Source organism: Variovorax sp. GW823-FHT04F07, from assembly GCF_058795995.1.
The window spans coordinates 56,688-172,030 of sequence record NZ_JBXAIG010000008.1 but is presented as its reverse complement, the minus strand read 5'-3'; the positions used below and the strand labels follow the sequence as shown (position 1 = coordinate 172,030).

Annotated in this window: 94 protein-coding genes and 1 tRNA gene (2 of these 95 cut by a window edge); 65 read left to right on the top strand and 30 right to left on the bottom strand. The window is 68.4% G+C overall.

Annotated features, from left to right (window positions below):
- From AC1RAA_RS28230 to yjgA, 5 genes are all read right to left on the bottom strand, one after another.
- A protein-coding gene (locus tag AC1RAA_RS28230; RefSeq protein ID WP_492727758.1) for an Ig-like domain-containing protein crosses the window boundary here: on the bottom strand, positions 1 to 304 show its beginning. Its footprint begins 3,941 nt before the window's first position; only the first 304 of its 4,245 coding nucleotides appear in the window; the start codon lies at positions 302 to 304; the stop codon falls past the left edge of the window.
- A 420-nt stretch (positions 305 to 724) separates the two neighbouring features.
- On the bottom strand, positions 725 to 3,943 hold the full coding sequence (locus tag AC1RAA_RS28225; protein ID WP_492727757.1) for an Ig-like domain-containing protein: 3,219 nt from the start codon (positions 3,941 to 3,943) through the stop codon (positions 725 to 727).
- A 208-nt stretch (positions 3,944 to 4,151) separates the two neighbouring features.
- Positions 4,152 to 7,079, bottom strand: coding sequence for an Ig-like domain-containing protein (locus tag AC1RAA_RS28220; RefSeq protein ID WP_492727756.1), 2,928 nt, complete (start codon positions 7,077 to 7,079; stop codon positions 4,152 to 4,154).
- 348 nt (positions 7,080 to 7,427) lie between these two features.
- A complete protein-coding gene (mog, locus tag AC1RAA_RS28215) occupies positions 7,428 to 8,021 on the bottom strand; it encodes a molybdopterin adenylyltransferase (RefSeq protein ID WP_159271003.1) in 594 nt (197 codons plus the stop codon).
- Positions 8,018 to 8,677 carry a ribosome biogenesis factor YjgA gene (gene yjgA / locus AC1RAA_RS28210; protein ID WP_062476481.1) on the bottom strand — a complete coding sequence of 220 codons (660 nt, stop codon included), beginning with the start codon at positions 8,675 to 8,677 and terminating at the stop codon, positions 8,018 to 8,020. The genes mog and yjgA overlap by 4 nt, the downstream gene beginning before the upstream one ends.
- Positions 8,678 to 8,775: 98 nt before the next feature.
- Between yjgA and pmbA the strand changes: the two genes are divergently transcribed.
- The 11 genes from pmbA (at position 8,776) to AC1RAA_RS28155 (ending at position 20,719) form a co-directional block, all read left to right on the top strand.
- Positions 8,776 to 10,146, top strand: coding sequence for a metalloprotease PmbA (gene pmbA / locus AC1RAA_RS28205; RefSeq protein WP_492727755.1), 1,371 nt, complete (start codon positions 8,776 to 8,778; stop codon positions 10,144 to 10,146).
- Positions 10,147 to 10,212: 66 nt separating this feature from the next.
- Positions 10,213 to 11,157 carry a helix-turn-helix domain-containing protein gene (locus tag AC1RAA_RS28200; protein WP_070063149.1) on the top strand — a complete coding sequence of 315 codons (945 nt, stop codon included), beginning with the start codon at positions 10,213 to 10,215 and terminating at the stop codon, positions 11,155 to 11,157.
- A 174-nt stretch (positions 11,158 to 11,331) separates the two neighbouring features.
- Positions 11,332 to 12,603 carry an ABC transporter substrate-binding protein gene (locus AC1RAA_RS28195; RefSeq protein WP_307693458.1) on the top strand — a complete coding sequence of 424 codons (1,272 nt, stop codon included), beginning with the start codon at positions 11,332 to 11,334 and terminating at the stop codon, positions 12,601 to 12,603.
- Positions 12,604 to 12,605: 2 nt separating this feature from the next.
- Positions 12,606 to 13,475: a carbohydrate ABC transporter permease gene (locus AC1RAA_RS28190; protein WP_159276062.1), complete on the top strand. Its 870-nt coding sequence runs from the start codon at positions 12,606 to 12,608 to the stop codon at positions 13,473 to 13,475.
- Between the two features lie 11 nt (positions 13,476 to 13,486).
- Positions 13,487 to 14,299, top strand: coding sequence for a carbohydrate ABC transporter permease (locus AC1RAA_RS28185; RefSeq protein WP_492697087.1), 813 nt, complete (start codon positions 13,487 to 13,489; stop codon positions 14,297 to 14,299).
- Positions 14,300 to 14,331: 32 nt separating this feature from the next.
- Positions 14,332 to 15,438 carry an ABC transporter ATP-binding protein gene (locus tag AC1RAA_RS28180; protein WP_492727754.1) on the top strand — a complete coding sequence of 369 codons (1,107 nt, stop codon included), beginning with the start codon at positions 14,332 to 14,334 and terminating at the stop codon, positions 15,436 to 15,438.
- 37 nt (positions 15,439 to 15,475) lie between these two features.
- A complete protein-coding gene (locus AC1RAA_RS28175) occupies positions 15,476 to 16,525 on the top strand; it encodes an NAD(P)-dependent alcohol dehydrogenase (protein ID WP_492727753.1) in 1,050 nt (349 codons plus the stop codon).
- A gap of 108 nt (positions 16,526 to 16,633) precedes the next feature.
- On the top strand, positions 16,634 to 17,461 hold the full coding sequence (locus tag AC1RAA_RS28170; protein WP_492727752.1) for an SDR family oxidoreductase: 828 nt from the start codon (positions 16,634 to 16,636) through the stop codon (positions 17,459 to 17,461).
- Entirely contained in the window at positions 17,458 to 18,795 is a 1,338-nt protein-coding gene (locus AC1RAA_RS28165) for a flavin-containing monooxygenase (protein ID WP_492727751.1), read from the top strand. The genes AC1RAA_RS28170 and AC1RAA_RS28165 overlap by 4 nt, the downstream gene beginning before the upstream one ends.
- 26 nt (positions 18,796 to 18,821) lie before the next feature.
- Entirely contained in the window at positions 18,822 to 19,724 is a 903-nt protein-coding gene (locus AC1RAA_RS28160) for a bile acid:sodium symporter family protein (protein WP_095746086.1), read from the top strand.
- Positions 19,721 to 20,719 carry an SDR family oxidoreductase gene (locus AC1RAA_RS28155; protein WP_492727750.1) on the top strand — a complete coding sequence of 333 codons (999 nt, stop codon included), beginning with the start codon at positions 19,721 to 19,723 and terminating at the stop codon, positions 20,717 to 20,719. The genes AC1RAA_RS28160 and AC1RAA_RS28155 overlap by 4 nt, the downstream gene beginning before the upstream one ends.
- On the opposite strand, the gene AC1RAA_RS28150 is transcribed toward AC1RAA_RS28155, so the two are convergent.
- A complete protein-coding gene (locus tag AC1RAA_RS28150; protein WP_492727749.1) occupies positions 20,706 to 21,620 on the bottom strand; it encodes a LysR family transcriptional regulator in 915 nt (304 codons plus the stop codon). The genes AC1RAA_RS28155 and AC1RAA_RS28150 overlap by 14 nt on opposite strands.
- 101 nt (positions 21,621 to 21,721) lie before the next feature.
- On the opposite strand from AC1RAA_RS28150, the gene AC1RAA_RS28145 reads away from it, so the two are divergent.
- Positions 21,722 to 22,483, top strand: coding sequence for a sulfite exporter TauE/SafE family protein (locus AC1RAA_RS28145; protein ID WP_492727748.1), 762 nt, complete (start codon positions 21,722 to 21,724; stop codon positions 22,481 to 22,483).
- A gap of 12 nt (positions 22,484 to 22,495) precedes the next feature.
- Here the strand turns inward: AC1RAA_RS28145 and AC1RAA_RS28140 are convergent, their stop codons facing one another.
- The 6 genes from AC1RAA_RS28140 to AC1RAA_RS28115 all read right to left on the bottom strand — a co-directional run bounded on the left by AC1RAA_RS28140 (position 22,496) and on the right by AC1RAA_RS28115 (position 27,011).
- A complete protein-coding gene (locus AC1RAA_RS28140) occupies positions 22,496 to 22,987 on the bottom strand; it encodes an NUDIX domain-containing protein (RefSeq protein WP_062476510.1) in 492 nt (163 codons plus the stop codon).
- A 13-nt stretch (positions 22,988 to 23,000) separates the two neighbouring features.
- The gene (locus AC1RAA_RS28135) at positions 23,001 to 23,450 is read right to left on the bottom strand and encodes a GatB/YqeY domain-containing protein (RefSeq protein WP_062476513.1); all 450 of its coding nucleotides are present in this window, start codon (positions 23,448 to 23,450) and stop codon (positions 23,001 to 23,003) included.
- Positions 23,451 to 23,561: 111 nt separating this feature from the next.
- Positions 23,562 to 23,774, bottom strand: a complete 213-nt coding sequence (gene rpsU, locus AC1RAA_RS28130; protein ID WP_007833691.1) for a 30S ribosomal protein S21 — start codon at positions 23,772 to 23,774, stop codon at positions 23,562 to 23,564.
- Between the two features lie 110 nt (positions 23,775 to 23,884).
- Positions 23,885 to 25,102 (bottom strand): BaiN/RdsA family NAD(P)/FAD-dependent oxidoreductase, encoded by a 1,218-nt coding sequence (locus tag AC1RAA_RS28125; RefSeq protein ID WP_492727747.1) that lies wholly within the window; start codon positions 25,100 to 25,102, stop codon positions 23,885 to 23,887.
- Positions 25,099 to 25,884 carry a YaeF family permuted papain-like enzyme gene (locus AC1RAA_RS28120; protein WP_159276073.1) on the bottom strand — a complete coding sequence of 262 codons (786 nt, stop codon included), beginning with the start codon at positions 25,882 to 25,884 and terminating at the stop codon, positions 25,099 to 25,101. The genes AC1RAA_RS28125 and AC1RAA_RS28120 overlap by 4 nt, the downstream gene beginning before the upstream one ends.
- A gap of 2 nt (positions 25,885 to 25,886) precedes the next feature.
- Positions 25,887 to 27,011 (bottom strand): sterol desaturase family protein, encoded by a 1,125-nt coding sequence (locus AC1RAA_RS28115; protein ID WP_159276074.1) that lies wholly within the window; start codon positions 27,009 to 27,011, stop codon positions 25,887 to 25,889.
- Between the two features lie 81 nt (positions 27,012 to 27,092).
- On the opposite strand from AC1RAA_RS28115, the gene AC1RAA_RS28110 reads away from it, so the two are divergent.
- The 5 genes from AC1RAA_RS28110 (at position 27,093) to AC1RAA_RS28090 (ending at position 33,771) form a co-directional block, all read left to right on the top strand.
- Positions 27,093 to 27,479 carry a hypothetical protein gene (locus AC1RAA_RS28110; protein ID WP_369646411.1) on the top strand — a complete coding sequence of 129 codons (387 nt, stop codon included), beginning with the start codon at positions 27,093 to 27,095 and terminating at the stop codon, positions 27,477 to 27,479.
- 76 nt (positions 27,480 to 27,555) lie between these two features.
- On the top strand, positions 27,556 to 28,788 hold the full coding sequence (locus AC1RAA_RS28105; protein ID WP_492727746.1) for a TolC family protein: 1,233 nt from the start codon (positions 27,556 to 27,558) through the stop codon (positions 28,786 to 28,788).
- Positions 28,785 to 30,278 (top strand): efflux RND transporter periplasmic adaptor subunit, encoded by a 1,494-nt coding sequence (locus AC1RAA_RS28100; protein ID WP_492727745.1) that lies wholly within the window; start codon positions 28,785 to 28,787, stop codon positions 30,276 to 30,278. The genes AC1RAA_RS28105 and AC1RAA_RS28100 overlap by 4 nt, the downstream gene beginning before the upstream one ends.
- Entirely contained in the window at positions 30,275 to 33,442 is a 3,168-nt protein-coding gene (locus tag AC1RAA_RS28095) for an efflux RND transporter permease subunit (RefSeq protein ID WP_492727744.1), read from the top strand. Before AC1RAA_RS28100 ends, AC1RAA_RS28095 begins: the two co-directional genes overlap by 4 nt.
- Entirely contained in the window at positions 33,439 to 33,771 is a 333-nt protein-coding gene (locus AC1RAA_RS28090; protein ID WP_062476537.1) for a copper-binding protein, read from the top strand. The genes AC1RAA_RS28095 and AC1RAA_RS28090 overlap by 4 nt, the downstream gene beginning before the upstream one ends.
- Here AC1RAA_RS28090 and cobA read toward each other — a convergent pair.
- Genes cobA through nirB form a run of 6 tightly spaced genes read right to left on the bottom strand, consistent with a single transcriptional unit; the run spans position 33,768 to position 42,006 of the window.
- Positions 33,768 to 34,574, bottom strand: coding sequence for a uroporphyrinogen-III C-methyltransferase (cobA, locus tag AC1RAA_RS28085; protein WP_095746075.1), 807 nt, complete (start codon positions 34,572 to 34,574; stop codon positions 33,768 to 33,770). The two genes, AC1RAA_RS28090 and cobA, sit on opposite strands and share 4 nt — an antisense overlap.
- The gene (gene ybiB, locus AC1RAA_RS28080) at positions 34,571 to 35,476 is read right to left on the bottom strand and encodes a DNA-binding protein YbiB (RefSeq protein ID WP_369629497.1); all 906 of its coding nucleotides are present in this window, start codon (positions 35,474 to 35,476) and stop codon (positions 34,571 to 34,573) included. Before ybiB ends, cobA begins: the two co-directional genes overlap by 4 nt.
- Before the next feature lie 47 nt (positions 35,477 to 35,523).
- Positions 35,524 to 38,325, bottom strand: a complete 2,802-nt coding sequence (locus AC1RAA_RS28075) for a nitrate reductase (RefSeq protein ID WP_492727743.1) — start codon at positions 38,323 to 38,325, stop codon at positions 35,524 to 35,526.
- Between the two features lie 7 nt (positions 38,326 to 38,332).
- Positions 38,333 to 38,737, bottom strand: a complete 405-nt coding sequence (gene nirD / locus AC1RAA_RS28070) for a nitrite reductase small subunit NirD (RefSeq protein ID WP_062475470.1) — start codon at positions 38,735 to 38,737, stop codon at positions 38,333 to 38,335.
- Positions 38,738 to 38,771: 34 nt separating this feature from the next.
- A complete protein-coding gene (locus tag AC1RAA_RS28065) occupies positions 38,772 to 39,560 on the bottom strand; it encodes a type IV pili methyl-accepting chemotaxis transducer N-terminal domain-containing protein (RefSeq protein WP_369629495.1) in 789 nt (262 codons plus the stop codon).
- Positions 39,561 to 39,573: 13 nt separating this feature from the next.
- Positions 39,574 to 42,006: a nitrite reductase large subunit NirB gene (gene nirB, locus AC1RAA_RS28060; RefSeq protein WP_492727742.1), complete on the bottom strand. Its 2,433-nt coding sequence runs from the start codon at positions 42,004 to 42,006 to the stop codon at positions 39,574 to 39,576.
- Between the two features lie 64 nt (positions 42,007 to 42,070).
- Between nirB and AC1RAA_RS28055 the strand changes: the two genes are divergently transcribed.
- Positions 42,071 to 43,789, top strand: coding sequence for a bifunctional protein-serine/threonine kinase/phosphatase (locus AC1RAA_RS28055; RefSeq protein WP_492727741.1), 1,719 nt, complete (start codon positions 42,071 to 42,073; stop codon positions 43,787 to 43,789).
- 20 nt (positions 43,790 to 43,809) lie between these two features.
- Here the strand turns inward: AC1RAA_RS28055 and AC1RAA_RS28050 are convergent, their stop codons facing one another.
- Positions 43,810 to 45,075: an MFS transporter gene (locus AC1RAA_RS28050; protein ID WP_062475477.1), complete on the bottom strand. Its 1,266-nt coding sequence runs from the start codon at positions 45,073 to 45,075 to the stop codon at positions 43,810 to 43,812.
- 260 nt (positions 45,076 to 45,335) lie between these two features.
- Between AC1RAA_RS28050 and AC1RAA_RS28045 the strand changes: the two genes are divergently transcribed.
- On the top strand, positions 45,336 to 46,619 hold the full coding sequence (locus AC1RAA_RS28045) for an ANTAR domain-containing protein (protein ID WP_492727740.1): 1,284 nt from the start codon (positions 45,336 to 45,338) through the stop codon (positions 46,617 to 46,619).
- Between the two features lie 25 nt (positions 46,620 to 46,644).
- Here the strand turns inward: AC1RAA_RS28045 and AC1RAA_RS28040 are convergent, their stop codons facing one another.
- From AC1RAA_RS28040 to AC1RAA_RS28025, 4 genes are all read right to left on the bottom strand, one after another.
- Entirely contained in the window at positions 46,645 to 47,454 is an 810-nt protein-coding gene (locus tag AC1RAA_RS28040; protein ID WP_492727739.1) for an ABC transporter ATP-binding protein, read from the bottom strand.
- Positions 47,451 to 48,383 (bottom strand): nitrate ABC transporter permease, encoded by a 933-nt coding sequence (gene ntrB, locus AC1RAA_RS28035; RefSeq protein WP_492727738.1) that lies wholly within the window; start codon positions 48,381 to 48,383, stop codon positions 47,451 to 47,453. The genes AC1RAA_RS28040 and ntrB overlap by 4 nt, the downstream gene beginning before the upstream one ends.
- 13 nt (positions 48,384 to 48,396) lie before the next feature.
- Entirely contained in the window at positions 48,397 to 49,644 is a 1,248-nt protein-coding gene (locus tag AC1RAA_RS28030) for a CmpA/NrtA family ABC transporter substrate-binding protein (protein WP_062475451.1), read from the bottom strand.
- A gap of 318 nt (positions 49,645 to 49,962) precedes the next feature.
- On the bottom strand, positions 49,963 to 51,228 hold the full coding sequence (locus tag AC1RAA_RS28025) for a nitrate regulatory protein (RefSeq protein ID WP_062475447.1): 1,266 nt from the start codon (positions 51,226 to 51,228) through the stop codon (positions 49,963 to 49,965).
- A 100-nt stretch (positions 51,229 to 51,328) separates the two neighbouring features.
- Between AC1RAA_RS28025 and tsaD the strand changes: the two genes are divergently transcribed.
- Positions 51,329 to 52,390, top strand: a complete 1,062-nt coding sequence (gene tsaD / locus AC1RAA_RS28020; RefSeq protein ID WP_095949088.1) for a tRNA (adenosine(37)-N6)-threonylcarbamoyltransferase complex transferase subunit TsaD — start codon at positions 51,329 to 51,331, stop codon at positions 52,388 to 52,390.
- Here tsaD and AC1RAA_RS28015 read toward each other — a convergent pair.
- Complete coding sequence (locus AC1RAA_RS28015; RefSeq protein ID WP_307588906.1) at positions 52,326 to 53,084, bottom strand: alpha/beta hydrolase; 759 nt, start codon at positions 53,082 to 53,084, stop codon at positions 52,326 to 52,328. The genes tsaD and AC1RAA_RS28015 overlap by 65 nt on opposite strands.
- A 190-nt stretch (positions 53,085 to 53,274) precedes the next feature.
- Positions 53,275 to 53,646: an Hsp20/alpha crystallin family protein gene (locus tag AC1RAA_RS28010; protein WP_062475437.1), complete on the bottom strand. Its 372-nt coding sequence runs from the start codon at positions 53,644 to 53,646 to the stop codon at positions 53,275 to 53,277.
- 127 nt (positions 53,647 to 53,773) lie between these two features.
- On the opposite strand from AC1RAA_RS28010, the gene AC1RAA_RS28005 reads away from it, so the two are divergent.
- From AC1RAA_RS28005 to AC1RAA_RS27875, 27 genes are all read left to right on the top strand, one after another.
- On the top strand, positions 53,774 to 55,057 hold the full coding sequence (locus tag AC1RAA_RS28005) for a branched-chain amino acid ABC transporter substrate-binding protein (RefSeq protein ID WP_492727737.1): 1,284 nt from the start codon (positions 53,774 to 53,776) through the stop codon (positions 55,055 to 55,057).
- Positions 55,058 to 55,062: 5 nt separating this feature from the next.
- A complete protein-coding gene (locus AC1RAA_RS28000; protein WP_492727736.1) occupies positions 55,063 to 56,256 on the top strand; it encodes a pyridoxal phosphate-dependent aminotransferase in 1,194 nt (397 codons plus the stop codon).
- An 11-nt stretch (positions 56,257 to 56,267) separates the two neighbouring features.
- Positions 56,268 to 57,062: an AraC family transcriptional regulator gene (locus AC1RAA_RS27995; RefSeq protein ID WP_492727735.1), complete on the top strand. Its 795-nt coding sequence runs from the start codon at positions 56,268 to 56,270 to the stop codon at positions 57,060 to 57,062.
- Positions 57,063 to 57,145: 83 nt separating this feature from the next.
- Positions 57,146 to 58,156: a DMT family transporter gene (locus AC1RAA_RS27990; RefSeq protein WP_492727734.1), complete on the top strand. Its 1,011-nt coding sequence runs from the start codon at positions 57,146 to 57,148 to the stop codon at positions 58,154 to 58,156.
- Entirely contained in the window at positions 58,153 to 58,419 is a 267-nt protein-coding gene (gene rpsO / locus AC1RAA_RS27985) for a 30S ribosomal protein S15 (RefSeq protein WP_056579564.1), read from the top strand. The genes AC1RAA_RS27990 and rpsO overlap by 4 nt, the downstream gene beginning before the upstream one ends.
- A gap of 204 nt (positions 58,420 to 58,623) precedes the next feature.
- Positions 58,624 to 60,963, top strand: coding sequence for a polyribonucleotide nucleotidyltransferase (gene pnp, locus AC1RAA_RS27980; RefSeq protein WP_489058752.1), 2,340 nt, complete (start codon positions 58,624 to 58,626; stop codon positions 60,961 to 60,963).
- Between the two features lie 90 nt (positions 60,964 to 61,053).
- Entirely contained in the window at positions 61,054 to 62,052 is a 999-nt protein-coding gene (locus AC1RAA_RS27975; protein WP_492727733.1) for an NAD(P)H-quinone oxidoreductase, read from the top strand.
- Between the two features lie 13 nt (positions 62,053 to 62,065).
- A complete protein-coding gene (gene tpiA / locus AC1RAA_RS27970) occupies positions 62,066 to 62,830 on the top strand; it encodes a triose-phosphate isomerase (RefSeq protein ID WP_492727732.1) in 765 nt (254 codons plus the stop codon).
- Positions 62,831 to 62,868: 38 nt separating this feature from the next.
- Complete coding sequence (gene secG, locus AC1RAA_RS27965) at positions 62,869 to 63,279, top strand: preprotein translocase subunit SecG (RefSeq protein WP_390342723.1); 411 nt, start codon at positions 62,869 to 62,871, stop codon at positions 63,277 to 63,279.
- A gap of 119 nt (positions 63,280 to 63,398) precedes the next feature.
- Positions 63,399 to 63,483, top strand: a tRNA-Leu gene (locus tag AC1RAA_RS27960).
- Between the two features lie 67 nt (positions 63,484 to 63,550).
- Positions 63,551 to 63,910: an NADH-quinone oxidoreductase subunit A gene (locus AC1RAA_RS27955; protein WP_055805154.1), complete on the top strand. Its 360-nt coding sequence runs from the start codon at positions 63,551 to 63,553 to the stop codon at positions 63,908 to 63,910.
- Positions 63,911 to 63,925: 15 nt separating this feature from the next.
- Entirely contained in the window at positions 63,926 to 64,405 is a 480-nt protein-coding gene (locus AC1RAA_RS27950; protein WP_007837763.1) for a NuoB/complex I 20 kDa subunit family protein, read from the top strand.
- A gap of 13 nt (positions 64,406 to 64,418) precedes the next feature.
- On the top strand, positions 64,419 to 65,030 hold the full coding sequence (locus AC1RAA_RS27945; protein ID WP_062475411.1) for an NADH-quinone oxidoreductase subunit C: 612 nt from the start codon (positions 64,419 to 64,421) through the stop codon (positions 65,028 to 65,030).
- A 5-nt stretch (positions 65,031 to 65,035) separates the two neighbouring features.
- Positions 65,036 to 66,289 (top strand): NADH-quinone oxidoreductase subunit D, encoded by a 1,254-nt coding sequence (locus AC1RAA_RS27940; RefSeq protein WP_062475408.1) that lies wholly within the window; start codon positions 65,036 to 65,038, stop codon positions 66,287 to 66,289.
- Between the two features lie 10 nt (positions 66,290 to 66,299).
- A complete protein-coding gene (locus tag AC1RAA_RS27935; RefSeq protein WP_062475406.1) occupies positions 66,300 to 66,842 on the top strand; it encodes an NADH-quinone oxidoreductase subunit NuoE family protein in 543 nt (180 codons plus the stop codon).
- Positions 66,842 to 68,182 carry an NADH-quinone oxidoreductase subunit NuoF gene (nuoF, locus tag AC1RAA_RS27930; RefSeq protein ID WP_159271073.1) on the top strand — a complete coding sequence of 447 codons (1,341 nt, stop codon included), beginning with the start codon at positions 66,842 to 66,844 and terminating at the stop codon, positions 68,180 to 68,182. Before AC1RAA_RS27935 ends, nuoF begins: the two co-directional genes overlap by 1 nt.
- A 20-nt stretch (positions 68,183 to 68,202) precedes the next feature.
- A complete protein-coding gene (gene nuoG / locus AC1RAA_RS27925) occupies positions 68,203 to 70,368 on the top strand; it encodes an NADH-quinone oxidoreductase subunit NuoG (RefSeq protein ID WP_492727731.1) in 2,166 nt (721 codons plus the stop codon).
- Positions 70,365 to 71,441, top strand: a complete 1,077-nt coding sequence (gene nuoH, locus AC1RAA_RS27920; protein ID WP_095949076.1) for an NADH-quinone oxidoreductase subunit NuoH — start codon at positions 70,365 to 70,367, stop codon at positions 71,439 to 71,441. Before nuoG ends, nuoH begins: the two co-directional genes overlap by 4 nt.
- An 18-nt stretch (positions 71,442 to 71,459) precedes the next feature.
- A complete protein-coding gene (nuoI, locus tag AC1RAA_RS27915; RefSeq protein WP_492727730.1) occupies positions 71,460 to 72,005 on the top strand; it encodes an NADH-quinone oxidoreductase subunit NuoI in 546 nt (181 codons plus the stop codon).
- A gap of 37 nt (positions 72,006 to 72,042) precedes the next feature.
- Positions 72,043 to 72,702 (top strand): NADH-quinone oxidoreductase subunit J, encoded by a 660-nt coding sequence (locus AC1RAA_RS27910; RefSeq protein ID WP_062475392.1) that lies wholly within the window; start codon positions 72,043 to 72,045, stop codon positions 72,700 to 72,702.
- On the top strand, positions 72,699 to 73,007 hold the full coding sequence (gene nuoK / locus AC1RAA_RS27905) for an NADH-quinone oxidoreductase subunit NuoK (protein ID WP_007837741.1): 309 nt from the start codon (positions 72,699 to 72,701) through the stop codon (positions 73,005 to 73,007). The genes AC1RAA_RS27910 and nuoK overlap by 4 nt, the downstream gene beginning before the upstream one ends.
- A gap of 7 nt (positions 73,008 to 73,014) precedes the next feature.
- A complete protein-coding gene (nuoL, locus tag AC1RAA_RS27900) occupies positions 73,015 to 75,060 on the top strand; it encodes an NADH-quinone oxidoreductase subunit L (protein ID WP_095746056.1) in 2,046 nt (681 codons plus the stop codon).
- A gap of 25 nt (positions 75,061 to 75,085) precedes the next feature.
- Positions 75,086 to 76,564, top strand: coding sequence for an NADH-quinone oxidoreductase subunit M (locus tag AC1RAA_RS27895; protein WP_062475386.1), 1,479 nt, complete (start codon positions 75,086 to 75,088; stop codon positions 76,562 to 76,564).
- A 24-nt stretch (positions 76,565 to 76,588) separates the two neighbouring features.
- On the top strand, positions 76,589 to 78,076 hold the full coding sequence (gene nuoN / locus AC1RAA_RS27890) for an NADH-quinone oxidoreductase subunit NuoN (protein WP_492727729.1): 1,488 nt from the start codon (positions 76,589 to 76,591) through the stop codon (positions 78,074 to 78,076).
- 16 nt (positions 78,077 to 78,092) lie between these two features.
- Positions 78,093 to 78,398 (top strand): DUF2818 family protein, encoded by a 306-nt coding sequence (locus AC1RAA_RS27885; RefSeq protein WP_062475381.1) that lies wholly within the window; start codon positions 78,093 to 78,095, stop codon positions 78,396 to 78,398.
- A 5-nt stretch (positions 78,399 to 78,403) separates the two neighbouring features.
- Positions 78,404 to 79,009 carry an NUDIX domain-containing protein gene (locus tag AC1RAA_RS27880; protein WP_492727728.1) on the top strand — a complete coding sequence of 202 codons (606 nt, stop codon included), beginning with the start codon at positions 78,404 to 78,406 and terminating at the stop codon, positions 79,007 to 79,009.
- A gap of 7 nt (positions 79,010 to 79,016) precedes the next feature.
- Entirely contained in the window at positions 79,017 to 79,502 is a 486-nt protein-coding gene (locus AC1RAA_RS27875) for a DUF1178 family protein (protein WP_095949073.1), read from the top strand.
- 36 nt (positions 79,503 to 79,538) lie between these two features.
- Here the strand turns inward: AC1RAA_RS27875 and AC1RAA_RS27870 are convergent, their stop codons facing one another.
- Complete coding sequence (locus AC1RAA_RS27870) at positions 79,539 to 81,326, bottom strand: ABC transporter transmembrane domain-containing protein (RefSeq protein WP_159271078.1); 1,788 nt, start codon at positions 81,324 to 81,326, stop codon at positions 79,539 to 79,541.
- A 78-nt stretch (positions 81,327 to 81,404) separates the two neighbouring features.
- Here AC1RAA_RS27870 and AC1RAA_RS27865 point away from each other — a divergent pair, with 78 nt between their 5' ends.
- Genes AC1RAA_RS27865 through AC1RAA_RS27845 form a run of 5 tightly spaced genes read left to right on the top strand, consistent with a single transcriptional unit; the run spans position 81,405 to position 87,311 of the window.
- Entirely contained in the window at positions 81,405 to 81,941 is a 537-nt protein-coding gene (locus AC1RAA_RS27865) for a MarR family winged helix-turn-helix transcriptional regulator (RefSeq protein WP_159271080.1), read from the top strand.
- A complete protein-coding gene (locus tag AC1RAA_RS27860) occupies positions 81,934 to 83,412 on the top strand; it encodes an efflux transporter outer membrane subunit (RefSeq protein WP_492727727.1) in 1,479 nt (492 codons plus the stop codon). The genes AC1RAA_RS27865 and AC1RAA_RS27860 overlap by 8 nt, the downstream gene beginning before the upstream one ends.
- Before the next feature lie 35 nt (positions 83,413 to 83,447).
- Positions 83,448 to 84,782: an HlyD family secretion protein gene (locus AC1RAA_RS27855; RefSeq protein ID WP_492727726.1), complete on the top strand. Its 1,335-nt coding sequence runs from the start codon at positions 83,448 to 83,450 to the stop codon at positions 84,780 to 84,782.
- A 35-nt stretch (positions 84,783 to 84,817) separates the two neighbouring features.
- Positions 84,818 to 86,380, top strand: coding sequence for a DHA2 family efflux MFS transporter permease subunit (locus AC1RAA_RS27850; protein WP_062474087.1), 1,563 nt, complete (start codon positions 84,818 to 84,820; stop codon positions 86,378 to 86,380).
- A gap of 19 nt (positions 86,381 to 86,399) precedes the next feature.
- Positions 86,400 to 87,311 (top strand): LysR family transcriptional regulator, encoded by a 912-nt coding sequence (locus AC1RAA_RS27845; RefSeq protein ID WP_492727725.1) that lies wholly within the window; start codon positions 86,400 to 86,402, stop codon positions 87,309 to 87,311.
- A gap of 6 nt (positions 87,312 to 87,317) precedes the next feature.
- Here AC1RAA_RS27845 and AC1RAA_RS27840 read toward each other — a convergent pair whose 3' ends face one another.
- Both AC1RAA_RS27840 and AC1RAA_RS27835 read right to left on the bottom strand, forming a co-directional pair.
- Positions 87,318 to 87,935: a cysteine hydrolase family protein gene (locus AC1RAA_RS27840; protein WP_492727724.1), complete on the bottom strand. Its 618-nt coding sequence runs from the start codon at positions 87,933 to 87,935 to the stop codon at positions 87,318 to 87,320.
- 107 nt (positions 87,936 to 88,042) lie between these two features.
- Positions 88,043 to 89,251 carry an AGE family epimerase/isomerase gene (locus tag AC1RAA_RS27835; RefSeq protein ID WP_492727723.1) on the bottom strand — a complete coding sequence of 403 codons (1,209 nt, stop codon included), beginning with the start codon at positions 89,249 to 89,251 and terminating at the stop codon, positions 88,043 to 88,045.
- Positions 89,252 to 89,591: 340 nt separating this feature from the next.
- Between AC1RAA_RS27835 and AC1RAA_RS27830 the strand changes: the two genes are divergently transcribed.
- From AC1RAA_RS27830 to AC1RAA_RS27795, 8 genes are all read left to right on the top strand, one after another.
- Complete coding sequence (locus AC1RAA_RS27830; protein ID WP_062474077.1) at positions 89,592 to 90,362, top strand: ABC transporter ATP-binding protein; 771 nt, start codon at positions 89,592 to 89,594, stop codon at positions 90,360 to 90,362.
- The gene (locus AC1RAA_RS27825; RefSeq protein WP_062474075.1) at positions 90,362 to 91,069 is read left to right on the top strand and encodes an ABC transporter ATP-binding protein; all 708 of its coding nucleotides are present in this window, start codon (positions 90,362 to 90,364) and stop codon (positions 91,067 to 91,069) included. The genes AC1RAA_RS27830 and AC1RAA_RS27825 overlap by 1 nt, the downstream gene beginning before the upstream one ends.
- Positions 91,070 to 91,106: 37 nt before the next feature.
- On the top strand, positions 91,107 to 92,306 hold the full coding sequence (locus AC1RAA_RS27820) for an ABC transporter substrate-binding protein (protein WP_095949065.1): 1,200 nt from the start codon (positions 91,107 to 91,109) through the stop codon (positions 92,304 to 92,306).
- Positions 92,307 to 92,337: 31 nt separating this feature from the next.
- Complete coding sequence (locus AC1RAA_RS27815) at positions 92,338 to 93,534, top strand: ABC transporter substrate-binding protein (protein ID WP_062474071.1); 1,197 nt, start codon at positions 92,338 to 92,340, stop codon at positions 93,532 to 93,534.
- Positions 93,535 to 93,579: 45 nt separating this feature from the next.
- Complete coding sequence (locus tag AC1RAA_RS27810; protein ID WP_062474069.1) at positions 93,580 to 94,455, top strand: branched-chain amino acid ABC transporter permease; 876 nt, start codon at positions 93,580 to 93,582, stop codon at positions 94,453 to 94,455.
- A 10-nt stretch (positions 94,456 to 94,465) separates the two neighbouring features.
- A complete protein-coding gene (locus AC1RAA_RS27805) occupies positions 94,466 to 95,452 on the top strand; it encodes a branched-chain amino acid ABC transporter permease (RefSeq protein WP_174254353.1) in 987 nt (328 codons plus the stop codon).
- 107 nt (positions 95,453 to 95,559) lie between these two features.
- Positions 95,560 to 96,009: a cupin domain-containing protein gene (locus AC1RAA_RS27800; RefSeq protein ID WP_095746041.1), complete on the top strand. Its 450-nt coding sequence runs from the start codon at positions 95,560 to 95,562 to the stop codon at positions 96,007 to 96,009.
- Positions 96,010 to 96,150: 141 nt separating this feature from the next.
- Complete coding sequence (locus AC1RAA_RS27795; protein ID WP_492727722.1) at positions 96,151 to 96,909, top strand: hypothetical protein; 759 nt, start codon at positions 96,151 to 96,153, stop codon at positions 96,907 to 96,909.
- A gap of 21 nt (positions 96,910 to 96,930) precedes the next feature.
- On the opposite strand, the gene AC1RAA_RS27790 is transcribed toward AC1RAA_RS27795, so the two are convergent.
- Together AC1RAA_RS27790 and AC1RAA_RS27785 are read right to left on the bottom strand one after the other, a co-directional pair.
- The gene (locus AC1RAA_RS27790; RefSeq protein WP_492727721.1) at positions 96,931 to 98,031 is read right to left on the bottom strand and encodes a lipocalin-like domain-containing protein; all 1,101 of its coding nucleotides are present in this window, start codon (positions 98,029 to 98,031) and stop codon (positions 96,931 to 96,933) included.
- Complete coding sequence (locus tag AC1RAA_RS27785; protein ID WP_492727720.1) at positions 98,031 to 99,110, bottom strand: PLP-dependent cysteine synthase family protein; 1,080 nt, start codon at positions 99,108 to 99,110, stop codon at positions 98,031 to 98,033. Before AC1RAA_RS27785 ends, AC1RAA_RS27790 begins: the two co-directional genes overlap by 1 nt.
- Positions 99,111 to 99,208: 98 nt before the next feature.
- Here AC1RAA_RS27785 and AC1RAA_RS27780 point away from each other — a divergent pair, with 98 nt between their 5' ends.
- The 5 genes from AC1RAA_RS27780 to AC1RAA_RS27760 all read left to right on the top strand — a co-directional run.
- Complete coding sequence (locus AC1RAA_RS27780) at positions 99,209 to 101,716, top strand: penicillin acylase family protein (protein ID WP_492727719.1); 2,508 nt, start codon at positions 99,209 to 99,211, stop codon at positions 101,714 to 101,716.
- A gap of 298 nt (positions 101,717 to 102,014) precedes the next feature.
- The gene (locus AC1RAA_RS27775) at positions 102,015 to 102,647 is read left to right on the top strand and encodes an STN domain-containing protein (RefSeq protein WP_492727718.1); all 633 of its coding nucleotides are present in this window, start codon (positions 102,015 to 102,017) and stop codon (positions 102,645 to 102,647) included.
- A gap of 3 nt (positions 102,648 to 102,650) precedes the next feature.
- Positions 102,651 to 103,178: an RNA polymerase sigma factor gene (locus AC1RAA_RS27770; RefSeq protein WP_307635466.1), complete on the top strand. Its 528-nt coding sequence runs from the start codon at positions 102,651 to 102,653 to the stop codon at positions 103,176 to 103,178.
- 72 nt (positions 103,179 to 103,250) lie between these two features.
- On the top strand, positions 103,251 to 104,243 hold the full coding sequence (locus tag AC1RAA_RS27765) for a FecR family protein (RefSeq protein ID WP_447745729.1): 993 nt from the start codon (positions 103,251 to 103,253) through the stop codon (positions 104,241 to 104,243).
- Positions 104,244 to 104,647: 404 nt separating this feature from the next.
- Positions 104,648 to 115,343, top strand: the 5' portion of a protein-coding gene (locus AC1RAA_RS27760; RefSeq protein ID WP_492727717.1) for a filamentous hemagglutinin family protein. 983 nt of this gene lie beyond the right edge of the window; only the first 10,696 of its 11,679 coding nucleotides appear in the window; its start codon is at positions 104,648 to 104,650; the stop codon falls past the right edge of the window.

The following is a 115,343-nucleotide window of genomic DNA, read 5'->3' as shown; positions in this document are numbered from 1 at the left end:
CGTTGCGCGCGACGACGGTGATGGCGTGCAGGCCCTCGAGCAGGTCGGTCGACGGCGTGAATTCCCACAGGCCGTTCTCGGCGACTTCGGTGATGCCGATCAGCACACCGTGGTCGCGGATGAGGATGGTGTTGCCCGGCGTGCCCTGGCCGTGGAAGTCGGGCTGACGGTCGTCGGTGACGCCGCCGTGGGCAATCGGGTCCTGGATGTCGCCGGCGTTGTCGAGGGCGCCGTCGATCACGGGACGGGTCGGCGCGCTGCGGACGGTGTCGGCTTCGAATGGCGTGCGTTCGTCAGGGGGCATCGACGATGGCGCGACAGCCCATCCGTCGGTGCTCGTCGCGGAATCAATTTTTTGGTCGTCGACAACGACGCTTGTTTTCTCGGATGCCATGCGGTTTCTGTGCTCTCAATAAGAAGTCGACCGGATCGGCGTGCCTGTGCACCTTGTTCGATCCACGGTCTGGGGGATCGGGCACTCTAGGGAGAAGGGGCACGCAAGGCCATCGGACGAATCTGAAACGCGGGCGCGAAGGCATGAGCCGGCGCTGATGCGCGAACAAAGTCGGCGGGGAAGGCACGGGGGTGAACAAGGGCTGCGGAATGCAGGCCATTGGGACGGGCGGGGCGATGGCCGGCAAGAAAGAAAAACGCGACAGGCGCTCGAGGCGGCTGTCGCGTGGGGTGTCTCGCATCCGGCGCGGGTTGCGCCGGTGGGGAGGGCTTACAGGATGGTCACGTGGACCTTGTCCTCGACGAGCAGCTCGGCGGTGCCGGCGAGGTTGGTGTAGACGCTGTAGGTCACGCCGCTCACCGTGGCGCTGCCGCCCTGGGTCCAGCTGTCGTTGCCGCCCAGCAGGTTCACATCGCCGTTGGCGCCGTTGACCAGCATCTGCACCTTTCCGTCGGCCATGACCATGTCGCGCGCGCCACCGGCCAGCACGTCATGCGTGCTCAGCGCCAGCGTGTTGCCGCCCGTGCCCAGGTCGAACTTCTCGAAGCCCAGCACCTTTGCGCCGAGGGCCGACAGGTCGATGTGCATGGCCTTGCCGTCCATGACGAGGGTGTCGATGCCCAGGCCGCCGTCGATGCGCGCGAAGTCGCCGCTGTTGACGCGGATGACGTCGTCGCCCGCACCGCCATGCACCGTGTCGCCCGTGCCCACCTTCGTGAAGGTGTCGTTGCCAGCACCACCCTCAAGGCGGTCGGCGAAGCCGAGCCTGGCGATGATCAGGTCGTCGCTGTCGCTGTAGGTCTGCGTCACGTGGTCGAGCACAGGGGCTTCGACCTCCGGTTCGATGTGGAACGTGCCGGCGCCTGCGTTCTGCAGCGTGACGGTCACGCCCTGCTGCACGAGCAAGTCGGCCTTGAAGCCCGAGTGTTGGTACACCTCGTAGACCACGCCCCACACCGAGATGTTGGCCTGCTTGACCCAATCGCCGGTGTCGATACTGTTGGGCAGCACGTCGGACAGCGTCACCGCATCACCGGCATTGCCCTTGACCACCATCTGCACGCGACCGTTCTCCATGAACTGGTTCATGGCACCGTTTTCCATCACGTCGGCCAGCGACAGCTTGAGCGTGTTGTTGCCCGTGCCAGTGAGGTCGATGATTTCGACCGAGCTGACCTTGCCTGCGAGCGCGGTCAGGTCCAGCGTCTGGTTGGCGCCGCTCAGCTTGAGCGTGTCGATGCCGCCGTTGCCGGAGATGGCCGAATCAGCCAGGTGCGCGACGTTCGAAACGACGAATTCGTTGTTGGCCGAACCACCGTACAAGGTGCCCTTCGATGCATCGGTCAGGACCTGGCTCTGCAGCGGATCGTTTGTCGTGCTGGCGTCCCGGAACTGCGACACGTTACCTGCAGGATCGACGATGGCGGCCGAGAGCGACTGCTCCAGCGGTGCGGAGGACAGGCGCATGTTGTCCAGAACATGGCCACCCCCGTCATAGGCCGAGGAAACAACGAAATAGCCGATCGCCGTGCCAACTGGCGCAGTGCATTCCACGATTTGATATTTGCCCGGGAGACCGGGCGCGTCGTACAGATCAACGGTTTTCAGCAGATTCCCGTCCACGCCATAGAACTTGACCGTTCCGGTTCCGTCGTGAGCACCCAGCGTGAAGGAGACGGCGCTTCTTCCGCTCGCGAACTGATACTTGATGGGTTCATAGGGGGCCCCCTCTTCAACCCTCAAACAGGCTCCCACGGTTCCATACATACTGCTGACGCTGAATACCCTTATCTTGGAAGCAGACGTGACTGTCAAATCGCCAATGGTCATGGAATGCGAGAAGACGTTGTAGGGCAGGTTCTGGAAATCCAGAACGGTGGACGGCAAGGGGTCCGCGAAGAAGTACTTGCCCGCAGCAATGTCCGCCGCCGTCAGCGTGTAGTCGAAGTAATCGCCACGCACGAGCAGGCTGATCTTGTGCCCTACCGCGACATTCGTCGGGTCGAAGTGAACCTCCATACCCCCGCTGATGGCCACGAGCTTGGTGGGCGCCATCGGCGCTGTGGTGTCCTGCGAGATCGCTTGTGACTTCACGACACCTGCGTTGCCCGCTTCATCCACCACGCGCGTCTGGACCGTCCAGTCACCGGTGTGGCTGCTGTCGTCCTGCGCACTCCACTTGCTGCCGGAAACGAATGCCTCCTTCCAGGTCGTGCCGCCATCGGTCGACACCTGCAGGATGTCGCCCTTGGCCAGCGCGGCCGACAGGTTGCCTTGCAGCAAGCGCCCGGCGCTGCCGTCGTTGGTCAGGAAGTCGCTGCCACTGAAGCCGCTGTCCTTGCCAATGTCGGACACCGTCGCCGTCTGCGCCGGTGGCGTCGCATCCACCGTGAACCCGAACGCAGCCGAAGGCACGCTGGAAATGCCCGCCTTGTTGATCACGATCGCGCTGATGCTGTGGCCGCCATCGGCCAGCGGGGTCGCCGGCATGTAGGTCCAGTTGCCCGACGCATCGGACTGCACGCGCGTCACCTCCACACCGTTGTTGAAGACGATGACGGTGCTGTTGGCCTCGGCCTTGCCCGTGACCAGGGGCTGGGAATCGTCGGTGAAGTCGCCGATGTACAGGTCGCCCTGCTTGCCGCCCACGTCGTCGAACACGCTGTCGATCACAGGCGCGTTCGGCTTGTCGGTGTTGACGGTGACCTTGTAGCGCCCGGTCGGCATGGTCTCGTTGCCGGCGGCATCGCGCTCCACGAGCATGAAGGTGTTCAGGCCTGCGGCCAGCGGGGTGTCGACCTGGAAGGTCCACTGGCCGTTTTCGCCGATGGTGGCCAGGCCCAGCTCATGGGTGCCGGTGGCGTCTTTCACCATCACGGTGACGGTGTGGCCGGGCGTTCCGTTACTGATGCCGCTGAGCAGCGGGCGCGTTTCATCGGTGGTGCCGCCCGAGATCACGTTGCCTGTGACCCCGCCCACGTTGTCCGTGAAGCCGCTGACGTTCAGCCGGCTGGCGTTGGGCGGGGTCACGTCGATCTCGAAGTTGAAGGCGGGCGAAGGCGTGCCCTCGTTGCCGCTGTCGTCGCGCGTGACGATGGTGATGGCGTGCTGGCCCTCGAGCAGGTCGGTCGAGGGCGTGAAGGTCCAGTTGCCGTTGGCGTCGACCTCGGTGGTGCCGATCTCGGTGCCGTTGTCGCGGATGACGATGGTGTCGCCCGGTGTGCCCCGGCCGCCAAATTCGGGCTGGCGGTCGTCGGTGACGCCGCCGTGGGCGATGCTGCCCAGGATGTCGCCGGCGTCGTCGGCGGCGCTGCCCACATGAAGAGGCGGGGGCGCAAAGGTCGATGCGAGGTCGGTGTTTTGGGAAAGGGCGACGCTGTTCGTCTGCTCGGAGGCCATGGAATTCCTGTGCTCTGAAATGAAGAAACCAGACCGCATCGGCATGCGAGCGAACGCAGTCCGATCGTGGGGTCTGGTGGGGTAGGGCACTCTAGAAAGAAGCCCTGTGCAAGGCCATCGGACGAATCTGAAAGCCGAGCGCAAAGGAATAAGCCGGTCCCGAAAGCGCGCACAAAGTCGTGCAGGACGGCACAAGGCGATGTGTTGCCAGGCAGAAATGAAAAAACGCGACAGCTGCACGGGGCGGCTGTCGCGTTGTCGGCTGCACGCGGCGCGGGGTGCGCCAGCGAGTGGGGGGCTACAGGATCGTCACGTGGACCTTGTCCTCGACCAGCAGTGCAGTGCCGGCGAGGTTGGAGTAGACGTGGTCGGCGGTGCCGCTCACCGCGGCATCGCTGCCGTGGACCCCGCCGCCGTCGAGCGGGTCGACCTCGCCGTGGGTGCCGGTGGCCTGCATCTGCACCGTGCCGTCGGAGGACACCGGGTTCTGCGCGCCCTGCGCCGTCTTCAGGTCGAGGGCCGACAGGTCGATGAGCATGGCCTTGCCGTCCATCACGAGGGTGTCGACGCCCAGGCCGCCAGGGACGCGCGCGAAGTCGCCGTCGCCATGGAGGCGGGCGGTGTCGTCACCCGCGCCGTCTTCCAACCGGTCTGCATAACCGAACCGGGCGATGTGTGTTTCATCGCTGTCGGCGAGCGTTGGTGTTGCCCCGGGTCCGGCATCGCTGAACGTGCCAGAGGTGTTTTGCAGGTTGACAGTCACGCCCTGCTGCACCATCAGTGCCGCGTCGAAGCCCGAGTGCGCGTACTCCTCGTAGACCACGCCGTCGATGGTCACGTGGGCGCCCCTCACCCAGTCGCCGGGGTCGGTGCCGTTGGGCAGCGCGTCCGACAGCGTCACCGCGTCGCCGGCGTCGCCCTTGACCAGCATCTGCACGCGGCCGTTGGCAATGAACTGATCGACCGCGCCGTTCTCCAATACGTCGGCCAGCGACAGCTTCAAGGTGTTGTTGCCCGTGCCGGTGAGGTCGATGACTTCGACGCCGCTGAGCTTGCCCGTGACCGCGCTCAGGTCGAGTGTCTGGTCGGCGCCGGTCAGGGTGAGGGTGTCCAGTCCTTCGTTGCCGATGACCTTCGCATGGCTGCCCTCGAAGTACGACACGTCGGGGACCAGGAACACGTCGTCTCCCGCCCCGCCGTAGTGGACGTCGGAGCCCGCCTGGATTTCCTGCAGGGTGGGGATGTCCACCAGTTCAGGGTGCGGGTACAGCACGGCGAGGGACACGTTGTCGACCTCGATCCAGTCGGTTTCGATGCCGTCGACGAGCCCGGTACCGATGTCGAAGGAGGCAAAGGAAAGCCCGTCGGGCATGATGAATTTCGCGTGGCCATCGGCTGGAAGGCTGTGGCTTTCTCCGAAGCTGCCTTCGAAGATGACCTTGCCCGATGCGTCGTAGAAGGTGACCGACTGTGTGGCCTGGGAGTGCCGCCAGTCGAATTCGATGGCGTTGTAGGTGTTGCCCTTCAGTGAAGCGTTTGTGGTGCCGCTGATGTGCCATGCCTGCCCGTGGTCGGGTGAGGCGCTGTCGAAGATGCCGTTGTTCGAAGAAGAAGCGTCAGTCGCCGCGTCTTGTCTTGTCAGGAGCAGCACGCCGGCATCGGCTGTTTGTCCCGGCGCAAGTTCGACGGTCTCACCGGCATCGAAATCTTCCTGTTCGGCGTTCGATCGGATCACCATGTAGAGGGAATGATTGCCCGTTGCGCTGACCACCGCCGCGGCCAGGTTCAGCGAGACGTCGGTCACCGCAACGGTGGCCTCGCCCGCAGCAATGTCTGCCGCCGTCAGCAGGTGGTCCACGTTCTGCTTGCCGTTGAGCAGGTGAATGCGGTCGCCCGGTGACACCGCGGCCTTGTCGAAGCTCACGGTCACTTGCCCGTTGCCCAGCACGACCGCAGTGGGCGCGTGGGGCGTGGCGGTGTCCAGGGTCACCGCCTGCGAGTTGACCGGCCCCACGTTGCCGGCCGGGTCCACCACGCGCGTCTGCACGGTCCAGTCGCCCGCATGGCTGTGGTCGTCCTGGGCACTCCATTGCGTGCCATTCACGAAGGCGGTCTTCCAGGTCTGGCCGCCGTCGGTGGACACCTGCAAGGTCTCGCCGGCCGCGAGCGATGCGCTCAGGCGGCCCGTCATCAGGCGCCCCGCGCTGCCGTCGTTGGTGGCGTGGTCGTCGGCGTTCATGCCGCTGTCCTTGCCGATGCCCGAGACCGTGCTGGTCTGCGTGGGCGCCAGGGTGTCGACCTCGAAGTGCCAGCCGTTGCTTGCGTCGCCGGTCTGGCCCACCGGGCCGGTGGCCGTGGCGGTGATGTGGTGCGCACCCTCGCTCAGGTTGTCCTTGGGCGTGAACGCCCAGGTGCCGTCGGCGCGGGTCTCGGCGGTGCCCAGGACGGTGGTGCCGTCGTGGAGCGTCACGGTATGGCCGGGTTGGGCGGTGCCGTGCAGGGTCGGCCGGGCGTCGTTGGTGACCTCGCCGGGGGCCAGCATGTGGGGCACGCCCACGTCGTCGTAGACGTGCTCGATCACCGGGGGCGTCGGCTTGCTGGTGTCGATGGTCACCTGGTAGCGCCCCGTCGGCGCCGTCTCGTTGCCCGCCGCGTCCTTCTCCACGAGCGTGAAGGTGTTCAGGCCCGCGGCCAGTGGCGAGATGACCTGCAGCGACCACTGGCCGTTGTCGCCGACGACGGCTTCGCCCAGCGCATGGGTGCCGGTGCTGTCCCGGACCATCACCGTGACGGTGTGGCCGGGCTGGCCGGTGCTCGTGCCGGTGAGCAGCGGGCGGGTGTCGTCGGTGGTCTTGCCGGCGGCCACGTTGCCGGTGATGCCGCCTGCGGTGTCGAGGACGCCGGTGATGGACAGCTTGCTGGCGTTGGGTGGCGTGACGTCGATCTCGAAATTGAACGGGCCCGAAGGTTCGCTCTCGTTGCCGGCGGGGTCGCGCGCCACGATGGTGATGGCGTGATGGCCTTCATTCATGTCGGTCGACGGCGTGAAGGCCCATTGGCCGTCTTCGTCCACGACGGTCTGGCCGATCTCGACGCCGTGGTTCCTGATGAGGATGGTGTCGCCCGGCGTGCCCTGGCCCTGGAACTCGGGTTGGCGGTCGTCCGTGACGCCGCCGGAGGCGAGGGTGCCCATGATGTCGCCTGCGTCGTCGATGACGCTGTCCATGGTGGGAGGCTGTGGTGCGAAGACCTGTGCGCGTGCTGTCTGATCGATGCTCGGGCTGTTGTCGATGAAGACGTTTGCCTTGTTGGATGCCATGCAGTTCCTGTGCTCTGAAAGGGGAAAGAAAGATCGGATCGGGCAGCGAATTCACGCTGTTCGATCCGGCGGCCCGGGCGTCAGGAACTCTAGGAAGAACAGGGGTGCGGAACCATCGGACGGGTCCGATAAAAACCGGAGCGAGCGATGCGGGCGCGAGCGCGCCCCTCGCGCATCGGCGAAGCAAGATGTGTCTTCGGTGGTGAATGCCGCCGCGCGAGAACCGGCGGCAGGCAGGCCCGGGGGGCCTGCGCCTCAGCGTGCGGCGCGAACGGCCGACTTGGGCCGGAAGGCCTTGCAGACCGTGTCGTCGGTCTCGAGGTACGGCCCGCCGATGAGGTCGATGCAGTAGGGCACGGCGGCGAAGATGCCGGGCACGAGCTGTGTGCCGTCGGCGTCCTTCAGCCCTTCGAGCGTCTCGGCGATCGACTTGGGCTGGCCCGGCAGGTTGATGATGAGGCTCTGGTCGCGGATGACCGCCACCTGCCGCGAGAGGATGGCGGTCGGCACGAAGCGCAGGCTGATCTGGCGCATCTGTTCGCCGAAGCCGGGCATTTCCTTGTGGGCCACGGCCAGCGTGGCCTCGGGCGTCACGTCGCGCAGCGCGGGGCCGGTGCCGCCGGTGGTGAGCACCAGCGAGCAGCCGGCGTCGACCAGCTCGATGAGCGTGGCGCTGATGCGCGCAGTCTCGTCGGGGATCAGGCGGGCTTCGAATTCGAGGGGGTTCTTCAGCGCGCGGCCCAGCCAGTCCTTGAGTGCGGGCAGGCCCTTGTCTTCGTAGGTGCCGCTGGAGGCGCGGTCGCTGATGGAGACGATGCCGATGCGCACCGAATCGAAGCCTTCGCTCATGCGTCTTCTTCCCGGTCTTGCGCCGCAGCCGCTTCGGCGTGGTCGTCGCCGCCGTGCACCGCGAGTTGCGCGCGCACGAGCTGGAAGATCTCGCGGTAGGCCTTGCCCTGGCGCGGTGCTTCGCCGGCGGGGCCGGACTTCAGGTCCTTGCGGGCCTGGCGCACGAGGGCGCGCAGCTGCTGCGAATCGGTGGCGGGGTGGGTTTCGATCCAGCCGCCGAGGGCGTCGTCGTCGGCGATGAGGCGTTCGCGCCAGCGTTCGGCCTCGTGCAGCGCGGCGGCTTCGGCGGCCGGCACGGTGTTCTGCTCGGTCAGCGCCTGCTTCACGGCCTCGAGCACCTCGGGGTCGAGGGCGCGCATGAGCTTGCCGATGAACTGCATCTGGCGGCGCTTGCCCTCGAAATTGGTGATGCGTTTCGCCTCGGCGATGGCATCGACCAGTTTCTCGCTCAACGGGAGGGCGTCGAACAGGCCGGCACGCAGGGTGAGCAGTTCTTCGCCCAGTTTCTGCAGTTCGGCGCTCTCGCGCTTGAGTTCGGTGCGGCTGGCTTCGTCGGTGCCGCCCTTGAGCTCGCGCTTGAGCTCCAGGTCGAGTTCGCTGCCTTCGGCAACGAAGTGGCCACGGACGAAATAGCCTTTTTTGGGTTTGCGGGACATGGGGTGGATTCTGGGCCGCGCCGTGCGGCGCTGCAACGCGCACAGGGGGCGCGGAAGGGAAAACGTGAAACAGGGGGCGCAAGTATCATAGCCACCACATGACGACATCCTCCTCGCGCGCCGATTCCGGCTTCGCCTACAGCCGCTCCTTCTTCGAAAACCTGGTCGATTCGGCCCTGGCCCACGCCAAAAAGCTCGGGGCCACCGACGCCGGCGCCGAGGCCTCCGAGGGCTGCGGCCTGAGCGTCTCGGTGCGCAAGGGCGAGCTCGAGAACGTCGAGCGCAACCGCGACAAGTCGCTGGGCATCACGGTCTACGTGGGCCACCGCCGCGGCAACGCCAGCACCTCCGACTTTTCCGAGGCGGCCATCGCCCGCACGGTGCAGGCGGCCTACGACATCGCCCGCTTCACGGCCGAAGACCCGGTGAGCGGCCTGCCCGACGAGGAAGACATCGCCAAGGTGCAGCCCGAGCTCGACCTGTTCCACCCCTGGGACGTGACGAGCGAGCAGGCCGCCAAGCTGGCCCTCGAATGCGAGGCGGCGGCGCTGTCGACCGACAAGCGCATCACCAACAGCGAAGGCGCAGGCGTCTCGGCGCAGCAGAGCCACTTCTTCAGCGCCCACACGCACGGCTTTCGCGGCGGCTACGCCAGCTCGCGGCACTCGATTTCGGTGGCCCCCATCGCCGGCAAGGGCGACGACATGCAGCGCGACGCCTGGTACAGCTCGATGCGCTCGGCCGACGAACTGGCCAGCCCGCAGGCCGTGGGCCGCTACGCCGCCGAGCGCGCGCTCAGCCGCCTGAAGTCGCGCAAGATCAAGACCACCGAATGCCCGGTGCTGTTCGAGTCGCCGCTGGCCGTGGGCCTGCTGGGCGGGCTGGTGCAGGCCGTGAGCGGCGGGGCGCTGTACCGCAAGAGCACCTTCCTGCTCGACTCGCTGGGCAAGCCGGTGCTGCCCAAGCACGTCGACGTGGCCGAAGACCCGCACGTGCTGCGCGGCAAGGGCAGCTCGCCCTTCGACGACGAAGGCGTGATCACCCGCGCCCGCAAGGTGGTCGATGCCGGCCGCCTCGAAGGCTACTTTCTCTCGACCTACTCGGCGCGCAAGCTGGGCATGAAGACCACCGGCAACGCCGGCGGCTCGCACAACCTGACGCTGAGTTCGCGCCTCACGAAGCACGGCGACGACCTCGACGCCATGCTCGCCAAGCTCGGCACCGGCCTGTTCGTGATCGAGCTGATGGGGCAGGGCGTCAACTACGTGACGGGCGACTATTCGCGCGCCGCCAGCGGTTTCTGGGTGGAAAACGGCCGCATCGCCTATCCGGTGCAGGAAATCACGATTGCCGGCAATTTGCGTCAGATGTTGATGGGAATTGAAGCGATTGGCGCAGATGCTTACACTTTCGGCGCAAAAACCACGGGGTCGATCCTGGTCAACCGCATGAAGGTGGCGGGCGCCTGACAGGCCCTGCCGCTCGCAACGGCGCTGGCTCGACGACCCCTCCATTCAAGGACAGGGGGACAGGACATGAGCAAACACAGCGCCGTACGCAAGCCGGCCCTCGAACACGAACTCTTGCGTGACCCGCGCCTGGGCTTCGAGCCGGCGGGCAGCAGCTCAGTGCGCTGCCTGCAGCACGGCGTGCCCTGGCCCTTCGACTGCTGGCACTACCACGACGAGTACGAGCTGCAGTGCATCAACCGCACCAGCGGCGACGCCTTCGTCGGCAACCACATCGGCCGTTTCGAGCCCGGCTATGTCGCCCTGGTGGGCGCGCGACTGCCCCACACCTGGATCTCGCACGACGTGCCGCCCGAGGGCGTGGCCGACCGCAGCATGGTGATCCATTTCCGCGACGCGCCCCTGCGCCAGGGTGTCGACCTGTTCCCCGAGCTGGAGACGGTGCTGCCGATGCTCGACCGCGCCAAGCTGGGCATCGAGTTCTTCGGTATCGGCGACCTCGTGCGCGAGCGCTTCGGGCGCGTGCAGAAGCAAAAGGGCATGGCGCGGCTGTCGGAGTTCATCGGCCTGCTGCACGAGCTCGCGAGCTGGAGCGACTGGCGCCAGATCTCGAGCAACGCCGACCCGAGCGACGAGGACCCCACGGCCAACACCCGCATGCGCCGCGTGCTCGACTACCTGCATGCCCATCTGGCCGAAGAGCTCTCGCTGCCCACCGTGTGCGGCGTCGCCAACATGGCCGAGAGCAGCTTCTCGCGCTACTTCCACAAGCACATGGGCAGCACCTTCACCGACTTCGTCACGCGGCTGCGCATCACCAAGGCCTGCGAGATGCTGCAGGTGTCTGACCGGCTGGTGAGCGACATCTGCTACGAGGTCGGTTTCTCGAACCTCGCGAACTTCAACCGCCGTTTCCTGCAGCTCAAGGGCATGACGCCCTCGGCCTACCGGCAGCAGGCGCAGGAGCGTTTCGGCCTGCGCAGCGCGCAGCACACGCCACTCGCTGCCTGATTGCCGACTGATACGCACTTGCCTCTCGGGCTAAACCCCGAGACGGCTTGGCAGCAAAGTATCAGGTGCCCGGTGGGCGTGTAGGAGGCCCCGCGGATCGGCCTCCTAACCTTCGTCTCGTTGCATTTGCCGGCATTTCGCCGGCAATTTGCACGAACAACGAAGGAGACAAGCATGCCGATTCCGCATTCCCACCGTCTGGCCGGCCTCGCGCTCGCGCTGGCCACGCTGGCGCCCGCCGCACTGGCGCAGGTCTGCAAGGAGGACGTGCGCGTCCTGTCGCAACCGCGCGAAGGCCTGACGCTGCTCGAGAAATCCAAGGACGAGTTCAAGCGCCTGAGCGGCGCCTCGTTCAGCATCGACAACCTCAACGAGAACGACCGCCGCGCCAAGTCGCGCGCCGATGCGTCCACGGTCGGCAAGTACCACGTGTACTACGTCGACGAGGCCAACGTCGCGCAGTTCGTCCAGTCCAAGTGGATCGTGCCGCTCACGCCGTACTACCCGGCCAGCTACGACTACGCCGACTTCGACGCCGGCCGCCAGAAGGTCGCGACCTTCGCCGGCCAGGCCTGGTTTGCACCCCTCACCGGCGGCGGCGACCTCATGGTCTACCGCAAGGACCTGCTCGAGAAGGCGGGCATCAAGCCGCCGGCCACGCTCGACGAGTTCGTGGCGGCCGTGAAGAAGCTCAACGACCCGGCCAACGGCGTCTACGGCGTGGCGCTGCGCGGCCAGCGCGGCTCGGGCGCCAACGTGTGGCGCTGGATGCCGTTCTTCCGCGGCTACGGCGGCCAGTGGTTCGACGGCGACAAGCCGGTCTTCAACTCGCCCGCCGCCGTGAAGGCGACCCAGACCTACCTCGATCTCTTCAAGTACTCCGCGCCCGGCACCAAGACGGGCGGATGGGACGAATCCACCGGCGCCTTCCTGGCCGGCAAGGTCGCGATCCTGGTCGAATCGACGCCGCTGGCGGGCAACGCGCTCGACCCGAAGATGTCGACCGTGGTCGGCAAGATCGCCTACGCCGTGCCGCCCACGCCGCTCACCGGCGGCGGCTACGGCCACGGCCTGGCCATCGGCGCGCGCGCCAACAAGACCGAAGAGGCGAAGAAGTGCGCGGGCCTGTTCATCGCCTGGGCCACGTCCAAGGAGAACGAGCAGCGCCGCCTCGCGCAAGGCCAGTTCGGCGAACTCAACCGCACCAGCGTGCTCGGCAGCCCCGAGTTCGCCAAACGCTATGGCGCCGACCTGGGCAAGGCGTTGGCCGACACCGGCAAGGTCACGGCCGTGAACTTCTGGCAAGACCCGGCCTGGCCCGACCTGGGCGACCGCTGGGGGATCATTCTGGAAGAGCTGATCACCGGCTCGCGCACCGACATCCAGGGCGGGCTCGACGAACTCGACGCCTACGCCAAGCAACTGATCGCGCGTCGCAAGAAGTGAGCATGCGTTCCCACACCACACGGCTGCCGGCCGTGTTCATCGGGCCGGGGCTGCTCGTGCTGGCGGTCCTGGCGCTGGTGCCGACGGTGTTCGCCATCGCCATCTCGCTGCAGGACCGCGAGCTGGGCCAGGCCGACACCGGCTGGGTCTGGTTCAGCAACTACGTGCAGCTCTTTTCCGATCGGCGCTTCCTGAACTCGGTGCGCGTGTCGCTGGTGTGGGAGGTGCTGACCGTCAGCGCCACCATGGCCCTGGCCGTGCTCATGGGCACGCTGATGCACCGCTGCGCCACGCCGCGCTGGCGCCAGGTGCTGTCGATGCTGTTCATCGTGCCGGTGCTGCTGCCGCGCGTGTCGGCCGCCTTCGTCTGGAAGTTCGCCTTCCATCCGCTGTTCGGCCTCATCACCTGGCCGTACAAGGCGATCACCGGCGAGCCGCTGGACCTGTTCGCCGACCCGGTGCTGGCGCTGCTCACGGTGGCCTTCGTCGACGTGTGGCAGTGGGGGCTGTTCTTCGGGGTCATCGTGCTGAAGCTGCTCGAGACCCTGCCGCCGCAGCCCTTCGAGGCGGCGCGCCTGGACCACGCGAAGACCTGGGAGGTGTATGCCTACGTGGCGCTGCCGATGCTGAAGGCGCCGCTCATCAGCCTGGCCTTCGTGAAGATGGTGGAGTCGCTGCGCGCCTTCGACCTCATCTACGTGATGACGCGCGGCGGCCCCGGCATCTCGACCGAGACGCTCGACATGTACGCTTTCTCGCAGGGCTTCATCGAATCGGGCCGCATCTCGTACGCGTCGAGCATGGCGGTGCTGATGATGGTCGCCTCGACGGTCGCGTTCACCTACATCTGGAAATGGACCAAACCGTCATGAAGAAGATTGCCATCGGAACGCTGCTGGCGCGGCTGGCACTCATCGCGGCCGGGCTCTCGGCGCTCGTGCCCGTGCTGTGGACCTTTCTCAACTCGTTCAAGAACCGGGTCGACATCGTCTCGGCCGTGCCGAAGTTCTTCTTCACGCCCACGCTCGACAACTACCTGTACGTGCTGAACCGCGAGGCCGTGGCCGCGGGGCTGGTCAACTCGATCGTGGTGGCGGGCGCGGCGGTGATCATCGGCGCGGTGCTGGGCCTGCCGGCCGCCTATGCGCTGGCGCGCTACCCGCTGCGCTGGGGCAACGACATCCAGTTCTTCGTGCTGTCGATGCGCTTCCTGCCGCCGGTGGCGGTGGCCATTCCGCTCATGGTGATCTGGCTGCAGCTGGAGCTGTACGACTCGCGCGTGGCGCTCATCGCCACCTACACGCTGCTCACGCTCTCGACCGTGATCTGGCTCGCCATTCCGGCCTTCAAGGCGGTGCCGAAGGAAGTGGAAGAGGCCGGCCGCGTCGACGGCTACGGGCCCTACGCGATCTTCTTTCGCATCGCGCTGCCGATTGCCGCGCGCTCGCTGGTGGGCGCCATCGCCTTCGGCTTCGTGCTGGTGTGGAACGAGTTCCTCATCGCGCTGATGCTCACCACCTCCGAGGCCAAGACGCTGCCCATCGTGGCGTCGGAGCTCAGCCAGCTCGGGCGCGATGTGCCGTGGGGCATCTTGAATGCCTCTGTCATCTTGCTGTCGCTGCCGCCATTGCTCATGGTGGGCGTGCTCAGCGGTTTTCTCAATGCCGCGTTCAAGCGCAAGCGGGAGGCCGCATGAGCGCCATCACCTCTCTTTCTTCAGAACAAAAAATGTCTGCCATCCGCTGTCACCACCTCATCAAGCGCTACGGGGAAACGCAGGTCGTCCACGCCTTCGATCTCGACGTGGCCGACAACGAGTTCGTCGTGTTCCTCGGCCCCTCGGGCTGCGGCAAGTCGACCATCCTGCGCATGCTCGCGGGCCTGGAAGACATCAGCGGCGGCGACCTGCACATTGGCGGCCAGCGCGTGAACGACCTGCCGCCGCAGGAGCGCGGCATCGCGATGGTGTTCCAGAACTACGCGCTGTACCCGCACATGACGGTGCGCGACAACATCGCGTTCGGGCTCAAGCGCCTGAAGGTGCCCAAGGCCGAGATCGACAGTCGCATCAAGGAGGTGTCGGACACGCTGGGCCTGGAGCTCTACCTGCAGCGCAAGCCCACCGAGCTGTCGGGCGGCCAGCAGCAGCGCGTGGCGATTGCGCGCGCCATGATCAAGACGCCGAAGGTGTTCCTGTTCGACGAGCCGCTGTCGAACCTCGACGCCAAGCTGCGCAACCACATGCGCATCGAGATCGCGAAGCTGCACCAGACGCTGAAGACCACCACCGTGTACGTCACGCACGACCAGCACGAGGCCATGACGCTGGCCGACCGCATCGTGCTGCTGCGCGACGGGCGCATCGAGCAGGTCGGCACGCCGCAGGAAATCTTCGAGCGCCCGCGCTCGGCCTTCGTGGCCGGCTTCATCGGCACGCCGCCGATGAACCTGATGGAGATGACGGTGCACGGCCTGGATGGCGGGCAGTGCGAGCTGCGCGGAGGCGGTGGCTCGGTGCGCGTCGATGCGCGCCGCTTCGCGCTCGAAGGCCGCGCGCGCGTGACGCTGGGCGTGCGCCCGGCGCACCTGCACCTCGACACCGCCGGGGCGAACGGCGAAGGATTTGCCGGCGAGGTCCAGCTCATCGAATACCTCGGCAACGAAGTGCTGGTGAGCGTGGGGCAGGGCGGCGAAGAGATCGCCGTGCTCCTGCCGTCCGCGGCGGGCCCCCGGCTCGGCGAGCCGCTGCGCTTCGTGGCCGATGCGCAGCAGGTGCACCTGTTCGATGTCGCGACGGGCGCTTCGCTGCTGCGCCCGGACGCCGTTATGCACTGAGTGCGCAGCCCCATTTCAACCCTCTGAGAAAGATGCAATGAAAGCACTGGTTCTGGAAAAGGCGCACGAGATCACGCTGCGCGATGTCGAGCTGCCGCTGCACGTTGGCCCGCGCGACGTGAAGATCCGCATGCACACCGTGGGCGTGTGCGGCAGCGATGTTCACTACTACCAGCACGGCGGCATCGGCCCCTACGTCGTCGATGCGCCCATGATCCTCGGCCACGAGGCCTCGGGCGTGGTGGCCGAGGTGGGCGCCGAAGTCACCCACCTGAAGCCCGGCGACCGCGTCTGCATGGAGCCCGGCATTCCCGACATGGACTCGCGCGCCGTGCGCGAAGGCTTCTACAACCTCGACCCGGCTGTGCGCTTCTGGGCCACGCCGCCGATCCACGGCTGCCTCACGCCCTACGTGGTGCACCCGGCGGCCTTCACCTTCCGCCTGCCCGACAACGTGAGCTTCGGCGAAGGCGCCATCGTCGAGCCGCTGGCCATCGGCCTGCAGGCCGCGAAGAAGGCGGCGCTGAAGCCGGGCGACGTGGCGGTGGTCGTCGGCGCCGGCACCATCGGCGCGATGACGGCGCTGGCCGCGCTCGCGGGCGGCGCGGCGCGCGTGATCCTGGCCGACCTCGTGCCCGAGAAGCTGGCGCTGTTCGCCCACAACCCGGCGGTGACGACGGTCGACGTGCGCAGCACCAGCCTCGCCGACACCGTGCAGGCCCTCACCGACGGCTGGGGCGCGAACGTGGTCTTCGAAGCCAGCGGCAGCGCGCGCGCCTTCGACAACGTGTTCGACCTGCTGTGCCCCGGCGGCTGCCTCGTGCTGGTGGGCATACCCGCCGCCAAGGTGCCTTTCGACATCGTCGCGATCCAGGCGAAGGAGGCGCGCATCGAGTCGGTGTTCCGCTACGCCAACATCTTCCCGCGCGCGCTGGCGCTCATCGCGTCGGGGCAGGTCGACGTGAAGCCCTTCATCTCGCGCACCTTCGCGTTCGAGGACGGCATCGCCGCGTTCGAGGAGGCTGCGGCCGGGCGCGTCACGGATGTGAAGATCCAGATCGAATTCCCTGCCGCCGAAGCCGCCTGAACGCCCCGCAAGGGCGCGGGACAAGGGGAAACGCTGGGGAGTGCGCCGGCAGGGCGCGGCTACAGTGGCTGCGTTTTGCCACTTGCAGCCTTGCGCGCTTCCTTGCCCATGCTCTTGCCGTTTCGCAATGTCGTTCTCACCGGTGCCTGCGGCGGCCTGGGGCAGGCGCTGGCGCGTGCGCTGATCGATGGCGGTGCGCGCGTGGCACTGGTGGGGCTCGACACCGCACGCCTCACGGCGCTCGCTGCCCAAGGTGACGGGCGCTGCAAGGCCTACACGCCCGACGTGTCCGACAGCTCCGCCATGCAGGCGATGGCGGCCGACTGGATGCAGCGCTTCGGCCCGCCCGACCTCGTGATCGCCAACGCGGGCGTGGCGGGCGGCTACGACACCGCCGAGGCCGACGACCTGGCCGTGTTCCGCCGCATGCTCGAGATCAACCTGCTCGGCGCGGCCACCACCTTCCAGCCCTTCGTGCAGCCGATGCGCGCAGAGGGCCGCGGCGCGCTCGTGGGCGTGGCCAGCATCGCGGGCTGGCACGGCATGCCGGGCAACGGCGCCTATTGCGCGAGCAAGGGCGGCCTGATCCGCTATCTCGAAAGCCTGCGCGCCGAGCTGCGCGGCACGGGGCTCACGGTGCACACGGTGAGCCCGGGCTACATCCGCACGGCGCTCACGGCCGGCAACCGCTTCGCGATGCCGGGGCTGCTCGAAGCCGACGCGGCGGCGCGCCAGCTGCTGGCGGGCCTGGCGGCCCGGCGCGAAAAGATCGTGCTGCCGCGGCGCATCGGCTGGCTGTCGAGAGCACTCGGCCTGTTGCCCGCGCCGCTGCACGACCGCCTCCTGCGTGGGCAGCCGCGCAAGCCGCGCGTGGGCGAGGCGGGCGCCACCGCCATCCCCGGCCTGAATTCCCAGAAAGAACCTCCTCGCCGATGACGTCTTCCGCTGCCGCCGCCACCGTTCCGACGCACGAACAGATCGCCCTCATCGGCGCTGGGCCCTCGGGCCTGGCGGGCGCCCGCAATCTGCAGAAGCTCGGCGTTCCGTTCCAGGGCTTCGAGGCGCACGGCGACGTGGGCGGCCTCTGGGACATCGACAACCCGCGCTCCACGGTCTACCACTCGGCGCACCTGATCTCGAGCAAGCGCACGACCGAGTTCGCCGAATTCCCGATGGCCGACACCGTGGCCGACTACCCGAGCCACCGCGAGCTGCGCCGCTACTTCAGTGACTTTGCCGACCGCTTCGGCCTGCGTGCGCACTTCCGCTTCGGCACGCGCGTGCTGCGTGTGGAGCCGGTGAGCGACGCGCCCGACACGCGCTGGCGCGTCAGCGTCGAGGCGCCCGATGGCACCGTGGAGACCGACGAGTACAAGGGCGTGGTGATCGCCAACGGCACGCTCTCCGAGCCCAAGCACCCGCAGTTCGAAGGCCACTTCGACGGCGAGCTGCTGCACACCAGCAGCTACAAGCACGCGGAACTGTTCAAGGACAAGCGCGTGCTGATCGTCGGCGCGGGCAACTCGGGCTGCGACATCGCGGTCGATGCGGTGCACTATGCGCACAGCGTCGACATCTCGGTGCGGCGCGGCTACTACTTCGTGCCCAAGTACGTGTTCGGCAAGCCGGCCGACACGCTGGGCGGAAAGCGCCCGCTGCCGCCGTGGCTCAAGCAGAAGGTCGACGCCACCGTGCTGCAGTGGTTCACCGGCGACCCGGTGCGCTTCGGCTTTCCCAAGCCCGACTACAAGATGTACGAGTCGCACCCGGTGGTGAACTCGCTGGTGCTGCACCACGTGGGCCATGGCGACATCGGCGTGCGCGCCGACATCGCGCGGCTCGCCGGGCGCACCGTGCATTTCAAGGACGGCAGCGCGCGCGACTACGACCTGATCCTCACGGCCACGGGCTATGCGCTGCACTATCCGTTCATCGACCGCGAGCTGCTCAACTGGCAAGGCATGGCGCCGCGCCTGTACCTCAACATCTTTTCGCCGCGCTTCGAGACGCTGGGTGTGCTCGGCATGATCGAGGCGAGCGGCATCGGCTGGCAGGGGCGCTACGAGCAGGCCGAGCTGCTGGCGCGCTACTTCCGCGCGCAGGCGGCGGGCTCGCCCAAGGCCGTGGCGCTGCGCACGGCGGTGCAGGGGCCGCCGCCCGACCTGTCGGGCGGCTTCAAGTACCTGCAGCTGGAGCGCATGGCTTACTACGTGCACAAGGACACCTACCGCGCGGCCGTGCGCCAGGCCGCTGCCGCATTGGCTGACTGATCGTCTTTCTACAAGGGGTTCCGCGCATGCTGCCTGTCGACGAGATCCGCCTGCACTTCAACCCGGCCTCGCTGGTGCTGCTCAACGTGGTGCTGGGCTTCCTGATGTTCGGCATTGCGCTGGACACGCGCATCGATGACTTCAAGCGCGTGGCGCGCATGCCCGGTGCGATGGCGGTGGGCATCGGCGCGCAGTTCGTGGTGCTGCCGGCCGTGACCTTCGTGCTCACGCTGATCCTGCAGCCGGGCCCAAGCATCGCGCTGGGCATGATCCTCGTGGCCTGCTGCCCGCCGGGCAACATCTCGCAGATCCTCACGCACCGCGCGGGCGGCAACGTGGCGCTGTCGGTGTCGATGACAGCCATCTCGAATGCGCTGTCGATCGTGGTGATGCCGCTGAACTTCGCGTTCTGGGGCGGCCTGCATCCCACGGCCTCGGTGCTGCTCAAGACCATCGCGCTCGACCCCTTCGACATGCTGGGCCACATCGTGATGATCATCGGCATTCCCTTCGTGCTGGGCGTGGCCTGCGCGCACAAGCTGCCGGGGCTCACGGCGCGCATCAAGAAGCCGGCGCGCATCCTGAGCTTCCTGGCGCTGATCGCCTTCATCGTCGGCGCCATCGCGGGCAACTGGCGCTACTTCCTCGACTACGTGGGACTGGTGCTGATGGCCGTGGTGATCCACGACGCGCTGGCCTTCGGCACCGGCTACCTGTGCGCGCGGCTTTCGGGGCTGGGCGACTACGACCGGCGCGCGGTGGCCATCGAAGTCGGCATCCGCAACGCGGGGCTCGGGCTGGTGCTGATCTTCAGCTTCTTCGGTGGGCTCGGCGGCATGGCCGTGGTGGCCGGCGTGTGGGGCTTCTGGGACATCATCGCGGGCCTGGCGCTGGCGAGCTGGTGGGGGCGCAAGCCTGCGACGCCATGAGCGAGGTCTGGAAGGCGTCCGCGCGGCGCGTGCTGGTGACGGGCGGTGATGGTTTTCTCGGGCGCAGCGTGCTCGCGGCATTGGCCGCACAGGGCACCTTCGAAACGCTGGTGGCACTCGACGTGCGCGAGGTGCCCACGGAGCGGCGGCTGCCCGGCGTGGCCTACCTGCAGCAGGACGTGCGCGACGACGGCATCGCCGACGTGCTCGCCGAGCACGCGATCGACACGGTGGTGCACCTCGCGTCCATCGTCACGCCCGGCAAGGACTCGAACCGCGCCTTCGAGCATTCGGTCGACGTGGGCGGCACGCGCAACGTGCTCGACGCCTGCGTGGCATGCGGCGTGGGGCACATCGTGGTGTCGTCCAGTGGGGCGGCCTACGGCTACCACGCGGACAACCCGGCCTGGATCACCGAGTCGCAGCCGCTGCGCGGCAACCCGGTGTTCGCCTATGCCGACCACAAGCGGCAGGTGGAAGAGATGCTGGCCGACTGCCGCAGGCAGCACCCCGCGCTGGCGCAGACGGTGCTGCGCATCGGCACCATCCTCGGCGAGCGCGTCGACAACCAGATCACGGCGCTGTTCGAGAAGAAGCGGCTGATCGCCATCCGCGGCAGCGACAGCCCCTTCGTGTTCGTGTGGGACGAGGACGTGACCGGCGCCATCGCCCATGCGCTCGGCGGCGCGCCGCCCGGTTGCTACAACCTCGCGGGCGACGGCGCGCTCACGATCCACGAGATTGCCGCGCGCCTGGGCAAGCGCGCCATCGCCTGGCCGGCCGGCGTGCTGCAGGCGGCGCTGGCCGCGGGCTCGGCCTTGGGTGTGAGCCGCTACGGGCCCGAGCAGCTCGACTTCCTGCGCTACCGGCCGGTGCTGCTGAACACCGCGCTGAAGACCCAGTTCGGCTACGTGCCGCGCAAGACCAGCCGCGAGGCCTTCGAGGCCTTCGTCGCGGCGCGTGCACGGCAGGGGCGGCCGGTCACTTCCGCGTAGCGTCCGCCGGCGGCGGTGGTGGCGCGGTGAGGTAGTCGAGCATGCGCCGCGCATTCAGTGGCAGATCTTCAGACGAGCGCACGCAGGCCATCAGCGTGCGCTCGGCCCACGGATCGGCCAGCGAGGCGCGCGCGATCTTCATCGAACGGGCGCAGCGCTCGGCCGCGGTCTGCGGCACGATGCCCACGCCGATGCCGTACTCGACCATGCGGCACACGGCCTCGAAGTTGCGCACGCGCACGCGGTAGGCCAGGTGCCTGGCGAGCGCGCGCACGTGCCCGGTGATCAGCTGCTGCAGCGCGCTGTCGGCGGGCAGGCCGACGAACTCGCTGTCGACCACCTCGGCCAGGTGCACGCGCCGCCGGCCGGACAGCGAGTGGCCGCGCGGCATCACGAGCACGAGGTCGTCGCGGCGGAAGGGGTGGCATTCGAGGCCGTCGCTGTCGATGGCGTCGGAGACGATGCCGATGTCGCACAGACCGCTGCGCAGGGCCTCCACGGTGTCGGGGCTGGCGCGTTCCTCGAGGTCGACCGAGATGCGCGGATGCTCGGCCAGGAAGCGGCTCAGCACCTCGGGCAGGTGCTCGGTGAGCGCCGAGGTGCCGCACATGAAGCGCACGTGGCCCTTGAGGCCCTGGCCGTACTCGCCGAGTTCGCCGCGCAGCCGCTCCATCTGCTGCAGCACGACGCGCGCATGGTGCAGCAGCGTGCGCCCGGCCTCGGTGGGGCGCACGCCCTGCGCATGGCGCGTGAGCAGCGGCGTGCCGAGGGCGTCTTCCATGCCGCGCACGCGCTGGCTGGCCGAGGCCAGCGTCATGTGCGAGCGGCCGGCGCCGGCCGTGAGGCTGCCGGCTTCGACGACGTGGAGAAAGAGCCGCAGGTCGGTCAGATCGAATCGCATGGTGGGCCGCAAGGTAGCACGCCAGCCTCAGCCTGTGCCTGAGGCTGGCTGCGCGAAAGCCGCATTTCCAGTGAAGGCGCCGGTCGGCAGACTCCGCGGCGATGACGATCTCCAATGACGCGATGGGCCTGTGGGCGGCGGCTGCCGCGGTGTTCCTGCTGGCCGGCCTGATCAAGGGCGTGATCGGCCTGGGCCTGCCGACCGTGGCGATGGCGCTGCTCGCGCTGTGGATGTCGCCCGCGCAGGCGGCGGCGCTGCTGATCGTGCCGTCGCTGGTCACCAACCTCTGGCAGACCGGACCGCGCGCCAGCTTCGGCGCGGTGTTCCGCCGCATCGGTCGCATGCAGGCCGGTGTCGTGGCGGGCACGCTCGCCGGGGCGTGGTGGCTGGGCGTACCGGCCGGGGCCTGGGCCTCGCTGGCGCTGGGCGTGGCGCTGGTGATCTATGCGTTGTGGGGGCTGACGGGGCGGCAGCTGCACGTGAGCGACGCACGGGCGCGCTGGCTGGGTCCCGTGGTGGGCGCCGCGACGGGGCTGGTGACCTCCGTGACCGGCGTGTTCGCGGTGCCGGCCGTGCCGTACCTGCAGGCGCTGGGTTTCCAGCGCGATGCGCTGATCCAGGCGATGGGCATCTCGTTCACCACCTCGACCATGGTGCTGGCCCTGGGGCTGGCGGCCAACGGAAGCTACCCGGCGGCGGTGCTGGGCGGGTCGTTGGCGATGCTGGTGCCGGCCGTCGGCGGCATGGTGCTGGGCACCTGGTTGCGGCAGCGGCTGCCGGTGGCCGTGTTCCGGCGCTGCTTCCTGATCGGGCTGGCGCTGTTGGGGGCGTACATGGCGCTGCGCGCCGTCATGTCCGCCTGATCCCGTGATCGGTCAGCTGGCGGCCAGCAGGGCCGCGCGCACGCGCTCGATGGTCTGGCGGTAGGGCAGGGCGAAGTCCTCGATGGCCGCGTCGGCCTCGAGCCAGCGGAACGAGAACACCAGGCCTTCTTCTTCCGGGCTGCCCGTGGCCATGTGCTCGAAGGTCTCGGGCAGGGCGCGGTGGTCGCGCATCAGGAAGATGTGCCAGCGCTGCGGATGGCGGTGCGTGTTGCCTTCGACGCCGGCTTCGCATTCGCGCTCCAGCGTGCCCAGCGATTCGAGCCGGCCGGCGAACACCAGGCCCGACTCTTCGAGCAGCTCGCGCCGCACGGCCGCTTCGGGCGACTCGCCGGGCTCGATGGTGCCTTTGGGCAGCTGCATGTTGCCGTCTTCGGGATGGCGGAACACCAGCAGCCGGCCCTGCGCATCGACCAGGCAGGCGCAGGCCTTCGGGATCGTCGCGACGGGGGCGGCGCCGAGCGGGCTGCTGCTGCCGTTCTTCATGGCGGTGGCCGCCTCAGGCGCCCGTGAGGGCGGCCTTGACCGCGGCGCTGACCTGGCCCATGTCGGCCTTGCCGGCCAGGCGGGTCTTGACCACGCCCATCACCTTGCCCATGTCGCCGGGGCCCGAGGCGCCCAGTTCGGCCACGATGGCCTTCACCGCGGCGGCCGTTTCATCGGCGCTCATGCGCTGGGGCAGGTAGACCTCGAGCACCTTGATCTCGGCGGCTTCCTTGTCGGCCAGATCGGCGCGGCCACCCGTGGTGAACGCGGCGATCGAGTCCTTGCGCTGCTTGACCATCTTGTCGACGATGGCTACGACCATGGCGTCGTCCAGCTCCACGCGCTCGTCGACTTCCTTCTGCTTCATGGCGGCGAGCAGCAGGCGGATGGTGGCCAGGCGCTCCGAGTCCTTGGCGCGCATCGCCGTCTTCATGTCTTCGGTGATTTGTTCTTTGAGAGTCATTCTTCGCAACCTTTCGGAAAAAACAAAAGCCGCGGCAGGTTTCCCTGGCGCGGCTGGTGCAACGGGGCGCTGGCGAGGACTTTCGTCGGGGCCAGCCGCCCTGGGCGTTGCTTAGTACAGCTTCTTGGGGAGCTGCATGCTGCGCACGCGCTTGTAGTGGCGCTTGACCGCAGCTGCCTTCTTGCGCTTGCGCTCGGCCGTCGGCTTCTCGTAGAACTCGCGGGCGCGCAGGTCGGTCAGCAGGCCGAGCTTTTCGATGGTGCGCTTGAAGCGGCGCAGGGCGACGTCGAAGGGCTCGTTTTCTTTAACGCGGATGGTGGTCATTGATGAATCGTTGAAATGGATTTGGCCGGGGGAGATCGAGGCCCCAAGCCGGGGTTCCTCAACTGAAAACTTTTTGCGGCCGTTGAGGGAAGGCCAGAGTTAGCCCGCGATTATAGCGCGGTTGCGCACGCATGTGCGCTCGCCCACGCCCATTGGAAGTTGTATCCGCCCAACCAGCCGGTCACATCGACCACTTCGCCGATGAAATACAGGCCCGGCTGCTTCGATTCCATGGTCTGGGACGACAAGTCGCGGGTGTCGACGCCGCCCGCCGTCACCTCGGCCTTCTTGTAGCCCTCGGTGCCGCTGGGGGTGATCTGCCAGCGGGCGATGCGCTCGGACAGCGCCGCCAGCGCCTTGTCGGTGGCTTCGTTGACCGGGCGCTGCAGGGCCGGGTCTTCGCCCACCCAGGCGTCGGCCAGGCGCGAGGGCACCAGCGCGGCCAGCTCGTTGGCGATGCGTTTCTTCGAGCGCCGCTTGGCGTCGGACAGCGACTCGGCCACGTCCATGCCGGGTGCGAAGTCGAGCGTCAGCGGGGCGCCGGGCTTCCAGTAGCTCGAGATCTGCAGCACCGCCGGGCCCGACAGGCCGCGGTGGGTGAACAGCAGGTCTTCCAGGAAGGCCATCTTGTCTTTCTTGCCGCCGGTCTCGATGCGCACCGGCAGCGCCAGCCCGGCCAGGCCGGCGTAGGGTGCCCAGGCGTCGCCGCCGAAGGTCAGCGGCACCAGCGCCGGGCGGGGCGTGACCAGCCGCAGGCCGAACTGCTCGGCGAGCCGGTAGCCGAAGTCGCTCGCACCAATTTGGGGAATCGACAGGCCGCCGGTGGCCACCACGAGCTTGGGCGCGTCGATCGGTCCGCGCGTGCTACTGATTTGGTAGCGCCCGTCGACAAAGGCAATGTCGCCGAGCTTGCACGGCTGCCAGCGTTCGACGTTGCCGGCGGCGCACTCGGCCAGCAGCATGTCGACGAGCTGCTGCGAGGAGCCGTCGCAGAACAGCTGCCCCTTGTGCTTCTCGTGGTACGCGATGCCGTGGCGCTGCACCATGTCGATGAACTGCTGCGGCGCGTAGCGCGACAGCGCCGAGCGGCAGAAATTCGGGTTGTCGCCGACGAAATGGCGCTGCGGGGCGCGCACGTCGAGGTCGCGGTTGGTGAAGTTGGCGCGACCGCCGCCCGAGATGCGGATCTTTTCGCCGACCTTCTCGCTGTGGTCGACCAGCAGCACGCGCAGGCCGCGCTGGCCCGCCAGTGCGGCGCACAAGAGACCGGCGGCGCCGGCACCGACGACAACGACGTCAAAGGAAGAAGAGGAAGGAGAAGAGCTCAAGCGGGTCCGTCCGCCGCCAGCACCGGCGGCGGGTTGTATTTGAGGTGGCCCACGTAGCGCAGCGGCTGCGTGGCGGCGATCGAGGGCACGTCGCCCTCGCGCATGTGGAGCAGGTCGGCCGGGCTCACCCAGCGCGGGTCGGCGTCGGTGATCGGCACGCCGGCCTGGCGGTAGGCCTCCAGCACGAACTGGGAGCAGAAGAACTGGTCGTTGCGGCTGGCGCCCAGTTGCACCGTGGCCAGGCCGCTGATGCAGTACGCGCTGACGGCCGAGGGAATCAGCGGCAGTTCGCACAGCCGGCGGTTCAGCACGAAGGGCGCGTTCAGCAGCACGCCGGCGGTGTTGTAGCGGGTGCCGACCTGCGAATGCGCCCACTCGCGCATCTTCTCGACGTCGGCCTCGACGAGGCCCGGCACGCGGAAGGCCACGACCATCTGCTCTTCGTCGACCACCTCGGCCAGCGGCCGCGCGCGCACGCCGGTGCCCACGGCCTCGGCGATCTGGCCGTCGCCCAGGTAGAGCACGGCATGGCTCACCGGCGAGAAGGTGCCCAGGCGGATGCCGAACGAGTTCACCGTGGCGATCGAGGTCAGCAGGATGTCGCCGGGCGCCAGCACCTCGGCGCCGATCAGCTCGCCGCCGTTGCCGGGGGCGATCACCGAGCTCTGCACGCGCAGGCGCAGGCCGGAGGTTTCGGAAGGCATCTCGATGCGCGTGGCGCAGGCCGAGAGCAAGAGCGGCAGCGCCGCGGCGAGCGCCACGGCGCGAAGAAGGGAGGCCATGGTCATCCCTTCCAGACGAACGGGAACTTCAGCTGCTTGAAGAAGCCGTTGGGCACGTAGTCGCCCAGCACGCCGTACTTCTCGGGCCAGAGCTTGGTGCTCTTCACCGCGGTGCCGAAGAGGTAGTCGAGGAAGGCGTAGTGCGCCGCGTAGTTCTTGTCGAGCGCCTCGATGTCCTGGCTGTGGTGCCAGTGGTGGAAGTTGGGCGTCACGATCAGGTAGCGCAGCGGGCCCAGCCGCACGCTCACGTTGCAGTGGTTGAACACCGCCTGGAAACCGACCACCACGATGTAGGCGTCGATCACGTCCTTGCTGAAACCCAGCACGTAGATGGGTGCGAGCACCAGCGTGCGCGTGATCAGCAGCTCCAGGATGTGCTGGCGCGAGCCCGCCATCCAGTCCATGCTCTTTACGCTGTGGTGCACGGCGTGCAGGCGCCACAGCACCGGCACCTCGTGGTAGGCGCGGTGCGTCCAGTACTGCACGAGGTCGGCCACCAGGATGATCAGCAGGATGCCGGCCCAGAACGGCAGGTTGCTCACCCAGCCGCGGATGCCGTCGTTGGCGGCCCAGCCGAAGAGCTTGTGCACCATGAGGTTGGTGGCCAGCAGCACGAAGCCCACGATCATGTGGTTCACCACGAAGTGATGAAAGTCGGTCTGCCACTCTTCGCGGAACACCGGCTGGTCCTTGCGCAGCGCAAAGAGCTTCTCGATGAAGATGAAGATCAGCGACGAGCCCAGCAGGTCGAGGATGAACCAATCGAGCCCGATGTACGGCGTGTGGTCCGCGAAGTCGTGCACCGGCACCTTGTGCCCGCCCAGCAGGGCCGACACCACCACCAGCAGGAACGCGGCCGACGACAGCCAGCGCGAGCGGTTGAAGATGATGTTGACCAGCGAGAGCCCGCCCGCGATGACCAGCGCCGTGAGCAGGATGACGCGCATCACGTCGACGTTGTAGCTCTTGCGCAGCTCGGGCGTCGTCAGGTACTGCGGGAAGTGGAAGGCCAGCACGCCCAGGAAGCACAGGGCGGCGAGGCTGAAGGCGATGGTGCCCGTGACCAGACCGCGCCCGCGGCGCAGCTCGCCGTGGCTTTCGGTGAATTCGTTGAGTTTGTCGAGCATCCCTGCCTCTTCCTTCTTGTTCGTTGGGCCGGGCGGGATTTTAGGCGGCGCCCGGACGGCGGCGCTACACTGCGCCTCCTCATGGCCCGCCGCTCTCTCCGTCGCTGCACGACCGCGATTTTCGTGGTCCTGTCGCTGCTGTTCTCGCAGCTGGCGCTGGCAGGCTATGTCTGCCCCGGCGCGTCGGACAGCCCGGGTTCGATGGCCGACATGATGGCGTCGGGCGAGCCCTGCGAAGGCATGGACATGGCCCAGCCGGTGCTGTGCTTCCAGCATGCCGCCGACCTGTCGCTGTCCTTCGAGCCGGTGAAGCTGACCACGCCTTCGCTGCCGGCCATCGTGCAGCTCGTGGTGATGCCCCTGGTGCTGGTGTCGGAAGGCCATGTCCTTCCGCCGCAGGCCGTGCCGGAGCGGCAGCATCCACCGCCCGATCCCGTTTTTCTCGCCACGCGCCGACTGCGCGTCTGACATCTCCGTCGACTGACCGGTGCTGGTGCGGCGTGTCCGCCTGCCAGCGATTCGCTCGTTCGTTTGCGGAGTTTTCATGTCCCTTCCTTTTTCGCGCGCGGCCGTCTGGGCTGTCGCGTTGCTGCCGTCCCTAGCGGCGGCGGCCCCCTTATCTCTTGATGCAGCGCTGGAGCTTGCGGCCCGGCGTTCCGAAGCCACCCGCGCCGCCCGTGCCGGCGTCGCCAGTGCCACGGCGGCGGCCTCCGCGGCCCCGCAGCTTCCCGACCCCACGTTGCGCATCGGCGTCGACAACCTGCCCGCGACGGGCGCAGATCGTTTCCACACCACGCGCGATGCGATGACGATGAAGCGCATCGGCATCAGCCAGGAATGGCTGTCCGCCGACAAGCGCGCCGCGCGGCAGGCCGCCGCCGATGCGTCGGTCGGCCTGGAGGCGGTGCGGGTGCAGGCTGCCGTGGCCGACACCCGCAGGCAGGCCGCGCTCGCGTACGTGGACGCGTTCTACGCTGGCGAGAGCATCAAGCTCGCGCGGCGCATGGAACACCACGCGCACGAAGAACTGGAGGCCTCGCGCGCACGCCTGTCATCGGCCGGGGGAAGCAGCCAGGACGTGCTGGCGCTGTCCGGCGCCAGAGGCATCGCGGAAGACGAGACGGCCGACCTCCTGCAGCAGCAGGAAGCCGCCAGCGTCGCCTTCCAGCGCTGGGTCGGCGTGCCGCCCGACGAACTGCGTTCTCCGGGCGCCATCGCCGTGCCCTCCGAAGCCGCCTATGTGGCCGCGCACCCCACGGTCGCAGCCATGCAGCGCGATGTCGACGTGGCCAGGCAGACGGCGGCCGTCACCGCGTCCAACCGCAAGCCGAACTGGACCTGGGAGCTCGCCTACGGCCAGCGCACCGGCTACGCCGACATGGTGTCGGTGGGTCTGAGCATTCCTCTGCCGATCGCACCCGGCGAGCGGCAGGACCGGGACACCGCCGCCAAGCTGGCCTTGGTCGAGAAAGCCGAGGCCGACCTGGCCGAAGCCACCCGGGCCGCGACCGCCGAGTACCAGGCACTGCGCAGCGATGCGCAACGCCTGCAGCAACGCATCGACCGCTACCGCTCGGGCGTGGTCGTTCCGGCCGGCCAGAGAACGGCGGCCGCAACGGCGGCCTACCGTTCCAACCAGGGCAGCCTCGCCACGCTGTTCGAGGCGCGGCATGCCGAAGTCGAAGCGCAGCGCAAGCTGCTGACGCTGCAGCGCGACCTGGCCAGAACCCACGTCCAACTGGCCTTCCGGCCGCTCACCACCGAGGGGGCCCCATGAACCGTACACGCACGATCGGCGCAGCGTTGCTGGCCGCCCTGTTGCTCGCTGCAGGCGCCTTCTACCTGGGGCGCACGACCGCCCCGTCCACGGAGGCGTCGGCGACCATGCCGTCCACCGCTGACGGCCGCAAGGTCCTCTACTGGCACGACCCCATGGTGCCGGGCCCGCGCTTCGACAAGCCCGGCAAGTCGCCCTTCATGGACATGCAGCTGGTGCCCATGTACGCCGACAGCGCCACCGGCAAGGGCAACGAAGGCGGCGTGCAGGTGAGCCCCACGGTCCAGCAGAACCTCGGCATCCGGTATGCCGGTGTGCGGCGGGTGGAAACCGCCGCGTCCTTCGACGCGGTCGGCGCCGTGCAGTTCGACGAGCGGCTCAACGTCGTCGTGCAGACGCGCGTGGCGGGCTACGTCGAGCGCCTGTCGGTCCGCGCGCCGATGGAGCGCGTGCGCAAGGGGCAGGCGTTGGCGACGGTCTTCGCGCCTGAATGGCTCGGGCCGCAGAACGAATGGCTGGCCCTCAAGCGCTCGGGCGTTTCCGCCGACCTCGTCGCGGCCGCGCGTGATCGCATGCGGGCCCTGTCCATCCCCGCCGAGCTCATCCGCCGCAGCGAGGAAACCGGCACGGCGCAGGCGCGCTATGTGCTCACCGCGCCGTCCGACGGCGTGGTGGCCGAGCTGGGCGTGCGCGAAGGCGTCGCGGTCACGCCCGGCATGACGCTGTTCCGCATCGCGGGCCTGGAGAAGGTCTGGGCGGTGGCCGAGATTCCGGAAGCGCAGGCCGTGCGGCTCGCGCGCGGCCAGAAGGTCAGGGCGGTGCTCCAGGCCGATGCCGCCCAGTCGTTCGACGGCACGCTCGACGAGATCCTGCCCGAGGTCAGCGCGGCCACCCGCACCCTGAAAGCCCGCTTCGAAGTGGACAACAGGCGCGGCACGCTCACGCCCGGCATGCTGCTGCGCCTGCAGGTGGCGGGGCCCGCCAGCACCCGGCTGGTCGTGCCGTCCGAAGCCGTGATCCGCACCGGCAAGCGCGCGGTCGTCATCGTGCGCAAGGCCGACGGCGCGTTCGAGCCGCGCGACGTATCACTGGGCGCGGACCTGGGCGACGACACCGAGATCGTCTCCGGCCTGAACGAAGGCGACCAGGTCGTGGCCAGCGGCCAGTTCCTCATCGACTCGGAGGCCCGGCTGCGCTCGGTGCTGGGCAGCATGGCATCGCCTGCGGCCGCGGCCGCAGCGCCGGCCGCCGTGCTGCACCAGGCCGAAGGCAAGGTCGAAAGCGTGGCGCCCGACGGCCTCACGATCTCGCACGGCCCTGTCGCCACGCTCAAGTGGCCCTCGATGACGATGGGCTTTGCGAAAGCGACGCCCGAGGCGTTCCCGGACATCCAGCCCGGCGACCTGGTCCGCTTCGAGTTCAAGGAAGGCGGCCCCACGGGCTACGAGCTGGTCTCCGTGCAGCGCATGCCACAGGGCGCCAAGCGATGATCGCCGCCGTCATCCGCTGGTCGATCGGCAACCGCTTCCTGGTGCTGATCTCGACCCTGTTCCTGGTGGCCGCGGGGTGGTGGTCGGTGGTGCGCACGCCGCTCGATGCGCTGCCCGACCTGTCGGACACGCAGGTCATCATCCGCACGCCTTTCCCCGGCAAGGCGCCCCAGGTGGTCGAAGACCTCGTCACGTACCCGCTGACCACCACCATGCTCAGCGTGCCCGGCGCCAAGACCGTGCGCGGCTACTCGTTCTTCGGCGACTCGTTCGTCTACGTGCTGTTCGACGACAAGACCGATCCCTACTGGGCGCGCTCGCGCGTCGTCGAGTACCTGAACCAGGTGCAGGGCAGGCTGCCCGCGGGCGCGAACGCCTCGCTGGGCCCCGATGCCACGGGCGTGGGCTGGGTCTACGAGTACGCGCTGGTCGACCGCACGGGCACGCGCGACATCGGGCAGCTGCGTGCGCTGAACGACTGGTTCCTCAAGTTCGAGCTCAAGACCGTGCCCGACGTGGCCGAGGTCGCGAGCATCGGCGGCATGGTGCGCCAGTACCAGGTGGTGCTCGATCCCGATCGCATGCGCGCGCTGGGCATCACGCAGCAGGCGGTCGTGGCGGCGCTGCAGAAGGCCAACCAGGCCTCGGGCGGCTCGGTCGTCGAACTTGCCGAGGCCGAGTACATGGTGCGTTCGCGCGGCTACCTGCGTTCGCTGGACGACTTCCGCACCATCCCGCTGGCCCTGACGGGCGCCACGCCGGTGCTGCTGCGCGACGTGGCCACCGTCCAGATCGGCCCCGAGATGCGCCGCGGCATCGCCGAACTCGACGGCGAAGGCGAGGTGGCCGGCGGCGTGATCGTCATGCGCTCGGGCAAGAACGCGCGCTCGACCATCGAGGCCGTCAAGGCCAAGCTCGAGGCGCTCAAGCCCGGCCTGCCGGCCGGCGTCGAGATCGTGCCCACCTACGACCGCTCGCTGCTGATCGACCGCGCCGTCGACAACCTGCGCGGCAAGCTGATCGAGGAGTTCATCGTGGTGGCGCTGGTCTGCGCGGTCTTCCTGTTCCATCTGCGCTCGGCGCTGGTGGCGGTGGTGGCCTTGCCGATCGGCGTGCTCGCGGCCTTCATCGTGATGCACTGGCAGGGCGTCAACGCCAACATCATGTCGCTGGGCGGCATCGCGATCGCCATCGGCGCGATGGTGGACGGCGCCATCGTGATGGTCGAGAACGTGCACAAGCGCATCGAGGCCTTCGAGACGGCGCAGGGCCGGCAACCGACGGTGACGGAGCGATGGCGGCTCGTTGCCGACGCGTCGGTGGAGGTCGGGCCGGCGCTGTTCTTCTCGCTGCTGGTGATCACGCTGTCCTTCGTGCCCGTGTTCTCGCTCGAGGCGCAGGAAGGGCGGCTGTTCTCGCCGCTGGCCTTCACCAAGACCTACGCCATGGCGGCAGCTGCGGGCCTGTCTGTCACGCTGATCCCGGTGCTCATGGGCTACCTGGTGCGCGGGCGCATTCCGCACGAAGGCGCCAACCCCGTGAACCGCTTCCTGATGGCCGTGTACCGGCCTGCGCTGGAGCTGGTGCTGCGCTTTCCCAAGGGAACGCTCGCCGTCGCCGCGGTGCTGCTGGCGCTCACCGTGGTCCCGCTGATGCGCCTGGGCGGCGAGTTCATGCCGCCGCTGGACGAGGGCGACCTGCTCTACATGCCATCGGCGCTGCCGGGGCTGTCGGTGTCGAAGGCGGCCGAACTGCTGCAGCAGACCGACCGCCTCATCAAGACCGTGCCCGAGGTCGCGCGCGTGTTCGGCAAGGCCGGCCGCGCCGACACCGCGACCGACCCCGCGCCGCTCGAGATGTTCGAGACCACGGTCCAGTTCAAGCCGAGAAGCGAGTGGCGCGCCGGCATGACACCCGACCGACTGATCGAGGAATTGGACCGCGCCGTCAAGGTGCCGGGCCTGATCAACGTGTGGGTGCCGCCCATCCGCAACCGCATCGACATGCTGGCCACGGGCATCAAGAGCCCGGTCGGCATCAAGGTGGCGGGCGCGGACCTGGCCACCATCGATGCGCTCACCACGCAGATCGAGGCGGCGGTGAAGGGCGTGCCCGGCGTGTCGTCGGCGCTGGCGGAGCGGCTCACCGGCGGGCGCTACATCGACGTCGATGTCGACCGCCTCGCTGCCGCGCGCTACGGACTCTCGGTGGCCGATGTGCAGGCCGTGGTGTCCACGGCCATCGGCGGCGAGAACGTGGGCGAAGTGATCCAGGGCCGCGAGCGCTATCCGATCAACGTGCGCTACCCGCGCGAGATCCGCGATTCGCTGGAGCGGCTGCGGCAGCTGCCCTTCGTGACTGAGAAGGGCGCGCAGCTATTGCTCGGCGACGTCGCGCGCATCGCCATCGAAGACGGCCCGCCGATGCTGCGCAGCGAGAACGCGCGGCTGTCGGGCTGGGTCTACGTCGACGTGCGCGGGCGCGACCTGCGCTCCGCCGTCCACGACATGCAGGCGGCGGTCGACCAGGCCGTGAAGATGCCCGCGGGCTATGCGGTGTCATGGTCCGGCCAGTTCGAGTACCTGGCGCGCGCGACCGAGCGGCTGAAGCTGGTCGTGCCGGCCACGCTGGCGGTGATCTTCGTGCTGCTGTACCTGCTGTTCCGCTCGTTCACCGATGCGGCGCTCGTGATGGCGGCCGTGCCGTTCTCGCTCGTCGGCGGCTTCTGGCTCATCTGGGCGCTGGGCCATTCGATCTCGGTGGCCACGGCGGTCGGCTTCATCGCGCTGGCCGGCGTGGCGGCCGAGTTCGGCGTGGTGATGCTGGTCTATCTGAAGAACGCGCTGGCGCGGCGCCTCGATGCCGGCGAGCCGATGAACGACGAGACGCTCCTGGCCGCGATCCGCGAAGGCGCCGTGCTGCGCGTGCGGCCCAAGGCCATGACCGTGGCCGTCGTGATGGCCGGCCTGCTGCCCATTTTGTGGGGCAGCGGCACCGGCTCGGAGGTGATGACCCGCATTGCCGCGCCCATGGTGGGCGGCATGGTCACCGCGCCGCTGCTGAGCATGCTGGTCGTGCCCGCGGCCTGGTATCTCTTGCGCCGACGCGCCCCTTTGTCGTCTGCCGTTTCCAACCCCTCATCTCATCAAGGAGCCACTTCATGAACTTTCTCCATCCCCTTGCCTTCGCACTGATCGCCGGCCTGGCTGGTGCCGCCCAGGCCCAGGCGCCGAAGAGCGAGCCGCCGCCCGCGAAGGCGTCTGCGCCGGGCATGCTGACCGATGCCGTGGTCCAGAAGATCGACCCGGCCCGCGGCCTGATCGTGTTGAAGCACGGCGACATCCCCAACCTGGCGATGCCGCCGATGACGATGGGTTTCGATGTGGCCGAGAAGCAGATGCTCGAACAGGTCAAGCCCGGCGACAAGGTCCGGTTCCATGTCGAGGTGGTGAAGGGCAAGCCGACCGTCACGCACCTCGAAGCTGCGCGCTAGGTCCCGAACCGGCCGGCGTCGCCCGGCTGCAACGCGGCTGCAGCCAGCCCCTGCAGCACGTCGCCCACCACGATCACCGCCGGGCTGGCCAGCCCGGCGTCGGCGATGCGGGCCTGCAGGCCTTGCAGCGTGGTCACGAGGTGGCGCTGGTGCGGCAGGCTCGCGTGCTGCACCACGGCCACGGGCGTGTCGCCCGGCAGGCCGTGCAGCAGCTCGCGCTCGATGTGGCCGGCGCCCGAGACGCCCATGTAGATCACCAGCGTGAGGCGGGCGTTGTGCGCCGTGGCGGCCAGCGCGCGCCAGTCGGTCGGGTCTTCGGCCGCGCCGGCGCCGGTCTTGGCGTGGCCGGTGACGAACACCACACCCTGTGCATGGTCGCGGTGGGTGAGCGGTACGCCGAGCGAAGTCACGGCTGCGAGGCCGGCGGTGATGCCGTTGACCACCGCGCATTCGATGCCGGCCTCGCGCAGGTGTTCCACCTCTTCGCCGCCGCGCCCGAAGATGAACGGGTCTCCGCCCTTGAGGCGCACCACGGTTTCGCCTTCGCGCACGGCCGTGATCATGAGCCGCTCGATGAACGCCTGCGGCGTGCTCTTGCAGCCGCCGCGCTTGCCCACGTGCACGATGCGCGCGCCGGGCCGGGCATAGGCCTGGAGCACGGCGTCGTTCACGAGGTCGTCGACCAGCAGCACCGTGGCGGCCTGGATCGCCTTGACGGCCTTGACGGTCAGCAGCTCGGGGTCGCCGGGGCCGGCACCCACCAGCGTGCAGCGGCCGGTGATGAGGGTGGAAGGGGTGTTCATGCGTGGGAGGCCAGTTCGGTGATGTGCCTGACTTGCGTCGCGATGGCTTCGGGCACGGGAAGCTCGCCGGCCAGCACGCGTCGCGTGTAGGCGGCCGTGGTGGCGACGTCGATTTCTTTCGGCAACCCGGGCACGTCGGCGGCGGTGCCGGCGGCCTGGGCCTGGAGTTCGCTGCGCACGCCGCGCACGAAGCCGTCGATCTGCGCGGTGCGGCGCGGGTCGGACACCACTTCGCCTTCGAGGCCGCGCGAGAGCAGGGCGGTCATGCCCGTGAGCTCGAAGGTCTCGCCCATGGTGCGGGCGTATTCAGGGTGCGTGTAGCTGGCCACCACCACGCAGGGGCCGGTGGTCGGGCGCATGAGCTTGACCACGCTGTGGCCGGGGTTGCGCAGGCCGACCACGCGGCGCACGTCGAGCAGGCGCTTGAGCGCGGGGTTCAGCAGCTCGGTCGGGGCAAAGCCCACCTGGCCGGCGGCGATCGGGGTGAGCGTGGTCATCGGGGGCATGTCCAGGGCCGAAAGCACGTTCGATGCCAGTACGCGCGAGGTTTCGCTTGCGCTGCCGTGCACCAGCACCGCCAGGCCTTCGCGCGCCAGCAGCAGCGCCAGGAGCGGCGTGAGCACCGGCAGCTTGCGCGCGCCGTTGTAGCTGGGCAGCACGATCAGCGGGCCGCCGCGGGTCGTCACGGGGTTCAGGCGCGCATGCGTGGCGTCGAGAAAGCCGGCCATCTCCTCGGGCGTTTCGCCCTTGATGCGCATCGCGAGGCAGAAGCCGCCGATCTCCAGGTCGGTGACCGTGCCGTCCAGCACCTGGCCGAACAGGTCGCAGGCCTGCTCGCGCGTGAGCGGACGGGCGCCCCGCGCGCCGCGGCCGATTTCCTTGATGTAGTGGCTGATTCCCATGGGTAGGCGGATTGTCCCGCAACGCTTATGCCGGAATGTGAGTCGGCTTATGCCCCCACGGCCAGTGCTTCGGCCGGGGTGGCCCGCACCATGCGCTTGAGCTCCGGCACGCACGATCCGCAGTTGGTGCCGCACTTCAGCGCCCCCTGCAGCGCCGCCAGCCGCTCGTCGGCGCTGCCGGTGCAGCGCAGCAGCTTGGCCTCGATGGCGCGGTCGGTCACGTTGAAGCAGGCGCACACCGGCTTGCCGCGCGACTGCACGGCCACCGGCGCGCGGGCGCCCGGCGACAGCAGCAGGCGGCCGTAGCTCTGCGCGGGCAGTTCCTCGCGCAGCAGGGTGGCGATCCAGGCTTCGGCGCTGGTGTCGCCGCCCAGCAGGAAGGCCTCGAGTCCGGCGCTGCCGTCGGCGCGGCGCACCAGCCGCGCGGCGCGGCGCTGGCCGCGGCGGTGGTCGGCGTAGCGCAGGGTGTCGGCGGTCTGCAGGCCCAGCAGGGCTTCGATTTTTTCGACCAGCGCGGCATCGGGCGCGTCGTGCGCGGCGGCGCGAAAGAGCACGCCGCTGCGTTCTTCTTCGCCCTGCGCGTTGCTCGCGAACGGCACGCAGGTGGCGAAGGGGAACAGCGCCATCAGCGGCTGCAGTGCGCGCTGCGCCGTGAGCGCGTCGCCAGCGGGCAGCCAGGCCATGGCCAGCAGCGACCACGGCAGCTCGGCCTTGAGGATCTTCACGGGCGTGTGCTTGAGCTCGGGTTGCTTCGAGGTCGGGCAGTAGGCCGGCGTGGTGAGCGCGTTGATGCCCGCGAGACGCACGCCAGTCGACGAGCAGCCGCTCAGGTACTCCTCGCCCCAGTGCATGGCGACGAAAGCCTGGCTCAGGCCGATCTCGGCGCTGGCGCGCGCCGGCAGCAGGATCGAGCCACGCTTCGATGTGAGGTGCACCAGGTCGCCCTCGGCGATCTGGCGGCGCGCCATGTCCTGCGCGTTCATCTGCACCACGGGCTCGGCCACGTGGCCGAACAGCTTGCCGACCGTGCCGGTGCGGCTCATGCCGTGCCACTGGTCGCGCAGCCGGCCGGTGTTCAGCGAGAAGGGAAAGCGCGCCTCGCGCGCTTCGGCCACGGGCTTGTAGGGCGTGTCGACAAAGCGCGCGCGGCCGTCGGGCGTGGGGAACACGCCGTCTTCGTACAGGCGCACGCGACCGGCGCGCTCGCCTTCCTTCAGCGGCCATTGCTGCGGGCCGGCGTTCTCGAGCATCGCGTAGCTCAGGCCGGTGATGTCGAGGTCGCGCCCGCGCGTGGATTCGCGGTGCTCGTTCCAGACCGATTCGGCGCTCTCGTACGGGAACAGCGTGAAGGTGCGGCCCAGCTGCTGTTCGAGCCGGCGCGCGAAGGCCACGCCGATCGACCAGTCGTTGCGCGCCTGCCCCGGCGCCGGCACGGCCGGGCGCACGCGCGAGATGCGGCGCTCGCTGTTGGTCACGGTGCCTTCCTTCTCGCCCCAGGTGGTCGCGGGCAGCAGCAGGTCGGCGAAGGCGCAGGTGGCGGTGGTGGCGAAGGCTTCCTGCACCACGACGAACTCGGCGCGTTCGAGCGCGCGGCGAACCGTGGCCTGGTCGGGCATCGATTGCGCGGGGTTGGTGCAGGCGATCCACAGCGCGCGGATCTCGCCGTCGGCCGCGGCCTGGAACATCTCCACGGCGGTCTTGCCGGGCTTCTCGGGCACCGAGGGCACGCCCCACAGCGCGGCCACTTCGGCGCGGTGCTGCGGGTTGGCCAGGTCGCGGTGCGCGCTCAGCAAATTCGCCAGGCCGCCCACCTCGCGCCCGCCCATCGCATTGGGCTGGCCCGTGAGCGAGAACGGGCCCGCGCCGGGCTTGCCGATCTGGCCCGTGGCCAGGTGCAGGTTGATGAGCGCGGCGTTCTTCGCCGTGCCGCTGGACGACTGGTTCAGGCCCTGGCAATACAGGCTCAGCGTGGCGGGCGAGGTGGCGAACAGCCGCGCCGCCGCGAGCAGGTCGTCCTTCGGAATGCCGCACACCTGCGCCACGGTGTCGGGCGTGCAGTCGCGCACCGTGGCCTTGAGTGCGTCGAAGCCGTTGGTGCGGGCCGCGATGTAGGCGGTGTCGGTCCAGCCTTCCCACAGCATCAGGTGCAGCATGCCGTGGAACAGCATGACGTCGGTGCCGGGCTGGATCGGCAGGAACAGGTCGGCGATCTCGACCGTGTCGGTGCGGCGCGGGTCGGCCACGACGATCTTCAGCGCCGGGTTCGCGGCCTTCGCGTCCTCGATGCGGCGGAAAAGAATGGGGTGCGCCCACGCCGTGTTGCTGCCCACGATGAACAGGCACTCGGCGTGCTTCAGGTCGTCGTAGCAGGCCGGCGGCGCGTCGGCGCCCAGCGTCTGCTTGTAGCCGGCCACGGCGCTGCTCATGCACAGGCGCGAGTTGGTGTCGATGTTGTTGGTGCCGACCAAGCCCTTGGCCAGCTTGTTGAAGACGTAGTAGTCCTCGGTGAGCAACTGGCCCGACACGTAGAAGCCGACCGCGTCGGGGCCGTGGTCGCGCACCACCTGCGCGAACTTGCCGGCGGCGAGGTCGAGCGCGTGGTCCCACGCCACGGGCGCGGGCGCCTCCTTGCGCGCGAGGCGCTGCAGGGGCTGCAGCAGCCGCGTCTGGCGCGTGACGGTCGCGCTGGCCGTGAGGTGCAAGGTCGAGCCCTTGGTGCACAGGCGGCCGAAGTTCGCCGGGTGGTCGGGGTCGCCGCGCACGCCGGTGATCTGGTCGCCCTGCGATTCGATGATCACGCCGCAGCCGACGCCGCAATAGGGGCAGGTGGAGCGCGTCTCCTGGGTCATGCGGGCCTCAACCTTCTTCCGGGGACAGGACCGTCACGGCGGCCAGGCGCTGCGGCCCGGCGACCGGGCGCTCCAGGTCGAGCGCGTGCGTGGCCAGCTCGCCGGCGTCCAGGTGCACCACGCCGTCTTCGAGCTTCACCGCGAACTTGGGCGTACAGCCTTCGTCGGGCGAGCGGGCGCAGCCGTCGTCCAGGCCGATGGCCCAGTTGTGCAGCGGGCAGGCCACGCTGGTGCCGAACACGATGCCCTGGCTCAGCGGACCGCCCTTGTGCGGGCAGCGGTCGAGCAGGGCGAAGACCTGGTCCTCGGCATTGCGGAACACGGCCACGTCCAGGCCAGCGGGCCGCATCACGCGGCGGGCGCCGAGCACGGGGATGTCGTCGAGGCGGCAGATGGCTTTCCAATCGCTCATGGTGGGGCTCTCTTGTCTTGGGGGCGGGCGCGGGTCAGGTCTTGATCTCGGCGTACAGGCCGGTCACGCGGTCCATGATCGCGAGCAGGTTCTCGCTGCTCACGAACACGTCGGACATCAGCGCGGGCGAGGCGCCCGCACCGTCCAGGCGCTGCAGGCCGCGGTTGAAGAACATCCATTGCGCATCGGCCAGCACCAGCTCCTGGCGGATCTGCGCGGTGGCCTCGGGCGCGTTGCGCAGCAGCTCGAGCGCGGCCAGGAATTCGGTGCGCGCCTTGGCGATCTCGGCGGTGCTGCCGGCCGGGTCGATCTGCATGGCCGCGGCCAGGTAGCACTTGGCCATGCGCTGCGACAGCATGCGCTGGCGCCCCGCGATGTTGACCAGCCGCCCGACCGGCTTGCCCGAGGCGGCCTCGTACTGCGCCGTCCCCTGGTGGGCCAGCGCGAGCACGGCGGCGTCGAGCGCGACGACCCGCGCGGCGGCGTCCCGGCCGGGCGCCGCGTCGGCCAGTTCGGTGCGGAACGCGCGCCAGGCGCCGTCCAGCCCGTCGTAGGTGGCGCGCAGCGTTGGCGTGGGCGCGAAGGCCTTGAGCTCGCCGAGCTGCCGCTCGAACAGCGCCACGGAACGGTCGAGCACCTGCTGCGCGCTGCGCGGCTCCACCTTCTGCACCAGCGCCAGATAGGCCTTGCTCGCGCGCTGCGACAGCATGCGCTGGCGGCCGGCTTTGTTGATGGCGTCGTTGAGGTCGGCCACCTGCGCACGGGCGCCCACCGGGGCGAGTGCGGCGAGGGCGGAAGAGGCAATGAAGAGTCGTCGTTTCAAGCGGTCGCTCCGATCACACGCTCAGCGGCGCAAACTGCCGCACATCCACCGAGGCCTGCGCCGACTCGAACCACGGGTCGGGCTCGCCGTCGAGCGCGAACTGCAGCCGTTCCCACAGCGACTTGCGGCCTTCGGCGTCTTCGAGGATCTTCTTCTTCACGTAGTCCAGCCCGACGCGGCCGATGTAGTGCACGGTGCGCTCCAGGTACCAGCCTTCCTCGCGGTACAGCTGCAGGAAGGCGCCGGCGTGTTCCATCACTTCCTCGGCGGTCTTCACCTTCACGAGGAACTGCGCCACCTCGGTCTTGATGCCGCCGTTGCCGCCCACGTACAGCTCCCAGCCCGAGTCGACGCCGATCACGCCGACGTCCTTGATGCCGGCCTCGGCGCAATTGCGCGGGCAGCCCGACACGGCCAGCTTGACCTTGTGCGGCGAGTACATGGCCCACAGCGCGCGCTCCAGGTCCTTGCCCATCTGCGTGCTGTCCTGCGTGCCGAAGCGGCACCACTCGCTGCCCACGCAGGTCTTCACCGTGCGCAGCGACTTGGCGTACGCAAAGCCGCTGGGCATGCCGATGTCTTTCCACACGCCCTCGAGGTCTTCCTTCTTCACGCCCAGCAGGTCGATGCGCTGGCCGCCCGTGACCTTGACGGTCGGGATCTTGTACTTGTCGGCCGCGTCGGCAATGCGGCGCAGTTCGTCGGGCGTGGTGTGGCCGCCCCACATGCGCGGAATGACGGAGTAGGTGCCGTCCTTTTGGATGTTGGCGTGGCTGCGCTCGTTGATGAAGCGGCTCTGCGGATCGTCCTTCGCTTCTTTGGGCCAGGTGCTGATGAGGTAGTAGTTGACGGCCGGGCGGCAGGTGGCGCAGCCGTTGGGCGTGCGCCAGCCCATGCCGCGGTACACGGCGTCGTGCGTGAGCCAGTGCTCCTTGCGGATCGCGTCGCGCACGTCCTGGTGGCTCATGTCGGTGCAGCCGCACACGGCCTTCTTCTTGGGCGTGGCGGAGTAGTCGCCGCCGGCCGTGAACATCAAAATCTGCTCGACCAGCCCGGTGCACGAGCCGCAGCTGGCACTGGCCTTGGTGTGCTTCTTCACCTCGTCGAGCGTGAACAGGCCCTTCTCCTTGATGGCCTTGCAGATGGTGCCCTTGTTCACGCCGTTGCAGCCGCACACCTCGGCGTCGTCGGGCATGCTTGCGGCCTTGCTGTGGCCTTCGTGGCCGGTGTCGCCGATGTTCGATTCGCCGAACATCAGCTTGTCGCGGATGTCGTGCACGCTGCGGCCGTCGCGCAGCAGCTTGAAGTACCAGCTGCCGTCCACCGTGTCGCCGTACAGGCAGGCGCCGATGAGCTTGTCGTCCTTGAGCACCAGCTTCTTGTAGACGCCGCCGAAGGGGTCGCTCATCACGATCTCTTCGGTGCCTTCACCGCCCATGAACTCGCCGGCGCTGAACAGGTCGATGCCCGTCACCTTGAGCTTGGTGGACGTGAGCGACCCCAGGTAGCGGCCGATGCCGAACTGCGCGAGGTGGTTGGCCGCCACCTTGGCCTGCTCGAACAGCGGCGCCACCAGCCCGTAGGCGATGCCGCGGTGCGCTGCGCATTCGCCCACCGAGTAGATGCGCGCGTCGGTCACCGTCTGCATCGTGTCGGTCACCACGATGCCGCGGTTGCAGTGCAGGCGCATCTTCTCGGCCAGATCCACATTGGGGCGGATGCCAACGGCCATCACCACGAGGTCGGCGGCGACCTCGGTGCCGTCCTTGAAGCGGATGGCTTTCACGCGGCCATCGTCACCCCCGACCAGGTCCTGCGTCTGTGCGCCCATGAGGAACTTCAGGCCGCGGTCTTCCAGCGACTTCTGCAGCAGCTTGCCCGCCACGTCGTCCAGCTGGCGCTCCATGAGCCAGGGCATCACGTGCACCACCGTCACGGTCATGCCGCGCAGCATCAGGCCGTTGGCGGCTTCGAGCCCGAGCAGGCCGCCGCCGATGACCACCGCGTTCTTGTGCGTGCGTGCGGTCTCGATCATGTAGTCGGTGTCGGCGATGTCGCGGTAGGCGATCACGCCCTTCAGGTCCTTGCCGGGCACGGGCAGCATGAAGGGGTTGGAGCCGGTGCACATCAGCAGGCGGTCGTAGGGCGCCTCGGTGCCGTCTTCCGCGCGCACGATGCGGTTCACGCGGTCGACCTCGACCACCTTCTTGCCGGCGTGCAGCGTGATGTGGTTGTCCGAGTACCACTCCCAGCTGTTGAGCACGATCTCGTCCACCGTCTGCTCGCCCGCGAGCACGGGCGACAGCAGGATGCGGTTGTAGTTGGGGTGCGGCTCGGCGCCGAAGACGGTGATGTCGTACAGGTCGGGCGCGATCTTCAGCAGCTCCTCGAGCGTGCGCACGCCGGCCATGCCGTTGCCGACCATCACGAGTTTCATTTTCTTCATGGAGCGGGACCTTTCAGGGAAATCAACCGAACGACGGCCCGCGGCGCGCGGTCAGAATCGCGCCATGAGCTTTGAAGTGGACATCGGCTACAGCAGCCAGCGCGGGCCGCGCGACGCGAACGAGGACTTTGCCGGCACGGTGCATGCGCCGGCCGGCGACGAGGCACGCGGGCTCATCGCGGCGATTGCCGATGGGGTCTCGAGCGGCGGACGCGGCCGCGAGGCGGCGCAGACCACGGTGATGGGTTTGCTGGCCGACTACTTCGCCACGCCCGCGACCTGGGAGCCGACCGCCGCGCTCGACCGCCTGATCGGCGCGCAGAACGGCTGGCTGGCCGATCACAACCGCCGGCGCCAGGGAAAACAGGAGGGCGCGGGCACGGCGCTCACCACGCTCACCGCGCTGGTGCTGCACGGCCAGAGCTACACGCTGGCCCACGTGGGCGACACGCGCGCCTGGCGCGTGCGCGCCGACGGCGAGCCCGCGCAGCTGCTCACGCAGGACCACGCCTTCGACCACCCCGACATGCGCAGCCGGCTCACGCGCGCCATCGGCCTGGACGACCAGGTGCGTGTCGACTACCTGCAGGGCGACGTGCGCGTGGGCGACTGCTTCGTGCTCAGCACCGACGGCGTGCACGGCGTGCTCAAGCCGCAGCAGGTGGCCGCGCTCGCGCTGCAGGGCGACGCCGAGGCCGCGAGTGAGGCGCTGGTACAGGCCGCGCTGGACGCCGGCACGCGCGACAACGCGACCGCGCTGGTGATCCGCGTTGTGGGGCTCGATGCGCGCCAGCTCGACGACGAACTCGGCGACGGCCGCCGGCTCGCGCCGCCGCCGTGGCTCAAGGTGGGCGACGTGCTCGACGGCTACGTCGTCACCGGCCTGGTGGCCGACACCGGCGTACACCTGCTGTACCAGGCGCGCCATCCGGTCACGCGCGAGCTGGTCGCACTCAAGACCCTGCACCCCTCGCGCGCCGGCGACCCGCAGGAGCGCGCGATGCTGGCGCATGAGGCCTGGCTGGGGCAGCGCGTGGGGCAGGGCGGCGGCTTCGTGCGTGTGCACGAGCGCGCACCGGACGCCAGCGCGCTGTACATCGTGTTCGACTGGCACGGCGGGCGCACGCTCGAGCAGATGCGCAAGGACGGCACGCGCGGCACCGTGGCCGAGGTGGTGGCCGCGGCCATCGAGGTGAGCCGCGCACTCGGGCGGCTGCACCGCCACGGCGTGGTCCACCGCGACATCAAGCCCGGCAACCTGCACCGGGACGACGACGGGCGCTGGCGCATCCTCGACCTGGGCGTGGCGATCTCGGGCCGCGAAGGCGCGGCGCAGCGCGAGCTGCATGCGGGCACGCCGAGCTACATCAACCCCGAGCAGTGGGAGGAAGGCGGCGTGGCCGATGCGGGCAGCGACCTGTTCGCGCTCGGGGCCACGCTCTACCAGTGGCTGGGCGGGCACCTGCCCTACGGCGAGATCGAGCCCTACCAGGTGGCGCGCTACCGGCGCGATCCGGTCGCGCTCTCGCGCTTGCGGCCCGACGTGCCCGTGTGGCTCGACCATTTGGTGCGCAAGGCCGTGGCCCGCGATCCGCGCGAACGCTTCGAGACCGCCGAGGAGATGCTGCTCGCGCTGGAGCGCGGCGCCTCGCGCCCCGTGAACGCGCCCGCCGCCACGCCGCTGATCCGCCGCGATCCGCTCGCGCTGTACCAGCTCGCGCTCGGCGTGTCGGTGCTGTTCAACGTGCTGCTCATCGTGTGGCTTCTCTTCCTGCCACGTTGAGCGGGGGCGGGCGAAGAGGCTCATGAACGGGCGGCCTTGCGAACGGGCGAGGGCTTGGCAACCGCAGGCGCCGGCGTGACGCGCGCGCGTCCGCCTTTTTCGGCCCAGGTGCGCGTCCAGCGGATCTGCATCACGCGCATCACGCCCAGCATCGCCAGCGAGAGCGCGCCGAAGAACACGAAGCCCCAGGCGTAGCTGCCCAGGTACTGCTTCGACAGGCCCATGGCGTTGGGCACCAGGCCGCCGCCGAGGGCGCCGATCTCGCCGATCATCGAGCCGGCCACCGCCGTGCTCGTGGGCCAGCGCAGCGGCACCAGCTGGAACAGCGCGCCGTTGCCCGCGCCCAGTGCGGCGAAGCAGACGATGAGCAGCAGCGTGGTGAGCGCCAGCGAGCCCGACGAGAAGCCCACCAGCACGAGGCCCACGGCCACCACCAGCAGCACCACCGTGAGCGTGTTCACGCCGCCCCAGCGGTCGGACAGCCAGCCGCCCACGATGCGCACCGCCGCGCCCATGAAGGCCGCGAGCATCGTCAGCTGGCCGGCCTGCACCTTGCTCACGCCGAACTGGTCGTAGTAGTACGAGGGCAGGAAGGTCGTGAGGCCGATGAAGCCGCCGAAGGTCACGCCGTAGATCAGGCTGAAGACCCAGCCGTCTTTCTCGAACAGGCAGGCGATGTGTGCGCGGAAGCTGCCGTGCGGGTCCACGTCCGGCGGCTCCTTGGCGAAGAACACCATCACGACCATCGGGATGAGGATCGCGACGGCGGCCACGCCGTACACCGCCTGCCAGCCCAGCCAGTTGGCCAGCGGCGGCGCCACCAGCACCGACACGGCCGTGCCCACGTTGCCCGCGCCCACCAGGCCCATCGCCAGGCCCTTGTGCTGCGGCGGGAACCAGCCCGAGCCCAGCGACAGCGCCACACCGAAGCTCGCACCCGCGATGCCCAGCAGCACGCCCATCGCGAGCAGGTCGTTGAAGCTCTTCACGAAGAAGAAGCCGAACAGCATCGCCACGGCGATCAGGCCCATCTCGACCAGCGTGGCCTTCTTGCGGCCGATGTACTGCGACAGCAGGCCCAGCGGAAAGCGCATGAGCGCGCCCGCGATGATCGGCACCGACAGCATCAGGCCCTTCTGCGCGGGCGAGAGGTTGAAGGTCTCGCCGATGAAGGGCGCCATGGCGCCGTTGAGCACCCAGATGCAGCAGGAGAACGAGAAGTACAGGAAGGCCGCGAACAGGGTCGGACTGTGGCCTGACTGCAAGAAATTCCTGAAACCGGACATGGTGTTCAAAGGTGCAAAAAGCCGCGGCGCGACCGGGCAGCGGTCGTGTCGACGGACAGGGGTGGAGTCGGGAGGCCGGCGGCGAATGCCGTCGGCATGGGGGTGAGCCCGGCCTGAGGAGGGCCGGGTTGGATGCAGGAACCTGCAGCCTCACCAAAGCGGTGCTTCGTTACACCGTGCCCCCTTCGATGCAAGAGGCGTGCCTGCGAATGCAGGCTGGCGTGGCCTATGCTTCCCGGGCCTTGCCACACCTTGCCGCCATGTCCCTTCTCGTCGTCCTTTCCCCTGAACCCGCTGAAGGCGAGCCCTTGCCGGCGTCGCTGCAGCAGTCGATCGATGCCGCGGGCGTCGCGGTGCTCGGGCGCGCGGGCTGCCACACGCTGGTGCAGCGCACGCAGGCGCTCGCACCGTCGATGGTCCTGGTGCATCTGGATGCAACAGAGCCGCAGCTCGACGCGCTGCTCGAGGCACTGGCCCCCTGGGGCGGCGCACCGCCGTGTGCATTGGGCGTGATGAGCGCGCCGCTGGACGGCGCCCAGCATGCGGCGCTCGTGGCCGCGGGCGTGCACGGGTGGGTACCCATCGAGAGCGCCGATGCGTTCGCCGCACTGACCGCGCAGGCGCAGGCCCGCTGGACCCGCGAGGCCGCGCTGCGCACCGAGCTCGACGCCTTGCGCACGCGCATGGACGAGCGCAAGTGGGTCGATCGCGCCAAGGGCCTGCTGATGTCCGCGCGCGGCATCGGCGAGGACGAGGCCTTCGGCCTGCTGCGCGGCGCCGCGATGCACGCCAACCTGCGGCTGGGCGAGGTGTCGCGCTCGGTCATCGAGGCCGCGCAGTGGGCCGAGGCGATCAACCGCGCGGGCCAGCTGCGCATGCTCTCGCAGCGGCTGGTGCGCGTGGCGGCGCAGCTCGCGGCCGGCATCGACGCGCAGCGCGCGCGCGTGCTGCGCACGCAGTCGACCGAGCGGGTGCAGCAGACGCTGGATCATCTGACGGCCCTCGAGCTGGGGCCGGCGGGCGTGCAGGCGCTCGGCGAGGTGCAGGCCGCGTGGCTCGCGCTGGCCGCGCTGCTGGCGGCCAAGCCCGCGTCGCAGGGGCTGGCGGCGATCGACGCGCGCGGCGAGGCCTTGCTGTCGGCGGCCGAGTCGCTGACGGACGCGCTGGAGGCCTCGGGTGCGCGGCGCGCACTGCGCATCGTCAACATCTGCGGACGGCAGCGCATGCGCGCGCAGCGACTGGCCAAGGACGCGCTGCTGGCCTCGACGCTCGCGGCCGGTGCCTCGCGCGAGCGGCTGTTGCCGACCATGAACGAATTCGAAGCCGCGCTGCTGGAGCTGGAGCGCGCGCCGCTCAGCTCGCCCGAGATCCGTGCCGGACTGGCGAGCGCGCGCGACGAGTGGCTGCGCCTCGTCGGTGGCGTGCAGGCGCTCGACAGTGCCGAGGGGCGCGCCACGCTGGTGCGTTCCAGCGAGGCGCTCGTGGACACCTTCGAGCGCCTCACGGGGTGGTACGAGCACAGCCTGCAGGTCATCATGTCCTGACGCCCGTGGTGCTGTGCCTGCCGGGTCAGGCCGCGGCCTTCTCCACATGCGCCTGGCGCGTGTAGAGAAAATCGATCACCGCCTTGCGCGCGTGCACATAGGCCGGGTCTTCGGCCAGCGCCACGCGGTTGCGCGGGCGCGCGATGTCCACCGCCAGCACGTCACCGATGGTGGCGGCCGGGCCGTTGGTGAGCATCACGATGCGGTCGCTCAGCAGCACGGCTTCGTCGACGTCGTGCGTGACCATGACGACGGTGCTGTGCGTCTTCTGCACGATGGCGAGCAGCTCGTCCTGCAGCTTGGCGCGGGTGAGGGCGTCGAGCGCGCCGAAGGGCTCGTCCATCAGCAGCACCTTGGGTTCCATCGACAGCGCACGGGCGATGCCCACGCGCTGCTTCATGCCGCCCGAGATTTCGCCGGGGCGCTTCTGCGCGGCGGGCGTGAGGCCCACCAGCGCGAGCGCCGCGTCGGTGCGCTCGCGCAGCTGCGCCTTGTTCTCGGTGGCCGCGAACACGCGCTCGACCGCGAGGTACACGTTCTCGAAGCAGGTGAGCCAGGGCAGCAGCGAGTGGTTCTGGAACACCACGGCGCGCTCGGGCCCCGGGCCCTTGATCTCCTTGTTGGCGCACAGCAGCACGCCTTGCGTGGGTGTGGTCAGCCCGGCGATGAGGTTCAGCAGCGTCGACTTGCCGCAGCCCGAGTGGCCGATGAGCGTGACGAACTCGCCCTTGGCCACGTTCAGGTTCACGTCGCGCAGCGCGACGAAGCGGCCCTTGGGCGTCTTGAACGCCTGTTCGACGTTGTGGATCTCGATGTACTTCGAATCGTCGTTCATGACTTCACCTCTTCGAACGTGAATGCGGTGGCGAGCTTGATGAGCGCGAACTCCAGCACCAGGCCGACGATGCCGATCACGAAGATCGCGATGATGATGTTGGCGACGTTGAGGTTGTTCCACTCGTCCCACACCCAGAAGCCGATGCCCACGCCGCCCGTGAGCATCTCGGCCGCGACGATCACCAGCCACGCGGTGCCCACGGCCAGGCGCACGCCGGTGAGCATGTAGGGCAGCACGGCGGGAAAGAGGATCTTGGTGAGGATCTTCCATTCGCTGAGGTTGAGCACCTTGGCCACGTTCATGTAGTCGCTGGGCACGCGCTGCACGCCCACGGCGGTGTTGATGACCATCGGCCAGATCGAGCAGATGAAGATGGTCCAGATCGCGGCCGGGTTGGCGCCCTTGAACACCAGCAGGCCGATGGGCAGCCACGCGAGCGGCGACACCGGGCGCAGCAGGCTGATCAGCGGGTTGAACATGCGCGAGAGGAACTCGAAGCGCCCGATGGCGAAGCCGGCCGGAATGCCGACCGCAGCGGCGAGGCCGAAGCCCAGCGCCACGCGCTGCAGCGACGACAGCACGTTCCAGCCCACGCCCTGGTCGTTCGGCCCCTTGCTGTAGAACGGATCGCTGAACACCGTGAGCGCCTGCTGCCAGGTGGCCAGCGGCGAAGGGAAGCCGGTGGTGCTCTTCATGGCCACGATCTCCCACACCAGCACCAGCAGGCCGAAGCCCAGGAACGGCGGGAGCACGCGCATCCAGAAGGCGCGCAGATCGAGGGGCGTGCGGGTGCGGGGCACGCGTGCCGCCGCCGCAACGGCCGCAGCGGCCGCAGCGGGGGCGGGCGCCAGGGGCCTGGACACCACGGGCGCGGTGACCTGCGAGGCCACGGCGTCGAGCGGGGAATGGAAGACAGCGCTGACCATGGTGCGTTTCTCCTCAGACATGGAGCTTGAAAGACTCGGCGTACTTCTTCGGGTCCTTGCCGTCCCAGACGGTGCCGTCGAAGAGCTTGCTGGTGCGCAGCACGTCCTTGGGCACGGGCGTCTGCGTGGCGGCGGCGGCCTGCTTGTAGATGTCGATGCGGTTGATCTCGGTGGCCACCTTCAGGTAGTCGGGGTGTTCCTTCAGCAGGCCCCAGCGCTTGTGCTGCGTGAGGAACCACATGCCGTCCGACAGGTACGGGAAGTTCACGGCGCCGCCGTTGTAGAACTTCATGTGGTTCGGGTCGTCCCAGCTCTTGCCCAGGCCGTTGGTGTAGCGGCCCAGGATGCGCTGGTTGATGGCGTCCACGCTGGTGTTGACGTAGCTCTTGTCAGCGATGGTTTCGGCCATCTTGTTCTTGTTCTGCAGGCCGGTGTCGATCCACTTGCCGGCCTCGAGGATCGCGGCGGTGACGGCGCGCGCGGTGTTCGGGTACTTCTTCGTGAACTCCGCGGTGCAGCCCAGCACCTTCTCGGGGTGGTCCTTCCAGATGTCCTGCGTCGTGATGCCGGTGAAGCCGATGCCGTCCATGATCGCGCGCTGGCCCCAGGGCTCGCCGACGCAGTAGCCGTCCATGTTGCCCACGCGCATGTTGGCCACCATCTGCGGGGGCGGCACGGTGATGTTCTTCACGTCCTTGAACGGGTCGATGCCGGCCGAGGCGAGCCAGTAGTAGAGCCACATGGCGTGCGTGCCGGTGGGGAAGGTGTGGGCGAAGGTGTATTCGCCCTTTTCCTTGGCGATGAGCTTGGCGAGCGAGGCCGCATCGACCGCGCCCTTGTCGGCCAGCTTCTTCGACAGCGTGATGGCCTGGCCGTTGTTGTTGAGGGTCATGAGCACGGCCATGTCCTTCTTCGGGCCGCTCACGCCCAGGTGCATGCCGTAGACCAGGCCGTAGAGCACGTGCGCCATGTCGAGGTCGCCGTTCACGAGCTTGTCGCGCACGCCGGCCCAGCTGGCTTCCTTGCTGGGCACGATCTTCACGCCGTACTTCTTGTCGATGCCCAGCACCGAGGCCATCACCACGCTGGCGCAGTCGGTCAGCGGGATGAAGCCGATCTTCACTTCTTCCTTCTCGGGCTTGTCCGAGCCCTGGGCCCAGACGGCGGCGCGCAGCGCGGGGTCGATGCCCACGGCGCCGAGGGCGGCGGCCTGCAGCACGCGGCGCCGGCTCAGTTTGGTTTTCAGCAGCAGATCGGACATGGGCGGGGCTCCAGAAGTGAAAGACAAAAACGAAAAGGCGTCCGCACCGCGCAGGGGCTGCTCGTGAACGAGCCCTTGCGGGATGGGGACGCCTTTGTCCGGTTCGGTGGGCCGCACCCGCCGTTGGGTGCAACCTGCCTGAAGACCTTGCGGTCTGTGACAAGCTCCATGCAAGCGGTGTGCCAGCCCGAAGCCGCCGGTGGGAGCTATGGAAAAGATAGCTGGCAGGGCGCGCCGGCGCAGGAGAAAGTTCCTGCTGGCTCGCTAACCCGGGCGACGCACAGTTGTTGTGCGCTGCACCAATCCAAGCGGCCCGGGTCAGCGCCGCGGTGCAGGCTCGAGCGGCAGGTAGTCGGCCATGGCCAGCATCGACTCGGCCACGTCGACGAGGCGGCGCTTCTGGTTCATGGCGGTCTGGCGCAGCATCTTGTGCGCCTCGGCCTCGCTCAGGCGCCGGTGCGCCATCAGCAGGCCCTTGGCGCGCTCGACGATCTTGCGTTCGTTGAGCGAGGCGCGCACGGTGTCGAGTTCGTCGCTCATGGCCTGCAGGCGCTGCGACTGCTCCTGGACCATGTCGAGCACCGAGCGTTCGAGGTGGCGCCCGAGCTGCGCCGGCGTGGCGTCCTGCGCCTGCTGGGCATCGTCGAAGAACAGCGCGCCGCCGGCCTGCGGGGCCAGCGTGCCGAGCAGTTGCCGGTACGCGGCCAGCTCGCTGCGGGCCTGGGCGGTCTTGTGGTCGCACAGCGCGCGCAGGTCGGCCGAGAGGCGGTTCTCGACCGTCTGCATGGCGTCGATGCGCCGCGTGCAGCAGTCGAACCAGGCCTGGCTCAGCAGCGCGTCGGCCGGCACCGAGGTGGCGCCCTTGCGACGCAGGCGCTCGAGCTCGGCCAGCACGGCGTCCGACTGGCTGTCGTGCCAGAGCGTGCGCACCGCGTCGCCCGAGAAGTCGATGAACACCTGGAAGCAGCGCTCCTGCGACTCGATGAGGTGGCGCCACTGCTGGCGCTGCGCATCGTCGCCCCGGCCCAGCGCGAGCGCGGCGGCGCCGAAGGCCCGCTCCTGGCCGGCGAACTCCTTGCCCTGCATGAAGTTGAACATCGCCACCAGCAGGCGCGAGATCTCGGGGTCGGTGGCGCCGTCGGCCGCCTCGAACACCACCGCCAGCAGGCCGGCCACCAGCTTGGCGAAGGCGGCCACGGCCTGCGCGGGCTGGAGTTCGAGCGCGTCGATGCGCCGGCGCAGCGCGGGCAGGGCGTCCAGGCCGGGCAGCACCCAGGCGATGCGGCTGAACAGGCGCGCGCCGTGGCCGGCGCCCACCGCGCGGTGGTGCTCGGCCTCGAGCCGGTCGAAGCCGGCGCGCACCTGCTGCTCGAGCGCCAGGCATTCGGCGATCTGCGGGCCGCGCTGGTCGGCAAAGCGCCCGCCGTGCGAGGCCAGGAACACGTTCGACATGCCGCGCTCGCGCTGCAGCGCATGCACGAGCCGCCCGATGGCGCCGACCAGCTCGCTGGTGCGCGCGAGCTGGTCCAGCGCGTCGATCTCGCATCGGCGCGCGGCGATCAGGAAGCTCAGGCCGGAAGTCATTCGTGGGGGCGCGGAAGGGGCGCATCCCGCTCGTGCAACTTCCGTGCCTCGCTTGCCCCTTCGCGGGCGCCGCCGGCGGGCGGCCCCTACACTCGGCGCCATGCTCTTGTTGGGAATCGAATCATCCTGCGACGAGACCGGCGTGGCGCTGGTCGAGTCGCACGGCGACGCGCTGCCGCTGCTGCGTTCGCACGCGCTGCACAGCCAGATCGCCATGCACCAGGCCTACGGCGGCGTGGTGCCCGAGCTGGCCAGCCGCGACCACATCCGCCGCGTGCTGCCACTCACCGAAGCCGTCATGGCCGAGGCCGGGCGCTCGCTGGCCGAGATCGACGTGGTGGCCTACACGCGCGGGCCGGGCCTGGCCGGCGCGCTGCTCGTGGGTGCGGGCGTGGCCTGCGCGCTCGGCGTGGCGCTGGGCAAGCCGGTGCTGGGGGTGCATCACCTCGAAGGGCATCTGCTGTCGCCGTTCCTGAGTGCCGATCCGCCCGAGTTTCCGTTCGTGGCGCTGCTGGTGTCGGGCGGCCACACGCAGCTGATGCGGGTCGACGGCGTGGGCCGCTACGAACTGCTCGGCGAAACCATCGACGACGCGGCCGGCGAGGCCTTTGACAAGAGCGCCAAGCTCATGGGCCTGCCGTACCCCGGCGGCCCCTGGCTCGCGAAGCTGGCCGAAGACGGCGACGCCGCGGCCTTCAAGCTGCCGCGCCCGCTGCTGCACAGCGGCGACCTCGATTTTTCGTTTGCCGGCCTGAAGACGGCCGTGCTCACGCAGGCCAAGAAGCTCGGCGACCAGCTCGAGGCGCGCAAGGCCGACCTCGCCGCCTCCACGCAGGCGGCCATCGTCGAGGTGCTGCTGAAGAAGTCGCTCGCGGCGCTGGACCAGACCGGCCTGAAGCGGCTGGTGGTGGCCGGCGGCGTGGGGGCCAACAAGAACCTGCGCGAGCAGCTGAACGCGGCCTGCGCCAAGCGCAAGGTGCGCGTGCACTACCCCGAGCTGCACCTGTGCACCGACAACGGCGCCATGATCGCCATGGCCGCCGCGATGCGGCTGCAGTCAGGCCTGTCGCAGGCCTCGGAGCGGTACGCCTTCGACGTCAAGCCGCGATGGCCGATGGCATCGCTGATGACGCCCGAGACGCCGCTGCCGGAAACCGCATAGCCGGCTGCGGCCGTGCACGCCCCAGCGAGGGCAGCGGCAGCACGTCGAGCACGTTGCGCCAGAGCTGGCGCCACTCGGGCCAGTCGTGGCCGCCTTCGGTCGTGAACACGCGCCCCGGGGGCAGGGCGTCGGCCAGCAGCTTGTGGTTGCTGGCAAAGCGGTCGGCCAGGCCGAAACCCAGGTACAGCGGCGGCAGGTCCTGGGAGGGCTTCGGCGCCAAGTATTGCTGGAAGAAGGGCCAGAGCTTGCGGTCGGGTTCCTCGTCGGGCTGCGGCCCGGTGGGCGCCTGCCAGGCGCGCAGGCCGCCGGCCTTCTTGATTTCCGCGCCGAGCACGCGGCGCCCCAGGTAGGGCGCCAGCGCCACGATGCCATCCACCGAGCCCGGCCGCGCCAGTTCGTGGATCAGCGCGCCGAACCCGCCGATGGAAATGCCGACCAGCCAGATCGAGGTGTAGCCCTTGGCCCGCTGGGGCTCGATGACGTCGGCGTGCAGCCGCTCGCTCAGGGTCTGGTCGTAGTAGTAGGAGACGTCCGCATCGACCAGCAGTGCGTCGGCTGCGAGGTGCCGCTCGCGCACGGCGCTGATGAAGCCCTCGCGCTCGAACTCTTCGGGTTTGAGGTAGGCCCCTGGCAGGAAGATCAGGAGCGTGTCGGACCGTTCGTTGTCATTGGCTGACTGCAGGTGCGTTTTCATGGTGCCTTGAGGCACACCCGCTGTCCGCACCGCCCGGGAACTCGATGCGTTTACGAGATGCCCACGAAGAAGAAAGTACTAATAAATCGTCACATCATGTGACGTTATCCGGCACTATTGTGAATACGGCGCTTGTTTAAAGTCAAAACAAGCTGTCACTAACATTTTCTTCGTGGGGGCATCGCCGGGACTAGTTGATCTGCAAGTTCGAAACCTGGCTTGCCGGCACCAGCTTGCCGAGCTTCAGGGTCAGCACGCCGTTCTCCAGCTTGGCTTCGCTGGTGGCCAGGTCGATGGCTTGCGGCAGCTCGTAGGCGAGCTTGATCTGGCGCTTGGCTTCGGCCTTGCTTTCGATGCGGACCACGGCGCCTTCGATGGCCACCGACAGGTCTTCACGCGACAGGCCGGGCACGTCCAGCGACAGGGTCCAGCTCTTGTCGTCCTGCTCGACCAGGGGCGAGCGGCGGGCGCCGGCAAAGGCCTCGTTCACGAAGCGCTCGAAAGCGCGGTCGTGGGCACGGGGAGCGAAATGCGCGCTGCGGTGGGTGGGGGTGAAGAACATGGCGAAAACTCCAGGGTGAATGAACACAATGGGGACATGGAATGTGTGTCCCTTACACTGCGCGGCCTTTCCATCGTGAGTGCCGCTTGACACCTCATCTAGGCGCATCGGCACGCGTTTCAAGACAATGAAAACCCCCTTTATTTGGCGCCGCCAGGCCTTGAAATTCGCTGCGGCGGCGCTATGCGCGACCCCGTTCGCCGGCTTCGCCCAGGCCCCGCAGCCCGCCCCGATCCGGCTGGCGCTCATCGAGAGCATGAGCGGCCCGTTTGCCAACACCGGCGAGGCGGTGTTCCGCAACCTGTTGTGGGCCGTGGAGCGCGTGAACGCACGCGGCGGCGTGAAGCTGCCGGGCGGCGCGCGGCCGCTGCAGCTCGACCGCTACGACAGCAAGGGCCAGAACGAAGAGGCCCTGTCGGCGCTGCGCGCGGCCATGGACGACGGCACCCGCATCGTGCTTCAGGGCAACTCGTCGGTGACGGCCGCGGCGCTGATCGATGCCATCGACAAGAACAACGAGCGCGACCCGTCGCGGCGCGTGATCTTCCTGAACTACTCGGCCGTCGATCCGGTGCTGACCAACGAGCGCTGCAGCTTCTGGCACTTCCGCTTCGACGCCCATGCCGACATGCGCGTGGCCGCGCTGATGGACGTGGTCAAGGACGACGCGGCGCTCAAGCGCGTCTACCTGATCGGGCAGGACTACAGCTTCGGCCAGGCCGTGCTGCGCGAGTCGCGCCGCCAGCTGGGCGTGCAGCGCCCCGACGTGGAGATCGTCGGCGACGAACTGCACCCGATGGGCAAGGTGAAGGACTTCGCGCCCTACGCCACCAAGATCCTCGCCAGCGGCGCGCAGGCGGTGGTCACCGGCAACTGGGGCAACGACCTCACGCTGCTCGTGAAGGCCGCGCGCGAGGCTGGCTTCAACGGCAGCTTCTACACCTTCTACGGCAATGCGCTGGGCGCGCCGGCCGCCATCGGCGACGCGGGCATCGGCCGCGTGGTCGCCGTGGCCGACTGGCTGCCGAACGTGCAGACGCCGCAGTCCGAAGCCTTCTATCGCGCCTTCCGCACGCGCTTTCCGCGCCCGGCCGACGACTACGTGCACATGCGCATGCAGCTGTTGGTCGAGTCGCTCGCGCAGGCGCTGGAACGCGCGGGCAGCACCGAGGCCGTGCCGCTGGCGCGCGCACTGGAGCAGGCCGACGTGAGCCTGTACGGCCAGCGCGGGCGCATGCGCGCGGCCGACCACCAGTTCCAGCAGCAACTCGTGGTGGGCGTGATGGACAAGCAAGGCAAGCCCGGCGTGCAGTTCGACGTCGAGGGCTCGGGCTATGGCTTTCGCGTGATCAAGACGATCGCGCCGGAGCGCGCCGAGCAGCCCACCTCTTGCAAGATGAAGCGCCCCTGAGGTGCATGACCCCGACAGCACAGGAACTCCCCGACATGCGTGAAGCCATCCACCACCTCGAAGCCTCGAAGATCCGCGAAGTCGCCAATGCCGGCATGGGCCGCGACGACGTGCTCGCCTTCTGGTTCGGCGAGAGCGACGAGGTCACTCCCGAGGTGATCCGCCAGGCGGCCATCGAGTCGCTGCAGCGCGGCGAAACCTTCTACGCGCACAACCTCGGCCTGCCCGAGCTGCGCGAAGCCATCGCGCGCTACACCAGCCGCCTGCACCCGACGGTCGACGCCTCGCGCATCGCCGTCACCTCGGGCGGCGTGAGCGCGCTGATGCTCGCGGTGCAGGCGCTGGTCGATGCGGGCGACGACGTGGTCGCCGTCACGCCCGTGTGGCCCAACCTCACGGCGCAGCCGGCGATCATGGGCGCGCAGGTGCGCACCGTGCCGCTGGTGCCGGTGAACGGCCAGTGGACGCTCGACCTGCCCGCGTTGCGCGCGGCGGTCATGCCCAAGACGAAGCTGTTGATCGTCAATGCGCCGAACAACCCCACGGGCTGGACGATGACGCGCGACGAGCAGCAGGCCGTGCTCGACCACTGCCGCCAGACCGGCACCTGGATCCTGGCCGACGAGGTGTACGAGCGCCTGTACTTCGAGCCCACGCCGAACGGGTGCGCGCCGAGCTTCCTCGACATTTCCACGCCCGACGATCGCCTCGTCGTGACGCACAGCTTCTCGAAGAGCTTCCTCATGACCGGCTGGCGCCTCGGTTGGCTGGTGCTGCCGCCGGCGATGGTCGACGGCATCGGCAAGCTGATCGAGTTCAACACCTCGTGCGCCAGCGTGTTCACGCAGCGTGCCGCCATCGCGGCGCTGGAGCACACGGCCGACATCACGCCGCGCGTGGTCGCGCACTTGAAGCAATGCCGCGACACGCTGGTGCCGTTGCTGGCGGCGGTGCCGGGCGTGCAGGTGGCGCCGGCCAAGGGCGGCATGTATGCCTTCTTCCGGCTCGAAGGTTTCGGCGATTCGCTCGAGCTCGCCAAGCGCCTGGTCGCCGAAGCGGGCCTGGGGCTCGCGCCGGGCAATGCCTTCGCGCCCGAGGCGCAGGGCTGGCTGCGCTGGTGCTTTGCGTCGAAAGATCCGCAGCGGCTGGTGCAGGGCGTGGAGCGGCTGCGCGGCTGGCTGGCCAAGCAGGCGCGCTGAGGCTTTCCGGCATGGCCTTGAGGTCTGCGCCCGTCGATGCCGTGCGCATCCGCGGATCGGCGCTGCCGGGCCTGCAGGCGATCGCGGCTGAATCGAAGCGCAGCTTTCCGCGCCACATGCACGACGTGTTCGGCATCGGCGTGATGGACCGCGGTGGACAGCGCTCGGCCAGCGGGCGTGGCGCGGTCGAGGCGGTGCGCGGCGATGTCATCACGGTGAATCCGGGCGAGGTGCACGACGGCGTCGCGATGCGCGGCGAAGCGCGGGCCTGGCGCATGCTGCACCTGGCGCCCACGCTGCTGTCGGGCGGGGTGCCGACGGGGTTCGAGCTGACGCGGCCGGTGCTGAGCGATCCGGCGCTGCGGCAGGGCTTCGACCGGTTGTTCGCGGCCGTCGTCGAAGGCGACGACGCGCTGGCGCTGGAGCAGGGCGTGCTGCAACTGCTGCGCGATGCACCCGGCGCGCGGGCTCCGGAGGCGCCGAAGCGCGTGGCGCCGGCAGCGATGGAGCGTGCGCGTGCACGCATCGCCGACGACTGCATCCACGCGCCCACGCTCGCCGAACTGGCGCGCGAGGCGGGCCTGAGCCGCTACCAGTTGCTGCGCGGCTTTGCAGCCGCCTTCGGCCTGCCGCCGCATGCCTGGCTGCAGCAATGCCGGTTGTCGCGCGCCCGCCGGCTGATCGCGCAGGGCAGGGCGCTGGCCGATGCCGCGGCCGGCGCAGGCTTCTCTGACCAGAGCCACATGACGCGGGCCTTCGTGCGCTTCCTGGGCTTCACGCCCGGGGCGTATGCGGCGGCGCGCTAGCTCGATTCCTGCAATTTCGTTCAAGACCGCCGCGCCCCTGGCGGGAGACGCTCGAGCTTTCTGCAAAACGGAAGGCGATCAGCATGTCGGAACGAAGCAAGGGAATGTGGCTGTGCGCGCTCGCGATGGTCACGGTCGGCAGCACGGTGGTCGCGAGCAAGCTCATCGCGAGCGGCTTGCCGCCGTTCACGGCGACCGCGCTGCGCTTTGCGCTGGCGCTGCCCGTGTTCGTGGCGCTGATGGGGGTCATGCGCGTGCGCTGGCCGCGCCCGGACCGCCACGACGCCGTGCTGCTGCTGTGCCAGGCGGCGGCGGGCAGCGTGGGCTACACGGTGCTGCTGATCCTGGGCGTGCGCTGGGCACCGGCCGCCGATGCGGGCGTGGTGACCGGCACGCTGCCGGCCATGGCCGCGCTGGTGGCCGTGCTGGCGCTGCGCGAGCGGCCGGGGCGCTACCTAGTGGGCGGGATCGTGCTCGCGAGCCTGGGCGTGCTGGCGATCACGCTGCGTTCGGGCGACGGGGGCGGGGCGCGCACGTCGACCGCGCTGCTTGGCAACCTGCTGGTGCTGGGGGCGGTGGCGCTCGAGTCGCTGTTCATCCTGCTCAACAAGCGGCTGCGCGTGCCGCTGGCGCCGCTCGTGCAATCGACGGCGATGGTCGCGCTGGGGCTGCTGCTGTCCGTGGTTCCGGCGCTGCTGGAGCGCGCCTGGCTTCAGCCGGTGCCGGCGGAGGCGCTGGCCGGGGTGGCTTACTACGCGCTGGTGCCGACGGTGGCGGGTTTCCTGCTCTGGTACGCGGGCGCCGCCCGGCTGCGCGGTGCCGAGGCGGCGCTGTTCACGGCGCTGATGCCGGTGTCGGCGCTGGTCCTGGCGGCGTGGTGGCTGGGGGAGGCGGTGGGGTGGGCCCAGGTCGCCGGCGCCACCTGTGTGCTGGGGGCCGTGGGGCTGGTTTCGCTTGACGGAAGGCGGCGGGAAGGAGCGGTCAAGCCGGCCGATGTATACTCCCAAAGCTTTGCATGCCGCAAGGCGCACGGTGAGGGCAGTTCCAGTGCTCACCGCAAGTCAAACATCCCGGAACAAGGAAATTCAACATGATCGCAGCCTCCATCAAGGCCGAAGTTGTCAAGGACAACGCCCGTGCAGCCAACGACACCGGCAGCCCCGAAGTGCAAGTCGCACTGCTGACCGCTCGTATCAACGAGCTGACCCCCCACTTCAAGACGCACGCCAAGGACCACCACGGTCGTCGCGGCCTGCTGCGCATGGTCAGCCGCCGTCGCAAGCTCCTGGACTACCTCAAGTCCAAGGACGCTGAGCGTTACACCGCGCTGATCGCCAAGCTGGGTCTGCGCAAGTAATTCGAATCGCATGAAAAAACGCCTGGGTTAGTCCGCTAGCTCAGGCGTTTTTTACTTCGCGATCCACTTTCGGAGTGCCCAACAGAGCGAAGCTGTGTCATTCCAATGAAGTTCGCCCCGAGCTTCGCTGGAATGGCATCGTGTTCTGAGCAGCCTCCGCCCCTTGCGAATCCTGTGTGATTCGCTATCAAAATAGGAGCAATAATGAGCCTCTTCAACAAAATCACCAAGTCCTTCCAATGGGGCGACAAGACCGTCGTCATGGAAACCGGTGAAATCGCCCGCCAGGCGACCGGCGCCGTGCTGGTCGACATCGACGGCACTGTGATCCTGGCGACCGTGGTCGCTTCCAAGACCGCCAAGCCCGGCCAGGACTTCTTCCCGCTGACCGTCGACTACATCGAGAAGACCTACGCCGCCGGCAAGATCCCCGGCAGCTTCTTCAAGCGCGAAGCCAAGCCCAGCGAACACGAAACGCTGACCAGCCGCCTGATCGACCGTCCGATCCGCCCGCTGTTCCCCGAAGGTTTCCTGAACGAAGTGCACGTGGTGATCCACACCGTGTCGCTGAACCCTGAAGTCGACGCCGACATCGCCGCCATGATCGGCGTGAGCGCCGCCCTGTCGATCTCCGGCATCCCGTTCAGCGGCCCGATCGGTGCCGCCCGCGTGGGTTACATCAACGGCCAGTACGTGCTGAATCCGGGCCCCACGGCCCGCAAGGATTCGCAGATGGACCTCGTCGTCGCCGGCACGCAAGCCGCCGTGCTGATGGTCGAATCCGAAGCCCAGCAGCTCAGCGAAGAAATCATGCTGGGCGGCGTGGTGTTCGGTCACGAGCAGGCCAACATCGCGATCAACGCGATTCACGACCTCGTGCGCGACGCCGGCAAGCCGGAATGGCTCAAGGAAGGCACCTGGGTGCCTGAAGCCAAGGACGAAGACTTCATCGCCAAGATCAACGGCCTGGCCGAAGAAAAGCTGCGCGCCGTCTACCAGATCCGCAGCAAGCAAGCCCGCACGCAAGCCCTGCGCGAAGCCAATGCCAGCGTCTTCACGGCACTGAAGGCCGAAGGCGCCGAGTTCGACGCCGGCAAGGTCAGCGACCTGCTGTTCGCGATCGAATCGCGCATCGTGCGCGGCCAGATCCTGCAAGGCGAGCCGCGCATCGACGGCCGCGACACGCGCACCGTGCGCCCCATCGAAATCCGCAACTCCGTGCTGCCCCGCACCCACGGCTCGGCGCTGTTCACGCGCGGCGAGACGCAGGGTCTGGTCGTCACCACGCTCGGCACCGAGCGCGACGCACAGCGCATCGATGCGCTGGCCGGCGAGTACGAAGACCGCTTCCTGTTCCACTACAACATGCCTCCCTTCGCCACCGGTGAAGTGGGTCGCATGGGTTCCACCAAGCGCCGCGAAGTGGGCCACGGCCGCTTGGCCAAGCGCGCGCTCGTCGCCGTGCTGCCGACCAAGGAAGAATTCCCGTACACCATCCGCGTGGTGTCGGAAATCACCGAGTCGAACGGCTCCTCGTCGATGGCTTCGGTCTGCGGCGGCTGCCTCTCGATGATGGACGCCGGCGTGCCCATGAAGGCGCACGTGGCCGGTATCGCCATGGGCCTGATCAAGGAAGACAACCGCTTCGCGGTGCTGACCGACATCCTGGGCGACGAAGATCACCTGGGCGACATGGACTTCAAGGTGGCCGGTACGACCAACGGCATCACCGCGCTGCAGATGGACATCAAGATCCAGGGCATCACCAAGGAAATCATGCAGGTCGCACTGGCACAGGCCAAGGAAGCGCGCATGCACATCCTGGGCAAGATGCAAGAAGCGATGGGCGAGGCCAAGGCCGACGTGTCGCAGTTCGCACCGCGCCTGACCACGCTGAAGATCAACCCCGAGAAGATCCGCGACGTGATCGGCAAGGGCGGCGCCGTGATCCGTGGCCTGCAGGAAGAAACCGGCACGACGATCAACATCGACGAAGACGGCACCATCACCATCGCCTCGACCGATCCGGAAAAGGCCGAATTCGCCAAGAAGCGCATCGAGCAGATCACCGCTGAAGTCGAAATCGGCAAGGTCTACGAAGGCCCGATCACCAAGATCCTGGACTTCGGCGCGCTGGTCAACCTGCTGCCCGGCAAGGATGGCCTGCTGCACATCAGCCAGATCGCGCACGAGCGCGTCGAGAAGGTGACCGACTACCTGAGCGAAGGCCAGATCGTGAAGGTCAAGGTTCTCGAGACCGACGAAAAGGGCCGCGTCAAGCTGTCCATGAAGGCTCTGACCGAGCGTCCGGCCGGCATGGAATACAGCGAGCGCCCGCCGCGCGAAGACCGCGGCGATCGCGGTGACCGTGGTGGCGACCGCCGTGAGCGTTCGGACCGTGGCGATCGCGGCGGCGACCGTGGTGGTGATCGTGGCGAGCGCGCACCGCGCTTCAACGACCAGCAGCAACAGCCCCGCGGCGAGCAGCAACAGCAGCCCGCCGGCGAGTCGCAGCAGCAAGCGCCGCGCGAACCGCAGGAGTAAGCAGTGAGGCGCGACGGCCCAGTGCCGTCGCCTCTCGTGGACAGCCACTGATGCCCGCCCCTGTGCGGGCATCCGAGTCTCGGAGACCCCATGAAAGCCATTGAGATCACTTCGTACGGCGCCCCCGAGGTGCTGCGCGTCGCTGCACGTCCCGATCCGGTCGCCGGCGAGGGTGAGCTGCTGATCCGCGTGGCGGCCAGCGGCGTGAATCGCCCGGACGTGCTGCAGCGGATGGGGCACTACCCCGTGCCGCCCGGCGCTTCCGACCTGCCGGGCCTTGAAGTGGCTGGCGAGATCGTGTCGGGCGACGCCAAGGCGTTGGCCGAGGCGGGCTTCAAGGTCGGCGACCGCGTGTGCGCGCTGGTCGCCGGTGGCGGCTACGCCGAGTTGTGCGTGGCGCCCGTGGCGCAATGCCTGCCGGTGCCCAAGGGCTGGAGCGACATCGAGGCGGCCTCGCTGCCCGAGACCTTCTTCACCGTCTGGAGCAATGTGTTCGAGCGCGGCCGCCTGCAGAAGGGTGAGACCCTGCTGATCCAGGGCGGCTCGAGCGGCATCGGCGTCACGGCGATCCAGATCGCCAAGGCGCTTGGCGCGACCGTGATCGTCACGGCCGGCAGCGACGACAAGTGCGAAGCCTGCCTGAAACTCGGCGCCGACCACGCGATCAACTACCGCACGAGCGATTTCGTCGAAGTGGCGAAGCAGCTCACGGGCGGCAAGGGCGTGGACGTGGTGCTCGACATGGTGGCCGGCGACTACGTGGCGCGCGAGATCGAATGCCTGGCCGAAGACGGCCGGCTCGTGATCATTGCGGTGCAGGGCGGTGTGAAGAGTGAGATCAACGCGGGCCTCGTGCTGCGTCGTCGGCTCACGATCACCGGCTCGACGCTGCGTCCGCGGTCGGTGGCGTTCAAGGGGGCCATTGCCAAGGCGCTGCGCGAAAAGGTCTGGCCGCTGCTCGAAAGCGGCGCGGTCAAGCCCGTGATCCACAGCACCTATGCGGCAGCAGGTGAGCCCAGCGGCGCGGCCCAGGCTCACACCCTGATGGAATCGAACCAGCACATCGGCAAGATCGTGCTGACTTGGTGAGACGAGCAACGCGATGACAACCTTCAAGAAACTGATTGCCGGCAACTGGAAGATGAATGGCGGCCTGGCCGCCAACGAGGCGCTGGTGAAGGCCCTGCAGCAAGGGCTGGCCGCCAGCCCCGCGGCCTGCGGTGTTGCACTGTGCGCGCCTGCGCCGTACTTCGCCCAGCTGCAATCGCTGCTGGCGGGCACGCCGTCGCTGGCCCTTGGTGCGCAGGACATCTCGGCGCACCCGCAAGGTGCGTTCACCGGCGAGCAGTCGGCGGCGATGCTGAAGGATTTCGGCGTGCGCTATGCGATCGTCGGCCATTCGGAGCGTCGCCAGTACCACGGCGAGACCGATGACGTCGTGGCGGCCAAGACGGCGGCGGCGCTGGCGAATGGCATCACGCCGATCGTCTGCGTCGGTGAGACGCTGGCACAGCGCGAAGCAGGGCAGACCGAAGAGATCGTCAAGCGCCAGCTGGCTGCGGTGATCCATGTGAACGGCCACTGCATCAGCGAGATCGTCGTGGCCTACGAGCCGGTCTGGGCCATCGGCACGGGCAAGACGGCTTCGCCCGAACAGGCGCAGGCGGTGCATGCCGTGCTGCGTGCGCAACTGCACCATGCCGCGAGCGAACACGCCGCGGGCATCAAGATTCTGTACGGCGGCAGCATGAACGCGGCAAATGCCGCCGAACTGCTGGCGCAGGCCGACATCGACGGCGGCCTCATCGGTGGCGCCTCGCTCAAGGCGCCCGACTTTCTGCAGATCATTTCTGCCGCTGCACGCTGATCGCGGCAACGGCAGCCATCACTTAGGAGTAAGAACGAATGAACGTGGTCCTCAATCTTCTGGTCGGCGTGCAAATGCTGGCGGCGCTGGCAATGATCGGCCTGATCCTGATCCAGCACGGCAAGGGTGCCGACATGGGCGCGGCCTTCGGCAGCGGCAGTGCAGGCAGCCTGTTCGGCGCCAGCGGCAGTGCCAACTTCCTCTCGCGCACGACGGCCGTGCTGGCTGCGGTGTTCTTCGCCTGCACGCTGCTGCTGGCCTACTTCAGCCACGCACGTCCTGCGGGCGGCGGCAGCCTGCTGGAGCGCGCCGCCGTGGGTGCGCCTGCTGCACCGGCCGCGCCTGCGACGGGCGCTGCGGGCGAAATCCCCGCTGCAGCAGCACCTGCGAAGGCTGCTTCGGCGCCTGCTGCACCCGTTTCGGGCCCTGGCCAGATTCCGGCCAAGTAATCAGGTTGTTTTCATGCAGCCGTTCGTGAGAAACGGCTTCATTTCAGGGTAAACTCTAAATCTGTTCAGAAAGCCAAATGCCTCAACGGCACCTCATGCCATCTGGACAGTTAAAAACCGCGGTCGTGGTGAAATTGGTAGACACGCTATCTTGAGGGGGTAGTGGCGAAAGCTGTGCGAGTTCGAGTCTCGCCGACCGCACCAAATCTCACCGGCAGAAGATCTCTTTCCAGAGGCTCTTCTGTCGGTGGCAAGCGGTGAAAATTTCTCGATGAACCTCGATTCCTACCTTCCCGTCCTTTTGTTCATTTTGGTCGGGGTCGGCGTAGGCGTCGCCCCGCAAGTCATCGGATACATCCTCGGGCCCAATCGGCCCGACGCTGCGAAGAACGCGCCCTACGAGTGCGGCTTCGAAGCCTTCGAGGATGCGCGCATGAAGTTCGACGTGCGCTATTACCTCGTCGCGATTCTCTTCATCCTCTTCGATCTCGAGATTGCCTTTCTCTTTCCGTGGGCCATTGCGCTCAAGGAAATCGGCGCTGTTGGCTTCTGGGCCATGATGATCTTTCTCGCCATCCTTGTCGTGGGCTTCGTCTACGAGTGGAAAAAAGGCGCGCTCGACTGGGAATGACAAGGAAGCTACACGATGGCCATTGAAGGCGTTCTCAAAGAAGGCTTCGTCACCACGACCTACGACTCGGTCGTGAACTGGGCGAAGACCGGATCTCTCTGGCCGATGACGTTCGGCCTCGCATGCTGTGCGGTCGAAATGATGCACGCGGGCGCTGCCCGCTACGACATCGATCGTTTCGGCATGCTGTTCCGCCCCAGCCCGCGCCAGTCCGATCTGATGATCGTGGCCGGCACGCTGTGCAACAAGATGGCGCCGGCGCTGCGCAAGGTCTACGACCAGATGCCCGAGCCGCGCTGGGTGCTCTCGATGGGCTCCTGCGCGAACGGCGGCGGTTACTACCACTACAGCTATTCCGTGGTGCGTGGCTGCGACCGCATCGTGCCGGTCGACGTCTATGTGCCGGGTTGCCCGCCCACCGCTGAAGCACTGCTGTACGGCGTGATCCAGCTGCAGCAGAAGATTCGCCGCACCAACACCATTGCCCGCGCCTGAGAGATTGCCGACGATGACTGACTTTGCAATTTCGCCGGAGGTGCTGCGCGCCACCATCGCCGAGACGCTCGGTGCCAAGGCCAAGAGCGTGACGATCGCGCTCGAAGAAGTGACCGTCGTGGTCAGCGCTGCCGACTACATCGACGCGGCGCTCCTGCTGCGCGATGCGCCCGGCTGCCGCTTCGAGCAGCTGATCGACCTGTGCGGCATGGACTATTCCGATTACCGCGAAGGCGAGTGGCAGGGCGAACGCTACGGCGTCGTCTCGCACCTGCTTTCCGTGAGCCTCAACCAGCGCGTGCGCCTGAAGGTGTTCGCGACCAGCGAAGACCTGCCCGTGATCGACTCGCTCCAGCCCGTCTGGAGCGCTGCCACGTGGTTCGAGCGCGAAGCCTTCGACCTGTACGGCATCGTGTTCGACGGCCACGACGACCTGCGCCGCATCCTGACCGACTACGGCTTCATCGGCCACCCGTTCCGCAAGGACTTCCCGGTGTCGGGTCACGTCGAAATGCGCTACGACGAAGAGCAGAAGCGCGTGGTCTACCAGCCGGTCTCGATCGAGCCGCGCGAAATCACGCCGCGCGTGATCCGCGAAGACAACTACGGCGGCGGTTTGCACTGACAGATATGGCCGAAATCAAGAACTACACACTCAACTTCGGTCCCCAGCACCCCGCAGCACACGGCGTGCTGCGCCTGGTGCTCGAGCTGGACGGCGAAGTGATCCAGCGTGCCGACCCCCACATCGGCCTGCTGCACCGTGCGACCGAGAAGCTCGCCGAATCGCGCACCTTCATCCAGTCGCTGCCCTACATGGACCGCCTCGACTACGTGTCGATGATGTCCAACGAGCACGCTTACTGCCTCGCCATCGAGCGGATGATGGGCCTGGACGTGCCGATCCGCGCGCAGTACATCCGCGTGATGTTCGCCGAGATCACCCGCCTGCTGAACCACCTGCTGTGGCTTGGTGCGCACGGTCTGGACTGCGGCGCGATGAACATGCTCATCTACTGCTTCCGCGAGCGTGAAGACCTGTTCGACATGTACGAAGCCGTGTCCGGCGCGCGCATGCACGCGGCGTACTTCCGTCCGGGTGGCGTCTACCGCGACCTGCCGGATTCGATGCCGCAGTACAAGGTCAGCAAGATCAAGAATGCGAAGGCCATCGAGAAGCTCAACGAGAACCGCCAGGGCTCGCTGCTCGACTTCATCGACGACTTCTGCAAGCGCTTCCCGAAGATGGTCGACGAGTACGAGACGCTGCTCACCGACAACCGCATCTGGAAGCAGCGCACCGTGGGCATCGGCGTGGTCACGCCGGAGCGCGCGCTGAACCTGGGCTTCACCGGCCCGATGCTGCGTGGCTCGGGCGTCGAATGGGACCTGCGCAAGAAGCAGCCCTACGACGTCTACGACCAGATGCAGTTCGACGTGCCCGTGGGCAAGACCGGCGACTGCTACGACCGCTACCTGGTTCGCGTGGAAGAAATGCGCCAGGCCAACAAGATCATCCAGCAGTGCTCGGCATGGCTGCGCGTGAATCCGGGTCCGGTCATCACCAGCAACCACAAGGTCGCCGCGCCCGCGCGCGAATCGATGAAGGCGAACATGGAGGAGCTGATCCACCATTTCAAGCTCTTCACCGAAGGCTTCCATGTGCCCGAAGGCGAGGCGTATGCCGCCGTCGAGCATCCCAAGGGCGAGTTCGGCATCTACCTCGTGAGCGACGGCGCCAACAAGCCGTACCGCCTGAAGATCCGCGCCCCGGGCTTCCCGCACCTCGCTGCCCTCGACGAAATGTCGCGCGGCCACATGATCGCCGACGCTGTCGCGGTGATCGGCACGATGGACATCGTGTTCGGCGAAATCGACAGGTGAGAAAGAGCGAATGACGACTTCCTCAACCCATCACCATGACGCGGCGCCCTCAGCGCCGCTGAAGGCTGCCATCCTCGAGCGCTTTGCGCGCGAGGTCGCGAAGTACCCCGAAGCCGGCAAGCAGTCGGCCGTGATGGCCTGCCTGGCCATCGTCCAGCAGGACGAGGGCTTCGTGAGCGTGCAGCGCGAGCGCGAGATCGCCGCCTACCTCGGCATGGCGCCCATCGCCGTGCACGAGGTGACGACCTTCTACAACATGTACAACCAGCATCCGGTGGGCAAGTTCAAGCTCAACGTGTGCACCAACCTGCCGTGCCAGCTGCGCGATGGCGTCACCGCGCTCGTGCACCTCGAGAAGAAGCTCGGCATCAAGATGGGCGAGACCACGGCCGACGGCCTGTTCACGCTGCAGCAGAGCGAATGCCTGGGCGCCTGCGCCGATTCGCCCGTGATGCTGGTCAACGACCGCACCATGTGCAGCTTCATGAGCAACGACAAGCTCGACCAGCTCATCGACGGTTTGCGCAGTGCCAAGCCAGGGGAGGCTTCGTGATGACGCCCGAACAGGTTCTCTCGCAATTCCAGGCCACCGGTGTCCAGACCTGCTTCCATGACCGCCACATCGGCGCTCAGATCTATGCAGGCCTGGACGGCACCAACTGGCACCTGGCCGACTACGAAGCGCGCGGCGGCTACCAGGCGCTGCGCAAGATCCTCACCGAGGGCCTCACGCCCGACCAGGTGATCGCCGAAGTGAAGGCCTCGGGCCTGCGCGGCCGTGGCGGTGCGGGTTTCCCGACCGGCCTGAAGTGGAGCTTCATGCCCCGCCAGTTCCCGGGCCAGAAGTACCTCGTCTGCAATTCGGACGAAGGCGAGCCCGGCACGTGCAAGGACCGCGACATCCTGCAGTTCAACCCGCACATCGTGATCGAAGGCATGGCCATCGCCGCGTATGCGATGGGCATCAGCGTGGGCTACAACTACATCCACGGCGAGATCTTCCAGAGCTACGACCGCTTCGAGGCCGCCCTCGAAGAAGCGCGCGCCGCCGGCTACCTCGGCGACAAGATCATGGGCAGCACGTACAACTTCCAGTTGCACGCCGCCCACGGCTTCGGTGCCTACATCTGCGGCGAAGAAACCGCGCTGCTCGAGTCGCTCGAAGGCAAGAAGGGCCAGCCGCGCTTCAAGCCGCCGTTCCCGGCCAGCTTCGGCCTGTACGGCAAGCCGACCACCATCAACAACACCGAGACCTTCGCGGCGGTGCCCTGGATCATCCGCAACGGCGGCCAGGCCTACCTCGAGTGCGGCAAGCCGAACAACGGCGGCACCAAGATCTACTCGGTGAGCGGTGACGTCGAGCTGCCCGGCAACTACGAAGTGCCGATGGGCACGCCGTTCTCCAAGCTGCTCGAGCTGGCCGGCGGCGTGCGCAAGGGCCGCACGCTCAAGGCCGTGATCCCCGGCGGCTCATCGTCGCCGGTGCTGCCGGCCGACATCATGATGGCCTGCACCATGGACTACGACTCCATCGCCAAGGCCGGCTCCATGCTGGGTTCGGGCGCGGTGATCGTCATGGACGACAGCCGCTCGATGGTCGAGTCGCTCAAGCGCCTCTCGTACTTCTACATGCACGAGTCCTGCGGCCAGTGCACCCCCTGCCGCGAAGGCACGGGCTGGCTCTACCGCGTGGTGGACCGTATCCACAACGGCCAGGGCAAGCCCAGCGACATGCAGCTGCTGGACTCCGTGGCCGGCGACATCATGGGCCGCACCATCTGTGCGCTCGGCGATGCGGCAGCGATGCCCGTGCGCGCCATGATCAAGCACTTCCGCCATGAGTTCGAGGCCCTGATCCCGGGTCACGTCCCGACGGCGCCCGTCAAGGCCTGAGTGCGAGAAGAAACACAGACATGATCGAAATCGAACTCGACGGCAAGAAGGTCGAAGTGACCGAAGGCAGCATGGTGATGCATGCGGCCGAAAAGGCGGGCACCTACATCCCGCACTTCTGCTATCACAAGAAACTCAGCATTGCGGCCAACTGCCGCATGTGCCTGGTCGACGTGGAAAAGGCGCCCAAGCCGATGCCGGCCTGCGCCACGCCCGTCACGCAGGGCATGATCGTTCGCACCAAGAGCGACAAGGCCATCAAGGCCCAGCAGTCCGTCATGGAGTTCCTGCTGATCAACCACCCGCTGGATTGCCCCATCTGCGACCAGGGCGGCGAATGCCAGCTGCAGGACCTGGCCGTGGGCTACGGCGGCTCTTCTTCGCGTTACGAAGAAGAAAAGCGCGTCGTGTTCCACAAGGACGTCGGCCCGCTGATCAGCATGGAAGAAATGAGCCGCTGCATCCACTGCACGCGCTGCGTCCGTTTCGGCCAGGAAGTGGCCGGCGTGATGGAGCTGGGCATGTCGCACCGCGGCGAGCACTCCGAAATCGAAACCTTCCTCGGCGACTCGGTCGACTCCGAGCTGTCGGGCAACATGATCGACATCTGCCCGGTCGGCGCGCTCACGAGCAAGCCGTTCCGCTACAGCGCTCGCACCTGGGAACTGTCGCGCCGCAAGTCGGTGAGCCCACACGATTCCACCGGTGCCAACCTGATCGTCCAGGTCAAGAACAACCGCGTGATGCGCGTGGTGCCGCTGGAGAACGAAGACGTCAATGAATGCTGGATCGCCGACCGCGACCGCTTCTCGTACGAAGCACTCAACGGCACGGAACGCCTGACGCAGCCCATGCTGAAGCAGGGCGGCCAATGGCAGCAGGTCGACTGGCAGACGGCGCTCGAGTACGTTGCCAACGGCCTCAAGCAGATCAAGACCGACCACGGCGCGCAAAGCATCGGCACGCTGGTCAGCCCGCACAGCACGCTCGAAGAGCTGCAGCTCGCCGCCATGCTCACGCGTGAACTCGGCAGCGACAACATCGACTACCGCCTGCGCAATGCCGAATTCACGGCCTTCGAAGGTGTGCGCTGGCTCGGCACCTCGATCGCCTCGCTCACGCAAGTGCAGCGCGCGCTGGTCGTCGGTTCGAACCTGCGCAAGGAACACCCGCTGTTCGCGCAGCGCATCCGCCAGGCCGTGCGCAAGGGCGCCGCGCTGTCGGTGATCACTTCGTCCAGCCTCATGGCCGATCGCGGTGCCTGGGCCATCGACGTGGCGCAAGCGGCCATCGTCGAAGCCGACCAGTGGGTCGAGGCGCTGGCCGCCGTGGCTGCGGCCATCGGCCAGACCAACGGCGCTGCCGCGCCGCTGGCACCGAAGAACGCACCCGACGCCGTCGCGCAAGCCATCGCAGCCTCGCTGCTGAGCGGCGAACGCAAGGCGATCCTGCTCGGCAATGCCGCCGCGCACCACGCGCAAGCCAGCAGCCTGCTGGCCCTCGCAAACTGGATCGGCGCACAGACCGGCGCCACCGTCGGCTACCTGACCGAAGCGGGCAACACCGTGGGCGCACAGCTCGTCGGCGCCTTCCCGCAGAACGGCGGCCTCGATGCCGGCCGCATGCTCGCCGCCGGCTCCGGCCTCAAGGCCGTGCTGCTGCTGAACACCGAGCCGGTGTTCGACTCGGCCGCCGGTGCTGCCGCCGCCGATGTCATCGGCAATGCGCAGATGGTGGTCACGCTGAGCCCCTTCAAGGCCAACCTCGAGTTCAGCGACGTGCTGCTGCCCATCGCCCCGTTCACCGAAACGCCCGGCACCTTCGTCAATGCCGAAGGCCGCCTGCAAGGTTTCCATGCCGTCGTGAAGCCACAAGGCGAAACGCGTCCGGCGTGGAAGGTGCTGCGCGTGCTGGCGAACCTGCTCGGCCTGCCGGGCTTCGCCTTCGAATCGACCGCCGAGGTGCTGGCCACCGTCGGTGACAAGGGCACCGTGCCGGCGAACGCGCTGAGCAACGCCACGTCCGCCAAGGCCGTCGCGGCCAGCGGCGTCGTGGCTGCGCCCGTGGTCGCGAGCATCTACCAGCTCGACTCGATCGTGCGCCGCGCACCGTCGCTGCAGCTGACCGCCGACGCGCGCCACAGCGCATCGGCCGCACCCGCTCGTGCCGAGGAGGCCTTGGCATGATCGACGCAATTCATGGCTTCGGCCAGGGGCTGGTCGCCGCAGGCTGGTGGACGTCCGTCGTCTGGCCCGTGGTCTGGACGCTGATCAAGATCATCGTCGTCGTGATCCCGCTGATGCTGGCCGTGGCGTACCTCACGCTGTGGGAACGCAAGGCCATCGGCTTCACGCAGATCCGCGTGGGCCCGAACCGCATCGGGCCGCTGGGCCTGCTGCAGCCGATCGCTGACGCGCTCAAGCTGATGACCAAGGAAATCATCCTTCCGACGGTCGCCAACAAGGGCCTGTTCCTGCTCGGCCCGATCATGACCATCATGCCGGCGCTGGCCGCATGGGCCGTGATTCCCTTCGGTCCCGACGTGGCGCTGGCCAACATCAACGCCGGCCTGCTGTTCGTGATGGCCATCACCTCGCTCGAGGTGTACGGCGTGATCATCGCCGGCTGGGCCTCGAACTCGAAGTACGCCTTCCTGGGCGCGCTGCGCGCCTCGGCACAGATGGTGAGCTACGAAATCGCGATGGGCTTCTGCTTCGTCGTGGTGCTGATGGTCACGGGCAGCCTGAACATGTCCGACATCGTGACGGTGCAGGGCAAGGGCATGTTCCAAGACATGGGCATTGGCTTCCTGTCGTGGAACTGGCTGCCGCTGCTGCCGATCTTCGTTGTGTACTTCATCTCGGGTCTCGCCGAAACCAACCGCCACCCGTTCGACGTGGTGGAAGGCGAATCCGAAATCGTGGCCGGCCACATGATCGAGTACTCGGGCATGAGCTTCGCGATGTTCTTCCTGGCCGAGTACGCCAACATGTGGCTCGTCTCGATCCTGACCGTGGTGCTGTTCCTCGGTGGATGGCTGCCGCCGTTCGAGTTCCTGAGCTTCATTCCGGGCTGGATCTGGCTGGGCCTGAAGACCTTCTGCGTGGTCACCATGTTCCTGTGGGTGCGCTCGACGTTCCCGCGCTTCCGCTACGACCAGATCATGCGTCTGGGCTGGAAGATCTTCATTCCCGTCACCCTGGTGTGGCTGGTCGTGGTCGGTGGCTGGATGCAGACGCCGTTCAACATCTGGAAATAAGCAGGAAGCGACGACATCATGACTGCTTCACACGCCGCCGGAGGGCTCGGACGCACCTCCAAGCTGGCCTCCGCTCCGTTCTCGCTCAAGGACTTCCTGGGCAGCTTCATGCTGTTCGAACTGTTCAAGGGCCTGGCCATCACGGGCAAGTACGCCTTCGCGCGCAAGATCACCGTCCAGTTCCCCGAAGAGAAGACGCCGCTGTCGCCGCGCTTTCGCGGCCTGCACGCGCTGCGCCGCTACGAGAACGGCGAAGAGCGCTGCATCGCCTGCAAGCTGTGCGAGGCCGTGTGCCCCGCGCTGGCGATCACCATCGAATCCGACGTGCGTGACGACGGCTCGCGCCGCACCACGCGCTACGACATCGACCTGACCAAGTGCATCTTCTGCGGCTTCTGCGAAGAGAGCTGCCCGGTCGACTCGATCGTCGAGACGCACATCTTCGAATACCACGGCGAAAAGCGCGGCGACCTGTACTTCACCAAGGACATGCTGCTGGCTGTGGGCGACCGCTACGAAAAAGAAATCGCGGCGAACAAGGCGGCCGACGCCAAGTACCGCTGAGCCGGCTCCGCTCGAAACCCGTACCAATCGAATCCCAATGGACGTCAAGACCGGTCTGTTCTATCTGTTTGCCGCGGTGCTGCTGTTTGCAGCCTTCCGCGTCATCACCTCCCGCAATCCCGTGTACGCCGCGCTGTACCTGGTGCTGGCATTTTTCCAGGCCTCGGCCATCTGGCTGCTGCTGCGCGCCGAGTTCCTTGCGATCTCGCTCGTGTTGGTGTACGTCGGCGCCGTGATGGTGCTGTTCCTGTTCGTCGTGATGATGCTGGACATCGACGTCGACGGCCTGCGAGAGGGTTTCTGGAAGCACTTCCCGCTGGCAGCCGGCATCGGCGCGCTCATCGCGCTCGAAATGGCGGCTGTGCTCATGGGCGGCTTCCGCCTGGGCGAAGGCCCGCGCGCCATGGCGACGACCTCGCCCAACAGCTCGAACACGCTCGAGCTGGGCAAGCTGCTGTACTCCGAATACCTCTACCCGCTGGAAATCGCCGCGGTCATCCTGCTGGTGGCCATCATTGCCGCCATTGCACTGACGCTGCGCACCCGCAAGGACAGCAAGTACGTCAACCCGTCGGACCAGGTGCGCGTGAAGGCGCGCGACCGCGTGCGCATCGTGCAGATGCCCGTCACGCGTGCGGCCGAGCCGGTGGTTGAGGCCCCGGCAGCGGATGCCGCTGCAAAGGAAAACAAGGCATGACGCTCACGCTCGGACACTTTCTCTCGCTCGGCGCGATGCTCTTCGCGCTGTCGGTGATCGGCATCTTCCTGAACCGCAAGAACCTGATCGTGCTGCTGATGGCCATCGAACTGATGCTGCTGGCGGTCAACATGAACTTCGTGGCCTTCTCGCACTACCTGGGCGACATGCACGGCCAGATCTTCGTGTTCTTCATCCTGACGGTGGCGGCGGCCGAATCGGCCATCGGCCTGGCGCTGCTGGTCCTGTTGTTCCGCAACAAGTCCAACATCAACGTCGACGAACTCAACTCGCTCAAGGGTTGACAGCAGTATGAGCGCAACCCTTTCCGCATCCACCTTGCTGGCCGTGCCGCTGGCACCCCTGGTCGGCGCCGCACTTGCCGGCCTGTTCGGCACGAAGTTCGGCGGCAACCACATCGGCCGCAAGGTCACGCATTCGCTGACCATCTTGGGCGTGTTCGTCGCCTTCGTGATCTCGGCGATGACGCTGAAGTCGGTCATCGTCGACGGTGCCCGCTTCAACCAGACCATCTACGAATGGATGATGGTCGGCGGCCTGAAGATGGAAGTCGGCTTCCTGGTCGACGGCCTCACGGCCATGATGATGTGCGTCGTGACCTTCGTGTCGCTGATGGTCCACATCTACACCATCGGCTACATGGAAGAAGACGACGGCTACAACCGCTTCTTCTCGTACATCTCGCTGTTCACCTTCTCGATGCTGATGCTCGTCATGAGCAACAACATGCTCCAGCTGTTCTTCGGCTGGGAGGCGGTGGGCCTGGTGTCGTACCTGCTGATCGGCTTCTGGTTCAACAAGCCCACGGCCATCTTCGCGAACATGAAGGCCTTCCTGGTCAACCGCGTGGGTGACTTCGGCTTCATCCTGGGCATCGGCCTGATCGCCGCCTACGCTGGCACGCTGAACTACGGCGAAGCCTTCGCCAAGGCGCACACGCTGGCCGGCATCACCTTCCCGGGCACCGAGTGGATGCTCATCACGGTGATCTGCATCTGCCTGTTCATCGGCGCGATGGGCAAGAGCGCGCAGTTCCCGCTGCACGTGTGGCTGCCCGACTCGATGGAAGGCCCGACCCCCATCTCGGCGCTGATCCACGCGGCGACCATGGTGACGGCCGGCATCTTCATGGTGGCGCGCATGTCGCCGCTGTTCGAGCTGAGCGACACGGCCTTGAGCTTCATCCTCGTGATCGGCGCCATCACCGCGCTGTTCATGGGCTTCCTGGGCATCATCCAGAACGACATCAAGCGCGTGGTCGCGTACTCCACGCTCTCGCAGCTGGGCTACATGACGGTGGCGCTCGGTGCCTCGGCCTACTCGGTCGCGGTGTTCCACCTGATGACGCACGCGTTCTTCAAGGCGCTGCTGTTCCTCGGCGCAGGCTCGGTGATCATCGGCATGCACCACAACCAGGACATCCGCTGGATGGGCGGCGTGCGCAAGTACATGCCCATCACCTGGATCACCTCGCTGCTGGGTTCGCTCGCCCTTATCGGGACGCCGTTCTTCTCGGGCTTCTACTCGAAGGACAGCATCATCGAGGCCGTGCACGAAAGCCACCTGTGGGGCGCGCAGTTCGCCTACTACGCGGTGCTGGCCGGCGTGTTCGTGACGGCGTTCTACTCGTTCCGCATGTACTTCCTGGTCTTCCACGGCAAGGAACGCTACGACCAGAACCCGGACGCACACCACGACGACCATGCGCACGACGCGCACGGACACGACGACCATGGCCACGGCCACGACGCCCACAAGCCGCACGAATCGCCGATGGTGGTCTGGCTGCCGCTGGTGCTGCTGGCGATCCCCTCGGTGGTGATCGGCTTCATGACCATCGACCCGATGCTGTTCGGCAGCTTCTTCAAGGACGCGATCTTCGTGGACGGTGCCAAGCACCACGCGATGGGCGAGCTGAAGGAAGCCTTCCACGGCCCGGTCGCCATGGCGATCCATGGCCTGCAGACCGCACCGTTCTGGCTGGCACTGGCTGGCGTGGCGCTGTCGTACTACATGTACATGATGAACCCGGCGCTGCCGGCCGCCATCAAGCGCGCCTTCAGCCCGATCTACAACCTGCTCGAGAACAAGTACTACCTCGACTGGATCAACGAGAACATCCTCGCCCGCGGTGCGCGCCTGCTCGGCACGGGCCTGTGGAAGGGCGGCGACCAGGCGCTGATCGACGGCGCGCTCGTCAACGGTTCCTGGAAGGTGGTGGGTCGCGTGGCCGGCGTCGTGCGCTGGCTGCAGTCGGGCTTCATCTACCACTACGCCTTCGCGATGCTGCTGGGCATCTTCATCCTGATGACGTACTTCGTCTGGTTCAAACGTTGAGCCCGAACGCTGGAGAAAAAGAAAAATGGGTTTGTTGAGCCTTGCCATCTGGGTGCCGATCGCATTCGGCGCCGTGCTGCTGGCGTTTGGCCGCGACGAGCACGCCAAGGGCGTGCGCTGGGTCGCGCTCGTCGGTGCCATCGTGAGCTTCCTGGTCACGGTGCCGCTGTTCACGCGCTTCCAGAACGGAACCGCCGCGATGCAGTTCGTCGAGAAGACGAGCTGGATCTCGCGCTTCAACGTCAACTACCACCTGGGCATCGACGGCATGTCGCTGTGGCTGGTGCTGCTGACCTCGTTCATCACGGTCGTGGTCGTGATCTCGGCCTGGGAAGTGATCACCGAGCGCGTGAACCAGTACATGGGCGCGTTCCTGATCCTGTCGGGTTTCATGATCGGCGTGTTCTCGGCGCTCGACGGCATCCTGTTCTACGTGTTCTTCGAAGCCACGCTGATCCCGATGTATCTGATCATCGGCATCTGGGGCGGCCCGAACAAGATCTACGCGGCGTTCAAGTTCTTCCTGTACACGCTGCTCGGCTCGCTGCTGATGCTGGTCGCGCTGATCTTCCTGTACAACAAGTCGGGCGGCAGCTTCGACATCCTGAGCTGGCACAAGCTGCCGCTGGGTTCGACCGCGCAGACCTTCCTGTTCTTTGCCTTCTTCGCGGCCTTCGCCGTCAAGGTGCCGATGTGGCCGGTCCACACCTGGCTGCCCGACGTGCACGTCGAGGCCCCCACGGGCGGTTCGGCCGTGCTGGCCGCGATCATGCTGAAGCTGGGTGCCTACGGTTTCCTGCGCTTCTCGATGCCCATCGCGCCTGACGCCTCGCACGAATGGGCCTGGCTCATGATCGCGCTGTCGCTCATCGCCGTGATCTACGTGGGCCTGGTGGCGCTGGTGCAGCAGGACATGAAGAAGCTGGTGGCTTACTCGTCGGTGGCCCACATGGGCTTCGTGACGCTGGGCTTCTTCATCTTCAACGAGCTCGGCGTGTCCGGCGGCATCGTGCAGATGATTGCCCACGGCTTCGTGTCGGGCGCCATGTTCCTGGGCATCGGCGTGCTGTACGACCGCGTGCACTCGCGCCAGATCGCCGACTACGGCGGCGTGGTCAACACCATGCCCAAGTTCGCCGCGTTCGCGCTGCTGTTCGCCATGGCCAACTGCGGCCTGCCGGGCACCGCCGGTTTTGTGGGCGAATGGATGGTGATCCTGGGCGCCGTCAAGGCCAACTTCTGGGTCGGCCTGGGCGCTGCCACCGCACTGATCTTCGGCGCCGCCTACACCCTGTGGATGTACAAGCGCGTGTACCTGGGCCCGGTCGGCAACGACCACGTCAAGGAACTGAAGGACATCAACGCCCGCGAATTCCTGATGCTCTCGCTGCTGGCCATCGCCGTGCTGTGGATGGGCCTGTATCCGAAGCCTTTCACCGACGCGATGGATGCCTCCGTCGTCGAGCTTCTTCGCCACGTGGCGATTTCGAAGCTGCCCGTCTGATGCCACGCTGAAGAAGAGAACGAGATGATTGACAAACTCAGCTGGGTGACGATCTACCCCGAAATCGTGTTGCTGGTCATGGCCTGCATCATTGCGCTGGTCGACCTGTCGGACACGAGCCCGCGCCGCACCCGCACCTACATCCTGACGCTGCTCACGCTGGCGGCGGTGGCTGTGCTCACGGGCCTGGCCGCTGTCGGCGGCAAGACCTCCTACGGCTTCGGCGGCATGGTGGTGAGCGACTCGATGGGCAACTGGCTCAAGTGCTTCGCTTCGCTGGCCCTGATGGTGACGCTGGTCTACGGCCGTCCCTATGCGGCCGACCGCGAGATGCTGCGCGGCGGCGAGATGTTCACGATCAGCATGCTGGCGCTGCTGGGCATGTTCGTGATGATCGGCGGCAGCAACTTCCTGCTGATCTACCTCGGCCTGGAACTGCTCACGCTCTCGAGCTACGCGCTCGTGGCGCTGCGCCGCGACAACGCGGTGGCCAGCGAAGCCGCCATGAAGTACTTCGTGCTCGGCGCAATGGCCAGCGGCTTCCTGCTGTACGGCCTGTCGATGATGTACGGTGCCACCGGTTCGCTCGACCTGAACGAAGTGTTCAAGGCGATCTCGACCGGCAAGGTGAACCACCAGGTGCTGGTGTTCGGCCTGGTCTTCATCGTGGCGGGCCTGGCCTTCAAGGTCGGTGCTGCTCCGTTCCACATGTGGGTGCCCGACGTCTACCAGGGCGCGCCGACGGCGATCACGCTGCTGATCGGCGCCGCGCCCGAGCTGGCTGCCTTCGGCATCATCATCCGCCTGCTGGTCGACGGCCTGCAGCCGCTGGCCATCGACTGGCAGCAGATGCTCGCCGTGCTGGCGGTGGCATCGCTCGTGATCGGCAACCTGGCCGCCATCGCGCAGAGCAATCTCAAGCGCATGCTGGCCTACTCGACCATCGCGCAGATGGGCTTCATGCTGCTGGGCCTGGTGGCGGGTTCCGACCTGCAGGGCACGCAGAACGCGCAGGCCGCCTACAGCGCCGCGATGTTCTATGTCGTGACCTACGTGCTGACCACGCTGGCGAGCTTCGGCATCATCCTGCTGCTGGCGCGCGAAGGCTTCGAAAGCGAAGAGATCACCGACCTGGCCGGCCTGAACCAGCGCAGCCCGCTGTACGCCGGCGTGATGGCCATCGCGATGTTCTCGCTGGCCGGCCTGCCGCCACTCGTTGGCTTCTACGCCAAGCTGGCCGTGCTGCAGGCGCTGATCGCCTCGGGCGCCGCCATCTACATCGGCCTGGCCGTGTTCGCCGTGATCACCTCGCTGATCGGTGCGTTCTACTACCTGCGCGTGGTCAAGGTCATGTACTTCGACGCGCCCGTCACGGCGACCACCGTGTCGGCCTCGTTCGACGTGCGCACCGTGCTCACGATCAACGGCGCGCTGATCCTGATTCTTGGCGTGCTGCCCGGCGGTCTGATGACGCTGTGCTACGACGCCATCGCGGCCACGCTGGCCCACTGACGCGGTCCGCAACACGGTGTCGCAAACCGCGTCGGTCTGGGTGGTGCTGCTGGTGGCCCTGGTGGCCGCCAACCTGCCGTTTCTGAATGAGCGCCTGTTCGGGGCGGTGCCCCTGTCGACCGCGCACAAGTCGCTCGCCATCCGCTTCGGCGAACTGGTGGTGCTGTACTTCATCGCCGGCGGCATCGGCCTGCTGTTCGAGCGCAGGGCAGGGCAGATCGCCGCGCAGGGCTGGGAGTTCTACGCGGTGACGGCTTCGCTGTTCGTCGTGCTGGCCTTCCCGGGGTTCACCTGGCGCTACCTGATGAAGCACAGGCACTGACCGACATGATTTCTCCTGCACCCGATTCGCATCTGAAGGAAGCGCTCGTCAGCAGCGAAGAGCTCTTCAAGGGCAAGTTCCTGCATGCCAAGCGCGACACCATCCGCCTGCCCGACGGCCACAGCGCCACGCGCGAGTACGTGGTGCATCCCGGCGCGGTGGTGGTGATTCCGCTGCTCGACGACGGCCGCGTGGTGCTGGAGCGCCAGTTCCGCTACCCGGTGGACCAGGTGATCGTCGAGTTTCCCGCGGGCAAGCTCGACGCCGGCGAAGATCCGCTGCTGTGCGGTCAGCGCGAACTGCTCGAGGAAACCGGCTACTCCGCGCGCGAATGGGCGCATGCGGGTGCCACGCACCTGGCGGTGGCGTACTCGACCGAAATCATCCACATCTACTTCGCACGCGGCCTCTCGCTGGGCGAGCGCCAGCTCGACCACGGCGAGTTTCTCGACGTGTTCACCGCCACGCCGCAGGAGCTCATCGGCTGGTGCCGCGACGGTACCGTGACCGACGCGAAGACGCTCACCTGCGCCCTGTGGCTGCAGAACGTCCTGTCGGGCGCATGGGCACTGGATTGGCAGGCCGCAGCCTCGCAAGGCGGCGCGGGATAATCCGCGCATGAAGGTCCTCGATCTCCGCTGCACGCACGGCCACGGCTTCGAGGGCTGGTTCGCGTCCAACGAGGCGTTCGACAGCCAGCTCGCCAGCGGCCTTGTCGAGTGCCCGGTCTGCGGCGACACCGCCATCGTCAAGCTGCTGAGCGCGCCCCGCCTGAACCTGAGCAACGCCAAGGCGCCGAAGGAAGAAGGGCGCGGCGACGCGGCCCGCGCGCCGGCGGCACCCGCAACGCCTTCCACGCAAGTATCCGCAAGCGCGACTTCACCCGAAGCCCGCTGGATGCGCGCCGTGCGCGAAGTGCTGGCCAAGACCGAAGACGTCGGCGACCGCTTCGCTGACGAGGCCCGCAAGATGCACTACGGCGAAACCGCCGAGCGCGGCATCCGCGGCCAGGCCACGCCGGAGCAGACCGAGGCGCTGCTCGACGAAGGCATTCCGGTGATGGCGCTGCCGATTCCGGCGGCGCTGAAAGAAACCCTGCAGTAACCGACCGGCTCGACGAGCCCGTCCGGCCCGGCCCGCTCAGGCCGTGAACTGCAGCGCGGCCAGCCGCGCGTACACGCCGCCTTGCGCCACCAGCGCCGCGTGCGTTCCCTGTTCGACGATGCCGCCGTGGTCCAGCACGATGATGCGGTCGGCCTTCTGCACGGTCGCCAGCCGGTGGGCGATCACGAGCGTGGTGCGGTTCTCCATCGCCGATTCGAGTGCAGCCTGCACCATGCGCTCGCTCTCGGCGTCGAGCGCGCTGGTGGCTTCGTCCAGCAGCAGCAGCGGCGGGTTCTTCAGGATGGCCCGCGCGATCGCGATGCGCTGGCGCTGGCCGCCCGACAGCCGCACGCCGCGTTCGCCCAGGAAGGTGTCGTAGCCCTCGGGCAGGGCCTGCAGGAAGTCGTGCGCGAAGGCGGCGCGCGCCGCGGCGTGCACCTCGTCGGCAGTGGCCTCGGGCCGGCCGTAGCGGATGTTCTCGAAGGCGCTGGCCGAGAAGATCACCGCGTCCTGCGGCACGAGGCCGATGCGGGTGCGCAGGTCGTGCAGCGCGAGCGCATCGAGCGATGCGCCATCGAGCACGATGCGGCCCGACTGCGGGTCGTAATAGCGCAGCAGCAGCTGGAACACCGTGCTCTTGCCGGCGCCGCTCGATCCCACCAGCGCCACGGTCTCGCCCGGCGCGATGTCCAGGCTGAAGTCGCGCAGCGCCGGCGTGCCCGGCCGCGAAGGGTAGTGGAAGGTGATCGCGTCGAAGCGGATGGCGCTGCCCGCGGCGGGAACGGGCGCGACCGCCGGCCGTGCGGGTGACGCAATGGCCGTCGGCGCATGCAGCAGTTCCATCAGGCGCTCGGTGGCGCCGGCCGCGCGCAGCAAGTCGCCGTACACCTCGCCGAGCACCGCGGTGGCGCTCGCCAGGATCGCCACGTAGACCACGGTCTGGCCCAGGTGGCCGGCCGTGATGTCGCCGCGCAGCACGGCCTGCGTGCCTTCGTACAGGCCCCAGAGCAGGGCGGCCGAGGTGGCAATGATGATGAAGGCCACGAGCACCGAGCGCGCGCGCGTGCGGCGCACGGCGGTATGAAAGGCGTTCTCGGTCGAGCCCTTGAAGCGGTCGGCCTCGCGGCCTTCGGCCGTGTAGCTCTGCACCACCGGAATGGCGTTCAGCACCTCGGCCGCGATGGCGCTCGAGTCGGCCACGCGGTCCTGGCTGGCGCGCGAGAGCTTGCGCACCCGGCGGCCGAACCACATGCTCGGCAGCACCACCAGCACCAGGATGCCCAGCACCTGCACCATCACATAAGGGTTGGTCCAGACCAGCACCGCCAGCGCGCCCACGCCCATGACGGCGTTGCGCAGGCCCATGCTCAGCGACGAGCCGACCACCGTCTGCACCAGCGTGGTGTCGGCCGTGAGGCGCGACAGCACCTCGCCGGTCTGCGTGGTCTCGAAGAAGGCCGGGCTCTGCTGCAGCACATGGCCGTAGACCGCGTTGCGCAGGTCGGCCGTGACGCGCTCGCCGAGCCAGCTCACCGTATAGAAGCGCGCGGCCGAAAACAGGCCCAGCGCCACGGCCACCGCGAAGAGGGCGCCGAAGTGCTCGCGCAGTGCCATGGTCTGGGCGCCCTTGTCGGCGCTGACCAGGCCGCCATCAATCAGGCTGCGCAGGGCGATAGGGAAAGCCAGCGTCGTGACCGCCGCCATCACCAGGAAAACCCCCGCCAGCACGATCTGCACGCGGTAGGGGCGAAGGAAGGGGCGCAACCCCGACAGCGAGCGGGGCGAACCCTTGGCTGCGGAGGACGACGGAGGGGAAGAAGCCATGGGCGCGAATTCTACCGAGCCCTTGCCCTCACAAAGGTCGCCTTGACAGTAATTGCCATGACAACTAATATTTCAGGCATGAGCGATGCCCCCATTTCCCCGGTCCCTCCGACGCCCGACGAGGCCGTGCGCCCGCCGGCCGACTTCTATCGCGCCGAGGACTACCGCGCCGAAGAGAGCATCGGCTACCTGATGCGCCGCATCGTCACGTCCGTCGGCCAGACCGTCGGCACGCGCATGTGCGAGCCCGGCAGCCCCACCTACCCGCAGTGGGTGCCGCTGTACAAGCTGCACGTCGGCGCCGCCACCACCGTGGCCGAGCTGGCCCGCGCCTGCGAACTCGACACCGGCGCCATGACGCGCCTGCTCGACCGCCTCGAGGCCAAGGGCCTGTGCCGCCGCGTGCGCTCGCTCGAAGACCGCCGCGTGGTCAACATCGAACTCACCGACGAAGGCCGCGCGGCCGCGAAGGAAGTGCCCTATGTGCTGAGCCGGGTGCAGAACGAGTACCTGGCCGGCTTCAGCCTCGAAGAATGGGAGCAGCTCAAGGATTACTTGCGCCGCATCCTCGACAACGCACAGGGCCTCGCGGCCCGTGGAGAGAAGAATGACTGAGTCTTTCGCCGTGCGTGCGCTGCGCCGCACGCCTGTCGTGGCCGCCGCGCTGGCGGTGGTCGCGCTCGCCGGTTGCGCCGACATGGCCGGCATCGGCTCGCACGCCACGCTGCGCGACGCGACCACGCTCGGCATCGCAGCCGACCCTGCGCGCGCGTCCGTGCCCAGCCTGGACAGCCAGTGGTGGCAGGCCTTCGGCGACAGCCAGCTCAATGCGCTGGTCGACCAGGCCGTGGCCGGCAACCCGAACCTGCAGGTCGCGCGTGCGCGCCTCGTGCGCGCCCAGGCCTCGGCGGACATCGCCGGCGCGGCGCTGCTGCCCAAGGTCGGCGCCGACCTGAACCTGAACCGCCAGAAGTTCAACAGCAACTACATCTACCCGGCGCCGCTGGGCGGCTCGACGCAGAACATCGGCCTGCTGCAGCTGGGCGCGAGCTGGGAGCTCGACTTCTTCGGCAAGAACCGCAGCGCGCTCGACACCGCCCTCGGCGCGGCCAATGCCGCTGCGGCCGACGCCGATGCCGCGCGCGTGCTGCTCGCGAGCAACGTGGCGCGCAGCTACTTCCAGTGGGCGCGTCTGAACGAACAGGTCGAAGTGGCCAAGCGCACGCTGGCCCAGCGCGACGAGACCTTCAAGCTGGTGCGCGACCGCGTCTCGGCGGGCCTCGACACCCGCCTCGAACTGCGCCAGAGCGAAGGCGGCCTGCCCGAAGCCCGCCAGCAGATCGAAGCGCTCAACGAGCAGATCGCGCTGCAGCAGCACGCGCTCGACGCGCTCGTGGGCCAGCCCAACGTGTCGGCCTCGCTCAAGCCGCCGGTGCTCGCCAGCGTGAAGCCGATGGCGCTGCAGGCGAAGATCCCGGCCGACCTGCTGGGCCGCCGCGCCGACATCGCCGCCGCGCGCTGGCGCGTCGAAGCGGCTACCAGCGACGTGGCCAATGCCAAGACCCAGTTCTATCCCAACGTGAACCTCACGGCCTTTGCCGGCTTCCAGAGCCTGGGTTTCGGCAAGCTGCTCAAGTCGGGCAGCGAGCAGTGGGGCGTGGGCCCGGCCATCCACCTGCCGATCTTCGAAGGCGGGCGCCTGCGCGCCAACCTGCGCGGCAAGTCGGCCGACCTCGACGTGGCCATCGAAAGCTACAACGTCACCGTGCTCGACGCCGTGCGCGATGCGGCCGACCAGGTGTCGAGCGCGCAGTCGATCACGCGCCAGCAGACCGAACAGCGCGCCGCGCAGACGGCCGCCGAAGGCGCCTACGACATTGCCGTGCAGCGCTACCGCGCGGGCCTGGGCAACTACCTCAACGTGCTGACCGCCGAAACCGCCGTGCTGGCCCAGCGCCGCCTCGCGGTCGACCTGGCGGCCCGCGCCCTCGACACGCAGGTGGGCCTGGCGCGCGCCCTGGGCGGCGGCTGGCAGCCGCCGGCCACCGCCACGGCCGCGGCCCCGGCGGTCGCCACCCAGAACTGATTTGCTGATCCGCCTTCTTCGGAAAGAACTCCATCATGAGCGATAACAACACTCCGACATCCGCTTCCCCCGTGCCCACCACCGCAGCGCCAGACGCGCCCGACGCGCCCGCGGGCAACGGCAAGCGCCGCCGCGCACTCACCGCGCTCACCGCCGTGGTGCTGGTCGCCGGCGGCGGCTGGGGCCTGTACGAATGGCTGGTCGCCAGCCATTACGAGAACACCGACAACGCCTACGTGCAGGGCAACGTCATCCAGATCACGCCGCAGATCGGCGGCACCGTCATGGCCATCGGCGCCGACGACACCGACTTCGTGAAGGCCGGCCAGCCGCTGGTGCAGCTCGACCCGGCCGACGCCAAGGTCGCACTCGAGCAGGCCGAGGCCGCGCTCGCGCAGGCCGTGCGCCAGGTGCGTACGCTGTACGCCAACAACGGCTCGCTGGCCGCGCAGGTCACGCTGCGCCAGAGCGATATCGCCAAGGCCCAGAGCGACATCGCCAAGGCGCAGGACGACCTGCAGCGCCGCCGCGCGCTGTCGGGCAACGGCGCCGTGTCGAAGGAAGAACTCAACCACGCTGAGACGCAGCTGGCCAACGCCAAGAGCGCACTGGCCGCCGCACAGGCCGGCGTGGTCGCCGCGCGCGAAGCGCTGGCCAGCAACCAGTCGCTGACCGAAGGCACCAGCGTGGCCCAGCACCCGAGCGTGCTGGCCGCCGCCGCCAAGGTGCGCGAGGCCTACCTCGCCACGCAGCGCGTGGCCATGCCCGCGCCGGTCGACGGCTACGTCGCCAAGCGCACCGTGCAGCTGGGCCAGCGCGTGGCCGCCGGCACGCCGATGATGTCCATCGTGCCGCTGCACCAGCTGTGGGTCGACGCCAACTTCAAGGAAGTGCAGCTGCGCAACATCCGCATCGACCAACCCGTGAAGCTCACCGCCGACGTGTACGGCAAGAAGGTCGAGTACACCGGCAAGGTCGCCGGCCTGGGCGTGGGCACCGGCGCCGCCTTTGCGCTGCTGCCGGCGCAGAACGCCACCGGCAACTGGATCAAGGTGGTGCAGCGCGTGCCCGTGCGCATCGCGCTCGACCCCGAGCAGCTCAAGGCCAACCCGCTGCGCATCGGCCTGTCGATGGACGCCGAGATCGACATCACGCAGAAGACCGGCAAGATGCTGGCCGACGCGCCGCGCAGCACCGCCTTCGCGCAGACGCAGGTCTACAGCCAGCTCGACCGCGGCGCCGACGCCGAGGTGGAACGCATCGTGGCCGCCAACCTCGGCCGCGGTACGCCCACGGCGGCGGTGAGCCGTCCGGCGGCCTCCAACGCTGCGCCGGCCGCGCACGTCGCCACGCAGGGCCAGCCGGGCTGATCGCCGTCGGCCGCTGAACCCTCACAGCCCGCGCCATGGCCACTGCTGCTCCCGCTTACATCGCGCACCCCCCGCTCGAGGGCTCCGCCCGCGTCTGGGGCACGGTCGCGCTGTCCGCCGCCACCTTCATGAACGTGCTCGACTCGTCGATCGCGAACGTGTCGCTGCCGGCCATCTCGGGCGACCTCGGCGTGAGCACCACGCAAGGCACCTGGGTCATCACCAGCTTCGCGGTGGCCAACGCCATCGCGGTGCCGCTCACGGGTTTCATGACCCAGCGCTTCGGCCAGGTGCGCCTGTTCATGGCCAGCGTGATCCTGTTCATGGTCGCCTCGCTGCTGTGCGGCCTGGCGCCCAACATGACCACGCTCATCCTGTTTCGCGCGTTGCAGGGCTTCGTGGCGGGGCCGATGATCCCGCTGTCGCAGACGCTGCTGCTGTCGAGTTACCCGAAGGCCAAGGCCGGCCTGGCCATGGCGATGTGGTCGATGACCACGCTGGTCGCGCCGGTGATGGGGCCGCTGCTCGGCGGCTGGATCACCGACAACATCTCGTGGCCGTGGATCTTCTACATCAACATCCCGGTGGGCATCGTGGCTGCGGCCATCACCTGGACGCTGTACCACAAGCGCGAGAGCAAGACGCACAAGGTGCCGATCGACGCCATCGGCCTGGCGTTGCTGGTGCTGTGGGTCGGATCGCTGCAGCTCATGCTCGACAAGGGCAAGGAGCTCGACTGGTTCCACTCGGCCGAGATCGTCACGATGGCCGTGGTGGCCGTGGTCGGCTTCGCGTTCTTCCTGGTCTGGGAGCTGACCGACAAGCACCCGGTGGTCGACCTGTCGCTGTTCAAGCGCCGCAACTTCTGGTCGGGCGCGGTGGCCACGGCCATTGCCTACGGCCTGTTCTTCGGCAACGTGGTGCTGCTGCCGCTGTGGCTGCAGCAGTGGATGGGCTACACCGCCACGCAGGCGGGGATGATCATGGCGCCCGTGGGGCTGCTGGCGATCTTCTTCTCGCCGGTGGTGGGCCTCACCGTGTCCAAGATCGACCCGCGCCGCTACGCGACCTTCTCGTTCCTCGTGTTCGCGCTGGTGCTGTGGATGCGCTCGAACTTCAACACGCAGGCCGACTTCGTGACGATCATCATCCCGACGATCATCCAGGGCATCGCGATGGCGTTCTTTTTCATCCCGCTCGTGACCATCACGCTGTCGGGCCTCACGCCTGACCGCATTCCGGCCGCGTCGGGGCTGTCGAACTTCCTGCGCATCACGGCGGGCGCCATGGGCACCTCGATCGCCACCACGCTGTGGGACAGCCGCGCGGCGCTGCACCACGCGCAGCTCGTGGAGTCGGTGAACCCGGGCAACAGCGCGGCCACCAGCGCCATCTCGGGGCTGACCGGCAGCGGCTTCAGTTCCGAGCAGGTGCTCGGGCAGATCAACCGCCTGGTCGACCAGCAGTCGTTCATGCTCGCGACGAACGACATCTTCTATGCCTCGGCGGTGCTGTTCCTGCTGCTGATTCCGCTGGTGTGGTTGGCGCGGCCGCAAAAGGGCGGCGCGGGCGGCGACGCGGCCGCCGGCGCGCACTGACGACAGGCAGCGCTCGCGCATGGACCAGTTCGCGGCCATGAAGGCGTTCCGCGCCGTCGTGGAGGCCGGCGGCTTCACCGCCGCGGCCGACGCGATGGACGTGTCGCACACGGTGGTCTCGCGCCACGTCAAGCAGCTGGAAACGGCGCTGGGCGTGCAGCTGCTGAACCGCACCACGCGCCGCTTCGCGCTCACGCAGGCGGGGCAGACCTACTATGAGCACGCACGGCAGATCCTCGACCAGGTCGAGACCGCGGCGCTGGTCGTGGCGCAGCATCAGATCGAGCCCACGGGCCTGCTGCGCATCAACGCGCCGATGTCCTTCGGGCTGGAGGAGCTGGCGCAGTGGCTGCCGGCTTTTCTCGACGCGCATCCGCAGGTCAAGGCCGACCTGGTCTGCAACGACCGCTTCGTCGACCTGATCGAAGAGGGCTTCGACGTGGGATTGCGACTGGCGTATGCACTCTCGGACTCGACGCTGATCGTCAAGCGCCTTGCCAGCTTCGAGGAGTGGTGGGTGGCATCGCCCGCCTACCTGCAGCGGCGCGGCACGCCGCGCACGCCCGCCGACCTGGCGGGGCACGACTGCCTGAACTATTCATTGGCCGCGAAGGCCGCCCAGCCCAGCTTCACCGCGCCGGACGGCAGCGTCTGCACGGTCGACGTGGGTGGGCGGCTGCAGGCCAACAGCGGGCTCGTGCTGCGCAGCGCCGCGCTGGCGGGCACGGGGCTGGCGGCATCGCCGGCGTTCCTCGTGCGCGACCCTGTGGCGCGCGGCGAACTGGTGCGCGTGCTGCCCGAATTCCGTCAGCAGCCGCTGAACCTGTACGCGCTCTATCCGCAGAACCGGCACCTGTCGCCGAAGGTGCGGGCGTTTGTCGACTTTGCTGCCGCGCGCTACCTGCCCGCGGACGGGCAGGGCGGCGACTGAGGCCGTTCAGGCCTTCGCCTCCAGCAGCCGCAACACCTCCTCGGTCGAGCGCACCTCGGCCACCACGTCCGACACGCCGCGCAGCGCCGCGCGATGCAGCTCGCGATGGCCCAGCACGCCGCCTTCCTCCAGGTCGAGGTCGCGCGTCGCGCAGGCGTCGCCCACGATGAGGCTCTGGTAGCCGCGCGGTGCGGCATCGAAGGCGGTGGCCGACACGCACATGTGCGTCATGAGGCCCGTGAGGATCAGCGTCGTGATGCCGCGCGCCTGCAACTCGGCCTCGAGCGTGGTGCCGGCGAAAGCGCTCGGCGTGGCCTTGCGCAGCACGGCGTGTTGCGGCGCCGGGCGCAGTTCGTCGTGGATGCCGAAGGCGTGGCTGCCCTCCGCGAAGATCGGGCTGTCGGCGGACGCCACGTGCTGCACATGGAACACCGGCATCGCATGCCGGTCGGCGGCATCGATCAGGCGCCGCGCCTGGCGCAGGGCGGCCAGTCCGTCGGGAATGGGCATGCGCCCGTCGAAGTACTCGTTCTGGAAATCGATCGCGATCAGCGCCGTGGCGGCGGGATCGAGACGGCTCGTGGGCACGGCGCCGGTGAGGCTGCGGATGCTGGGGTGCTTCATGCGTTCTCTGCGTGAGTGGAAGAAGGCCTGAAGCGTAGGCAGCCCGCGCGCTGCGGGGTAGATGCGTGGCCGCACAAGATTTGTGCGGATCGTGACGACACGCGTGGCTACTTCACGCCGTGTCCCAGCGCCTTCAGCACGTCGTGGCACGCACCCATCGTGTGATAGTCGGTCTTGCCCGCCGGGCTCTTCTCGACGCTGATCTTCGCGTTCTGCGGCGTGAGGATGCGGTACCACGCGCCGTGCGCGTGGTCGACGAAGTGGTCCCAGCTGTAGGCCCAGATCCGGTCGTACCAGTCCCAGTAGCCGGCATCGCCCGTGCGCACCGCGAGCAGGGCGGCGGCGGCGAAGCTTTCGGCCTGCACCCAGAAGTACTTGTCGCCGTCGCACACCGCGCCGTCGGGCCCGAAGCCGTAGACCAGCCCGCCGTGCGTGGCGTCCCAGCCGCGCTGCATCGCGGTGTCGAAGAAGTGGCGTGCGCGTGGCACGAGCCATTCGGTGCCCGGCGCGCCGGGTCCGAGGTGGCCCTCGAGCTGCAGCAGCAGCTTGGCCCATTCCGTGAGGTGGCCGGTCTGGAAGCCCCAGGGCCGGAAGATGTTGGTCTTGTCGCCGCGGTTGTAGTCCCAGTCGACCGACCAGTCCTCGCGGTAGTGCTCCCACACCAGCCCGTCGGCGAGCGCGGCCTGCCGGCCCGTGATGCTTTCGGCGAGCGTGCGCGCGCGCTCGAGGTAGAAGGGCTCGCGCGTGGCGTCGTAGGCCGCGAGCATCGCCTCGCAGGCGTGCATGTTGGCGTTCTGGCCGCGGTACGGGCCGACCTGCCAGGCGGGCGTGGCCTCGTCGGCGTACAGCTGGTGCGCCGGCTCCCAGAAATGCTGCTCCATCAGGTCGCGGGTGTGCGCGAGGCCGGCGCGTGCTTCCTCGACGCCGGCCATCAGCGCATGCGCGTGCGCCAGCAGCACGAAGGCCAGGCCGTAGCAGTGCTGCGTGCCGTCCTGCACGGTGGCTTGATGGCCATCCCAGTCGATCTGCCATGCATAGCCACCATTCGGCTGCGCATGCGCGGTCTGCAAAAACGCCAGGCCGTGGCGCACCGCCGCAAGATCGTCGGGCCGGCCGAAGCGGCGCCACGCCATCGCGTGGTTGAACACGAAGCGCGTGCTGCTCACGAGGTGGCGCGTGCGGCGGTCGTACACCGTGCCGTCGTCGGTGAAGAAATGGAAGAAGCCGCCCGAGGCATCGCGGCTGCGCGGCGCGTAGAACGCCAGCGTGTGGGCGATGTGGTCGGCGAGGAATTCGGGTGAGCGGAAGTTCGGCATGGCGGTGATGGATTCAATCCGGGTGAAAGCGCATCGTGGCAGCGCAGCGGGCACGCCAGTTTTTCACGAAGCGTGCATGCGTGCCCGACATCCTCATGACGGTGCGCGTGCATGCATCGCGCGTTCGCACATGGGCGTGCTGCGGTGCGCAATGTCGTCGGGACGACAGTCGCTCGCTCAGAGGGTGCGCACTCTGTGAATGGTTGCAGTGCAGCATAGGCATTTGCCCCAGTATGCAATTGCATAGCAGCCACCAACAATCGGTCCGCGCTCGATGGTGGCGCATTGAGATGGACCGCATGACCGATTTCTTTTTTCCGCACACGGACGACGCCGCGAGATGAGCGACGTCATTCTTGAAACACGCCAGCTCACCAAGGAATTCAAGGGATTCACCGCGGTCAGCAAGGTCGACCTCTCGGTGAAGCGCGGTTCGATCCACGCGCTCATCGGCCCCAACGGTGCCGGCAAGACGACCTGCTTCAACCTGCTCACCAAATTCCTCGAGCCCACGGCCGGCACGATCCTGTTCAACGGCCACGACATCACGGGCGAACGCCCGGCGCAGATCGCGCGGCGCGGCGTGATCCGCTCGTTCCAGATCTCCGCCGTGTTCCCGCACCTCACGCTGCTCGAGAACGTGCGCCTGGGCCTGCAGCGCAAGCTCGGCACCTCGTATCACTTCTGGAAGAGCGAGAAGTCGCTCAAGCCGCTCGATGCGCGCGCCCGCGAACTGCTCGCCGAGGTGGGCCTCGAAGAACTGGCCGACGAACAGACCGTGAACCTGCCCTACGGCCGCAAGCGCGCGCTCGAGATCGCCACCACACTGGCCATGGAGCCCGAGCTGATGCTGCTGGATGAACCCACGCAGGGCATGGGCCACGAAGACGTGCACCGCGTGGCCGAGCTCATCAAGCGCGTGTCAGCCGGACGCACCATCCTGATGGTCGAACACAACATGAGCGTGGTCTCGACCATCGCCGACACCATCACGGTGCTGCAGCGCGGCGCCGTGCTGGCCGAAGGCCCGTACGCCGAAGTCTCGAAGAACCCGCAGGTGATGGAGGCCTACATGGGCACCACCGACGGCGAAATGCAGGGGGCTCACTGATGACCGCTGCACTCGAAATCAAGGGCCTGCAGGCCTGGTACGGCGAATCGCACGTGCTGCACGGCGTCGACATGGTCGTGCAGCCGGGCGAAGTCGTCACGCTGCTGGGCCGCAATGGCGCGGGCCGCACGACGACGATGCGCGCCGTGATGGGGCTCACCGGCGCCCGCAAGGGCAGCATCAAGGTCAACGGCGTCGAGACCGTCTCGATGGCGACGCACCGCATCGCGCACCTGGGCATCGGCTACTGCCCCGAAGAGCGCGGCATCTTCGCCAGCCTCTCGTGCGAAGAAAACCTGATGCTGCCGCCCGAGCTCAAGGGCGCGGGGCAGGGCATGTCGGTCGACGAGATCTACGCCATGTTCCCCAACCTGGCCGAGCGCCGCCACAGCCAGGGCACGCGCCTGTCGGGTGGCGAGCAGCAGATGCTGGCCGTGGCGCGCATCCTGCGCACCGGCGCCAAGCTGCTGCTGCTCGACGAAATCTCCGAAGGCCTGGCGCCCGTGATCGTGCAGGCGCTGGCCCGCATGATCACCACGCTGCGCGCCAAGGGCTACACCATCGTCATGGTCGAGCAGAACTTCCGCTTCGCCGCGCCGCTGGCCGACCGTTTCTACGTGATGGAGCACGGCCGCATCGTCGAGAAGTTCGGCGCCGCCGAGCTCGAAGCCAAGATGCCCGTGCTGACCGAGCTGCTCGGCGTCTGAGTTCTTTCACCCCTTCTTGCTACTGCCGGAGACATCCATGAAAAATCAGCTCACCGCTTTCGCCCTGGCTTTCAGCGCACTGGCGCTCGCCGCGTCCGCCCAGGCGCAAGGCCAGGACAAGGTCAAGATCGGCTTCATCACCGACATGTCCAGCCTGTACGCCGACCTCGAAGGCAAGAACGGCGCGCTGGCGATCCAGATGGCCATCGACGACTTCGGCGGCAAGGCGGCCGGCAAGCCGGTCGAGCTGCTCACCGTCGACCACCAGAACAAGCCCGACATCGCCGCCTCGAAGGCGCGCGAGTGGATCGACACGCAAGGCCTGAGCATGGTCTTCGGCGGCACCAACTCGGGCGTGGGCCTGGCGCTGGCCAAGGTCGCGGCCGAGAAGAAGCGCGTGTATTTCAACAACGGCGCGGCCTCCTCGGCGCTCACCAACGAACAGTGCTCGCCCTACACCGTGCACTACGCCTACGACACCGTCGCGCTCGCCAAGGGCACCGGTGCCGCGGTGGTCGACGGCGGCGGCAAGACCTGGTTCTTCCTGACGGCCGACTACGCCTTCGGCCACGCGCTCGAAGCCGACACCTCCACCGTCGTGAAGGCCAAGGGCGGCACGATCGTGGGCGCGGTGCGCCATCCGCTCAATGCGTCCGACTTCTCGTCGTTCCTGCTGCAGGCGCAGAACTCCAAGGCGCAGATCCTGGGCCTGGCCAACGCGGGCGGCGACACCGTCAACAGCATCAAGGCCGCCAAGGAGTTCGGCATCGGCAAGTCGATGAAGCTGGCCGGCCTGCTGATCTTCCTGAGCGACGTGCACAGCCTGGGCCTGAAGAACACCGAAGGCCTGCAGTTCACCACCAGCTGGTACTGGGACCTGAACGACGAGACCCGCAAGTTCGCCAAGCGCTTCTTCGACAAGACCAAGCGCATGCCCACCGAGATCCAGGCCGCCGACTACTCGGCCACCATGACCTACCTCAAGGCCGTGGACGCCGCCAAGACCGACGATGCCGACAAGGTCATGGCCGAGCTCAAGAAGATGAAGCTCAACGACTTCTTCGGCACCGGCCAGATCCGCCCCGACGGCCGCTATGTGCACGACATGTACCTGATGCAGGTCAAGTCGCCTGCCGAATCGAAGACGCCGTGGGACTACTACAAGCTCGTGAAGAAGCTGCCCGGCGACACGGTGTTCACCACCAAGGCCGAGTCCAAGTGCACGCTCTGGAAGTGACACCACCGAACACCCCACAGGAACAACATCCATGAAGACCACCACATTCGCTCTCTCCGCCGTTTTCGCCGCCGCCGCGCTGGCCGCCGGTGCCGCCCAGGCGCAGGACAAGGTCAAGATCGGCTTCGTCACCGACATGTCGAGCCTGTACGCCGACGTCGAAGGCAAGAACGGCGCGCTGGCGATCCAGATGGCCATCGACGACTTCGGCGGCAAGGTCAACGGCATGCCCATCGAGCTGCTCACGGCCGACCACCAGAACAAGGCCGACATCGCCGCCTCCAAGGCGCGCGAGTGGATCGACACGCAGGGCCTGACCATGCTGTTCGGCGGCACCAGCTCCGGCACGGCCCTGGCCATGGCCAAGGTGGCGCAGGAGAAGAAGCGCGTCTTCGTCGTGAACGGCGCGGGCAGCTCGGCGCTCACCAACGAGCAGTGCTCGCCCTACACCGTGCACTACGCCTACGACACCGTCGCGCTCGCCAAGGGCACCGGCGCGGCCGTGATCGGCCGTGGCGACAAGAGCTGGTACTTCCTGACCGCCGACTACGCCTTCGGCCAGGCCCTCGAAGCCGACGCGACCAAGGTCGTGAAGGAAAAGGGCGGCACCGTGCTGGGCTCGGTGAAGGCGCCGCTCAACACCTCCGACTTCTCGTCCTTCCTGCTGCAGGCGCAGAACTCCAAGGCGCAGGTGCTGGCGCTGGCCAATGCCGGCGGCGACACCATCAACAGCATCAAGGCCGCGAAAGAATTCGGCATCACCAAGAGCATGAAGATGGTGGGCCTGCTGGTGTTCGTGACCGACGTGCACAGCCTGGGCCTGAAGAACACCGAAGGCCTGCTGCTCACCACCAGCTGGGACTGGAACCTGGACGACAAGACGCGCGCCTTCGGCAAGCGCTTCTTCGAGAAGACCAAGCGCATGCCTACCGACATCCAGGCCGCCGACTACTCGGCCACCATGACCTACCTGAAGGCCGTGCAGGCCGCCAAGACGGTCGATGCCGACAAGGTCATGGCCACGCTCAAGTCCACGCCCATCGACGACTTCTACGCCAAGGGCAGCATCCGCGCCGACGGCCGCTTCGTGCACGACATGTACCTGGTGCAGGTCAAGTCGCCGGCCGAATCCAAGCAGCCGTGGGACTACTACAAGGTGGTCCAGAAGTTGAAGGGCGAAGAAGTCTTCACGACCAAGGCCGAAAGCCGCTGCGCCCTCTGGAAGTGACCTCCCGCGGGCGCCCTTGCGGCGCCCGGGTTCGTTGAAACGCTTATGAACATTTCCCTTCCCGCCTTGTTGAGCCAGCTCCTTCTGGGGCTGGTCAACGGCTCGTTCTACGCCATCCTGAGCCTCGGGCTGGCGGTGATCTTCGGTTTGCTCAACGTCATCAACTTCGCGCACGGCGCGCTGTTCATGCTCGGGGCCGTCCTCACCTGGATGGCGATGGAGTACCTGGGCGTCAACTACTGGGTGATGCTGATCGCCGCGCCGGTCCTCATCGGCCTGTTCGGCGTGGTCATCGAACGGCTGCTGCTGCGCTGGATCTACAAGCTCGACCACCTCTACGGCCTGCTGCTCACGCTGGGCCTCACGTTGCTGATCGAAGGCGTGTTCCGCTCGGTCTACGGCGTGTCGGGGCTGCCCTACGATGCGCCCGAGCTGCTCTCCAGCGCCACCGACCTGGGCTTCATGGTGCTGCCCAACTACCGCGCCTGGGTGGTCGTGGCCTCGCTGGTGATCTGCTTTGCGACCTGGTACGTGATCGAGAAGACGCGCCTGGGCGCCTACCTGCGCGCCGGCACCGAGAACCCGCGCCTGGTGGAGGCCTTCGGCGTCAACGTGCCGCTGATGATCACGCTGACCTACGCCTTCGGCTGTGCGCTCGCCGCCTTCGCCGGCGTGCTGGCCGCGCCGGTGATGCAGGTGTCGCCGCTGATGGGGCAGAACCTCATCATCGTGGTGTTCGCGGTGGTCGTGATCGGCGGCATGGGCTCCATCATGGGCGCCATCCTCACGGGCCTGGGCCTGGGCGTCATCGAAGGGCTCACCAAGGTTTTCTATCCCGAGGCTTCTTCGACGGTTGTGTTCGTGATCATGGTCATCGTGCTGCTCATCCGCCCCGCCGGCCTGTTCGGCAAAGAGAAATAAGGCGAGCGGCATGAACATGAAAAAAATCTCCACCGTCGTCTACGCGCTGCTGCTGGTCGCCCTGGTGCTCGCGCCGTTCTTCGGCGCCTACCCGGTGTTCGTGATGAAGCTCATGTGCTTCGCGCTGTTCGCCGCGGCCTTCAACCTGCTGCTGGGCTACACCGGCCTGCTGTCCTTCGGCCACGCGGCCTTCCTGGGCGGCTCCGCGTACGTGGCGGGCCATGCGATCAAGGTCTGGGGCCTCACGCCCGAGCTGGGCCTGATCGCGGGCACGCTCACTGGCGCGCTGCTGGGCTGGCTGTTCGGCGTGCTGGCCATCCGTCGCCAGGGCATCTACTTCGCGATGATCACGCTGGCGCTCGCGCAGATGATGTTCTTCGTCGCGCTGCAGGCCAAGTTCACGGGCGGCGAAGACGGCCTGCAGGGCGTGCCGCGCGGCAAGCTCTTCGGCATCGTCGACCTGTCCAACGACCTCACCATGTACTACGTGGCGCTGGTGATCGTGGTCGCGGCCTTCCTGCTGATCGTGCGCACCATCCATTCGCCGTTCGGGCAGGTGCTCAAGGGCATCAAGGAAAACGAGCCGCGCGCGCTCTCGCTGGGCTACGACGTGAGCCGCTTCAAGCTGCTGGCCTTCGTGATCTCGGCCGCGCTGTCGGGCCTGGCCGGTTCGCTCAAGACGCTGGTGCTGGGCTTTGCCACGCTGTCCGACGTGCACTGGACCGCCTCGGGCCAGGTCATCCTGATGACGCTGGTGGGCGGCCTGGGCACGCTGTCGGGCCCCATCGTGGGCTCGGCGGTGGTCGTGCTGCTCGAGAACAAGATCGGCGAACTCGGCAACTTCCTGGCGCGCATCACGACCGTCGACTGGTTCAACACGCTGGGCGAGTCGGTCACCATGGTCACGGGCCTGATCTTCGTGATCTGCGTGCTGGCCTTCCGCAAGGGCATCATGGGCGAGATCATCGCCTTCATCGAGCGCCGCCGCGCGAAGTAGCGATGCAGGTGGCGCGGCGGCGGGGTGGTTACCCTCCCTGCAGCGCCACCGCTTGTGCCCCCCGTGCACGGGGCGCAGAATCCGGCTCCCACTTCGAGGAGCCGGCCATGGCCCTTCTTCCGTACTTTGTCCTCCCACCCGAGCGGCGCGAAACGCCCTTGAACGTGCTCGGCACGCAGGTGACGGTGCTGGCGTCGAATGCCTCGACGCAGAGCTACGGCGTCACCTTCCAGCGCGGCGACGAAGGCACGGGCCCGCCACCGCACAGCCACGACTGGGACGAATCGTTCTACGTGCTCGGCGGCGAGGTCGAATTCCTCTGCGACGGCCAGGCGCATCGGTGCCAGCCCGGCACGCTGGTGCACGTGCCGCGCGGCACGGTGCACGGCTTTCACTACGGCAAGGGCGGCGGGCAGATGCTCGAGATCACGGGGCAGGACGCGATGGCCGCGCAGATGTTCACCGCCATCGACCGCGAGATTCCGGTCGGGCCGGCGCCCGACATTCCGAAGCTGCTGGCGGTGCTGGCGCGCAATGGGGTGACGGTCTCGGCGTGAGGTGCGGCCCTCATCGGCACTGACAAGCCGACGCTGTCCAAAACCACCGGTTCCCGTGGCGACGCCGCATGCGGCGCTCGGCACAATCATCCGCACCCGGCCGCACAGGCCTACACCGACAAGAAGATGGAGGAGACCCCCATGCGCAGACGGCCGCTCGCACTTTTCGTGGCGCTCGCGCTGACAGGGTGCATGACCCCACCGCCGCTGCCGCCGAACGGCGGCCAGCTCGCGAAGGGCGCGAAGGTCGGCCTGCTGGTGCGCATCCCCACCGCGTCTGCGGAACACATGCACGTGGGCACGACCGTCTTCAACAACTTCTCGACCACGTACCCGTTCCCCTGGAACCCCACGGCCAAGGTCTACGAGGCCTTCACGTCGGAGCTCGAAAAGGCCGGCTTCCAGGTGGTGCGGCTGACGAGCTTTGCCACGACCTCCGTCAACGCGTTGGCCGTCTTCAAGCACGATCGCTGGATCGCGAATCCTGCGCAGGCGTGGGCGACACGCAAGCTGAAGGACGACCAGATTGCCGCGGTGGTCCTCGTCGAGGCGACGAAAACGCAGGCGCGCCTGGAGTGCACCGGCGGGCCCTGTGGCGAGAGCGTCATGCAGAACTCGGGCCTCTTCACGCGCGGCATGCTGGGGTCGACGCGGTACTACGCGGTGCCCGCGATCGAAGCCAAGGTCTTCGTCATGGACCCGCCGCTGAACCTCGCAGCCTACGAGCCGATGCTTGCCCAGCAGCGACAACGGGTGCGGCAGCTCAAGGATTTCCAGGAGCCGCGCGACCTCAAGCGGTTGAGCACTGCCGAGTTCGCGCCCGTCGCTTCGGCGATCGACGACCACGTCCGCGCGCTGTCGCGCAACACGGCGCAGGCGCTGAGCCAGGGCGTGAAGTAGCCCATCGCGCTGTGTGTCGGCTCACAGCCGCAGCGGCGCCGCGTAGCCCGTCATCTCGAGGTAACCGCGCCCCACGTGCCGGCCCTGCTGCGCATCGCGCAGCTCGCTCAAGCCTTCCCAGTACACGCCGCCCGTGGAGCCGCGGCTGTCCAGTTCCTGGTCGTCGAGCAGGGCCTGCACCTCGAAGCGGCCCGCGGGCGTGTCGATGCGCCAGTGCGTCGGGTAGCTCGCGCGCGTGCGCGGGCTGGTCCAGCTGCGCAGGGCGTCGAAGCGCACCTCGCCGGGCTGGAAGATGCGCGCCGCGCCACCGCGCGGGCGGAACGAGCCGCCCGACCACAGCGCGCTGCCGTCGCGGCGGCGCAGGTGGAAGGCGGTGAGCGCGCTGCCGTCGTCGAGGTTCATGCCGATCCAGTCCCAGCCCACGGCCTCGGGGTGCATCAGCGCCTCGCTCCATTCGTGGTCGAGCCAGGCGGTGCCGGCGATCTCGAACGGGGCCTGGCCTTGCAGCGTGAGGCGGCCCTGCGCCTGCAGCTGCGGCTCGCTGTAGTAGTAGCTCGCCTGCTCGGGCTCGGGGCCCTTGCGCGACAGGCCTTCGCGGCCCTGCAGCAGCACGGGTTGCGACGGCGCGAAGCGCAGGTCGAGCGTGAATTCGCCGGCGGGGATGCGCGCGGTGTAGGCGCCGCTGCCGGCGTCGCGCACCAGCGACCAATCGCGCAGCCGCACGTCGGTGTCGGCCTCGCTGGCCGAGGCCACGTCGAAGCCTGCGCGTGCGATGCGCTGGTCGTGCCGCAGCACGCGGCCTTCGAGGTCGGTGACGGCGGCGTGCGCGAACACCAGCTGCTTGGCCGCGAAGGCCGAGCGCATGGCCTGCGTGGCGTCGACGCGCGATCGGAAGAAGGTCACCTGGAAACCGAACGCGCGCCCCGTGGCGGTCTGGCCGTGGCCGGTGATGTACCACCACTCGGTGCGCAGCTCGGGGTGGCTGCCGAAGTCGCGCGGGAACTGCAGCGCCTTCGCGGGCAGGGCCCAGGCAGCATGCGGCGCGCCCGAGGCGGCCAGCGCGGCGAGCAGCAAGAGTTGCCGCCGCGCGATGAGGCCGCTAGGTGCGCGCAGGGCCATCATCAACCCGCCACCAGCGCGTCGATGCGTTGCTGCGCGGGCGCGATGTCGCCGAAGGCGTTGCGCACCCAGTCGGCGTCGTGGTAGCTCGGCAGGTAGCGCTCGCCCGCGTCGCACAGCAGCGACAGGATCGAGCCCTGCTGGCCGGCCGCGCGCATCTCGTGCGCCACGGCCAGCATGCCGACGAAGTTGGTGCCGGTCGACGGGCCGACCTTGCGGCCCAGCAGCGCCGACAGCGCATGCATGGCGGCCACCGAGTCGAGGTTGGGCACCTCGAGCATGCGGTCGACCAGCGTGCGCACGAAGCTGGGCTCCACGCGCGGGCGGCCGATGCCTTCGATGCGCGAGCCGGGCGCGGTCAGCGTCGTGTCGCCGCTGCGGTGGTAGGCCGAGAACACCGAGCCCTCGGGGTCGGCCACGCACACCTGCGTGTCGTGGCAGCGAAAGCGCAGGTAGCGCCCGATGGTGGCGCTGGTACCGCCGGTGCCGGCGCCCACCACGATCCACGCGGGCACCGGATGCCGCTCGCGCGCCATCTGCTGGAACATGCTCTCGGCGATGTTGTTGTTGCCGCGCCAGTCGGTGGCGCGCTCGGCGTAGGTGAACTGGTCCATGTAGTGGCCGCCGGTGCGCTCGGCCAGCGCACGGGCCTCGTCGTACACCTGCGCGGCGTGGTCGACGAAGTGGCAGCTCGCGCCGTAGAAGGCGATCTGCGCCACCTTCTCGGGCGAGGTGCTGCGCGGCATCACGGCGATGAAGGGCAGGCCCAGCAGCCGCGCGAAGTAGGCCTCGCTCACGGCGGTGGAGCCGCTCGACGCTTCGACGATGGTCGTGCCTTCGCGCACCCAGCCGTTGCACAGCGCGTACAGGAACAGCGAGCGCGCGAGCCGGTGCTTGAGGCTGCCGGTGGGGTGCGTCGATTCGTCCTTCAGGTACAGGTCGATGCCGTGCGCGGCCAGCGCGGGCAGCGGCAGTGGAATGAGGTGCGTGTCGGCGCTGCGCTGGTAGTCGGCTTCGATGCGGCGGATCGCGCCGGCGAGCCAGCTGTCGCAGGAGGAGGTTGAAGGGGTGGTGGGCTGCATAGCGCGCCAGTCTACAAGTCATGCCTTGTAACCCGGCGGGTGACAGAAATCGGGATACTGCCCGCTGCCAATCCACAACAAGACCGGAGACGAACTGCATGAAGAGAATGAACCATCGGCTTTCCCTGGGCGCCGTGTCGCTGGCGGTCCTCGCCCTCGCAGGGTGTGCGTCCAACGCCCCGGGCGTGAACACGCCCACGCGTCCCTCCTCATCCTTCGCGGTGCCCGGCCTCGAGAAGCCCGCCGAAGTGCTGGTCGACCGCTGGGGCGTGCCGCACCTGTACGCCGGCACGCTCTACGACGCCTTCGTGGCGCAGGGCTTCATCGCCGCGCGCGACCGGCTCTGGCAGATGGACCTGTGGCGCAAGCGCGGCCTGGGCGAGATGGCGAAGGACTTCGGCCCCGCCTGGGTCGAGAGCGACCGCGCCGCGCGCGCCGTGCTCTACCGCGGCGACATGTACCGCGAATGGCTGGCCTACGGCTCCGACGCCAAGCGCGTGGCCGAGGCCTTCACGGCCGGCGTCAATGCCTACGTGGCGCAGGTGCGTGCGCAGCCCGCGCTGCTGCCCACCGAGTTCGCGCTGCTGGGCTACCAGCCGGCCACGTGGTCGCCCGAGGACGTGGTGCGCATCCGTCACCACGGGCTCACGCTCAACTTCACGTCGGAGGTCGACCGCGCACGCGCGTTCTGCGCCGGCGCGCCGGGCGTCAAGGCCGACTGGCTGCGCCGCGAGCTCGATCCGCCGGTCACGCCTAAGGTGCCCGAGGGCTTCGATCCCTGCAGCCTTCCCGCGGCGGAGCTGCGCGCGGCCTACCTGCGGGCGACCGATGCGCCGCGCTTCACCAAGGAGAACACGCGCGTGGGCATGAACGCGGGCGCGTCTTCCGCGCCGGTCGCGCTGCTGCCCGGCAGTGCCGAGGCGATCGCCGCGAAGGCCGAGCAGGACGAGGCGGCGCAGGGTGATCCCACGGCCGCCTACGGCAGCAACAACTGGGTCATCGCGCCGAAGCTCACGTCCACGGGCCGGCCCATCCTGGCCAACGACCCGCACCGCGCGCACGGCGCGCCGAGCCTGCGCTACATGACGCACCTGAGCGCGCCCGGCATGGACGCCATCGGCGCCGGCGAGCCCTTCCTGCCGGGCCTGTCGATCGGCCACAACGGCACCATCGCCTTCGGCCTCACGCGCTTCTACATGGACCAGGAAGACCTGTACGTGTACGAGCTCAACCCGGCCAACCCCGAGGAGTACCGCTACCAGGGCCGCTGGGAGCCGATGACGCGCGTCACCGAACGCATCGCGGTCAAGGGCGAGAGCGCGCCGCGCGAGGTGGTCAACACCTTCACGCGCCACGGCCCCGTGCTGGTCGCGGAGCCCGGCAAGCGCCGTGCCTTCGCCTTGCGCGCTGCCTGGCTGGAGCCCGGCATGGCGCCGTACTTCGGTTCGATGGACTACATGCGCGCGCGCAACTGGGACCAGTTCCGCGCGGCCATGAACCGCTGGGGCGCGCCGGGCGAGAACCAGGTGTATGCCGACAGCAGCGGCAACGTCGGCTGGATTCCGGGCGGGCTCACGCCGATCCGCCCGAACTGGGACGGCCTCATGCCCGTGCCGGGCGACGGGCGCTATGAATGGTCGGGCTTTCGCAACGGCGACGAGCTGCCCTCGGAGTTCAACCCCGCGCGCGGCTATGTGGTCACGGCCAACGAGAACAACATCCCGCCCGACCATCCGGCTGCGAAGAAGGGTGTGGGCTACGAGTGGAGCGACGCGGCCCGCGCGCTGCGCCTCAAGGAACTGTTCGCGGCCAAGGTGGCGGCGGGGTCGCGCTTCACCATCGAGGACTCGGAGCGCATGCAGAACGACATCGTCGCCACGCCGGCGCAGCGGCTGCTGAAGCTGCTGGCCGGCCAGCGCAGCGACGACGCCCAGACCGCGGCGGCGCTGCGCCTGCTGCAGGGCTGGGACGGTGCCATGGACCGCGACAGCGCGGCCGCCGCGCTGTACGAGGTGTGGAGCAGCAAGTTCCTGCGCCAGGCCGTGCTCAAGGCGGGAGCGGGCGATGCCGGTGCCGCGCTGGCCGCGCCCGGCGACAACACGCGCATGGTGCTGCTGCTGGAGAACCCGTCCGGTTGGGTGAGCAACGCGCAGCGCGATGCTCTGCTGCTGACGACCTTGCCCGCCGCCATGCAGGAGCTGTCCGCCAAGCTCGGGCCCGACCCGGCGGCGTGGAAGTGGGGCGCCTTGCACCGCGCCGAGTTCCGGCATCCGCTGGGCGGCGTGGTCGATGCGGCCACGCGCAAGAAGCTCGAGGTGGGCGACTGGCCGATGTCCGGTTCGTCGTTCACGCCGATGGCGGCCACCTACCGCGCGAACGACTACAAGCTGACCTCGGGCGCGTCGTTCCGCATGGTGCTCGACGTGGGCAACTGGGACGCCTCGCGCGTCATCAACACGCCGGGCCAGTCGGGCAACCCCGACAGCCCGAACTACCGCGACCTGGCGCCGCTGTGGCTCGAGGGCAAGTACGTGCCGCTGGTCTACAGCCGTGGGGCGGTCGAGAAGGAAACGGTGGAACGGATCCAGCTGACGCCGGGGCGCTAGCAGGACCGGCAACGCAAGAGGGCGCTGCCCGCGCCCCGCCGCGGCGCGCCCGGCCATGCCGCTCGTCACGCGGTCGTCATTCGCCGATGTGATGCTTGCAGGAGTTGAAATACTGCCCACAAGCTTGCTGACACGATCCACTTCTTCCTTGTTGACTTCAGCGCATGGTGGTCGTGGGCGAGTGGTTGGACGGGGCTTGGGCCGGGGCGGGGACGACAGGCTCGTGCGAGCCTTCGTCTCTGGCCTCACGTGCACGGCAGTGTGCGTCTGCATCGCCTGGGGATCGACAGCGAAGGCCGTGGCCGCGGGCACCGACGTGCAGTCGGCAGATGCCGCCACCCGCGCGTCGTCCGAATCGCAGATGCTGGACTTCGATCTGCCGGCGCAGCCCTTGGCGGCTGCCCTGGCGCAGTACGCCGCGGTGTCGGGCCGATCGGTGATGTTCATCGACGAGTGGGTGGCGGGGCGAACGTCCGCCCCGGTGCGCGGGCGCCATGCGCCGCATGCCGCCTTGCGGGCCTTGCTGGCCGGCACGGGTTTCACTGCGGATGACGTGGACACGCAGCTTTCCGGTGCCTTCATCCTGAAGCGCGTCGCAGCGGCGCCTGGGGTGGCGTCGACCGCCGGTTCGCCACGCGGGTACGACGCCCTGGTCCAGGCCCGTGTCTGGGACGCGTTGTGCGCCGATCTGCGTACGGCCCCCGGCCACTACCGCGCGATCCTGCAACTGCAGGTGACCGCGTCGGGCCGCATCAGCCAGGCCCGCCTGGTGTCGTCTTCGGGAGACCCCGCGCGGGACGCCGCCATGCTCGCGGCATTGGCCCCTCTGAAGATGGACCATCCTCCGCCGGCGGACCTGGCGCTGCCGCTCACGCTGGCCATCCTCCCGCACGACGTGTTGCCCGGGCCCCGCTGTGCCACGGTGCACTGACGCATGACGGAGAACGTCATCCCGCTGCTGCGCAGCTTCCTGGTGCAACGCTACGAGCAGCTCAGGCAACGTCTGGCCGTGCGGCTGGGCAATCGCGAACTGGCGGAAGACGCCCTGCACGAAACCTGGCTGAAGCTGGAGCGCAGCCAGCCCATGGCGGGTCCCATTGCCACACCCCAGGCGTACCTGCTGCGCATGGCGGTCAACCTGGCCATCGACGTCCGGCGCGCACAGAGCCAGGTCTTGCTGTCCGACGACATCGACATGCTGATGAATGAGCTGCCGGACCCGGCGCCCGGTCCTGCCGAGGTCGCCGAAGCCCGTTCGCAGCTGGAGGCGCTGGATGGCCTGCTGTCGCGCCTGCCGCCGCGCCGCCGCGAAATCCTGCTGCTGGTTCGCCTGGAGGGCTGGTCCCAGCGGGACGTGGCCACGCGGCTTGGCATTCCTGTGCGGACCGTCGAGTACGAACTGAAGGCCGCGCAGGATCTTCTGTTCTCGCGGCTGGAACCGCGCTCTGGCAGGTCTTCATGACGGCACGAAGAAATAGTTTGCGGATTGCGGTGTCGGCAACCGTCTACCAAGTACGGGGCCCCTGAAACCGACATGACGACGCACCCTTCACCACCGACGCTTCCCGAGACGCTGCGCGAAGACGCGCGCGCGTGGGTGCGCAAGCTGCATTCGGGCGCCGCCACGCAGTGGGAGGCCCAGGCGTTCCGCCGCTGGCGTGACGCGAGTCCCTTGCATCAGGCAGCGTTCATCGAGGCCCGGCAGCAGTGGCGCGTGCTTCAGCCCGCGCTGAACCGGCTGGTGCGCACCGACGCCGAAGCCGCGAGCCTTCACCGCGAGACCCTGCGCAAGCCCGCGGCGAGCCGCCGGGCCTTCCTGGGCGTGGCGGGCGCAGCCGCCGCGGCGGGTGTCGCGGGGGTGGCGGTCTATTCGCCCCTGGGGTTGTGGCCCGCGGCCAATGAATGGCGTGCGGACTGGCGCACAGCCGCCGGCGAGCAGCGTGCCATCGCGTGGTCCGACCAGATCGACGTGACCTTGAACACCCGCACCAGCATCCGCCGGGTGGCCTCGGACGACCAGGCCGAGGGGCTGGAGTTGCTGAACGGCGAAGCGGCGATCGAGATGCTGCCCAGTGCGCGCACCTTCAGCGTCGTGGCCGGCGCCGGCCGCAGCATTGGCGAATCGGCGCGCTTCGAGATCAGCCGCCTGGAAGGGCGTGTGTGCGTGACCTGCCTGGCGGGGCGCGTGCGCATCGAGCATCCGGCCGGCGACCGTGTGCTGCTGGCACGCCAGCAAGCGGTCTACCGCGATCACTCGATCAGCGGCATCGCCGCCGCGGACCCCGAGGTGGCTTCTGCCTGGCGGCGCGGTGAACTCGTGTTCAAGCAGGCGCCCTTGTCGGCGGTGCTGGACGAGATCAATCGCTACCGCCCCGGGCGTGTGGTGCTGATGGTGGATGCGCTGCGAGGGAAAACGGTCACCGCGACCTTCAAGCTCGACCGCCTCGATCTGGCCTTGCTCCAGATGCAGCGCTCCTTCGGTTTGAACGCCCGGTCGCTCCCTGCCGGCGTGCTGGTCCTGAGCTAGAGGTGGACCTCGGGGTTGGGTGGTGACCCTGTCTCGATGTCGCGGCTTCCCATGGTGGTCGTGCGCAGCCACTGTGAAGCTTTCGTGACTTTGCCGAGGTGCAGTGCGTCCCCGCCGTTGATCTGCAAGGACTTTCCGGACCGAGGCCGCAGCGGCAAGCGCGCGCCCACAACGAGGCCAAAAATATTCTTCTGGAATTCGACGTTTCCGTCCCGTCAAGAAACTGACGGCTCCTGTCGCGTTGGCTTTCGATCGCCATCGCAGGGGCTTCTTGAATGGGGCTGGCCTGCGCGACGCGCACAGCCCCTTCGGCACAGGCTTTACTTCGGCGGGAACGAGAAATGACCATCAGTGGGTGCAACGAAAAGAATCGACCGGCGCGCGCGGTGCAGCAGGTTTTCAGGATGGCGCCTCTCGCGCGGGCCATCGCGGTGGCGCTGGCCGCCGGTGGGGTCCTCGGCAGCGCGCACGCCCAGCGGGCGTTCAGTCCGGCGTGGTTCGCCGACAAGGGCGCGGCGCAGGCGGGCGCGATCGCCACGGGCAAGCTGCCGAACGGCGCGCCGGCGTCCAGCCTGATCCACCCGATGCAGCCGTCGTCGGCGGCGAGCCAGCAGCTGCAGACGTCCATCACCAACCTGAACCTGGCCGCGCGCGCGATCGCCGCGCAGCAGGCACAGCAGACGCAGAAGCGGGCCGAGGCGCTGGCCAGCGGCGAGTCCGCGCCGGACGGCCTGGCCGAAGGCGGCCTGAAGGTCGACACGAATTCGCTGACCGCCGGCTGGCTCAACGCCAGGGACCCCGTCCAGTCCGCAGCCAACGGCAGGACCACGGTCACCATCGAGCAGACCGCCGACAAGGCCATCCTGAACTGGGAGACCTTCAACGTCGGCAAGAACACGACGGTGAAGTTCGACCAGCGTGCAGGCACCCACGCCAAGACCGGCGCCAACGAGTGGATCGCGCTCAACCGCATCAACGACCCCAGCGGCCGACCCAGCCAGATCGCCGGCCGCATCGAGGCCGAGGGCAGCGTCTACCTCATCAATCGCAACGGCATCCTGTTCACCGGCAGCAGCCAGGTCAACGTGCGCAACCTGGTCGCCTCCAGCCTGAAGCTCAGCGACGAACAGTTCAAGGTTGGTCTCAACACGCGCCTGGGCGCGAAATCGGGTGACCCCGGTTACTGGAGCGGCCTCGAAGTGGGCGTCGGCATTCCCACCTTCGGCGAGAACTCCAAGCAGATGCCGGCCGATTCGAACGTGCAGTTCGCCGACATGGGCCCGGCCTTCGATCCGGGCAAGCCGCCGGGCGACGTGAAGGTGGCGGCCGGTGCGCAGATCACGGGCCAGGGCGGCCACGTGCTGATGTTCGCGCCCAAGGTCAGCAACGCGGGCAGCATCCGCACGCCGAGTGGCCAGACGCTGCTGGGCGCCGGCGAAAACGTGTGGCTGGAAGCCAAGGAAATCAGCCCCACCGTGCGCGGCTTCGATGCCGTCACCTCGTCGGTGCGGCCCTGGCTCTTTCCGGCCAAGTTCCTGATCAACCCGCAGACGGCGCCCGCCTTCCAGCCCTACCTCATCGGGCGCATCGTGTCCGACATCCTGCCGCTGATGGAGCAGCGCGCGGCCCAGGTCGGCTACAGCGTGCACAACACCGGCATCGTCCAGGCCGATCACGGCGACATCACCATGGTGTCGCGCGAGATCCACCAGGGCGGCATCCTGCAGGCCAGCACCGCGCTGAACAACCGCACGGGCTCCATCCGCCTGCGCGCCTGGGGCCAGGGCGTGCACAACATCGACATCAACCTGGCGGCCGACGTCCCGCGCCTGACGGCCTGGTCGGGCGGCACGCTGACCCTGGGGCCGGACAGCATCACCCAGGTCGTCAACGACTGGCAGGACACCACGCGGATCGAAAGCGGCTCGCTGGCCAACCGCTACCAGCCCGGGCGCATCGAGCTCTACGGCAAGACGATCGACGTGCAGACCCGCGCCCAGGTCACCGCCGCCGCGGGCCACATCGACATCCAGGCCCAGGCCAACCCTGCGGCCCTGCAGCGCAACACCCAGGTGGGCGACGGCAGCCGCATCCTCATCGGTGAACACGCCACCGTCAGCACCGCGGGGCTGATGCAGATGCCGGTGGACATGGCCAGCAACTTCGTCGAGGCCGAACTGCGCATCAACGAACTGCGCGACTCCCACCTGCAGGCGAACACCTGGCTGTACGGCCGGAAGGTCATCGTGGATCGACGCAGGTCGGGTGCCTTCAAGGGGCTCATGGCGGGCGTCGAATGGGTCACCGACGAGTCCGGCAAGGCGCTCAAGGGCGTCTGGGTCGGCACCCCGCTGGCGGACGTGACGGGCTGGGTGGGCAACGGCCTGGTCGGCCTGTCGGAGCTGGCGGCGCGAGGCGGCGACATCACCATCCAGTCCAACGGTTCGGTGATCACGCGGCCCGGTTCCATCCTGGATGTGTCCGGCGGCTCGGTGCGCTACAGCGACGGCTGGAACACGGAAACCCTGCTGCGCGGCGCGGACGGGCGGACCTACACGATGTCGTCCGCGCCGGCGGACATGACCTACACGGGCATCGCGGGCCAGTACCTGCAGGCGCATGCGCGCTGGGGCGTCACGCAGACCTATGTCAATCCGATGCTGTCGGGGCGGCGCTGGGAGCCGGGCTACGAAGAAGGCCGCAATGCCGGTTCGATCGACATCCGTGCCGGCAGCGCCTTCATCCTGGAGGGCGAGTTCAGGGGCTCGGTGCAGCCAGGCGACCGGGTGCAGGAAGTGTCCGAGCTGCCTCGGGCCGGCCGCCTCACGGTGGGTTCCAACCGCGCGCAGGAGGGCATGTGGACCCTGGGCCAGGTCGTCATCAGCGACAAGCCCGCGTTGCTGCCGGCGGGTTTCAGCATCGACAGCCCGCTGGGCAAGGACGCCTTCCTGACCGAGCCGGAAGGGCAATCCCCCGGCGCTGGCGCGGGTGTGGGCCGCACCACCTGGCTGTCCGCCGCGGGGCTGAGCCATTCGGGCCTGGGCGCCATCGAGTTGAACCTCAACACCGGCTTCGTGCTGGAAGACAGCGCGGTGGTGACTCTGCAGCCGGGGGCGCGCTTCACGGCCGCGGTCTACGACGGGCAGGGCATCCCCGGCAACTTCGACATCCAGGGCAAGCTCATCGCCCCGGGCGGCTCCATTGCGCTGAGCGCCGGCGGCAAGGCGGACAGCGTGCTGCGCCTGGGGGCGAACAGCCTGCTGAGCGTCGCGGGCCAGTGGGTCAACGACACCGGCCAAGGCGTCACGCTGGGCCGCGCCATCCACGGCGGCTCGATTGCACTGGGGACCCCGATGAAGGAGGGCCTGGGCACGGTGTACGGCAACGTGGAGGTGGCCGCCGGCGCGGCGCTGGACGTGTCCGGCGGCGGCTGGCTGTCCGGTGTCACGGCGGGCGGCAAGGCCGGCAAGGTGAAGGCAGGCAACGGCGGGGCGATCAGCCTGACGGCGTTCGACAACGCGGCGCTCGAGACGCTGGACCTGCGCGGCTGGGCGGGGGGCGATGCGTCCCGGCTCACCCTCACGGCGATCGGCGACGTGCAGGTGGGCGGCGCCGCGCCCGCGGCCGACGCCACGGGCGGGAAGGCATCGGGCGCAGCCAAGCCGCTGCACCTGCCGCAGACCCTGTACGCCGAGCGCGGCTTCGGCACGATCGGCATCCGTTCGCTCGGCGGGGACGTCGTGGTCGCGGAAGGCGCACAGGTGCACATCCAGCCCACGAGCTGGGACATGCCCGCCGCGGTATCGACGCTGCGCACGCTGCCCAGCGGCAGCGCCTTGGGCGAGGTGCTGGCCCCCAAGACACTGGACGAACTGAGCGAACAGCGCCGCGCCGCGCGCGCGCCCGGTGGCCTGTCGCTGGCGACCGGCGCGACCGGCGGCGGCATCCGCATCGACGCGAACGCCAGCATCCGGACAGAACCCGGCGGCACGATCTCGCTGAACGCGGACGGGTCCGGGCAGGCTTCCGTGCGGGTGGCGGGCCGCCTTCAGGCGCCGGCCGGGACGCTGAACATCCGCGCCAAGAACACCTTGACGCTGGCCGACGGGGCCGAGTTGCTGCTGCCCGGCGTGGCGCAGATCTTCCACGACCCGGCCATGCGCCTGCCCCAGGGCAAGGTGCTGCCGGGCGGCACGGTCACACTGAGCGCCGGCACGCTGGACGCGCAGGCCGGTGCGCTGATCGACGTGTCGGGCGCGCGGGGCACGGTGGCGTATTGGGACCGCGGCACGGGGGCGCTCGGCGCCTTGCGGCGCGTGGACCAGGAACTGGGCAGCGACGGCGGCGCGGTCGCGATGGAGGCCGCCGCCGGCGGCGCCATGAATGCCAGGCTGCGCGCCCACGGCGGCAATGCGCAGGCGGCGGGCGGGTCGTTGTCCATCACGGACACCAGCGAGGCCGGGCGTGCGTCCGGGGACCTGGTGGCGCCGGACATCGGCTCCTTCCTCTACTACAAGAGCCCCACCGGCACGTACACGTTCAACGGAGAAAAGTACGCGCGGATCATCGGCACCAGCGGCAACCTCGACGTGCGCGACGAGTACGCCGGCGACGTCAAGATGAGCAGCGCCATGCGCACCGCGATCAACACCACGTTGCCGACGTCGGTGTCCAGCAGCAAGGGGCTCGTCCTCGACGCGGGCGCGGCGCTGGCCGCCGGACCGGGCGCCGACAGGGCGCCGTGGGAGCACGACGTGAGCATCGACAAGCGGGTGGTCGAACTGCTCAACAAGTACTTCTGGAGCGGCACCGGAACGGCACTGAGCCACAAGATCCACATCGGCAACATCGCCACTTCGGACGGCACCCTGCACGTGTCGGCGAAGGCGCTGCAGGACACGGGCTTCTCGGCGGTCGATCTGCGTTCCACGCAAGTGGGCGTGCAGTTGGCCGGCGGCGTCGACCTGAGCGTCGCCGGCCGCCTGGGCATCACCGCCCCAGTCATCCAGAGCGACGGGCTGGGCGGCGTGGTGCGCTTGCATGCCCACCATCTGCAACTGAACCCGCTGACAGGTGCGGTGGGCGCGGTCGGCGCCACGCCCCGCAATGCGGGCGAACTGATCCTGTCGGCCACCCAGGCCATCGACATCGCAGGCAGGGGTGCGAAGGGCGAGTCCGCGTCGCCCGTCGACGTCAAGCTGCGCGGCTTCGAACGCACGGTGCTGGAAACCGGCGACCTGCGCTTCGTGGCGGGCGCCTACAGCGAAGGCGGCACCGACTACGACGACCCCCAGCTGCGGGCCACGCTGGACGTGGGTGGCGCGCTGGAGATCAAGGCCGCGCAGGTCTATCCGGCCACGGCCGTCACGGCGCGAATCAACTCGGACCACTCCATCACCGTGCGCGGCAATGGGAGTGCCGCAGCGCCTCTGTCGGCCGGCGGCAGCCTGACGCTGAACGCGCCCGTCATCGAGCAGGACGGCGTGCTGCGCGCGCCCTTCGGGCAGATCGCGCTGAATGCCGGCGAGCGCCTGACGCTGGGCACGAACAGCCTGACCTCAGTGTCCGGCGCGGGCCTGGACGTGCTCTACGGCAGCCTGCGCAACGCCGAATACTGGCTGGACCCGGCCAACCCGCAGGGCCGCAATCGCGCCAATGCCGGCGATGCCAGTTCCCTGGACGAAAACCGCTATCTGTCGTCCCTGCCGGAAAAGCGCGTGCTCCTGCAGGCACCCGATGTGGCCATGGCCGCGGGGGCGGTGGTGGACATCGCGGGCGGCGGCGACCTGCATGCGTGGGAGCACGTGCCCGGCTCGGGCGGCTCGCACGACGTGCTGACGCTGCCCGGCATGTACGCCGTGCTGCCGGGCTACCAGGGCCTCTCGCCCGTGGCGGGCGGTGCCGCGGGCCAGAAGGTCTGGCTGGCCGGCGGCGGCCTGGGGGCCGGCTGGTACACGCTCCTGCCGGCGCGCTATGCGCTGCTGCCCGGCGCCTTCGCGGTGCAGAGCACGGGCCAGGCCTTGCCGGCGTGGGCCGCGTCCCGCGGCGAGGTGGTCAGCCTGCGTGACGGCTCGACGATCGTGGCCGGGCGGGAACAGAACACGGTCAGCGGCGCGCGCGATGCCACGGCCTCGGGCTGGCGCGTGCTGCCCGCCAGCCTGGTGCGCAAGGTCAGTGAATACAACGAAGCGCGGGGCAACGCCTTCTTCTCATCGGATGCGTTCAAGCTGACGCAATACCGCCTCACAGGGCAGGACGTCGTGACCCCGCGCCTGGCGCGCGATGGCGGCGCCGTGGTGTTCAAGGCCGACCGCGCGTTGACGCTGGACGGCGAGCTGCGCGCGCAACCCGATGCGGGCGGGCGCGGCAGCCTGGTGGACATTGCCGCCGCCAAGATCGCGATCGTCGGCGCGGGGCAGGACAGCAGCGACCTGCGCGCCGACGGCTACCTGGTCGTGGATGCCGGCAGCCTGACGCGCTTCGGCGCGGGCAGCCTGCTGGTGGGCGGAACGCGCACGGGCAATGTGCGCGGCCTGCAGGTGGACGTGGCCGCCAGCGACGTGGTGCTGCGCAACACGGCAGGCACCGCGTTGAGCGGCCCGGAGGTGATCCTGGCCGCGGCGAATGCGGTGTCGATCGAGTCGGGCAGCGTGCTGCGCGCGCACGGCGCCGCGTCGGGCGACGAGGCGAACCTGGTGCTCAAGCCGCAGGTGGCGGCCGTATGGAGCGACAACAACACGCCGAACGACACCAGCGACGACCACATCGTCACACCCTCCAAAGACTGGGGTGCGCTGGTGCGCGTGAGCAGCGGCCAGGCCGTGCGGGCGCTGCGCGAGAACGTGGACACCACGGTCGGCGGCCAGGTGCGCATCGGCGCCGGCGCGCTGCTGCAGGGCGGCGAGGCGTTGCTGCTCGACGCCACCAACAACACCGAGATGGCCGCGGGCGCGCAGCTGTCGGGCAAGGCCTTGTCGGTGGCCGCGAGCCGCATCGGCATCGGCGGCGGCAGCGGCGGCCTGGTGCTGGACACCGACGCCCTGGCGCAGCTGTCGCGCGCGCAGTCATTGACGCTGCACAGCTACGGCAGCCTGGACTTCTATCGCTCGCTGGACATGCGCGGCCTGGCGCAGGTGGTGTTCGACGCCGCAGCCCTGCGGGGGCATGGCGCCGATGCCGTGCAGGTGCAGGCCTCCCACCTGACGCTGCAGAACACGGGCGCGTCGCTCGGCAGCGCGGGCACAGGCGGTGGTCGCCTCGAACTGTCGGCAGGCGAGCTGGTGCTCGGCGCGGGCGACAAGACGATGTCCGGCTTCGACCAGGTGCTGCTGTCGGCCAGCCGGCGCATCGCCGGCGAAGGCACCGGGAGCCTGGACGCCGGTGCGGCGGCGCTGACGCTGCGCACGCCGGTGCTGCAAGGGGTGTCCGGCGCTGACCAGGCCCTGCGAACGCAGGGCCAACTGGTGTTGCAGCAAGACGCGCAGCTGGATGCGCAGGAGATGGCATCACTGGGCCGCGCCAGCCTGGGCGCGCGCCTGAGCCTGTCGGGCCAGGGCGTGACCGTGGCGCTGCCGGTGCTGGCGCTGGGCGGCAGCATTGCGGTCGATGCCGGCACGGGCAACCTGACGGTTGCAGAGCAGGGCCGCCTGCACGCGGGCGGCCTGGAAAAAGTCTTCTTCGACGCGGCCCAGTACGTGGATGCCGGCCAGATCAGCCTGGCGACGCGAGGCGGCCTGATCGACCTGGCCCCGGGCAGCCTGCTGGACCTGTCGGCCCATCCGCGCGGTGGCGACGCCGGCCGCCTGACGGTGGATGCATCGGCCGGCGGGCGGGTCCACTTCGGTGGCACTGTGCAAGCGCAGGCCGGTGCCGGCGGCAACGGTGGCAACTTTGCGCTGGCCATCGATCGGCTGGACGATTTCGGCGCGCTGGCGCGAACGCTCAACGATGCGGGCTTCAGCCGCTCGCGCCAGTTCCGCGTCCGCCAGGGCGACCTCACGATCGCGGGCACCACGCGCGTGGCCGACTTCGAAGTCATCACCGACCGCGGCGTGATTGCTGTCGACGGCACGGCGCGCGTCGAGGCCCACGCGGCCTACGGCGGCAGCATCCGCCTGGTCGGCGGGGCAGGGCTGACGATGCAGCCTGGCGCGGTGCTGGCGGCCCATGCCACCGACGCCATCGATGGCCTGGGCAGCAGCCGCATCGACCTGGAAGCGGTCGACGGCCAACTGAACCTGGCCGGCGGCACGCTGGACCTGAGCGGCGGCGAAGGCGGCAAGCTGCGACTGCGGGCGCAGCGCACCGCAGGCAACGACGGCCTGAACGTCACGGCGCTGAACGCCGCCGTGCAGGGCGCGCGCTCCGCGGTGCTCGAAGGCGTGCGCCGCCATGCGAGCACGGACGGCACGGTGGAATCCGTGGCCCCGCAAGCGATCGCCGAGGCCAATGCCTTTGCAGGCCACACCGGCATCCTGGCGAGGCTGGGCGGCAACGCCGCCGCCTACACCTTGGCGGCGGGCATCGAGATCACCAGCCCGGGCGACCTGACGCTGGGCCGCGACTGGAACCTGTTCGACAGCTTCGGTGCGGCGCACCGCGAAGGCACGCTCACGCTGCGCGCCGGCGGCAACCTGAACATCGACGGTCATCTGAGCGACGGCTTCGACGTGGCGGGCCGCGACAACGGCGCGGGCCGGGCGGCGCGGCTGCAGCAGGCCGCGTCGTGGAACCTGCGCCTGGTGGCGGGCGCGGACCTGGGGTCGGTCGATGCACTGGCCACGCGGCCATCGGGCGCGCTTGCAGCCGACACCGGCACGATCCGCGTGGGCACGGCCGGCACCGAGTCGGGCGCCGGCAAGCTGGTGCGCACCGGCAGCGGCGACCTGACGGTACGCGCCGGGCGCGACCTCGTGCTGGCGCACAAGGAGTCCGCGCTGTACACCGCAGGCCGGGCCGAGGCCGATCCCACCTTGGGCGGCGGCTTCGACACCGCCAGCGTCGATGCCCAGTACGGCACCGCAGGTGGCCACGTGGATGTCGCGGTCCAGGGCAGCGTGCGTGCGCCCACCGTGCAGGGCGCGCGTTCGGACCAGATCCTGACCGAATGGCTGTTCCGCCAGGGCCGCTATGGCGGAGATCTCAGCAGTCCCACCGGCTACTACGACGCGTACAACATGGGCGAGAGCTGGGCGCCGGTCATGTCCGCCCGGGGCCAGCAACCGAGCTGGTGGGTGAACCACGCCAGCTTCCAGCAGGGCCTGGGCGCGCTGGGGGGCGGCAACGTGAAGCTGTCGGCGGGCGGCGACCTGGTGAACCTGGTGGTGGCCTTGCCCAGCACCATGCGCGTGACGGGCGGGCGTTCCGCTGGCGATGCCGCGGCCTCCACGGTGACCCGCAACGGCGGGCAGCTGCAGGTGGCGGCGGGCGGCACCCTGAAGGCCGGCCAGTACTACGTGGGCCGCGGCGCCGGCGAGATCGAAGCCGGCGCAAGCGCCTCCGGCTATGCCCTGACCGGCATCTCGAGCAGCTGGCCCAACACCGCCTATTCCTACGACATCGCGCCCGTGCTGGCGCTGTCGGACGCCACGCTCAAGCTGCAGACGCTGGGCGACCTGGTCCTGCAGACCGTGATCGACCCGATGCAGATACGCCGTGCCTACGTCGACCAGGCCGACCGGGACACCAGCGGCGCGTCCAGCCATGCGATGTTCATGAGCAGTCAGACAGAGCGCAGCGCCGTCAGCCTGGTGTCCACCGGCGGCAACGTGCGCCTGGTCAACCAGTCGGAATTCGTGGCAGGAAACGACACGGAGAACACCACCAGGCTGGTGAGCGGCATGACGGACACCAAGCTCCAGACGGACATGGTGGGCCTGTACCCGGCCAAGGTCAGCGTGTCGGCCCTGAGCGGCAACATCGACGTCGCGGGCCTGCTGGCGATGGCGCCGGCGAACAGCAGCGACCTGTCTTTGCTGGCCGCGAAAGACCTGCGCTTCCTGCGCGGCAGCAGCCTGCAGAACACGGGTGCCATCGTCATGACCCAGACCACGCTGGACAAGTGGCCGTCGATATTCCGGCCGTGGATGGGTTTCACGATCACGCTGGGCGGGGCATCGGCGTTCGGCGCGCCGCTGAAGTCGGTCTATGGCGGCTTCTCGGTGACGAACACGTTCCTGACCAACAGCCTCAATGGCATGGAGCTGTTCGACAACCCCGATGTGCTGCCGATGCAGGTGCATGACTTCACGCCCAGCCGCTTGTACGCGGCGACCGGTTCCATCAGCGACCTGAATCTGATCGCGTCGGAATCGGTGCACGTGCAGGCCGGCACCGACATCCGCAACTTCGAGCTCAGCGCGCGCAACCTGCGCCCCACCGACACCACCATGCTGGCGGCGGGCAACGACATCCTGGCTGTCGCCAACAGGCTCCTGTCGCACCGCTATGCGCGATACAGCGGCGACGCGGCGGCCTACTACTACGACAGGGGCAGCCGCACCGCGCTGCAAGGGCCGGGATCCCTGCTGCTGCTGGCCGGGCGCGACATCCAGGGCAACAACCTGTCGCTGTACACCAATGCCAATCGCTATTGGGACTACGTGTCGGCAACGCCGCTCGGCGAAGAATCGAACGTCATCAAGGCCCTGCCCGCCGAGGGCGCCGGCATCACCCTGATGGCCGGCATGAACAAGGCCGCCAGCTACGACGCCTTCGAGCGGGCCTACCTGAACCCGGCCAACGTGGCCGCCATGCCGGACTATCTGAAGACCACCCTGGCCGACGGCACCGTGGCGCCGCTGTACCTGAGCGACGGGGTGGAAAACCGCGGCGACCTGGCCAAGTTGGCGCGCCGGGGCCTGGTGTCCTTCGTGGAAGGCATGCTCGGTGCCGACAAGGTCGCCAGCCTCACCGGCACTGCGGACGGCAAGCTGAGCCCGCAGCAGGCGTGGGAGCAATACCGGCAACTGCCGCCCCTGGTGCGCGAGCAGTTCCTGCGCCAGGTCTTTGTCTATGAACTGCGCGAAGGAGGGCGCGACCAGAACGGGGGCGCTGGGCAGAACGGTCCGATCAACGGCGGCTACCGTCGCGGCTCCGCGG

Coding starts and splice junctions, on each gene's coding strand:
- AC1RAA_RS28000 (WP_492727736.1), top strand. CDS start 55,063: ATGACCCCGACAGCACAGGAACTCCCCGACATGCGTGAAGCCATCCAC.
- tpiA (WP_492727732.1), top strand. CDS start 62,066: ATGACAACCTTCAAGAAACTGATTGCCGGCAACTGGAAGATGAATGGC.
- rpsU (WP_007833691.1), bottom strand. CDS start 23,774: ATGACCACCATCCGCGTTAAAGAAAACGAGCCCTTCGACGTCGCCCTG.
- AC1RAA_RS28105 (WP_492727746.1), top strand. CDS start 27,556: ATGTCCCTTCCTTTTTCGCGCGCGGCCGTCTGGGCTGTCGCGTTGCTG.
- AC1RAA_RS27805 (WP_174254353.1), top strand. CDS start 94,466: ATGAACATGAAAAAAATCTCCACCGTCGTCTACGCGCTGCTGCTGGTC.
- pmbA (WP_492727755.1), top strand. CDS start 8,776: ATGACGACATCCTCCTCGCGCGCCGATTCCGGCTTCGCCTACAGCCGC.
- AC1RAA_RS27815 (WP_062474071.1), top strand. CDS start 92,338: ATGAAGACCACCACATTCGCTCTCTCCGCCGTTTTCGCCGCCGCCGCG.
- AC1RAA_RS27835 (WP_492727723.1), bottom strand. CDS start 89,251: ATGCCGAACTTCCGCTCACCCGAATTCCTCGCCGACCACATCGCCCAC.
- AC1RAA_RS28075 (WP_492727743.1), bottom strand. CDS start 38,325: ATGACCCAGGAGACGCGCTCCACCTGCCCCTATTGCGGCGTCGGCTGC.
- AC1RAA_RS27825 (WP_062474075.1), top strand. CDS start 90,362: ATGACCGCTGCACTCGAAATCAAGGGCCTGCAGGCCTGGTACGGCGAA.
- tsaD (WP_095949088.1), top strand. CDS start 51,329: ATGCTCTTGTTGGGAATCGAATCATCCTGCGACGAGACCGGCGTGGCG.
- AC1RAA_RS27850 (WP_062474087.1), top strand. CDS start 84,818: ATGGCCACTGCTGCTCCCGCTTACATCGCGCACCCCCCGCTCGAGGGC.
- AC1RAA_RS28010 (WP_062475437.1), bottom strand. CDS start 53,646: ATGTTCTTCACCCCCACCCACCGCAGCGCGCATTTCGCTCCCCGTGCC.
- AC1RAA_RS27940 (WP_062475408.1), top strand. CDS start 65,036: ATGGCCGAAATCAAGAACTACACACTCAACTTCGGTCCCCAGCACCCC.
- rpsO (WP_056579564.1), top strand. CDS start 58,153: ATGATCGCAGCCTCCATCAAGGCCGAAGTTGTCAAGGACAACGCCCGT.
- AC1RAA_RS28200 (WP_070063149.1), top strand. CDS start 10,213: ATGAGCAAACACAGCGCCGTACGCAAGCCGGCCCTCGAACACGAACTC.
- AC1RAA_RS27935 (WP_062475406.1), top strand. CDS start 66,300: ATGACGACTTCCTCAACCCATCACCATGACGCGGCGCCCTCAGCGCCG.
- AC1RAA_RS27955 (WP_055805154.1), top strand. CDS start 63,551: ATGAACCTCGATTCCTACCTTCCCGTCCTTTTGTTCATTTTGGTCGGG.
- AC1RAA_RS28140 (WP_062476510.1), bottom strand. CDS start 22,987: ATGAAGAACGGCAGCAGCAGCCCGCTCGGCGCCGCCCCCGTCGCGACG.
- AC1RAA_RS27770 (WP_307635466.1), top strand. CDS start 102,651: ATGACGGAGAACGTCATCCCGCTGCTGCGCAGCTTCCTGGTGCAACGC.
- AC1RAA_RS27830 (WP_062474077.1), top strand. CDS start 89,592: ATGAGCGACGTCATTCTTGAAACACGCCAGCTCACCAAGGAATTCAAG.
- AC1RAA_RS28195 (WP_307693458.1), top strand. CDS start 11,332: ATGCCGATTCCGCATTCCCACCGTCTGGCCGGCCTCGCGCTCGCGCTG.
- nuoG (WP_492727731.1), top strand. CDS start 68,203: ATGATCGAAATCGAACTCGACGGCAAGAAGGTCGAAGTGACCGAAGGC.
- AC1RAA_RS28115 (WP_159276074.1), bottom strand. CDS start 27,011: ATGCTCGACAAACTCAACGAATTCACCGAAAGCCACGGCGAGCTGCGC.
- AC1RAA_RS27790 (WP_492727721.1), bottom strand. CDS start 98,031: ATGATGGCCCTGCGCGCACCTAGCGGCCTCATCGCGCGGCGGCAACTC.
- nirD (WP_062475470.1), bottom strand. CDS start 38,737: ATGAGCGATTGGAAAGCCATCTGCCGCCTCGACGACATCCCCGTGCTC.
- nuoK (WP_007837741.1), top strand. CDS start 72,699: ATGACGCTCACGCTCGGACACTTTCTCTCGCTCGGCGCGATGCTCTTC.
- AC1RAA_RS27795 (WP_492727722.1), top strand. CDS start 96,151: ATGCGCAGACGGCCGCTCGCACTTTTCGTGGCGCTCGCGCTGACAGGG.
- AC1RAA_RS27870 (WP_159271078.1), bottom strand. CDS start 81,326: ATGGCTTCTTCCCCTCCGTCGTCCTCCGCAGCCAAGGGTTCGCCCCGC.
- AC1RAA_RS27785 (WP_492727720.1), bottom strand. CDS start 99,110: ATGCAGCCCACCACCCCTTCAACCTCCTCCTGCGACAGCTGGCTCGCC.
- AC1RAA_RS28015 (WP_307588906.1), bottom strand. CDS start 53,084: ATGAAAACGCACCTGCAGTCAGCCAATGACAACGAACGGTCCGACACG.
- AC1RAA_RS27820 (WP_095949065.1), top strand. CDS start 91,107: ATGAAAAATCAGCTCACCGCTTTCGCCCTGGCTTTCAGCGCACTGGCG.
- ybiB (WP_369629497.1), bottom strand. CDS start 35,476: ATGGGAATCAGCCACTACATCAAGGAAATCGGCCGCGGCGCGCGGGGC.
- AC1RAA_RS27950 (WP_007837763.1), top strand. CDS start 63,926: ATGGCCATTGAAGGCGTTCTCAAAGAAGGCTTCGTCACCACGACCTAC.
- AC1RAA_RS28025 (WP_062475447.1), bottom strand. CDS start 51,228: ATGACTTCCGGCCTGAGCTTCCTGATCGCCGCGCGCCGATGCGAGATC.
- AC1RAA_RS28045 (WP_492727740.1), top strand. CDS start 45,336: ATGTCCCTTCTCGTCGTCCTTTCCCCTGAACCCGCTGAAGGCGAGCCC.
- AC1RAA_RS28120 (WP_159276073.1), bottom strand. CDS start 25,884: ATGGCCTCCCTTCTTCGCGCCGTGGCGCTCGCCGCGGCGCTGCCGCTC.
- nuoN (WP_492727729.1), top strand. CDS start 76,589: ATGATTGACAAACTCAGCTGGGTGACGATCTACCCCGAAATCGTGTTG.
- nuoL (WP_095746056.1), top strand. CDS start 73,015: ATGAGCGCAACCCTTTCCGCATCCACCTTGCTGGCCGTGCCGCTGGCA.
- nuoI (WP_492727730.1), top strand. CDS start 71,460: ATGACTGCTTCACACGCCGCCGGAGGGCTCGGACGCACCTCCAAGCTG.
- AC1RAA_RS27995 (WP_492727735.1), top strand. CDS start 56,268: ATGGCCTTGAGGTCTGCGCCCGTCGATGCCGTGCGCATCCGCGGATCG.
- AC1RAA_RS28180 (WP_492727754.1), top strand. CDS start 14,332: ATGTCTGCCATCCGCTGTCACCACCTCATCAAGCGCTACGGGGAAACG.
- AC1RAA_RS28175 (WP_492727753.1), top strand. CDS start 15,476: ATGAAAGCACTGGTTCTGGAAAAGGCGCACGAGATCACGCTGCGCGAT.
- AC1RAA_RS28100 (WP_492727745.1), top strand. CDS start 28,785: ATGAACCGTACACGCACGATCGGCGCAGCGTTGCTGGCCGCCCTGTTG.
- AC1RAA_RS28150 (WP_492727749.1), bottom strand. CDS start 21,620: ATGCGATTCGATCTGACCGACCTGCGGCTCTTTCTCCACGTCGTCGAA.
- AC1RAA_RS28135 (WP_062476513.1), bottom strand. CDS start 23,450: ATGACTCTCAAAGAACAAATCACCGAAGACATGAAGACGGCGATGCGC.
- AC1RAA_RS28160 (WP_095746086.1), top strand. CDS start 18,822: ATGCTGCCTGTCGACGAGATCCGCCTGCACTTCAACCCGGCCTCGCTG.
- AC1RAA_RS27780 (WP_492727719.1), top strand. CDS start 99,209: ATGAAGAGAATGAACCATCGGCTTTCCCTGGGCGCCGTGTCGCTGGCG.
- AC1RAA_RS27975 (WP_492727733.1), top strand. CDS start 61,054: ATGAAAGCCATTGAGATCACTTCGTACGGCGCCCCCGAGGTGCTGCGC.
- mog (WP_159271003.1), bottom strand. CDS start 8,021: ATGAGCGAAGGCTTCGATTCGGTGCGCATCGGCATCGTCTCCATCAGC.
- AC1RAA_RS27800 (WP_095746041.1), top strand. CDS start 95,560: ATGGCCCTTCTTCCGTACTTTGTCCTCCCACCCGAGCGGCGCGAAACG.
- AC1RAA_RS27910 (WP_062475392.1), top strand. CDS start 72,043: ATGGACGTCAAGACCGGTCTGTTCTATCTGTTTGCCGCGGTGCTGCTG.
- AC1RAA_RS28055 (WP_492727741.1), top strand. CDS start 42,071: ATGAGCTTTGAAGTGGACATCGGCTACAGCAGCCAGCGCGGGCCGCGC.
- AC1RAA_RS28095 (WP_492727744.1), top strand. CDS start 30,275: ATGATCGCCGCCGTCATCCGCTGGTCGATCGGCAACCGCTTCCTGGTG.
- AC1RAA_RS28190 (WP_159276062.1), top strand. CDS start 12,606: ATGCGTTCCCACACCACACGGCTGCCGGCCGTGTTCATCGGGCCGGGG.
- nuoH (WP_095949076.1), top strand. CDS start 70,365: ATGATCGACGCAATTCATGGCTTCGGCCAGGGGCTGGTCGCCGCAGGC.
- AC1RAA_RS28005 (WP_492727737.1), top strand. CDS start 53,774: ATGAAAACCCCCTTTATTTGGCGCCGCCAGGCCTTGAAATTCGCTGCG.
- AC1RAA_RS27845 (WP_492727725.1), top strand. CDS start 86,400: ATGGACCAGTTCGCGGCCATGAAGGCGTTCCGCGCCGTCGTGGAGGCC.
- pnp (WP_489058752.1), top strand. CDS start 58,624: ATGAGCCTCTTCAACAAAATCACCAAGTCCTTCCAATGGGGCGACAAG.
- AC1RAA_RS28040 (WP_492727739.1), bottom strand. CDS start 47,454: ATGAACGACGATTCGAAGTACATCGAGATCCACAACGTCGAACAGGCG.
- AC1RAA_RS28050 (WP_062475477.1), bottom strand. CDS start 45,075: ATGTCCGGTTTCAGGAATTTCTTGCAGTCAGGCCACAGTCCGACCCTG.
- secG (WP_390342723.1), top strand. CDS start 62,869: ATGAACGTGGTCCTCAATCTTCTGGTCGGCGTGCAAATGCTGGCGGCG.
- AC1RAA_RS27945 (WP_062475411.1), top strand. CDS start 64,419: ATGACTGACTTTGCAATTTCGCCGGAGGTGCTGCGCGCCACCATCGCC.
- AC1RAA_RS28030 (WP_062475451.1), bottom strand. CDS start 49,644: ATGTCCGATCTGCTGCTGAAAACCAAACTGAGCCGGCGCCGCGTGCTG.
- AC1RAA_RS28145 (WP_492727748.1), top strand. CDS start 21,722: ATGACGATCTCCAATGACGCGATGGGCCTGTGGGCGGCGGCTGCCGCG.
- AC1RAA_RS28090 (WP_062476537.1), top strand. CDS start 33,439: ATGAACTTTCTCCATCCCCTTGCCTTCGCACTGATCGCCGGCCTGGCT.
- nirB (WP_492727742.1), bottom strand. CDS start 42,006: ATGAAGAAAATGAAACTCGTGATGGTCGGCAACGGCATGGCCGGCGTG.
- AC1RAA_RS27840 (WP_492727724.1), bottom strand. CDS start 87,935: ATGAAGCACCCCAGCATCCGCAGCCTCACCGGCGCCGTGCCCACGAGC.
- AC1RAA_RS27990 (WP_492727734.1), top strand. CDS start 57,146: ATGTCGGAACGAAGCAAGGGAATGTGGCTGTGCGCGCTCGCGATGGTC.
- AC1RAA_RS27860 (WP_492727727.1), top strand. CDS start 81,934: ATGACTGAGTCTTTCGCCGTGCGTGCGCTGCGCCGCACGCCTGTCGTG.
- AC1RAA_RS28155 (WP_492727750.1), top strand. CDS start 19,721: ATGAGCGAGGTCTGGAAGGCGTCCGCGCGGCGCGTGCTGGTGACGGGC.
- AC1RAA_RS28220 (WP_492727756.1), bottom strand. CDS start 7,079: ATGGACAGCGTCATCGACGACGCAGGCGACATCATGGGCACCCTCGCC.
- AC1RAA_RS27855 (WP_492727726.1), top strand. CDS start 83,448: ATGAGCGATAACAACACTCCGACATCCGCTTCCCCCGTGCCCACCACC.
- AC1RAA_RS27880 (WP_492727728.1), top strand. CDS start 78,404: ATGATTTCTCCTGCACCCGATTCGCATCTGAAGGAAGCGCTCGTCAGC.
- nuoF (WP_159271073.1), top strand. CDS start 66,842: ATGACGCCCGAACAGGTTCTCTCGCAATTCCAGGCCACCGGTGTCCAG.
- yjgA (WP_062476481.1), bottom strand. CDS start 8,677: ATGTCCCGCAAACCCAAAAAAGGCTATTTCGTCCGTGGCCACTTCGTT.
- AC1RAA_RS27895 (WP_062475386.1), top strand. CDS start 75,086: ATGGGTTTGTTGAGCCTTGCCATCTGGGTGCCGATCGCATTCGGCGCC.
- AC1RAA_RS27875 (WP_095949073.1), top strand. CDS start 79,017: ATGAAGGTCCTCGATCTCCGCTGCACGCACGGCCACGGCTTCGAGGGC.
- cobA (WP_095746075.1), bottom strand. CDS start 34,574: ATGAACACCCCTTCCACCCTCATCACCGGCCGCTGCACGCTGGTGGGT.
- ntrB (WP_492727738.1), bottom strand. CDS start 48,383: ATGGTCAGCGCTGTCTTCCATTCCCCGCTCGACGCCGTGGCCTCGCAG.
- AC1RAA_RS27765 (WP_447745729.1), top strand. CDS start 103,251: ATGACGACGCACCCTTCACCACCGACGCTTCCCGAGACGCTGCGCGAA.
- AC1RAA_RS28110 (WP_369646411.1), top strand. CDS start 27,093: ATGGCCCGCCGCTCTCTCCGTCGCTGCACGACCGCGATTTTCGTGGTC.
- AC1RAA_RS27810 (WP_062474069.1), top strand. CDS start 93,580: ATGAACATTTCCCTTCCCGCCTTGTTGAGCCAGCTCCTTCTGGGGCTG.
- AC1RAA_RS27865 (WP_159271080.1), top strand. CDS start 81,405: ATGAGCGATGCCCCCATTTCCCCGGTCCCTCCGACGCCCGACGAGGCC.
- AC1RAA_RS28165 (WP_492727751.1), top strand. CDS start 17,458: ATGACGTCTTCCGCTGCCGCCGCCACCGTTCCGACGCACGAACAGATC.
- AC1RAA_RS28170 (WP_492727752.1), top strand. CDS start 16,634: ATGCTCTTGCCGTTTCGCAATGTCGTTCTCACCGGTGCCTGCGGCGGC.